The sequence below is a fragment of the Streptomyces sp. NBC_00669 genome, from assembly GCF_036226785.1.
In the GTDB taxonomy this organism is placed as follows: Bacteria; Actinomycetota; Actinomycetes; order Streptomycetales; family Streptomycetaceae; genus Actinacidiphila.
Genome location: NZ_CP109018.1, coordinates 6323835 through 6439177, shown reverse-complemented (window position 1 = coordinate 6439177; position 115343 = coordinate 6323835). Strand labels below are relative to the sequence as shown.

General features: G+C 72.3%; 87 protein-coding genes, 4 tRNA genes and 1 pseudogene (2 of these 92 cut by a window edge). 26 read left to right on the top strand and 66 right to left on the bottom strand.

Features of this window, described 5'->3' with window-relative positions:
* The 4 genes from OG896_RS27200 to OG896_RS27185 all read left to right on the top strand — a co-directional run.
* Positions 1-1156 carry the 3' portion of a S53 family peptidase gene (locus OG896_RS27200; protein WP_329369514.1) on the top strand. 842 nt of this gene lie to the left of the window's left edge, so only the last 1156 of its 1998 coding nucleotides appear in the window; its start codon lies off the left edge, out of view; the stop codon is at positions 1154-1156.
* Positions 1157-1314: 158 nt separating this feature from the next.
* On the top strand, positions 1315-1989 hold the full coding sequence (locus OG896_RS27195; protein WP_329369513.1) for a hypothetical protein: 675 nt from the start codon (positions 1315-1317) through the stop codon (positions 1987-1989).
* 143 nt (positions 1990-2132) lie between these two features.
* Positions 2133-2639: a DUF4232 domain-containing protein gene (locus tag OG896_RS27190; protein ID WP_329369512.1), complete on the top strand. Its 507-nt coding sequence runs from the start codon at positions 2133-2135 to the stop codon at positions 2637-2639.
* A gap of 686 nt (positions 2640-3325) precedes the next feature.
* Entirely contained in the window at positions 3326-6106 is a 2781-nt protein-coding gene (locus OG896_RS27185) for a glycoside hydrolase family 3 C-terminal domain-containing protein (RefSeq protein WP_329369510.1), read from the top strand.
* A 205-nt stretch (positions 6107-6311) separates the two neighbouring features.
* Here the strand turns inward: OG896_RS27185 and OG896_RS27180 are convergent, their stop codons facing one another.
* The 4 genes from OG896_RS27180 to hrcA all read right to left on the bottom strand — a co-directional run bounded on the left by OG896_RS27180 (position 6312) and on the right by hrcA (position 10365).
* Complete coding sequence (locus tag OG896_RS27180) at positions 6312-7055, bottom strand: 16S rRNA (uracil(1498)-N(3))-methyltransferase (protein ID WP_329369508.1); 744 nt, start codon at positions 7053-7055, stop codon at positions 6312-6314.
* Positions 7052-8116, bottom strand: a complete 1065-nt coding sequence (locus tag OG896_RS27175; RefSeq protein ID WP_329369506.1) for a nitronate monooxygenase — start codon at positions 8114-8116, stop codon at positions 7052-7054. Before OG896_RS27175 ends, OG896_RS27180 begins: the two co-directional genes overlap by 4 nt.
* Before the next feature lie 95 nt (positions 8117-8211).
* Positions 8212-9348, bottom strand: a complete 1137-nt coding sequence (gene dnaJ / locus OG896_RS27170; RefSeq protein ID WP_103889160.1) for a molecular chaperone DnaJ — start codon at positions 9346-9348, stop codon at positions 8212-8214.
* Entirely contained in the window at positions 9349-10365 is a 1017-nt protein-coding gene (gene hrcA, locus OG896_RS27165) for a heat-inducible transcriptional repressor HrcA (protein WP_329369505.1), read from the bottom strand. It abuts the gene before it with no gap.
* 260 nt (positions 10366-10625) lie between these two features.
* Between hrcA and OG896_RS27160 the strand changes: the two genes are divergently transcribed.
* Together OG896_RS27160 and OG896_RS27155 are read left to right on the top strand one after the other, a co-directional pair.
* Positions 10626-11342, top strand: coding sequence for an MBL fold metallo-hydrolase (locus tag OG896_RS27160; protein ID WP_329369503.1), 717 nt, complete (start codon positions 10626-10628; stop codon positions 11340-11342).
* A 369-nt stretch (positions 11343-11711) separates the two neighbouring features.
* A complete protein-coding gene (locus tag OG896_RS27155) occupies positions 11712-12542 on the top strand; it encodes a DUF3097 domain-containing protein (RefSeq protein ID WP_329369501.1) in 831 nt (276 codons plus the stop codon).
* Between the two features lie 36 nt (positions 12543-12578).
* Here OG896_RS27155 and hemW read toward each other — a convergent pair whose 3' ends face one another.
* From hemW to lepA, 3 genes are all read right to left on the bottom strand, one after another.
* Positions 12579-13811 (bottom strand): radical SAM family heme chaperone HemW, encoded by a 1233-nt coding sequence (gene hemW, locus OG896_RS27150; RefSeq protein ID WP_329369499.1) that lies wholly within the window; start codon positions 13809-13811, stop codon positions 12579-12581.
* Between the two features lie 46 nt (positions 13812-13857).
* The gene (locus OG896_RS27145) at positions 13858-15741 is read right to left on the bottom strand and encodes an AMP-dependent synthetase/ligase (protein WP_329369497.1); all 1884 of its coding nucleotides are present in this window, start codon (positions 15739-15741) and stop codon (positions 13858-13860) included.
* A 173-nt stretch (positions 15742-15914) separates the two neighbouring features.
* The gene (gene lepA / locus OG896_RS27140) at positions 15915-17798 is read right to left on the bottom strand and encodes a translation elongation factor 4 (RefSeq protein WP_329369496.1); all 1884 of its coding nucleotides are present in this window, start codon (positions 17796-17798) and stop codon (positions 15915-15917) included.
* 260 nt (positions 17799-18058) lie between these two features.
* On the opposite strand from lepA, the gene rpsT reads away from it, so the two are divergent.
* Both rpsT and OG896_RS27130 read left to right on the top strand, forming a co-directional pair.
* Entirely contained in the window at positions 18059-18325 is a 267-nt protein-coding gene (gene rpsT / locus OG896_RS27135; protein WP_328464046.1) for a 30S ribosomal protein S20, read from the top strand.
* A gap of 326 nt (positions 18326-18651) precedes the next feature.
* Complete coding sequence (locus OG896_RS27130; RefSeq protein WP_329369495.1) at positions 18652-19536, top strand: collagen-like triple helix repeat-containing protein; 885 nt, start codon at positions 18652-18654, stop codon at positions 19534-19536.
* A gap of 85 nt (positions 19537-19621) precedes the next feature.
* On the opposite strand, the gene holA is transcribed toward OG896_RS27130, so the two are convergent.
* Positions 19622-20608, bottom strand: a complete 987-nt coding sequence (gene holA, locus OG896_RS27125) for a DNA polymerase III subunit delta (RefSeq protein ID WP_329369493.1) — start codon at positions 20606-20608, stop codon at positions 19622-19624.
* Between the two features lie 107 nt (positions 20609-20715).
* On the opposite strand from holA, the gene OG896_RS27120 reads away from it, so the two are divergent.
* Entirely contained in the window at positions 20716-20973 is a 258-nt protein-coding gene (locus OG896_RS27120) for a hypothetical protein (RefSeq protein WP_329369491.1), read from the top strand.
* Positions 20974-21057: 84 nt separating this feature from the next.
* Here the strand turns inward: OG896_RS27120 and OG896_RS27115 are convergent, their stop codons facing one another.
* The 3 genes from OG896_RS27115 to OG896_RS27105 all read right to left on the bottom strand — a co-directional run bounded on the left by OG896_RS27115 (position 21058) and on the right by OG896_RS27105 (position 23786).
* Positions 21058-22338 carry an MFS transporter gene (locus tag OG896_RS27115; protein ID WP_329374311.1) on the bottom strand — a complete coding sequence of 427 codons (1281 nt, stop codon included), beginning with the start codon at positions 22336-22338 and terminating at the stop codon, positions 21058-21060.
* Between the two features lie 26 nt (positions 22339-22364).
* Positions 22365-23027, bottom strand: coding sequence for a winged helix-turn-helix domain-containing protein (locus tag OG896_RS27110; RefSeq protein ID WP_329369490.1), 663 nt, complete (start codon positions 23025-23027; stop codon positions 22365-22367).
* Positions 23028-23186: 159 nt separating this feature from the next.
* The gene (locus tag OG896_RS27105) at positions 23187-23786 is read right to left on the bottom strand and encodes a TetR/AcrR family transcriptional regulator (protein ID WP_329369488.1); all 600 of its coding nucleotides are present in this window, start codon (positions 23784-23786) and stop codon (positions 23187-23189) included.
* Between the two features lie 97 nt (positions 23787-23883).
* Here OG896_RS27105 and OG896_RS27100 point away from each other — a divergent pair, with 97 nt between their 5' ends.
* Complete coding sequence (locus tag OG896_RS27100) at positions 23884-25047, top strand: epoxide hydrolase family protein (RefSeq protein ID WP_329369486.1); 1164 nt, start codon at positions 23884-23886, stop codon at positions 25045-25047.
* An 18-nt stretch (positions 25048-25065) separates the two neighbouring features.
* Here OG896_RS27100 and OG896_RS27095 read toward each other — a convergent pair whose 3' ends face one another.
* The 7 genes from OG896_RS27095 to OG896_RS27065 all read right to left on the bottom strand — a co-directional run bounded on the left by OG896_RS27095 (position 25066) and on the right by OG896_RS27065 (position 36731).
* Positions 25066-27684, bottom strand: a complete 2619-nt coding sequence (locus OG896_RS27095) for a ComEC/Rec2 family competence protein (protein WP_329369484.1) — start codon at positions 27682-27684, stop codon at positions 25066-25068.
* A gap of 181 nt (positions 27685-27865) precedes the next feature.
* Positions 27866-28789, bottom strand: a complete 924-nt coding sequence (locus OG896_RS27090; protein ID WP_329369482.1) for a ComEA family DNA-binding protein — start codon at positions 28787-28789, stop codon at positions 27866-27868.
* Positions 28790-29015: 226 nt separating this feature from the next.
* On the bottom strand, positions 29016-29885 hold the full coding sequence (locus OG896_RS27085) for a DegV family protein (protein WP_329369480.1): 870 nt from the start codon (positions 29883-29885) through the stop codon (positions 29016-29018).
* Between the two features lie 319 nt (positions 29886-30204).
* Positions 30205-30804 (bottom strand): hypothetical protein, encoded by a 600-nt coding sequence (locus tag OG896_RS27080; protein ID WP_329369478.1) that lies wholly within the window; start codon positions 30802-30804, stop codon positions 30205-30207.
* A gap of 181 nt (positions 30805-30985) precedes the next feature.
* Positions 30986-33892, bottom strand: coding sequence for a leucine--tRNA ligase (gene leuS, locus OG896_RS27075; RefSeq protein ID WP_329369476.1), 2907 nt, complete (start codon positions 33890-33892; stop codon positions 30986-30988).
* Positions 33893-34201: 309 nt separating this feature from the next.
* Positions 34202-36172, bottom strand: a complete 1971-nt coding sequence (locus tag OG896_RS27070; RefSeq protein ID WP_329369474.1) for a S53 family peptidase — start codon at positions 36170-36172, stop codon at positions 34202-34204.
* Between the two features lie 486 nt (positions 36173-36658).
* A tRNA-Ala gene (locus OG896_RS27065) sits at positions 36659-36731 on the bottom strand.
* Positions 36732-36946: 215 nt separating this feature from the next.
* Between OG896_RS27065 and OG896_RS27060 the strand changes: the two genes are divergently transcribed.
* Positions 36947-38053 carry an alkene reductase gene (locus OG896_RS27060; RefSeq protein ID WP_329369472.1) on the top strand — a complete coding sequence of 369 codons (1107 nt, stop codon included), beginning with the start codon at positions 36947-36949 and terminating at the stop codon, positions 38051-38053.
* A 61-nt stretch (positions 38054-38114) separates the two neighbouring features.
* Here the strand turns inward: OG896_RS27060 and OG896_RS27055 are convergent, their stop codons facing one another.
* A complete protein-coding gene (locus tag OG896_RS27055) occupies positions 38115-39629 on the bottom strand; it encodes an MFS transporter (protein WP_329369470.1) in 1515 nt (504 codons plus the stop codon).
* A gap of 102 nt (positions 39630-39731) precedes the next feature.
* Between OG896_RS27055 and OG896_RS27050 the strand changes: the two genes are divergently transcribed.
* On the top strand, positions 39732-40799 hold the full coding sequence (locus OG896_RS27050) for a helix-turn-helix transcriptional regulator (protein ID WP_329369468.1): 1068 nt from the start codon (positions 39732-39734) through the stop codon (positions 40797-40799).
* 153 nt (positions 40800-40952) lie between these two features.
* Here the strand turns inward: OG896_RS27050 and OG896_RS27045 are convergent.
* The 6 genes from OG896_RS27045 to OG896_RS27020 all read right to left on the bottom strand — a co-directional run bounded on the left by OG896_RS27045 (position 40953) and on the right by OG896_RS27020 (position 45045).
* A tRNA-Ala gene (locus tag OG896_RS27045) sits at positions 40953-41025 on the bottom strand.
* A 113-nt stretch (positions 41026-41138) separates the two neighbouring features.
* The gene (locus OG896_RS27040; protein WP_328474068.1) at positions 41139-41759 is read right to left on the bottom strand and encodes a histidine phosphatase family protein; all 621 of its coding nucleotides are present in this window, start codon (positions 41757-41759) and stop codon (positions 41139-41141) included.
* 142 nt (positions 41760-41901) lie between these two features.
* Positions 41902-42345 carry a ribosome silencing factor gene (gene rsfS / locus OG896_RS27035; protein WP_329369466.1) on the bottom strand — a complete coding sequence of 148 codons (444 nt, stop codon included), beginning with the start codon at positions 42343-42345 and terminating at the stop codon, positions 41902-41904.
* A 115-nt stretch (positions 42346-42460) separates the two neighbouring features.
* Complete coding sequence (locus OG896_RS27030) at positions 42461-44263, bottom strand: LCP family protein (RefSeq protein ID WP_329369464.1); 1803 nt, start codon at positions 44261-44263, stop codon at positions 42461-42463.
* A 30-nt stretch (positions 44264-44293) separates the two neighbouring features.
* Positions 44294-44893, bottom strand: coding sequence for a nicotinate-nucleotide adenylyltransferase (gene nadD, locus OG896_RS27025; RefSeq protein WP_328464082.1), 600 nt, complete (start codon positions 44891-44893; stop codon positions 44294-44296).
* A gap of 8 nt (positions 44894-44901) precedes the next feature.
* Positions 44902-45045, bottom strand: a complete 144-nt coding sequence (locus OG896_RS27020; protein WP_328464084.1) for a hypothetical protein — start codon at positions 45043-45045, stop codon at positions 44902-44904.
* Positions 45046-45267: 222 nt separating this feature from the next.
* Here OG896_RS27020 and OG896_RS27015 point away from each other — a divergent pair, with 222 nt between their 5' ends.
* Positions 45268-46320, top strand: coding sequence for a M48 family metallopeptidase (locus OG896_RS27015; RefSeq protein ID WP_329374308.1), 1053 nt, complete (start codon positions 45268-45270; stop codon positions 46318-46320).
* Positions 46321-46553: 233 nt separating this feature from the next.
* On the opposite strand, the pseudogene OG896_RS40480 reads toward OG896_RS27015, so the two are convergent.
* The 6 genes and pseudogenes from OG896_RS40480 to galE all read right to left on the bottom strand — a co-directional run.
* Positions 46554-47588: pseudogene (locus OG896_RS40480) on the bottom strand (SCO2583 family membrane protein); the annotation flags it as partial.
* Between the two features lie 64 nt (positions 47589-47652).
* On the bottom strand, positions 47653-48075 hold the full coding sequence (locus OG896_RS27010) for an SCO2583/SCO2584 N-terminal domain-containing protein (RefSeq protein ID WP_329369462.1): 423 nt from the start codon (positions 48073-48075) through the stop codon (positions 47653-47655).
* A gap of 157 nt (positions 48076-48232) precedes the next feature.
* A complete protein-coding gene (locus OG896_RS27005) occupies positions 48233-49519 on the bottom strand; it encodes a glutamate-5-semialdehyde dehydrogenase (RefSeq protein WP_328464088.1) in 1287 nt (428 codons plus the stop codon).
* A 141-nt stretch (positions 49520-49660) separates the two neighbouring features.
* Positions 49661-50143, bottom strand: a complete 483-nt coding sequence (locus tag OG896_RS27000; protein WP_329369460.1) for a hypothetical protein — start codon at positions 50141-50143, stop codon at positions 49661-49663.
* 198 nt (positions 50144-50341) lie between these two features.
* The gene (proB, locus tag OG896_RS26995) at positions 50342-51442 is read right to left on the bottom strand and encodes a glutamate 5-kinase (protein ID WP_329374306.1); all 1101 of its coding nucleotides are present in this window, start codon (positions 51440-51442) and stop codon (positions 50342-50344) included.
* Between the two features lie 77 nt (positions 51443-51519).
* The gene (gene galE / locus OG896_RS26990; protein ID WP_329369459.1) at positions 51520-52488 is read right to left on the bottom strand and encodes a UDP-glucose 4-epimerase GalE; all 969 of its coding nucleotides are present in this window, start codon (positions 52486-52488) and stop codon (positions 51520-51522) included.
* Between the two features lie 266 nt (positions 52489-52754).
* Here galE and OG896_RS26985 point away from each other — a divergent pair, with 266 nt between their 5' ends.
* The 4 genes from OG896_RS26985 (at position 52755) to OG896_RS26970 (ending at position 58668) form a co-directional block, all read left to right on the top strand.
* Positions 52755-54521, top strand: a complete 1767-nt coding sequence (locus tag OG896_RS26985; RefSeq protein WP_329369458.1) for an FG-GAP repeat domain-containing protein — start codon at positions 52755-52757, stop codon at positions 54519-54521.
* Between the two features lie 325 nt (positions 54522-54846).
* Positions 54847-56922 (top strand): glycosyltransferase family 2 protein, encoded by a 2076-nt coding sequence (locus tag OG896_RS26980; RefSeq protein WP_329369456.1) that lies wholly within the window; start codon positions 54847-54849, stop codon positions 56920-56922.
* A gap of 229 nt (positions 56923-57151) precedes the next feature.
* Positions 57152-57763 carry a dTDP-4-dehydrorhamnose 3,5-epimerase gene (rfbC, locus tag OG896_RS26975; RefSeq protein WP_328464098.1) on the top strand — a complete coding sequence of 204 codons (612 nt, stop codon included), beginning with the start codon at positions 57152-57154 and terminating at the stop codon, positions 57761-57763.
* A 116-nt stretch (positions 57764-57879) separates the two neighbouring features.
* On the top strand, positions 57880-58668 hold the full coding sequence (locus tag OG896_RS26970; protein WP_328464100.1) for a class I SAM-dependent methyltransferase: 789 nt from the start codon (positions 57880-57882) through the stop codon (positions 58666-58668).
* Between the two features lie 9 nt (positions 58669-58677).
* On the opposite strand, the gene OG896_RS26965 is transcribed toward OG896_RS26970, so the two are convergent.
* The 15 genes from OG896_RS26965 to OG896_RS26895 all read right to left on the bottom strand — a co-directional run bounded on the left by OG896_RS26965 (position 58678) and on the right by OG896_RS26895 (position 78896).
* Positions 58678-60420 (bottom strand): DUF6020 family protein, encoded by a 1743-nt coding sequence (locus tag OG896_RS26965; protein ID WP_329369453.1) that lies wholly within the window; start codon positions 60418-60420, stop codon positions 58678-58680.
* On the bottom strand, positions 60417-61340 hold the full coding sequence (locus OG896_RS26960; protein WP_329369451.1) for a glycosyltransferase family 2 protein: 924 nt from the start codon (positions 61338-61340) through the stop codon (positions 60417-60419). The genes OG896_RS26965 and OG896_RS26960 overlap by 4 nt, the downstream gene beginning before the upstream one ends.
* The gene (locus tag OG896_RS26955; protein WP_328464106.1) at positions 61337-61711 is read right to left on the bottom strand and encodes a DUF2304 domain-containing protein; all 375 of its coding nucleotides are present in this window, start codon (positions 61709-61711) and stop codon (positions 61337-61339) included. Before OG896_RS26955 ends, OG896_RS26960 begins: the two co-directional genes overlap by 4 nt.
* Before the next feature lie 3 nt (positions 61712-61714).
* A complete protein-coding gene (locus tag OG896_RS26950) occupies positions 61715-62443 on the bottom strand; it encodes a glycosyltransferase family 2 protein (RefSeq protein WP_329369448.1) in 729 nt (242 codons plus the stop codon).
* A 22-nt stretch (positions 62444-62465) separates the two neighbouring features.
* Positions 62466-64022: a lipopolysaccharide biosynthesis protein gene (locus tag OG896_RS26945; RefSeq protein ID WP_329369446.1), complete on the bottom strand. Its 1557-nt coding sequence runs from the start codon at positions 64020-64022 to the stop codon at positions 62466-62468.
* Entirely contained in the window at positions 64015-64911 is an 897-nt protein-coding gene (gene rfbD, locus OG896_RS26940; RefSeq protein WP_329369445.1) for a dTDP-4-dehydrorhamnose reductase, read from the bottom strand. The genes OG896_RS26945 and rfbD overlap by 8 nt, the downstream gene beginning before the upstream one ends.
* Positions 64908-65891: a dTDP-glucose 4,6-dehydratase gene (gene rfbB, locus OG896_RS26935; protein WP_329369443.1), complete on the bottom strand. Its 984-nt coding sequence runs from the start codon at positions 65889-65891 to the stop codon at positions 64908-64910. Before rfbB ends, rfbD begins: the two co-directional genes overlap by 4 nt.
* Entirely contained in the window at positions 65888-66955 is a 1068-nt protein-coding gene (locus tag OG896_RS26930; RefSeq protein WP_329369441.1) for a glucose-1-phosphate thymidylyltransferase, read from the bottom strand. Before OG896_RS26930 ends, rfbB begins: the two co-directional genes overlap by 4 nt.
* Positions 66956-67036: 81 nt before the next feature.
* Positions 67037-69175, bottom strand: a complete 2139-nt coding sequence (locus tag OG896_RS26925) for a hypothetical protein (RefSeq protein WP_329369440.1) — start codon at positions 69173-69175, stop codon at positions 67037-67039.
* A 205-nt stretch (positions 69176-69380) separates the two neighbouring features.
* Positions 69381-70880: a bifunctional cytidylyltransferase/SDR family oxidoreductase gene (locus tag OG896_RS26920; RefSeq protein WP_329369438.1), complete on the bottom strand. Its 1500-nt coding sequence runs from the start codon at positions 70878-70880 to the stop codon at positions 69381-69383.
* Positions 70881-71016: 136 nt separating this feature from the next.
* Positions 71017-72459, bottom strand: a complete 1443-nt coding sequence (gene obgE, locus OG896_RS26915) for a GTPase ObgE (RefSeq protein WP_329369436.1) — start codon at positions 72457-72459, stop codon at positions 71017-71019.
* A 132-nt stretch (positions 72460-72591) separates the two neighbouring features.
* Positions 72592-72846 carry a 50S ribosomal protein L27 gene (rpmA, locus tag OG896_RS26910; protein WP_202233703.1) on the bottom strand — a complete coding sequence of 85 codons (255 nt, stop codon included), beginning with the start codon at positions 72844-72846 and terminating at the stop codon, positions 72592-72594.
* Between the two features lie 14 nt (positions 72847-72860).
* Complete coding sequence (gene rplU / locus OG896_RS26905; RefSeq protein WP_328464128.1) at positions 72861-73184, bottom strand: 50S ribosomal protein L21; 324 nt, start codon at positions 73182-73184, stop codon at positions 72861-72863.
* Between the two features lie 340 nt (positions 73185-73524).
* A complete protein-coding gene (locus OG896_RS26900; protein WP_329369433.1) occupies positions 73525-77889 on the bottom strand; it encodes an Rne/Rng family ribonuclease in 4365 nt (1454 codons plus the stop codon).
* A gap of 224 nt (positions 77890-78113) precedes the next feature.
* Positions 78114-78896 (bottom strand): TIGR03936 family radical SAM-associated protein, encoded by a 783-nt coding sequence (locus tag OG896_RS26895; RefSeq protein ID WP_329369432.1) that lies wholly within the window; start codon positions 78894-78896, stop codon positions 78114-78116.
* Between the two features lie 427 nt (positions 78897-79323).
* Between OG896_RS26895 and OG896_RS26890 the strand changes: the two genes are divergently transcribed.
* Positions 79324-82434: a phosphocholine-specific phospholipase C gene (locus OG896_RS26890; RefSeq protein WP_329369430.1), complete on the top strand. Its 3111-nt coding sequence runs from the start codon at positions 79324-79326 to the stop codon at positions 82432-82434.
* 60 nt (positions 82435-82494) lie between these two features.
* Here OG896_RS26890 and OG896_RS26885 read toward each other — a convergent pair whose 3' ends face one another.
* Positions 82495-83352: a hypothetical protein gene (locus OG896_RS26885; protein ID WP_329369428.1), complete on the bottom strand. Its 858-nt coding sequence runs from the start codon at positions 83350-83352 to the stop codon at positions 82495-82497.
* Between the two features lie 146 nt (positions 83353-83498).
* On the opposite strand from OG896_RS26885, the gene OG896_RS26880 reads away from it, so the two are divergent.
* The 3 genes from OG896_RS26880 (at position 83499) to OG896_RS26870 (ending at position 85335) form a co-directional block, all read left to right on the top strand.
* Positions 83499-83807 (top strand): hypothetical protein, encoded by a 309-nt coding sequence (locus tag OG896_RS26880; protein ID WP_329369426.1) that lies wholly within the window; start codon positions 83499-83501, stop codon positions 83805-83807.
* 1 nt (position 83808) lies between these two features.
* Positions 83809-84261, top strand: coding sequence for a DUF5994 family protein (locus OG896_RS26875; RefSeq protein WP_329369425.1), 453 nt, complete (start codon positions 83809-83811; stop codon positions 84259-84261).
* A 123-nt stretch (positions 84262-84384) separates the two neighbouring features.
* Positions 84385-85335, top strand: coding sequence for an SPFH domain-containing protein (locus OG896_RS26870; protein ID WP_329369423.1), 951 nt, complete (start codon positions 84385-84387; stop codon positions 85333-85335).
* Between the two features lie 104 nt (positions 85336-85439).
* Here the strand turns inward: OG896_RS26870 and OG896_RS26865 are convergent, their stop codons facing one another.
* The 12 genes from OG896_RS26865 to OG896_RS26810 all read right to left on the bottom strand — a co-directional run bounded on the left by OG896_RS26865 (position 85440) and on the right by OG896_RS26810 (position 103406).
* The gene (locus tag OG896_RS26865; RefSeq protein ID WP_329369421.1) at positions 85440-87293 is read right to left on the bottom strand and encodes a glycoside hydrolase family 76 protein; all 1854 of its coding nucleotides are present in this window, start codon (positions 87291-87293) and stop codon (positions 85440-85442) included.
* 177 nt (positions 87294-87470) lie between these two features.
* Positions 87471-89417: a TIGR03960 family B12-binding radical SAM protein gene (locus OG896_RS26860; protein WP_329369420.1), complete on the bottom strand. Its 1947-nt coding sequence runs from the start codon at positions 89415-89417 to the stop codon at positions 87471-87473.
* 169 nt (positions 89418-89586) lie between these two features.
* Positions 89587-91119 (bottom strand): CYTH and CHAD domain-containing protein, encoded by a 1533-nt coding sequence (locus OG896_RS26855; protein ID WP_329369419.1) that lies wholly within the window; start codon positions 91117-91119, stop codon positions 89587-89589.
* Between the two features lie 345 nt (positions 91120-91464).
* Complete coding sequence (rodA, locus tag OG896_RS26850) at positions 91465-92664, bottom strand: rod shape-determining protein RodA (protein WP_329369417.1); 1200 nt, start codon at positions 92662-92664, stop codon at positions 91465-91467.
* Positions 92661-94904, bottom strand: coding sequence for a penicillin-binding protein 2 (mrdA, locus tag OG896_RS26845; RefSeq protein ID WP_329369415.1), 2244 nt, complete (start codon positions 94902-94904; stop codon positions 92661-92663). The genes rodA and mrdA overlap by 4 nt, the downstream gene beginning before the upstream one ends.
* Before the next feature lie 90 nt (positions 94905-94994).
* A complete protein-coding gene (gene mreD, locus OG896_RS26840; protein ID WP_329369414.1) occupies positions 94995-95696 on the bottom strand; it encodes a rod shape-determining protein MreD in 702 nt (233 codons plus the stop codon).
* 3 nt (positions 95697-95699) lie between these two features.
* Entirely contained in the window at positions 95700-96695 is a 996-nt protein-coding gene (gene mreC, locus OG896_RS26835) for a rod shape-determining protein MreC (RefSeq protein ID WP_329369412.1), read from the bottom strand.
* Between the two features lie 156 nt (positions 96696-96851).
* Entirely contained in the window at positions 96852-97874 is a 1023-nt protein-coding gene (locus tag OG896_RS26830; RefSeq protein WP_328474074.1) for a rod shape-determining protein, read from the bottom strand.
* A 255-nt stretch (positions 97875-98129) separates the two neighbouring features.
* The gene (gene ndk / locus OG896_RS26825; RefSeq protein WP_329369410.1) at positions 98130-98543 is read right to left on the bottom strand and encodes a nucleoside-diphosphate kinase; all 414 of its coding nucleotides are present in this window, start codon (positions 98541-98543) and stop codon (positions 98130-98132) included.
* A 69-nt stretch (positions 98544-98612) separates the two neighbouring features.
* Positions 98613-98948, bottom strand: coding sequence for a DUF4233 domain-containing protein (locus OG896_RS26820; protein ID WP_329369408.1), 336 nt, complete (start codon positions 98946-98948; stop codon positions 98613-98615).
* Between the two features lie 136 nt (positions 98949-99084).
* Positions 99085-100671, bottom strand: coding sequence for a bifunctional tetrahydrofolate synthase/dihydrofolate synthase (folC, locus tag OG896_RS26815; RefSeq protein ID WP_329369407.1), 1587 nt, complete (start codon positions 100669-100671; stop codon positions 99085-99087).
* 74 nt (positions 100672-100745) lie between these two features.
* Positions 100746-103406: a valine--tRNA ligase gene (locus tag OG896_RS26810; RefSeq protein ID WP_329369405.1), complete on the bottom strand. Its 2661-nt coding sequence runs from the start codon at positions 103404-103406 to the stop codon at positions 100746-100748.
* 208 nt (positions 103407-103614) lie between these two features.
* Between OG896_RS26810 and OG896_RS26805 the strand changes: the two genes are divergently transcribed.
* The gene (locus tag OG896_RS26805; RefSeq protein WP_329369404.1) at positions 103615-104649 is read left to right on the top strand and encodes a hypothetical protein; all 1035 of its coding nucleotides are present in this window, start codon (positions 103615-103617) and stop codon (positions 104647-104649) included.
* Between the two features lie 137 nt (positions 104650-104786).
* Positions 104787-105653, top strand: a complete 867-nt coding sequence (locus tag OG896_RS26800) for a hypothetical protein (protein ID WP_329369402.1) — start codon at positions 104787-104789, stop codon at positions 105651-105653.
* 99 nt (positions 105654-105752) lie between these two features.
* On the opposite strand, the gene clpX is transcribed toward OG896_RS26800, so the two are convergent.
* The 5 genes from clpX to OG896_RS26775 form a co-directional block, all read right to left on the bottom strand.
* Positions 105753-107036, bottom strand: coding sequence for an ATP-dependent Clp protease ATP-binding subunit ClpX (gene clpX / locus OG896_RS26795; RefSeq protein WP_328464172.1), 1284 nt, complete (start codon positions 107034-107036; stop codon positions 105753-105755).
* 161 nt (positions 107037-107197) lie between these two features.
* Positions 107198-107881, bottom strand: coding sequence for an ATP-dependent Clp protease proteolytic subunit (locus OG896_RS26790; RefSeq protein ID WP_402443004.1), 684 nt, complete (start codon positions 107879-107881; stop codon positions 107198-107200).
* Between the two features lie 109 nt (positions 107882-107990).
* On the bottom strand, positions 107991-108605 hold the full coding sequence (locus tag OG896_RS26785; RefSeq protein WP_202238536.1) for an ATP-dependent Clp protease proteolytic subunit: 615 nt from the start codon (positions 108603-108605) through the stop codon (positions 107991-107993).
* Between the two features lie 445 nt (positions 108606-109050).
* Positions 109051-110493, bottom strand: a complete 1443-nt coding sequence (gene tig, locus OG896_RS26780) for a trigger factor (RefSeq protein WP_329369400.1) — start codon at positions 110491-110493, stop codon at positions 109051-109053.
* A gap of 186 nt (positions 110494-110679) precedes the next feature.
* Positions 110680-110756 (bottom strand) — tRNA-Pro (locus tag OG896_RS26775).
* A 111-nt stretch (positions 110757-110867) separates the two neighbouring features.
* Here OG896_RS26775 and OG896_RS26770 point away from each other — a divergent pair.
* A tRNA-Gly gene (locus tag OG896_RS26770) sits at positions 110868-110941 on the top strand.
* A 209-nt stretch (positions 110942-111150) separates the two neighbouring features.
* Here the strand turns inward: OG896_RS26770 and OG896_RS26765 are convergent.
* Positions 111151-112020 (bottom strand): nuclease-related domain-containing protein, encoded by an 870-nt coding sequence (locus OG896_RS26765; RefSeq protein ID WP_329369398.1) that lies wholly within the window; start codon positions 112018-112020, stop codon positions 111151-111153.
* 399 nt (positions 112021-112419) lie between these two features.
* Here OG896_RS26765 and OG896_RS26760 point away from each other — a divergent pair, with 399 nt between their 5' ends.
* Entirely contained in the window at positions 112420-112620 is a 201-nt protein-coding gene (locus OG896_RS26760) for a hypothetical protein (protein WP_329369396.1), read from the top strand.
* Between the two features lie 297 nt (positions 112621-112917).
* Here the strand turns inward: OG896_RS26760 and OG896_RS26755 are convergent, their stop codons facing one another.
* Complete coding sequence (locus OG896_RS26755; RefSeq protein ID WP_329369395.1) at positions 112918-114153, bottom strand: GNAT family N-acetyltransferase; 1236 nt, start codon at positions 114151-114153, stop codon at positions 112918-112920.
* Between the two features lie 167 nt (positions 114154-114320).
* On the opposite strand from OG896_RS26755, the gene OG896_RS26750 reads away from it, so the two are divergent.
* Positions 114321-115343, top strand: the 5' portion of a protein-coding gene (locus OG896_RS26750) for a PP2C family protein-serine/threonine phosphatase (protein ID WP_328464178.1). Its footprint extends 120 nt past the window's final position; the window shows 1023 of its 1143 coding nt (coding positions 1-1023); it begins with the start codon at positions 114321-114323; its stop codon lies beyond the right edge, outside the window.

The following is a 115343-nucleotide window of genomic DNA, read 5'->3' as shown; positions in this document are numbered from 1 at the left end:
CCACTCCCCGACGCTGACCGCGGACGCCGAGACGTACGCCCGGCGCAACGGCGACGCGCCTTACCGCGCCGGCCAGTTGACCACCGTGGACGCCCCGGCCTGGACCGACACCGACCAGTGCGGCGCGGACGGCTGGTACGGCGAGCAGTCGCTCGACGTGGAGGCGGCGCACGCGATGGCGCAGGACGCCGGGATCACGTACGTCGGTGCCGCCTCGTGCGACGACCCCGACCTGCTGGCGGCCCTGAACACCGTCGTGGACCACCATCTCGCGGACATCGTCAGCGACTCGTGGGGCGAGCCGGAGAGCGCCGCGGACCCGGCGCTCGACCCGGCCTACGACCAGACGTTCGCCACCGGCGCGCTGGAGGGCATCGGCTTCTACTTCTCCAGCGGCGACGACGGCGACGACAAGGCGTCGACCGGCACCAAGCAGAGCGAGACGCCCGCGTCGCGGCCGTGGGTGACCGCGGTCGGCGGGACGTCGCTCGCGGTGGGCGCGGACGACGGCTACCAGTGGGAGACCGGCTGGGGCACCGACAACTCGCGGCTGAACGCCACCGGGACCGCGTGGTCCTCGCTGCCGGGCACCTTCGACGACGGCGCGGGCGGCGGGGCGAGCACGCGGGCGGCCCAGCCGTGGTACCAGCGCGGCGTGGTACCGGCCGCCCTCGCGCGGCAGGGCGGCGGGCGGGCGATGCGGACCGTCCCGGACATCGCGGCGGTCGCCGACCCCACCACCGGCTTCCTCATCGGCCAGACCCAGAGCTTTCCCGACGGCACCGTGAAGTACAGCGAGTTCAGGATCGGCGGCACCAGCCTGGCCGCGCCGGTGATCGCCGGCATCCAGGCACTCGCCCAGCAGGCGCAGGGCTTCCCGATCGGCTTCGCCAACCCCCGCCTCTACGACCAGCGGCACGCCGCCGACTTCCACGACGTCACCGACCACCCGCTCGGCACCGACCGGCAGTTGGCTGCCGTACGGGTCGACTACCGCAACGGCGTGGACGATTCGGCGGGCACCTCCACCACGCTCCAGACCCTCGGCCACGACTCCTCGCTGGCCGCGGTCCCCGGCTACGACGAGGTGACGGGCGTCGGCTCGCCAGCCCCGGCCTATCTGCGCTCCTTCCGGCTCCTGCCCGTCAGGCGGTAGTCAGCCCGCGGAGACGGACCGCCCGCGAACGGGACCGCCCCCGAACGGGGACCGCCCGCGAGCAGGGAACGGGTGGGCGTGGCACCGCGTCGGTGCGGCCGGGAACGGGTAGGTTTCCGGCCGACCGCCCGCTTTCACGGTGCTTTCCGGAGGTTTGCGTGGAACCGCTCGACGAACGGCACGGCGCGGCACAGGAGTTGATCGCCCGGGCGCGGCGCGAGCTGGCCGGCGCCGCCGCGCACAACGCGTTCGTGGAGCTGGTGGAGGCCGGCGCCGCGCCCCGGGAGCGGCTGGTCCGCCTGGTGGCGGAGGAGTCGTTGATCGTGCGCAGCGACCGGCGCAGCTTCGCCCTGGCGGCGTCGCGGTTCGGCGGCGACGATGCCGCGGCCGAGCTGTTCCTCGGCCTGGCGCAGGGCGAGACGCGGGCGTTGGAGCTGCTGGCGCGGCTGGGGTCGGCGCTCGATCCGGCGGGGCCGCCGGCCGGTGCGGCCGGGTGGCGGCCGTCGCCCGCCGCGCAGGGCTATCCGCACTATCTGGGCTGGCTGGTCGGGTCGGGCACGCGCAGCGAGCTGGCGCTGGCGCTGCTGGTCAACTTCGGCTTCTGGGGCGGTTATTGCGCGCGTCTGGCGGAGGCCGTGCCGCCGCGCTACGACCTGACCGCCGGCGACGTGGAGTTCTTCGCGTTCTTCTCGACCCTGCCGCCCGGCTTCGAGACCCAGGCGACCCGGCTGCTCCAGGCCGGCCTGGACGCGGGAGAGGACCCCTCGGCCGCAGTGGAGGCGGCGCGGCTGATGCAGGCGTACGAGGCCGCGTTCTGGCAGTCGCTGGCCTGATGAGGCCATACCCCCACGTACCGGTGACGCGACTGTGGCGCTATCGGGACATTTTTCCCGCGGAGGTCGGGCAACAATCGAGTTGACCATGGTTCCGACGGGGAGACCTCGGGACCGTTGAGCAAGACGAGGAGCACGAGTTGATGCGTACCAACCGGAAGATTGCCGTCACCCTCGCCGTCGCCGCACTGGTGGGGGCCGCCGGTGCGGGAGTCGCGCAGGCGTCGCCGGCCAAGGGCAAGAGCCCCGCCCCCTCCGCCTGCCGTCCGGCCAACCACCTCGCGAAGATCACCCAGACGGCCAACTCCGCGGGGCACCGGCACTACCGCGTCACCCTGACCGCGCCTCGCGGCTACGAGTCCTGCACGCTGGCCGGCTCTCCCACCGGCGTGCGCTTCACGAACCACGACAAGAGCGTCAAGCTCACCACGAAGCGCTACGGCAGCCAGCACACCAAGGTGACCTTCGGCCCGGGCCACCCGGTGCACTTCGACATCCAGGTGCCCAACAACGCGCACGGCCTCGCCGCGAACGCGGCGTCGTTCACGCTCCAGGCCCCCGGCGGCGAGATCCCCGGCACCTCCTTCGCCGACGGCAAGCTCACGGTCGCCAAGGGCACCCTGGTCGGCCCGGTCCAGCGCGGCGCCTGACCCGCGCCCGCCCCCACCACCGGGCACCGCACTCCACGCGGGCTCGCACGTATGTCGTGCGGGCCCGCGTTCTGCGTGCGACCGCTCTCAGGCGACACCTGCTCAACCGGTCCACCGCGAAGGCGTCATGGCTTCACTCCTTGAAACCAAACGGGCGGATGGCGCCAGCCGGTCAAGGGCTGGGCGCAATGATGGTTCAGACCTTGACCGCGCCCCGGTAGGCGAGTTCAATCACACCCGCACCATGGGCAGACGACCGGCCGTCATCGGCGACCGCGGGTCGGCCCCTTCGCGCACAGCGCTTCCGCACGCCTGCTGTCCCGCTCCCCCCGCACTCTCGCTCCCTGCTTTCCCGTTCTCCCGTCCTCCCGTTCTCCCGTCCTCCCGTTCGGCACGGAAAGAGTGCGTGGACGCGCACTCCTGGGAGCGCTCCACCCGCGGTCCGACCGCGGGGCCGGAGCGTTCCGCGCCGCCGTGACGACGCCCGGCCGCCGTAGGGCATGCGTCCATGTTCCGAAGTCGGCCACCGCGCCACGCACCACGCTCACCGCCCCCAGCTCCACGTCCGCACCTCCACGTCCGCACCTCCACTCCCCCACCGGACCCCGAACCCCGACCCCGAACCCCGACCGGAACACCCCCCTCGGCAGATGCTTGGAGGCATCGTGCACACGTTCCGCACATCGGTGAGACGGCGAACGCCGTATCTCGCCGCCCTGGCCCTGGTGGCCGGCGGCTCCGGCCTGCTCGGCGCCGTCTCCGCCCCCACCGCGCAGGCCGCCCCCACCGCGGCCGGTGCCTGCCCCTGGGTGCACTCCACCGCACCGATCCCCGACCGGGTCGCGCAGGTGCTGGCGCAGATGACGACCGCCCAGAAGGTGGCACTGGCCACCGGCACCGGCGGCTCCAGCTACGTCGGGTTCACCCCGGCGATCCCCGCGCTGTGCATCCCGGCGATGACCCTGGAGGACGGCCCGGCCGGCGTCGCCGACGGCATGAACGACGTCACCCAACTGCCCGCACCGGTCAGCGTCGCGTCCACCTGGGACACCGCGGCCGAGCAGACGTACGGCCAGGTGATCGGCAGCGAGCAGGCCGCCAAGGGCACCACCGTCGACCTCGGCCCGACCATCAACATCGACCGCGACCCGCGCTGGGGCCGCGCCTTCGAGTCGATCGGCGAGGACCCTTACCTCAACGGCCAGTTGGGCGCCGCCGACATCAGGGGCGTGCAGTCCACGGGGGTGATGGCCCAGGTCAAGCACCTGGCCGTCTACAACCAGGAGACCAACCGCAACACCCCCTCGGACGACGCGGTGATCAGCGAGAAGGCGCTCCAGGAGATCTACCTGCCGGCTTTCCAGGACGCGGTGCAGCAGGGCGCGGCCTCCTCCGTGATGTGCTCCTACAGCACCATCAACGGCACCTACGCCTGCCAGAACCCCGACCTGCTGAACAGCACGCTGCGAGGCCAGTTCGGCTTCCAGGGCTTCGTGACCTCCGACTGGGGTGCCACCCACTCCACCGCCGCCTCGGCCAACTCCGGCCTGGACCAGGACATGCCGGGCAACGACGGCTACTACGGCACCGCGCTGAGCAACGCGGTCGGCTCCGGGGCGGTCAGCCAGGCCACGCTCGACACGATGGCCACCCGCATCCTCACCGAGATGTTCGCGTTCGGCCAGTTCGACAAGGCGCCGTCCGGCTCGCCGGGCGCGGTCGCCACCAGCACCGCGAACAAGACCGCGGCGACCCAGCTCTCCGCCGAGGGCACCGTCCTGCTGAAGGACAGCGGCGGCGTCCTGCCGTTCGGCTCGGGCACCTCCTCGATCGCGGTCATCGGCGCGGACGCCTCCACCAGCCCGCAGACCGCCGGCGGCGGCAGCGCGGCGGTCAACTCCAGCGGCACCGTCACCCCGTTGCAGGGCATCACCGCCCGGGCCGGCGGCGGCGTCAGCGTCAAGTACGACAGCGGCTCCGACACCGGCTCGGCCGCCTCGCTCGCCGCGGCCTCGTCGGTCGCGGTGGTCTTCGCCAGTGACTTCGAGTCCGAGGGCAGCGACCTGGGCGGCATCGACCTGCCGGCCTCGGAGAACAACCTGATCTCGGCGGTGGCCGCCGCCAACCCGAACACGGTGGTGGTGCTCAACACCGGCTCCGCCGTGACGATGCCCTGGCTGAACTCCGTGAAGGGCGTCATGGAGGCGTGGTACCCGGGCCAGAACGACGGCACCGCGATCGCCTCGCTGCTCTTCGGCGACACCAACCCCTCCGGCCACCTCCCGGTGACCTTCCCCACCTCGCTGTCCCAGGTCCCCGCGCACACCACCGCGCAGTGGCCCGGCACCGGCGGGCAGGTGCAGTACTCCGAGGGCGTCGACGTCGGCTACCGCTACTACGACGCCAACAACCTCACGCCGCTCTTCCCGTTCGGCTACGGCCTGTCGTACACCAGCTTCTCCTTCAGCGACCTGCACGTGGGCGCCCTGGCGGCGGGCGGCGCGGCCACCGTGACCGCGACCGTCACCAACACCGGCGCGCGGGCCGGCGCCGACGTCGCCCAGCTCTACGTCAGCCGGCCGGCCGGCAACGGCGAACCGCCCCGGCAGCTGGAGGGCTTCGCCCGGGTGGACCTCCAGCCCGGCGCCAGCCAGACCGTCAGCTTCCCCGTCAGCCAGCAGAACCTGCGCAGCTACGACACCTCGTCCGGCGCCTGGACCACCGCGACCGGCTCCTACGGCATCTCGGTCGGCGACTCGGACGGCAACCTGCCGCTGACCGGCACCCTGGGCGTCACGTCGGCGCAGCTCGGCACGCCGCTGACCGTCACCGCGCCGGGCGCGCAGGAGGGCCTCACCGGCGCCGCGGTGTCCGTGCAGGTCGCCGCGCACGACACCACCGCCGGCCAGACCCCGTCCTTCACCGCCACCGGGCTGCCGGCGGGTACCGCGATCTCGTCCTCGGGCGCGATCACCGGTACCCCGACCAAGGCCGGCACCAGCACGGTGACCGTCACCGCCCACGACGGCGCGGGCGCGAGCGCCTCGACCACCTTCCTGTGGACGGTGGTGCCCGCGGACGCGGCGCTGGCCGGTCAGCTCGTCGGCTACCAGGGCCTGTGCCTGGACGTGAACGCCGCGAACTCCGCCGACGGCACGAAGGTCGACGTCTACACCTGCAACGGCACCGCCGCCCAGCAGTGGACGGTCGGCAGCGACAACACGGTGCGGGCGCTCGGCAAGTGCCTGGACATCACGTCGGCGGGCACCGCCAACGGCACGAAGGTGCAGCTCTACACCTGCAACGGGACCGGTGCGCAGGTCTGGCAGCCGCAGGCCGACGGGGCGCTGCTCAACCCGAGTTCGGGGAGGTGCCTGGACGACACCGACGAGTCCACCACTCCCGGGACCCAGGTGCAGATCTGGGACTGCACCGGCGCGGCCAACCAGGTCTGGAAGCAGGGCTAGGGTGCCCTGACCCCCAGGGTGCCCCTGGACCCCGGTCGAGGGGCACCCTGCCCGGTGGTGGGGTTGCTCGCGCAGCTCTCTCCCCCCGAGCTTCGCCTGGGTGGGGGTGCCCCCGGCGCAGCGAGGGGGAGGGCCCCACGCGCCCCTGAGCGAGTGCGGCTCCCTCCGCGAGAAGAGGGTCACCCACCCGGGGGCGCGGGGCGCCCTACGACCAGCGGCCCGTTCGGGCCATCAGCAGCGACACGGCCGCCACTCCCGCCGTCGAGGTGCGCAGCACCGTGGGGCCCAGCCGGTAGGCGGCCGCGCCGGCGTCCGCGAACAGGGCCAGCTCCTCCGGGGCGACGCCGCCCTCGGGGCCGACCACCAGCACCACGGAACCGGTGGTGGGGAGCCGGGCGCCGGCCAGCGGGGCGGAGCCCTCCTCGTGGAGCACCGCGGCGAAGTCGGCGGCGGCGAGCAGCGCGCAGAGCTGACGTGTCGTCACCTGCTCGGCGACCGAGGGGAACCGCAGCCGCCGGGCCTGCTTGGCGGCCTCCCGGGCGGTGGAGCGCCACTTCGCCAGGGACTTCGCGCCGCGCTCGCCGCGCCACTGCGTCACGCAGCGGGCCGCCGCCCACGGCACCAGCGCGTCTACCCCGGCCTCGGTCATGGTCTCCACGGCGAGTTCGCCCCGGTCGCCCTTGGGCAGCGCCTGGACGACGGTGACCGACACGGCCGGCGCCGGCTCGGCGCGCGGCTCGCGCACCTCGACGTCGAGGACGTCCTTGCCGGTGACCGCGGCGACCACGCCGCTGGCCCCGCGCCCGGTCCCGTCGGTCAGCACGATCTCCTCCCCGACCTGGAGCCGCCGCACCGACACCGCGTGCCGGCCCTCCGCGCCGTCGAGCCGTACCGTCGCCGGGGAGCCGTCGAGCGCGTCGGGGCCGACCAGGAAGACAGGGGCGGTCATGCGTGGGTCCCCTGAGCGGCGTGGAGTTCGGCGACCAGGGTCTCCACGAGCGCGCCCGCCGACAGCTCCCGGGCCAGCCGGTGGCCCTGCCCGGCCCACAGCGCCATCGCCTGCGGGTCGCCGAGGTCGGCGGCGGCCCGGCGAACGGGTTGGGTCAGGTGGTGCACTTGCGGGTAGCCGGCCGGGGCGTAGCGGCCGTGCTCGCGGACGAAGCGGTTGAGCAGGCCGCGGGCCGGGCGGCCGGTGAACGCGCGGGTCAACTCGGTACGGGCGTACACCGGGTCGGTGACCGCCCGCTTGTGCAGGGCGGACGCGCCGGACTCCGGGCAGACCAGGAACGCGGTGCCGAGCGCGGCCGCGGCGGCGCCCGCGGCGAGCACGGCGGCGACCTGCTCGCCGCGCATCAGCCCGCCGGCGGCGATCATCGGCAGTTGCACCGCCTCGCGGACCTGCGTGATCAGCGACAGCAACCCGAAGCCGGTGCCGTCGAGTTGGGGGTCGTCGCGGTGGGTGCCCTGGTGGCCGCCGGCCTCGACGCCCTGCACGCACAGCGCGTCGGCCCCGGCCCACTGGGCGGCCAGCGCCTCCGCGGGCGTGGTGACGGTGACGACGGTGTAGGTGCCGGCCTTCGCGAACGCGTCCAGCACGGTCCGGTCGGGGCAGCCGAAGGTGAAGCTCACCATCGGCACCGGGTCCTCCAGCAGGATCGCCACCTTGGCGTCGTACCCGTCGTCGGAGCCCGCCTCCGGGTCGCCGAGCGCCGTGCCGTACCAGGCGGCCTCGCCGGCGAGCTGCTCGGCGTAGACCTCGACCGCGGACGGATCGACGGTGCCGGGCTGCGGCATGAACAAGTTCACCCCGAAGGGTTGCGACGTGGCGTCCCGCAGTTGCCGGATCTCCTGGTACATCGCCTCGGACGTCTTGTACCCGGCGGCGAGGAAGCCGAGGCCGCCGGCGCCCGCCACCGCGGCCGCCAGCCGCGGGTTGGACGCGCCGCCGGCCATCGGGGCCTGCACGATCGGGTACGCCGAATAGGAGGAAAGATCGGTCAACGCGGGCATGTGGTCATCGTGTCACGTAGGGTGCCGCGCCAGGTGCCGCGGGGTGGCCGGGGCGGGAGACCGCCAACGGCGGGCCCGCCCCGCGAACGGCGTCCTCACCGCCCGTTGAAGGCGTCCTTCAGCCGGGAGAACAGCCCCTGCTGGCCGGGCGCGAACTGCCCGGTGGGCCGCTCCTCGCCACGCAGCTTCGCCAGCCGCCGCAGCAGGTCCTCCTGGTCGGCGTCGAGCTTGTGCGGGGTGACCACCTCGACGTGCACGATGAGGTCGCCGCGCCCGCCGCCGCGCAGGTGGGTGATGCCGCGCTGGTGCAGCGGGATCGACTGGCCGGACTGGGTGCCGGGCCGCACGTCGACCTCCTCCAGGCCGTCCAGCGTCTCCAGCGGGCACTTGGTGCCGAGCGCGGCCGCGGTCATCGGGATGGTGACGGTGCAGTGCAGGTCGTCACCGCGGCGCTGGAAGACCGCGTGCGGCAGCTCGCGGATCTCCACGTACAGGTCGCCGGCCGGGCCGCCGCCGGGGCCGACCTCGCCCTCGCCGGCGAGCTGGATGCGGGTGCCGTTGTCGACGCCGGCCGGGATCTTCACCGTCAGGGTCCGCCGGGAGCGCACCCGGCCGTCACCCGCGCACTCCGGGCACGGGGTGGGCACCACGGTGCCGAAGCCCTGGCACTGCGGGCACGGCCGCGAGGTCATGACCTGGCCGAGGAAGGAGCGGGTGACCTGCGAGACCTCGCCGCGACCGCGGCACATGTCGCAGGTCTGCGCGGAGGTGCCGGGCGCGGCGCCCTCCCCGTTGCAGGTGCCGCAGGTGACCGCGGTGTCCACCTGGATGTCCTTGGTGGTGCCGAACGCGGCCTCGTCCAGCTCGATCTCCAGCCGGATCATCGCGTCCTGGCCGCGCCGGGTGCGCGAGCGCGGGCCGCGCTGCGAGGACTGCCCGAAGAAGGCGTCCATGATGTCGCTGAAGTTGCCGAAGCCCGCGCCGAAGCCGCCCGCGCCGCCGCCCCCGCCCGCGGCGGACAGCGGGTCGCCGCCGAGGTCGTAGACCTGCTTCTTCTGCGGGTCGGAGAGGACCTCGTAGGCCGCGTTGATCTCCTTGAACCGCTCCTGCGTCTTCGGGTCCGGATTGACGTCCGGGTGCAGTTCGCGGGCGAGGCGGCGGAAGGCCTTCTTGATCTCGTCCGGGCCCGCGTCGCGGCGTACGCCGAGTACGGCGTAGTAGTCCGTGGCCACCTACGACTCCGCCAGGATCTGTCCGACGTAACGTGCCACTGCGCGTACCGCTCCCATCGTTCCGGGGTAGTCCATGCGGGTCGGTCCGACCACGCCTAGCTTGGCGACTGCCTCGTCGCCCGAACCGTAGCCGACCGCCACCACGGAGGTGGAATTGAGGCCCTCGTGAAAATTCTCATGCCCGATCCGGACCGTCATGGTGCCGTCGGCGGTCTCTCCGAGGAGTTTGAGGAGCACCATCTGCTCCTCGAGCGCTTCGAGCACCGGCCGGATCGTGAGCGGGAAGTCGTGGTGGAACCGGGTCAGGTTGGCCGCGCCGCCCAGCATGATCCGCTCCTCCTTCTCCTCGACGAGGGTTTCGAGGAGGGTGGCGAGCACCGTGGCGACCGACGGGCGGTCGTCGGGGTCGAAGCTGTCCGCCAGGTCCTGCACCAGCGGCGGCACCTCGGGGAAACGGCAGCCGGTGACACGGCTGTTGAGCCGGGCGCGCAGGTCCGCGAGGACCGTCTCGCCGACCGGCCCCGGGCAGTCGATGATCCGCTGCTCGACCCGGCCGGTGTCGGTGATCAGCACGAGCATCACCCGGGCCGGCGCGAGCGAGAGCAGTTCCACGTGGCGCACCGACGAGCGGGTCAGCGACGGGTACTGCACGACGGCGACCTGCCGGGTGAGCTGCGCGAGCAGCCGCACGGTGCGGGCCACCACGTCGTCGAGGTCGACGGCGCCTTCGAGGAAGTTCTGGATGGCGCGCCGCTCCGCGCCCGACAGCGGCTTGACGCCGGCGAGCTTGTCGACGAAGAGCCGGTAGCCCTTGTCGGTGGGGATACGGCCGGCGCTGGTGTGGGGCTGCGCGATGTACCCCTCGTCCTCCAGGACCGCCATGTCGTTGCGCACGGTGGCCGGGGACACCCCCAGCGAGTGCCGCTCGGTGAGCGCCTTGGAACCGACCGGCTCCTCGGTGCCGACGTAGTCCTGAACGATGGCACGCAGCACTTCCAGCCTGCGTTCGCTCAACATCGCGCACCTCCAACCCGGCGTCCCGGCCCTGCGGCCTGGCACTCCTCCGTTTCGAGTGCCAGCGCTCCCGCAGTCAGTGTACGGCGCGGCGGCAAGGGCACGGCAAGAGCGCCGGGGATACGGTCTCGCGCGGCGGGCGGTACGGGCGATACGCGCGGTACGTACGGTGCCGCACGGGGTGGGTACCGTACCGCGCGCGACCGGGGCGGGTCCCGGGGGTGCGGCGCGCGGCGCGGCGGGCATGGCGATAGCGTCGAGTCGTGAGCGATGCGGACAGCGGGTCGGTGTGGGAGCACCTCGCGCCGGGAGTCGCCAGGCGGCGGCTGCCGCACCTCGACGTGACCATCGGGCTGGTGGTCGGCGCGGACGGGGTGCTGCTGGTCGACACCGGGTCCACGCTGCGCGAGGGGGCGGAGCTGCGCGCCCAGGCCGAGGCGCTGACCGGCCGCCCGGTCACCCACGTGGTGCTCACCCACGGGCACTTCGACCACGTCTTCGGCACCGCGGCCTTCCCGGACGCCGAGGTGTACGGGCAGCGCGCGCTCGACGGTCTGCTGCGGCGCGAGGGCAACGTCCTGCGCGCCGACGCGGTGGCGCACGGCACCGACCCCGCGGAGGCGGCCGACGCGGCCGCCGCGCTGCGCCGCCCGACGCACCTGGTCGACGACCGGCTCGCCCTCGACCTCGGCGACCGCCCGGTGCTGCTGGTCCACCCCGGCCGCGGGCACACCGGCCATGACCTCGTCGTGCACGTGCCCGGCGCCACGGCCAGCGATCCCACGGTGGTCTTCTGCGGGGACCTCGTCGAGGAGTCCGGGGAGCCCCAGGCCGGCCCCGACGCCCTCCCGGCGGAGTGGCCGGCCACCCTCGACGCCCTCCTCGCCCTCGGGGGCGAGACGGCCCGCTACGTCCCCGGGCACGGCGCGGTGGTCGACGCCCGCTTCGTCCGCGGGTTGCGGGATGCCCTGACCCCCTAGGCTGCCCCGTCCTGTCGGCCCCGGGACCACCCCTCGGTGGGTGGCTTGCCGCGCAGTTCCCCGCGCCCCTTCGGGTTCCCGCCGTCTTGGTTGCCCACCGTCCCCGTCCTCGACCCGGTGGCCTGCTGAGCGCGCAGTTCCCCGCGCCCCTTCGGGTTCCCGCCGTCTTGGTTGCCCGCCGTCCCCGTCCTCGGCCCGGTGGCCTGCTGAGCGCGCAGTTCCCCGCGCCCCTGGGTGTGTGCGGGTGCCTCCCAGGCGAAGCTCCGGGGGCAGCCAGGACGGCGGGTTGCCGTGGGGGGCGGGCACGACGGGTGGTCCCGGGGCGGGAGATCCGGGAAACCCGGGGGGTCAGGCCCTACGATCATCCGCATGCGTAGCAGGAGTTATGACCCTGACCTCACCCCGCCCTGGAAGAAGTCCGACGCGGCGCCGGAGGTGGCCGCGGAGCGGGACCTGGTGGTCGAAGAGGTGAGCACGGGGTTCTGCGGAGCCGTGGTCCGGGTCGAGAAGACCGCCGAGGGCCTGACCGTGACGTTGGAGGACCGCTTCGGCAAGCTGCGGGTGTTCCCGATGGCGCCGCGCGGCTTCCTGATCGACGGCCGCACCGTGACCCTCGTACGCCCGCGCGCGGCCGCACCGGCCCCGCGCGGCCCGCTGCTGTCGGCGTCGGGCTCGATCGCCGTGACGGGCGCGAAGGCACGGGTCGCCCGGGCCGGGCGGATCTACGTGGAGGGCCGCCACGACGCGGAGCTGGTGGAGCGGGTGTGGGGCCACGACCTGCGGGTCGAGGGCGTCGTCGTGGAGTACCTGGAGGGCGTCGACGACCTGCCCGCGATCGTCTCGGCGTTCTCGCCCGGCCCGGACGCCCGCCTCGGCGTGCTGGTGGACCACCTGGTGCCGGGCTCCAAGGAGTCCCGGATCGCCGCGTCGGTCACCGGCGCCGACGTGCTGGTGGTCGGCCACCCGTACATCGACGTGTGGGAGGCCGTGAAGCCGTCGTCGGTCGGCATCCCGGAGTGGCCCCGGGTGCCGCGCGGGGAGGACTGGAAGACGGGCGTGTGCCGGGCGCTGGGCTGGACGGACCTCACCACGGGCGAGGCGTGGCAGCGCATCCTGGCGTCGGTGGCGTCGTACAAGGACCTCAAGCCCGAGCTGCTGGGGGCCGTGGAGCACCTGATCGACTTCGTGACGGCGCCGTAGTGCGGGAGGCGGCGCCGGGGCGGCCGGCCGCGGGCGTCAGTCGACCAGGTCCCTGACCACGGCGTCGGCGAGCAGCCGGCCGCGCAGCGTGAGGACGGCGCGGCCCTCCGCGTAAGGGCCGGGCTCCAGGAGACCGTCCCTTACCGCGCGGGCGGCGGCCTTCGCGCCCTGTTCCGCGAGGATCGCCAGCGGGCAGCCGTCGGCGAGCCGCAGCTCCAGCAGGACCCGCTCCACCCGCCGGTCCTCCGCGCCGAGCAGTTCCCGGCCGACCCCGGGGGTGCGCCCCTCGGCGAGGGCCTGCGCGTAGGCGCCCGGGTGCTTGGCGTTCCACCAGCGCACCCCGCCGACGTGGCTGTGCGCGCCGGGACCCGCGCCCCACCAGTCCGCGCCGGTCCAGTACAGCTCGTTGTGGCGGCAGCGCGCGGCGGGCCCGGTGGCCCAGTTCGAGACCTCGTACCAGCCGAAGCCCGCGGCCGACAGCCGCTCCTCGGTGATCAGGTAGCGGTCGGCGTGCACGTCGTCGTCGGTCATCGGCACCTCGCCGCGCCGGATGCGGCGGGCCAGCCCGGTGCCCTCCTCCACGATCAGCGCGTACGCCGAGACGTGGTCGGGCTCGGCGCCGATCGCCGCGTCCAGCGACGCGTGCCAGTCCTGGTCGCTCTCGCCGGGGGTGCCGTAGATCAGGTCGAGGTTCACGTGCTCGAACCCGGCGGCGCGGGCCTCGGCGACGCACGCCTCGGGGCGGCCGGGGGTGTGCGTGCGGTCCAGCACCTTCAGCACGTGCTGCCGGGCGCTCTGCATGCCGAACGAGATCCGGTTGAAGCCGGCGGCCCGCAGTCCGGCCAGATAGGCCGGGTCGACGGACTCCGGGTTCGCCTCCGTGGTCACCTCGGCGTCGGCGGCGAGCCCGAACTCCGCCCTGATCGCGGCGAGCATCCGGCCGAGGTCGGCGGCCGGCAGCAGCGTGGGGGTGCCGCCGCCGACGAACACGGTGCTGACCTCGCGGGGGTCGTCGCCCAGCACCTTCCGGGCCAGCCGCACCTCCTCGGCCAGCACGTCCGCGTAGTTCTCCCGCGACGCCAGCGCCCCGCCCGAGCCCCGCAGCTCGCTCGCGGTGTACGTGTTGAAGTCGCAGTACCCGCACCGCGTGGCGCAGTAGGGCACATGCAGGTAGAACCCGAGCGGGCGGTCTTCGGCGCCCTCGAACGCGGAAGGCGGCAGACCGCCGTCCGCGGGCACGGGTTCCCCCTCGGGGAGTACGGAAGGCATTCGTCCAGTATCCGTCACCCGGGGGGAACGCTCGGCGGCGCCGTCCTCAGGCCTCGCGGGCGCCCTGGTACATCTCGTCGATCAGCGGGGCGAACTCGCGCTCGACGACCGGCCGCTTCAGCTTGAGGCTGGGCGTGAGGTCGCCGTGCTCGACGTCGAGGTCGCGCGGGAGGATGCGGAACTGGCGGATCTGCTGCCACCGCTGGAGCCCGGCGTTGACCTCCTGGACGTACCCGTCGATCAGCTCGCGCACCTGGTCGGTGCCGACCACCTCCGCGTACGGCCGGCCGCCGAGGCCGTTGTCCTCGGCCCAGCCCAGGAGCGTCGGCTCGTCGAGGGCGAGCAGCGCCGTACAGAAGTTGCGGCCGCCGCCGACCACCAGGACGTTGCTGACGAACGGGCACACCGCCTTGAACTGGCCCTCGACCTCGGCCGGCGCGATGTACTTGCCGCCGGAGGTCTTGATCAGGTCCTTCTTGCGGTCGGTGATCTTCAGGAAGCCGTCGGGCGACAGCTCGCCGATGTCCCCGGTGTGGAACCAGCCGTCGGGCTCCAGCACCTCGGCGGTCTGCTCGGGCAGCCCGTGGTAGCCCTGCATGATGCCGGGGCCGCGCAGCAGGACCTCGCCGTCCTCGCCGATCCGGACCTCCAGGCCGGGCAGCGCCTTGCCGACGGTGCCGGTGCGGTAGGACTCGCCGGGGTTGACGAAGCTCGCCGCGCTGGACTCGGTGAGGCCGTAGCCCTCCAGGATGTGGATGCCGGCGCCGGCGAAGAAGAAGCCGATCTCGGGGGCGAGCGCGGCGGACCCGGAGACGCAGGCGCGCAGCCGGCCGCCGAACGCCTCGCGCAGCTTCGCGTAGACCAGCCGGTCGGCGACCGCGTGCTTGCTGCGCAGCGGCAGCGGCACGGACGGGGTGCCGGTCAGCCGCATGCTGTTCTGCGCCGCCTTGGCGTAGTCGCGGGCGACCTGGGCGGACCACAGGAAGATCTTGTACTTCGCGTTGCCGCCCTCCCTGGCCTTGGCGGCGACCCCGTTGTAGACCTTCTCGAAGATCCGCGGCACGGCGGCCATGTAGGTGGGCCGGACCACCGGCAGGTTCTCGATGATCTTGTCGACCCGGCCGTCCACGGCGGTGACGTGGCCGATGGTGATGTGCCCGGCGGTGAGCACCTTGCCGAAGACGTGCGCGAGCGGCAGCCACAGGTACTGCACGTCGTTCTCGTCGAGCAGGCCGACCGCCTCGATGGCGCGGGCCATGTACGCCCACGCGTCGTGCGGCAGGCGCACGCCCTTGGGGCGGCCGGTGGTGCCGGAGGTGTAGATGAGGGTGGCGAGCTGGTCCTTGGTGAGCGCGCCGATGGCGTCGGTGACGGCGGTCGGGTGCCGCTCCAGGTAGGCGGCGCCGCGCTTCTCCAGGTCGGCGAGGGACAGCACCCAGCCGTCGCTGTCGGCTGCGTCGGCGCCCGTCGGGTCGATGACCACGACGTGCGCGAGGTCGGGCAGGTCGGCGCGCCGCTCGCGGGCCTTGGCGAGCTGGGCCGCGTCCTCGGCGATCAGCACCCGGCTGTCGGAGTCGGCGAGGATGAACGCGGTCTCGTCGGCGTTGGTGGACGGGTAGACCGTGGTGGTGGCGGCGCCCGCGCACAGCACGCCGAGGTCGGAGAGAATCCAGTCCACCGAGGTGTTCGCGGCGATCGCGACCCGCTCCTCGGGGCGCACCCCGAGGTCCATCAGGCCGGCCGCGATGGCGTACACCCGGCTCGCGGCCTGCGCCCAGGTCAGCGACCGCCACTCGTCGGGGCCCTCGCCGGACGCGGGCGGCACCGGCATGCGGTACGCCTCGGCGTCCGGCGTCGCGTCGACCCGCTGCAGGAAGAGCGTGGCCACGGACGGCGGCCGGTTCTCGATCAACGTCTGTGTGTCGGTCACGACAACCTCCGGGCCGAACGGCGTTCTTAACTCACCAGTAACCTATCCGCGATCAGGGTAGAGGCCCAGCGCCCGGCACGTAAGGGGGAACGGGCGGCGGGTCGTAAACCGTGACCGGACCCACCCGTTTCCCCACCGCCCTCCCCGCCCGGCGGCGCGGCCCGCCCCGCGCCCTACTTCTTCGCCTTGGACTCCCCCTCGGAGTCGGTGGACAGCACCGCGATGAACGCCTCCTGCGGCACCTCGACGTTGCCGACCATCTTCATCCGCTTCTTGCCCTCCTTCTGCTTCTCCAGCAGCTTGCGCTTACGGGAGATGTCGCCGCCGTAGCACTTGGCGAGGACGTCCTTGCGGATGGCGCGCACCGTCTCGCGGGCGATCACCCGGGCCCCGATGGCGGCCTGGATGGGCACCTCGAAGTTCTGCCGCGGGATCAGCGCGCGCAGCTTGCCGACCAGCCGCACCCCGTAGGCGTACGCCTTCTCCTTGTGGGTGATCGCGGAGAACGCGTCGACCTTGTCGCCGTGCAGCAGGATGTCGACCTTCACCAGGTCGGCGCTCTGCTCGCCGGTGGGCTCGTAGTCCAGCGAGGCGTAGCCGCGGGTCTTGGACTTGAGCTGGTCGAAGAAGTCGAAGACGATCTCGGCCAGCGGCAGGGTGTAGCGGATCTCCACCCGGTCCTCGGAGAGGTAGTCCATGCCGAGCAGCGAGCCGCGCCGGTTCTGGCACAGCTCCATGATCGCGCCGATGAACTCGGTGGGGGCGAGCACGGTGGCGCGCACCACCGGCTCGTGCACCTCGTCGATCTTGCCCTCGGGGAACTCGCTGGGGTTGGTGACGGTGTGCTCGGCGCCGTCCTCCATCGTGACGCGGTAGACCACGTTGGGGGCGGTGGCGATCAGGTCGAGGCCGAACTCGCGCTCCAGCCGCTCGCGGATCACGTCCAGGTGCAGCAGCCCGAGGAAGCCGACCCGGAAGCCGAAGCCGAGGGCGGCGGACGTCTCGGGCTCGTAGACCAGCGCCGCGTCGTTGAGCTGGAGCTTGTCCAGGGCCTCGCGCAGCTCGGGGTAGTCGGAGCCGTCCAGCGGATACAGGCCGGAGAAGACCATCGGCTTGGGGTCCTTGTAGCCGCCCAGCGCCTCGGTGGCGCCGGCGGCCTGGGTGGTGATGGTGTCACCGACCTTGGACTGCCGGACGTCCTTCACCCCGGTGATCAGGTAGCCGACCTCGCCCACGCCCAGGCCGTCGGCGGCGAGCATCTCCGGGGAGTTGGTGCCGATCTCCAGCAGCTCGTGCACCGCGCCGGTGGACATCATCCTGATCCGCTCGCGCTTGGTGAGCTGCCCGTCGATCACCCGGACATAGGTGACCACGCCGCGGTAGGAGTCGTAGACCGAGTCGAAGATCATCGCGCGGGCCGGGGCGTCGGCGACGCCCACCGGGGCCGGCACGTCGCGGACCACCCGGTCCAGCAGCGCGTCCACGCCGACGCCGGTCTTCGCCGAGACCCGCAGCACGTCGGCGGGGTCGCAGCCGATCAGGTTGGCCAGCTCCTCGGCGAACTTCTCCGGCTGGGCGGCGGGCAGGTCGATCTTGTTGAGCACCGGCACGATGGTGAGGTCGTTCTCCATCGCGAGGTAGAGGTTGGCGAGCGTCTGCGCCTCGATGCCCTGGGCCGCGTCGACCAGCAGGATCGTGCCCTCGCAGGCGGCCAGCGAGCGGGACACCTCGTAGGTGAAGTCCACGTGGCCGGGGGTGTCGATCATGTTCAGGATGTGGGTGCGGCCCTGGCCGTCACCGGTGGTCGGCGCCCACGGCAGCCGGACGGCCTGCGACTTGATGGTGATGCCGCGCTCGCGCTCGATGTCCATCCGGTCGAGGTACTGGGCGCGCATCTGCCGCTGGTCGACGACTCCGGTGAGCTGGAGCATCCGGTCGGCCAGCGTCGACTTGCCGTGGTCGATGTGGGCGATGATGCAGAAGTTCCGGATCAGCGCCGGGTCGGTACGGCTCGGCTCCGGGACGTCGTGCGGCAGAGGGGAAGGGGTCGCGGGCACGCGGGGTCCAGTTTCTTGAGAACGTGAGGGTCGAGGGAGCGTCGGAGAACAGCGGGAGCGTCGGGGAACATCGGAGAGCGTCGGGGTATGGACTGTCCCCCATAGTCCCATGGCCGGGGGGCGGGCACGGTTTGGGAGCGCGCGTGCGCTGCTGGTAGCCTGGACCGCTGCGTCTCGTGCCCTCTACCCGAGGCGCGCACTCCTGGTAGACACGCCGACGGCATCAGCCGGCGGCCAGACGAACCTGAGAAGGCTCTTTCGTGGCGAACATCAAGTCCCAGATCAAGCGCAACAAGACCAACGAGAAGGCGCGCCTGCGCAACAAGGCCGTCAAGTCCGAGCTGAAGACCGCGATCCGTCGCACCCGCGAGGCCGTCGCGGCCGGCGACAGCGCGAAGGCCGACGCCGCCGCGCGCGCCGCCGCCAAGAAGCTCGACAAGGCCGTGAGCAAGGGCGTCATCCACAAGAACCAGGCCGCCAACAAGAAGTCGGCGCTGGCTCAGTCGGTCTCCGCGCTCCAGGGCTGAACCACCCGCACCACCACGTTCCACGGCCGTACGGCCGCGCGCCCCTGACCGGGGCAGGCGCGTCCGGACGACCACGCGTCATGGATCGCGGCACCGCCGGCAACCGGACTCAGCGGCCCCTCTACCGCCCGGACCGGCATCGCCCCGACCACGTGCGTCGCACGCGGACGTTCGCCACGTGCCTGCGGCGCCCGACGTACTTCGAGAGCCCGCCCGGGTCGGCCCGGGCGGGCTCTCGCACGTTCGGGTCGCGACGGGGTCACGGGTACGTGTGCGTTCCGTGACCGCCCGTCGCCGCAGGGGCAGCGCGCCGATATTCTCACCGCATGTCGACGCCGCCCGAGCAGCCGAGCCCCAACCCCTACCAGCAGCCAAACACGCCCGGCCAGGGCCCCGGCCCTGGCCCGATACCCCCGCAGCCGCCGGTCGGTGGATACGGGACCCCGGTGCCGGCCCAGCACAACCCCTACGCCCAGCCCGGAGCGTACGGGCAGCCGGCTCCCGGACAGCCGGGCGCCGCGCAGCAGCCGCCGACGCAGGGCTACTACATGCAGCCGGGTGCGCCCGGGGCACCGGGGATGCCGGGGGCGCCGCGGACCTCCGGCGGGGCCGGGCGGGCGGTGCTGTGGGCGGTGGTCGGCGCGGCGGTGGCGTCCGCGCTGTGGGGCGGCGGGGTGCTGCTGCTCGGCAAGGACTCCTCGGCCAAGGCCGACCTGCGCGGATACGCGGTGAAGGACAACCTCTGCGACACCGAGGACGTGTCCGCCTTCACCACGCAGTACCCGCAGAAGGACGACGACCCGACGTCGTACACCACCAAGACCGCCACGGTCGACGAGATGTACTGCGACCAGAGCCTCAAGAAGGAGACGTCCTCCCTCTCCGACGCCTACCTGTACGTCGATGTGACCCTGCACCACAAGACGGACCCGAAAGCGGAGTTCGCCGACACCTGGCGCAGCTACACCCAGCGGCACCAGCAGTACAAGATCTCGACCGTCGCCGGCATCGGGCAGGAGGCGTACCTGCTGACGGAGGACGAGAGCAGCAGCCAGTACGTCACCCTCGCGGTCCGCGACGGCTGGATGACGTACACGATGAGCTGGAGTTCCTACAGCGTCGGCACGAGCAGCGACGACTCCACGACCGTCGACGAGGCCGCCACCATGGTGAAGACGGCGACGCGGGCGACGCTGCCGAAGCTGAAGTAGCGGGCCCGGGTACGGGTACGAAGGCGGGCGGCGCGGGCGGCTCGGGCCGGGCAGGTGGGTCGGGCCTGGCGGGTCGGGCGGGCGGTCAGGTGCGGGAGCGGGCGGCGCGGGCGATGGTGACCACGGCCTTCTCCAGGGCGTAGGCGGGGTCGGCGGCCCCGCCCTTCACGGCGGCGTCCGCGTCGGCGACCGCGCGCAGGGCGACCGAGACGCCGTCCGCGGTCCAGCCGCGCATCTGCTGCCTGACCCGGTCGATCTTCCAGGGCGGCATGCCGAGATCGCGGGCGAGCTGGCCCGGGTTGGCGCCGCGCGGCGCGGAGGCGAGCTTGCCGATCGACCGCACACCCGAGGCGAGCGCGAAGGTGATGCCGGGCAGCGGCTGGCCGACGGACAGCGCCCAGCGCAGCCGCTCCAGTGCCTCGGCGGTGCGCCCGGTCACCGCGAGGTCGGCGACCTCGAAGCCGGTGGCCTCGGCCCGCCCGGTGTAGTAGCGGGCCACCACGTCGACATCGATGGTGCCGTCCACATCGGCGGTCAACTGAGCGCAGGCGCTGGCGAGTTCGCGCAGGTCGCTGCCGATGGAGTCGACCAGCGCCTGGGCCGCCTCCGGGGTCGCGGACCGGCCGAGGGTCCGGAACTCCTGCCGGACGAACCCGAGCCGGTCGGCGGGCTTGGTCATCTTCGGGCAGGCCACCTCGCGCGCGCCCGCCTTGCGGGCCGCGTCCAGCAGCGCCTTGCCCTTGGCGCCGCCGGCGTGCAGCAGCACCAGGATGATCTCCTCGGCGGGCGCGGCCAGATACGTTTTGATGTCCTTCACGGAGTCCGCGGAGACGTCCTGCGCGTTGCGCACCACGATCACCTTGCGCTCGGCGAACAGCGACGGGCTGGTCAGCTCCGCGAGCGTGCCCGGCTGCACCGCCTCCGGCGGCAGGTCCCGCACATCGGTGTCCGGGTCGGCGGCCTTGGCGGCGGTCACCACCTCGCGCACCGCGCGGTCCAGCAGCAGGTCCTCCTGGCCGACGGCAAGCGTCAGCGGGGCGAGTACGTCGTCTGAAGCGGTCTTCCTGGCCATCGCGACCAGCATCCCACGCGGCACCGACAACCCCGTCCTCCGCTCGCGCTTCTGCCGTCCCCCCGCCCGGGTTCAACCGCCGGCGGACGCTCGGGCACAATGCCGGGGTGAGCGACGTACGACATGTCCTGGTGCTGCCCGAACGCGACGCGGCCGAGGAGGTCGCCGAACTCCTCTCCGACCGCTTCGACCTGCCCGGCGAGCCACGCGTCCTGCGCGACGCCCTCGCCGGCGAGGACGACGCCGAGGACGCCCAGTGGCTGGTGGTCGTCGAGGACGACGACGACCTCCTCGACCCGGCGGCACTCGACGAGATGGCCGGGCGGCTGGGCGGCTGGCTGGAAGAGGACCGCGAGGAGCTGTAGGCGGGGAGAGCGGGCGGCGGAGGGCGGCCGGGCGCGGCGGGGAGAGCGGAGAGCGGCCGGGCGCGGGTCGGGCGGCCGATCGGCTCACGCCGCGGCGGCGGTCGGCAGGCCGGCGTCGGCCTCCGGGTCCTCGGCCTTCTCCGGCAGTGCGCGCATCCGCGGTATCGGCGACGGCAGCAGCCACAGGGCGCCCAGGACACCCCCGACGGTCGCCACCCACAGGGTCGGCCGCAGTCCCAGGGTGCTGCCGAGCAGGCCGCCGGCCAGTGCTCCCAGCGGCCGCACCCCGTAGTTGACCATCCGGAACGCGCCGCTGACCCGCGACCTCAGCGCGTCGGGTACGAGCGCGGCCTGGAACGACCCGCTGCCGATGTCCAGCAGCATCAGCCCGACGCCGGACAGGAACTCGGCGCCGAACAGCGCGGCCAGGACCAGCAGCCGCGGCCCGCCCGCCAGCGGCACCAGCACCAGCGGCGCGGGGAACCCGACGAAGCCGAGCAGCACCGTCGGGCCGATGCCGATCCGCCGCACCACCCGCCCGGTCACGAACGCCCCCAGCAGCCCGCCGACCGCCCCCGCACCGAGCACCACGCCCAACGTGCCCGCGCTCAAGCCGAGTTGGTCGACCGCGTAGAGCACCATCAGCGCGTGGAAGACGAAGTTGAAGAAGTTCACCGTGGCCGCGCCCGCCACCAGCGCGCGCATGGCCCGGGAGCGGGCGATGAACCGCAGCCCGGCCGAGAAGTGGCCCTTGCGCGGTGCGGCGGGCGGCGGCTCGACAGGGGCGATACGGGCCAGCAGGCCGGCCGAGCACACGTACGACAGCGCGTCCACGAACAGCGCCAGCGGCGCCGCGAGCACCTGCACCAGCAGCCCGCCGACGCTCGGCCCGGCGACGAACGAGAACGCCCTGCTGCCGTTGACCAGCGTGCTGCCCTGGACGTACTCCTCCGGTTCGACCAGCGAGACGAACAGCGCGGCGTTGCAGACGTCGAAGACCACCGACAGCGTGCCGACCAGGAAGACCACCGCGTACATCTGCGGCAGGGAGAGGTGGCCGAGGGCGTAGGCGAGCGGGAGCGAGGCCATCAGCGCGGCCCGGCCGAGGTCGGCGGCGATCATCACCTGACGGCGCCGCCCCCTGCGGTCGACCCAGGCACCCGCGGTCAGCGAGAACAGCAGCGCGGGCAGCAGCCCGGCCATCGACAGCCAGCCCATCTCGGCGGCGTCCACGTGCAGCACCAGCACGGCGGCGAGCGGCACCGCGAGGAAGGTCACCTGGTCCCCGAAGAGCGAGACCGTCTGCCCGGTCCAGTACCGCCGGAAGGCCCGCTCCCCCAGCAGCTCCGGTACCCGGGCCGCCATCCCGCGCCGCAGCGCGCCGCCGCCCTTCACGACCGCTCCCCGCTCTCCGTCCCGGCGCCGGCACCGTCGGTGGGGCCGGCGGGGTCGGCAGGGTCGGCGGGGTCGGCGGGTTCGGGCTCCACGAAGGCGATCTGGAGCCAGGGCACCCGGCGGGCGCCCTCCGGGCGGAGCGCCGGGTCGGCGCCTCGGTCGGCGAACTCGGCGAGCAGCCCGGTCATCCGCTTCCCCAGCGCGCTCAGCTCCTCCGCGGTCAGGTAGAGCGTGGTGTCCGTGAACACCTCCGCCTCCTGCCACGCACGCGGCAGCTCCCGGCGCGCGTCCTGCGCCCGCGCCATGCGGTGGAAGTAGTTCTCCGCGACGGCCGCGGTCAGTGCCTCGGCCGCCGCCGCGACCGCGGGGTCCTCCGAGTACCCGGGCCAGTCCGTGAACTGCGCCGTGGCCCGCCACGGCTTCTCCCGCCCCGGCCCCTCCGGGTCGGCCTCCTCGACGAGTCCGTACTTGGCCAGGACCCGCAGGTGGTACGAGCAGCTCGCGACGGACTCCCCGGTCAGTTGCGCCGCCCTGGTCGCCGTGAGCGGTCCTTCCCGCCTGAGCAGCCCGGACAGCGCCATCCGGGTCGGATGCGCGTACGCCCGCAGCGCTCGGGGGTCGGTGAGCTGGACCGAGGACTGTGCCGGCTTCTCCATCATGCATATAAAGATATCTTTAGAAAGAAGTGCTTACAAGGGTTCCTTGCTCAAGGGTTCTCCAGGGTCGGCGCAGGAAGCCCGGGCGGGGCGCGGCATGCGGTGAGGTCCAGCACCGGCTTGGCCCTACAGCGTTCAGGTCCAAGAGCAGGTCAGGAACGGTCAGAGACGGTCACCCACGAGAGCGATCGCGCGCGCCTCGGGAACTCCCAGCATCAGCAGGCTCGTGATCGTCGCCGCCCGGGCGCCGGCGGTCCCGTTCGACACGTCGCTGTCCGCGATGGCGAACACGACGCCGTAGGCGACCTGGCTCAGAATGCCCGCCGGCAGGTGCTCTGCGAACACGTCGCCGTCCTGGCCCCGTTTCACGAGGTCGGCGAGGAGCGCGTCGACCGGCCCGAGCAGGCCGTGGATCGCCTCGCCGTACTCGCCACGGCGCAGCGCCAGCAGCACTCGGTACCGGTGCGCCACCGGCCAGACGCGGGCGATGAACTCGACCCACATCGCGTCCGCTTCCGCGTCGGATGCGTTGACGTCGGCGAGCACGGCCGTCATCTCGGCGACGGCCCGCTCCGTGAGTGTCCGCACCAGGTCGAGGCGCGAGGGGAAATGGCCGTAGACCGTGCGGCGGACGACGCCGGCGGCGGCGGCGATGTCGCCCATTCCGGCGTCCGGGTCCTCTCCCAGCACATCGAGGGCGACGTCGAGGATGCGATCGCGCGTCTCGTTCATCGAACGCGCACGGGAGGACTCGGTGGGCACGGCACCATTGTTGCACACCAGTGTGCAATGACGTAGGCTGCACACCAGTGTGCAATGAAGAGTTGCGCTGTGCTTCGAAGCTCAGGAGAAGAGAGCAATGACCGCACCGACGCCGCCGACCTCGACCCTCGTCCGCCCGTTCACCGTCTCGATCCCGGATGCGGAGATCGACGACGTGAAGCAGCGACTGGCCAGAACTCGATGGCCGGACCCGGAAACGGTGGGCGACTGGTCACAAGGGGTCCGCGTGGAGAACGCCAGATCCCTGGTCGAATACTGGGAGCGCGGCTACGACTGGCGGCGCTTCGAGTCCGAGCTCAATCGCTTCCCCCAGTACCTGACGGAGATCGATGGGCTGGACATCCACTTCATCCACGTCAGGTCCAAGAACCCCCACGCGATGCCGCTGATCCTCACGCACGGATGGCCTGGCTCGATCGTCGAGTTCCTGAAGCTGATCGGCCCGCTGACCGATCCGGTTTCGTTCGGAGGAGACGCCGCCGACTCGTTCGACGTCGTCATCCCGTCGCTCCCCGGGTTCGGGTTCTCCCAGAAGCCCACGGAGACCGGGTGGACGGTTTCGCGCGTCGCGAGCGCGTGGGTGGAGCTGATGAAGCGGCTCGGCTACACACGATGGGCCGCACAGGGCGGCGATTGGGGCGCCGTCGTCACCACCGCCCTCGGGGCCATGCAACCTGAGGGGCTGCTCGGAATCCATCTGAACACCCAGTACGCCTTTCCCGCGCAGATACCCGACACCCTGTCGCCCGAAGAGCGCTACGCCGTGGAGACCCTCGCCCGCTACACCGGCGAACTCGGCGGGTCGAACCACCTCCAGGGCACGAAGCCGGAAACCGTCGGATTCGCCCTGGCGGACTCTCCCGCCGGTCAGGCGGCCTGGATCTACGAGAAGTTCCAGTCCAAGACCGACAACCACGGGCTCGCCGAGGACACCCTCAGCATGGACGACATGCTCGACGCGATATCCCTCTACTGGTTCACCAACAGCGCGGCGTCCTCCGGCCGCATCTACTGGGAGAACAGATCGGCCACCCTCGCCGGTCCGAAGCTGGCACTTCCGGTCGCGGTGACCGTCTTCCCGAAGGACATCCCGCGCCTGCCACGAAGCTGGATCGAGGACACCTACAGCAATCTGATCCACTACGGCGAGGCCGACAAGGGCGGGCACTTCGCGGCCCTGGAACAGCCCGAGATCCTGGTCGGCGAAATCCGCACCGGCCTGCGCACCCTTCGTTCCTGACGCGCTGCCACCCGCGACTCACCCTCTCAGCGGGGCGGCGTGGTGGGGGACGAACGACGTGCGCAGGTCGGCCGGGGTGGCCCCGCTCACCGCGATCGGCCCGTCCAGGTCGGTGCGCAGGACGACGGCGCCGAGCGTGCGCAGCGCCGTGACCGTACGAGGTGCGGGATGGCCGTAGGAGTTGCCCGCGCCCACGCTGATCAGGGCGAGGCGGGGACGTGCGCGGGCGAGCAGCGCCGGGTCCTGGTAGGCCGAGCCGTGGTGCGCGACCTTCAACACGTCCACGCGCGGCAACCCAGGCCGCTCCGCCAGCACCTGAGCCTGCACATCGGGCTCCAGATCGCCCATCAGCAGCAGTGTCAGGCCCGCGTCGTGGACCAGCAGCGCGATGCTCGTGTCGTTGGGCTCGCCGGCCGGCAGTTCGGCGGCGGGCAGCCCGGCCGGACCCGGCGCGGGCCACAGCGTGCGCCAGGACAGCGGGCCGACCGCGCGCTCCTCCCCCGGAACCACCCGCAGCAACGGCACCCCGGCCGCCGCGGCCTGCCGCCGCACCCGCGCGGCCTGGCCGGGCGGATCGTCCAGCAGGGTCGTCTCGATCGCGCCCACCCGGCGCCCGCGCAGCGCTCCGGGCAGCCCGTCGACGTGGTCGGCGTGGAAGTGGGTCAGGATCAGCAGCGGGATCGACGTCACCCGCAGGTCGCGCAGGCAGCGGTCGACCGAGGTCGGGTCCGGGCCGGTGTCCACCACGACCGCGGCACCCGGGCCGGTGGAGAGCGCCAGCGCGTCGCCCTGGCCGACGTCGCACATCGCGAACCGCCAGTCCCCCGGCGGCCACGCGGCCATCACCCGGGGCAACGGCACCGGCCGCACCAGCGCGAGCAGCAGGGCGATCGCGGCGCCCGCGCACAGCCACGGGCGGCGGAGCAGGCTCCGTCCGCAGACCACCGCCGCGGCCGTGACCACCGCGAGCAGGGCCGCTCCCGGCCAGCCGCCCGGCCAGGCGAGCTCCGCGCCCGGCAGCGCGGCGCCGTGCCGGGCCACGGACACGATCCACCGCGTGGGCCAGCCGGCCAGCCACGCCAGCACCCGGGCCCCCGACGGCGCGAGCGGGGCCACGGCCAGCGCGCCGAACCCCAGCACCGTGGCGGGGCCGACGGCCGGCTCGGCCAGCAGGTTGCACGGCACCGCGACCAGGCTCAGCCGGGCCGACAGCAGCACGATCACCGGACCGCACGCCGCCTGCGCGGCCGCCGCCGCGGCCAGGGCCTCCGCCAGTCGCGGCCGCAGCCCGTGCCGGTGCAGTGCCGCGCCCCAGCGCGGTGCCAGCGTCAGCAGCGAACCCGTGGCCAGCACGGACAGCGCGAACCCGAACGAGCGGGCCAACTCCGGTTCGTACAGCACCAGGAGCAGCACCGCCCCGGCCAGTGCCGGGAGCAGCGAACGGCGCCGGCCGGTACCGATCGCGAGCAACGTGATCAGGCCGCACACCGCCGCCCGCAGCACGCTCGGGCTCGGCCGGCAGACCAGCACGAAGGCGGCGGTGAGCGCGGCACCGAGCACCGCGGTCCAGCGCAGCGGCAACCCGAGCCGGGCCGCCAGGCCGCGCCGCTCCGACCGCGTGGCCAGGCCGGGCGGGCCGATCAGGAGGATCAGCACGATCGTCAGGTTCGCGCCGGACACCGCGGTCAGGTGCGCGAGGTCCGTGGCCTTGAACGCCTCCTTCAGATCCTCCGGCAACCCCGCCGTGTCCCCCACCACCAGGCCGGGTAGCAGTCCGCGGACGTCCGCCGGCAGCGGCGCGGCGGCCTTCCGCAGTCCCCCGCGCAGCCGCGCGGCCAGGCGCTGCACACGCGTCGGCGGGCCGGTGATCCGCGGCACGCCCCGCACCCGGAGCACGGCGGCGGTCTGCCCCCTCTCGTCCGGCGCGAACCGCGCCGTGGCGGTCAGCCGGGTGGAGGGGACCAGCCGCAGCCAGTCGTCCGCCGCGCCCGTGGCCATCACGACCACCGGGGTACGCAGCCGGGTCGGGCCGACGCGCTCGACGGTGGCCGGTACGACCACCACCGGATGCGGCGCCCCCGCCTCCGCGGCGAACGGGTCGCCCGTCACCCGCACCGCCACCTCCGCCCCGGCGCGGTGACGCGCGAGCGACGGCACCGGCCCCCGGGTCAGGTCGGCGTCCTCCAGGGCGGCGGCCATCGCCGCGACCGCGCCGCACAGCATCATCGCGATCGCCGCCGGCAGCAGACCCGTCGGACCCGTCCGACATCGCGCGGGCCCGCGACCGCGACGCCCTGGGCCACCGCGGAGGGCCGCCGCCACGGCCGCGACGGGCGGTGCGGACGCCACGGACGGTGCGGCAACGACCGCCGCGGACAAGGCGATCAGCGCCGCCAGCCCCGCGATCGCGGTGCCCGCGCCCACCGCCGGCGCCGCCGCCGCGGCTGCCCACGCGGCCAGCGCGGGCCCGACCAGGCGCAGGTCCGGGGGACCCTCCTGCCGCGGGTTGGCCGCACCGAGCCGTGAGGCCGCGCCCGCGTGAACCGCGGCCCGCTGCGCACCCGTCGGCCGCCCGGCCGGACCTTCGGCTGTCCCTTCGGTCGGACCACCGCTCGGCCACCACGTCGCCCCGGTCATCGGCCACCCCCGCCGGCCTGAACCGGACCGGCGCCGCCGCGCACCGCCTCCGTACGAGGCCGCACCGCGCCGCGCGGGCAGCGGAAGCCGGGCGATCGCCGAGGAACTGCCGGAGCGGCGGACGTCGTCCGGGTGTCGGGCCACCCCGCCAGGCTCGCCCGGCCCGGCGGGCGGACGCGGGTCACGGCGCGACCAGGGGTTGGAGCGTGGCGAGCTTGCGCGGTCCGATGCCGGGGATCTGCCGGAGCTGCTGGGCCGAGGTGAAGGAACCGTGCTGGGTGCGGTAGGCGAGGATGCGCTGGGCGGTGACCGGGCCGACGCCGGGCAGCGCGTCGAGTTGGGGCTCGGTGGCGGTGTTGAGGTGGAGCGGGGAGTCAGGCGGACCACCGGAGGTGGAGCCGCCGCCAGTGGAAGCATCGGCTGCGGCGCCCGCGGCGGACGGTGGTGGGGTGATGCCCACGAGGATCTGCTCGCCGTCGGTGACCGGCCGGGCGAGGTTCAGGGCGGTGGTGTCGGCGCCGGGCAGGGGGCCGCCCGCCGCGGTGAGGGCGTCGGTGACGCGGGCGCCCTTGGGGAGCCGGCGCACGCCGGGCTTGGCGACCTTGCCCGCGATGTCGACGGTGAGCTGGGGCGGAGGCGCGGGCGAGGAGGACGGCGGGGCCGCCGCGAGCGGAGTCGGCGGGGGCGGAACGTGGACGGTACGAGGGCGGCCCGCCCAGTAGTGCTGGAGGGCGAGCCCGGCGGCGACGGTGAGGACGACGGCGAGCGCCAGCACCGTTTTCAGTTCGAGCCCGCACCGCACGAACAGCCATGTCCGCATCCGCCCGAGCGGTCCCGTGCCGAAGACGGGCGCGCCCGCGACCGGCGGGCCGAGCGACGGCTCGGCCGGAGGCTCCCCGCCCGGCGGCCCCTCGCGCGCCGTGCCGAAGATCGCCGCGGTGCGGTCGCGGGCCGCCGCGGCGCTTCCCGCACGGTCGCGGCCGCTGCCTCGGTCACGGCCGCCCCCGTGTGCCTGCCCGCCCGCACGGTCACGCCCGCCCGAACTCAGCGGCGGTTCGGGCCGGTCCAGCGATTTCAGCGCGTCCAACGAGTCCAAAAGGTCCATGACTCGATGCTGGCCCGGCACCGACCCCCGGAACGATCTTGCTCAGGATCTGTGGACAACCCGCCGGATGTGGATAACTTCGCCACTCGTGTGGGTGACCCGACCGCGCCCGAGGACGCCCTCGGCCCCACCGCGCCCCGGCCCAGGCCCCACCGGCCCCCCGGCCCCACCAGCCTCGGCCCCACCGTGCCCCCGGCCTCATCGCCCCCCGCCCCACCCGCCACCGTCAGCGCGGCGACACCACGACCCCGAGCAGCCCCGGCCCCGCATGCGCCCCGATCACCGCGCCGACCTCGCTCACCACCAACTCCCCCAGCCCCGGCACCCGCGGCCGCAGCCGCTCCGCGAGGGCCGCGGCGCGGTCGGCCGCCGCGAGGTGGTGCACCGCGAGGTCCACCCGTCCGGAACCCGCCCCGCCGTCGACGGCGGCCCCCGCGCACTCCACCACGATCTCCTCGAGCCGGGTGACCGCCTTGGACGCGGTGCGCACCTTCTCCAGCAGTTCGATCCGCCCGTCCGCGAGCCGCAGCAGCGGCTTCACCGCGAGCGCGGAACCGAAGAGGGCCTGCGCCGCGCCGATCCGGCCGCCCCGGCGCAGGTAGTCGAGCGTGTCGACGTAGAAGAAGGCGGAGGTGGCGGCGGCCCGGCGTTCCGCGGCCGCCACCACGTCGTCAGCGGTGCCGCCCGCCTCCGCGGCCTCCGCCGCCGCGAGCACGGTGAAGCCCAGCGCCATCGCGACCATGCCGGTGTCCACGACGCGCACCGGGACGGGTGCCTCCTTCGCGGCGACGGTGGCGGCGTCGTACGTCCCCGAGAAGTCGGCGGACAGGTGGAGCGAGACGATCGCCTTCGCGCCCGACGCGGCGGCGGCCTCGTAGGCCGCGGTGAACTCGGCGGGGCTCGGGCGGGAGGTCGTGACCGGGCGGCGGCGCTGGAGTGCGCGGGCCACGGCCGGTGCGGAGATTTCCGCGCCCTCCACGAAGGCTTCGTCGTCGATCACCACGGTGAGGGGGACCAGGCTTATGGCGTGCCGGGTGAGGGCTTGCGGGCTCAGGTAGGCCGTCGAGTCCGTGACGATGGAGACGTGCGGGGGCATGTCCGGAGGTTACCGGGGTGGGGTGCGGGGTGGCACGTCGGGACCTGGGGGTTCAGGGCGCGGTGCGGCTTCCCAGCGCGACGGTCAGCGGTGCGGCTTCCCGCCGCGACGGTACCGGTACGCGCCCGGGTGCGCCGCCGACGTGCGTTGCCCGCCCGATCCCCACGGCCCCGGACCCGGCCACCCGCCGCGAGGGTTCCGGTACGCGCCCGGGTGCGCCGCCGACGTGCGTTGCCCGCCCGATCCCCACGGCCCCGGACCCGGCCACCCGCCGCGACCGTTCCGGTACGCGCCCGGGTGCGCCGCTGCGCGGACCGGCTCAGCCGGCGCTCGGAGGCTGGTTGCGAAGTTCCCGGGCGCGCTCGCGGTCGCGGTCGTCGCCGCTCTGGAGCGGCTCCCAGTGGCGGAGCGCCGTCGCTTCGATGTCGATCTCGCGGGTGAGGGACGCGAGGTCGTCGCCGGTGGAGTGGTGGACGCGGTCCTGGGCCGCCCAGCGCAGCGCGTCGGCGGAGTGGGTGATGCGGTGGGCACGTTCGGTGAGCGCGGGGAGCTGCGCGGAGACCCTGGACTTGTCGGGTTCGCGTTCGAGCAGCTTCAGCTCGGCGTCGAGGGTGCGGGCGTGGTCGTTGAGACGGTCGAGGAGGGCGGCCGCCTCGGGCAGCGACGCGTGTGCCATGGCCTCGAAGGTGCTGTCGATGGAGGAGCGCAGGTCCAGCCGGAGCTGGGTGAGCGCGCCGATGTCGCCGGGCTGGGCGAAGCGGCGGGCCCGCAGCCGCTGGTCCTCGACGATCCGCCGCGCCTTGGCCGTACGCCGCTCGACTCCCCGCTTCACGGCGCGGGTCGTCCGCACGATCGCCACGGTGGCAAGCGTCGCGAAGATCAGGAAGAACAGCAGCAGGATGATGCCGACGGTCTCCACGGACAGCGCCTCCGATCGCGGGCCACCGGCCCGTTCGGGCCTGCTTCCACGGTAATGCCTGGGGACGGGCGGAGGGGCCGGAGCGATCCCCCAACCTGCTCCGGCCCCTCCCCTAAGGGTCCCGAGGGTCCCCGAGGACCCGCACGCCCTCGCGCCCCAGCGCCCTCACACCCTCACACCCTCACACCACGATGTTGACCAGCTTCGGCGCGCGGACGATCACCTTCCGCACCGTCGCCCCGCCGACGGCCTCGACGACCGCGGGAGCGGCCAGCGCCAGGGCCTCCAGGTCCGCGTCGGTGATGGCCGGCGGCACCTCCAGGCGGGCCTTGACCTTGCCCTTGACCTGGACGACGCAGGTCACGGCCTCGTCCTGGACCAGCGCGGGGTCGGCGACCGGGAACGGCTCGTGGGCCAGCGAGTGCGTGTGCCCCAGCTTGGCCCACAGCTCCTCGGCGAAGTGCGGCGCCAGCGGCGCGATCAGCAGCACCAGCGACTCGGCCACGGAGCGCGGCACCCCGCCGGACGCGCCCGACGTGCGGGTCAGCGTGTTGTTCAGCTCGGTGATCTTGGCGATGGCCGTGTTGAAGCGCAGGTTGGCCATGTCGGTGGAGACGCCGTCGATCGCCTTGTGCAGGGCGCGCAGCGTCGCCTCGTCGGCTTCGGCGTCCACGACGGTGACCTCGCCGGTGGCCTCGTCCACGACGTTGCGCCACATGCGCTGCAGCAGGCGGTACTGCCCGACGACGGCCCGGGTGTCCCAGGGCCGGGAGACGTCCAGCGGGCCCATCGCCATCTCGTACAGCCGCAGGGTGTCGGCGCCGTACTCCGCGCAGATCTCGTCGGGCGTGACCGCGTTCTTCAGCGACTTGCCCATCTTGCCCAGCAGCCGGGAGACCGGCTCGCCGTCGTGGAAGTAGACGCCGTCCCTCCCCTGGCCTTCCGGCATGGGGGACCCCACCACCTCGGCCGCGGGCACCGCGATGCCGCGCGCGTCGCGGTAGACGAACGCCTGGATCATGCCCTGGTTGTACAGCTTGTGGAACGGCTCGAAGGACGAGATGTGCCCCAGGTCGTACAGCACCTTGTGCCAGAAGCGGGCGTACAGCAGGTGCAGTACGGCGTGTTCGGCGCCGCCGACGTACAGGTCGACGCCGCCGGCCGGCTGGCCCTCGCGCGGGCCCATCCAGTACGACTCGGCCTCGGCGGAGACCAGCTTGTCGCTGTTGTGCGGGTCCAGGTAGCGCAGTTCGTACCAGCAGGAGCCGGCCCAGTTGGGCATGGTGTTGGTCTCGCGGCGGTAGGTGCGCGTGCCGTTGCCGTCGCCCAGGTCCAACTCGACGGTGACCCACTCCTCGTTGCGGGCCAGCGGGGGCTCCGGGGAGGTGTCGGCGTCGTCGGGGTCGAAGGTGCGCGGGCTGTAGTCGTCGACCTCGGGCAGTTCGACGGGCAGCATCGAGTCGGGTACGGCGTGTGCGGTGCCCTCCTCGTCGTAGACGATCGGGAACGGCTCGCCCCAGTACCGCTGGCGACTGAACAGCCAGTCGCGCAGGCGGTAGTTGACGGTGCCCTCGCCGACGCCGCGCTCGGTCAGCCAGGCGGTGATCGCGGCCTTGGCGTCGACCACGCCCAGCCCGTCCAGGCTCAGGGACTCACTCGTGGAGTTGACCAGCTTCGCGTCGTAGGAGGCGAACGCGTCCTCCCACGTGGCCGGGTCGGTGCCGCGGCCGTCGCTGGGCGCGACGACGCAGCGCATCGGCAGCTCGAAGGCCCGGGCGAACGCGAAGTCGCGGCTGTCGTGGGCGGGCACGGCCATGATCGCGCCGGTGCCGTAGCCCATCAGGACGTAGTCGGCGATGAAGACGGGGACCTGCTCGCCGCTGACCGGGTTGACCGCGAACGCGCCGGTGAAGACACCGGTCTTCTCCTTGGCCTCGGCCTGCCGCTCGACGTCGGACTTCGAGGCGGCCTGCTTGCGGTAGGCGGCGACGGCGTCGGCGGGGGTGGCGTGGCCGCCGGTCCACACGGCGTGGGTGCCGGCCGGCCAGGCGGCGGGCACGATCGGGTCGACCAGTTCGTGCTCGGGGGCCAGCACCATGTAGGTGGCGCCGAACAGGGTGTCCGGGCGGGTGGTGAAGACGGTGATCGGGCGGTCCGCGCCGGGCACCGCGAAGTCCACCCGGGCGCCCTCGCTGCGCCCGATCCAGTTGCGCTGCTGCAACTTGATCGCCTCGGGCCAGTCCACCGCGTCCAGGTCGGCCGCCAGCCGGTCCGCGTACGCGGTGATCCGCATCATCCACTGGCGCAGGTTCGCCTTGAAGACGGGGAAGTTGCCGCGCTCGGAGCGGCCGTCGGCGGTGACCTCCTCGTTGGACAGCACCGTGCCCAGGCCGGGGCACCAGTTGACCGGCGACTGGGCGACGTAGGCCAGCCGGTAGCCGCTCAGCACGTCGGCGCGCTCGGGGCCGGTCAGTTCGGACCAGGGGGCGCGGCCGGGCACCTGGCGGCTGCCGTCCTCGAACTGGGCGATCAGCGTGTCGATCGGGCGGGCCCGGTCGGCGTCGGGGTCGTACCAGGAGTTGTAGATCTGCAGGAAGATCCACTGGGTCCAGCGGTAGTACTCCGGGTCGATGGTGGCGAACGAGCGGCGGCGGTCGTGGCCCAGGCCCAGCCGGCGCAACTGCGCCTTCATGTTGGCCATGTTGGCCTCGGTGCTGACCCGCGGGTGGGTGCCGGTCTGCACGGCGTACTGCTCCGCGGGCAGGCCGAACGCGTCGAAGCCCAGGGTGTGCAGGACGTTGTGACCGGTCATCCGCTGGTGCCGGGCGAAGACGTCGGTGGCGATGTAGCCCAGCGGGTGGCCGACGTGCAGGCCCACTCCGGACGGGTACGGGAACATGTCCATGACGAACTTCTTCGGCCGGGCGGCCAGCTCGGGCTGCCCGTCCAGTTCGCCGCTGGGGTTGGGGGCGGCGAAGGTGCCGTGCTCGTCCCAGTGGTCCTGCCAGCGGCTCTCGATCCGCGCGGCCAGCTCGGCCGTGTAGCGGTGTGGCGCAGCCGTCTCGGCGGCCGGGGTGGTGTCGCTCATCGTCCTCGGTACTCCATCGATGTCGTGACGGCTGCGGCCGCCGGTGAGCCGGTCCGGAGAGCCCACGGGCGGACCCGGAGGCGGAAACAAAAAAACCCCTCGCGCAGGAGGGGTGCCGCACTGACGTCTTTCGTGGTCAGCGCGGCGGGCTAAGCAGGAGGCTCACGGCTCGCATGCGGTCAGGATACCGCAGCGGGGGACGGGCCCGCACGGGGACCGCCCCGGCCGGGCGGGAGAGCGCACCGGGGTTGCCGGTGCGGTCCCGCCGCCGTGCCGGGGCGGCCTGGAACCTGTCGTCCGTATCTGCTGTCAGTGCTTGCCGGTCTTCTTCGCCGGCTTGTACGACTGGACGTAGCCCTTGGCCGGGGAGCCGACGCCGGTGACGTCGTCGTAGCCGACCGTGGCGTGCAGCGAGCTGTCCGTGCCGAAGGTGCGCAGGCTGGTGATCAGGCCGTCCGAGGCGTCCACGCTGTTCACGTAGTCGACGCGGACGTTGGCTATGCCCTGCCCCTGGCCGAGCGGGTGGTCGGTCACGTCGTGGTACGCGGAGGTGCCGTACCGGTCGTAGATCAGCGGGTTGGCGAAGCCGATCGGGACGCCGCCGCGGGCCTGCTCGGCGAGCGCCTGGACGCCGGCGATGACCGGGGAGGCCAGCGAGGTGCCGCCGAGGCGGTACTCGTTGTACTTCGCGGTGCCGTCCGGGAAGGTCTCGGTCTCGCCCACCAGGAAGCCGGTGTTCGGGTCGGCGACGGCCGCGATGTCGGGCTCGACCCGCATCTTGGTGGTGCCGCCGTTCGCCAGCGCGAGCGAGTCGGGGACGACACCGCGCTGGTAGAAGGGCTGCTGGACGAGCTTGCTGGTGCCGCCGCCGGCGCCCGAGGTGAACGGACCGGGGAAGCCGTCCCAGCTCTTGCCGTCGGCCGACAGCGGGGCGCGCTCGGTGCCCCAGCCGGTCTCCCACAGGTACTTGTCGTTCTTGCCGACCGCCAGCGAGGTGCCGCCGACGGAGGTGGCCCACTGGGAGTCCGCCGGGGTGTTGACGTCCTTGGCACCGTCGATGGTGTTGTCGCCGTCGTCGCCGGAGGAGAAGTAGAAGCCGATGCCCTCGACCACGCCCTGCTGGAAGGTCTGGTCGTAGGCGGCCTGCAGGTCCGGCGTCTCGTTGGCCTCGACGTCACCCCACGAGTTGCTCACGATGGTGGCGAGCCGGCCGTCGACGACCGTGTTGAGGGCGTCGAGCAGGTCGTCGTCGTAGCAGGACTTGGCGCCGACGTAGACGATGTTCGCGTCGGGGGCGACCGCGTGCACGGACTCGACGTCCAGGGACTCCTCGCCGTACCAGCTGGAGCCGCCGCAGTCCTCGACGCTGTTGTAGCCGTCGGGGCCGGGGGTGACCTGGGTCAGCTGGCCCTTGCGGTACTTCTGGCCGCCGGTGTCCTTCGCCAGCTTGGCGCTGTCGCCGACGATGTTCGGGGAGGCGTACGCGTCGGTGATCGCGACGGTGACGCCCTTGCCGGTGTACTTGCCGGCGCCGTACGCGGAGCGCAGCTGGTCACCGGTGTAGCCCTTGATCGTGTACGGGGCCTTGCCGCCGTACGCGGAGGGAAGCTTCTTGTCGGTGTTCGACCCGTAGTAGGTCGAGAACGGGCCGGCGTTGGAGAAGGCGGCCTCGGGGGGAGGCAGCGTGTCGTCGTGGCTGGCTCGCTTGGGGGCGTTGTCCAGGCCGGTGACGGTGAGGACGGCACCCTTGAGGGCGGCGGGCGCGGACGCCGTGCTGGTGGGGGCGCGGTAGGTGTGGCCGGCCTTGGTGTAGTTGTGCAGCTGGGTGCCGAACGCCTTCTCGGCGGCCTTCACTTCACCGGTGACGGTGAGGTAGTGGGCGTTGGTGCCGGTCACCTTCAGGCCGGCCGAGGTCAGCCAGGCGGTGATGGCGTCGGTCTGCGCCTTGGTGGCGCCGAACCGGGCCTTGGCCTGAGCCGCCGTCAAGTAGTGCGCGTAGTCGGCGGAGTTCGGGTCCGAGACGGCCTTGGCGTAGGCGGCGAGGCCGCTTGCGTCCTTGCCCGCGAGGTAGACCCGCACGGTCACCTTGCCGCGGTCCGACGTGGCGCCCTTGTCCGCGTGGGCGGTGGCCCACTGCGGCTTGGTACCGCTCAGGAGCTGGCGTCCGGCGGGCTGTGCGGCCGTGGCGCTCTGGGCGCCCAGCGCGAGGGCACCGGCGACCAGCGGCAGCGCCGCCGCCACCGCGAGTGCCGCGCGCGTTCTCTTGCGCTCAAATCTCATGAAACCCCCATACGCAGCGAATGGTTGTCGCATCCGAGACGGCGTCGCCGCTATGCGTGCGCGGCTCACCGCAGAGCGACACTCTTTCGCTGATCAGTTCATGCCAGGGATATGGTTTCACCAAGAGAAGGTCAAGGAATGGTACGCACCGGCGGCCGGACATGACGCCGCGACAGCCGCCCACCAGGCCCCAACTGTCCTGCGGGCACGGCGAATCCGCTCCCCGACGAATTGATGTTGCTCGCTGCGCACCCGGCCAAACACCGGACCCGGTGCACGGAACGCGCCGAGTTGGCATGCTACGGCCGGAACGGCGTTGGCGGCAGCGGCAGTCGACGGGCGAGCCCGACGGCCGAAGCCCGACGGCCGAAGCCTGATGCCTGACGCCCGGTGGCCGGTGGCCGGTGGCCGGTGGCCGGTGGCCGGTGGCCGGTGGCCGAACGAAAACGCCGCACACCTGGTGGTGTGCGGCGTCGATGATCGCTGTGGAGCTACGGGGAATTGAACCCCGGACCTCTTGCATGCCATGCAAGCGCTCTACCAACTGAGCTACAGCCCCGCGCGGACTCCGGGAGACCCCGGCGACCTGGAGTTACTTTACACGGCGACGGAGCCGGGAAGCACATCGATAAACGGGGGCGCCGGCCGGCGCGGCGGGCTCCCGGACGGCGGCCCCGCGCGCCGGTGGCGGGGCCCGGTGACGGGACCCGTCGCGGTGTTCACGAAGTCTCAATAATTGGTGCAGGGTTCGCGGGCTACGGTGGGTTCGGCCGTGTGGACGAGAGGCTGGAGACCACCGTGACCACCGCGTTCGACCCGATCGACCTGGGCGGCATACGCCTGCGCAACCGGATCGCCATGGCGCCGATGACCCGCAGCCGGGCGTACGGTCCCGGGCTCAGCCCCACCGAGTCGGCCGCCGCGTACTACGCGCAGCGGGCCTCGGCCGGGCTGATCGTGACCGAGGGCACCCAGCCGTCGCCGGGCGGGCAGGGCTACCCCGACACCCCCGGGCTGCACAGCGCCGAGCAGATCGCGGCGTGGCGCCGGGTGACCGGCGCGGTGCACGCGGCAGGCGGCCGGATCTTCGCCCAGCTCATGCACACCGGCCGGATCGGGCACCCCTCGCTGCTGCCGGACGGGCTCTACCCGGTGGGGCCGTCCGCGGTCGCCGCGAAGGGCTCGGTCTACACCGCGAGCGGGCCGAAGGCGTACGTCGTGCCGCGCGAGCTGGGCGAGGACGACATCTGGCAGACCGTCGAGGACCACGCTACCGCGGCCCGCAACGCCATGGCCGCCGGCTTCGACGGGGTGGAGGTGCACGGCGCCAACGGCTACCTGGTGCACCAGTTCCTCGCCCCGAACTCCAACACCCGCACCGACCACTGGGGCGGCGACGACCAGCGCCGGACCCGGTTCGCGGTGGAGGTGGTACGGGCGGTGGCCGCCGCGATCGGCCCGGAGCGCACCGGGCTGCGGATCTCCCCCGGCAAGCCGTTCGGCGACATCGACGAGCCGGAACCGGACGCCACCTACCTCGCACTGCTGCGCGCCGTGGAGCCGGTCGGCCTGGCCTACCTGCACCTGATCGAGAGCCCCGACCGGGCGCTGACGCTGGAGCTGCGCAAGCGGTTCGCCGGGGTGTTCATCCTCAACGCCCGCGCGGAGAACGGGTATTCGGGCCCCGACCAGTTGCCCCTGATCGAGGACGGCACCGCCGACATGCTCGCCTTCGGCGCCCTCTTCCTCGCCAACCCCGACCTGCCGCACCGGCTGCGCCGCGGCGGACCGTACAACTCCCCCGAGCGGGCCACGTACTACGGCGGCGACGACCGCGGCTACACCGACTACCCGGCGCTGCCCGCGGCCGAGGAGGCGTGAGCGTACGGTCGGCCGCCGCCGGTACGGGCCCTCCCGAACGGGCCCGTACGGACCGCCCCCCTCAGCCCCGGCGGCGGAGCGTCGCCGCCACCGCGACCACCGCGCCCACCACCGCGACCGCGACCAGTGCGACCGAGGTGATCGCGTAGGCGTGGGCGGAGTGGTGCGCGCCGGTGCCGGAACCGAGCCGGTTGAGGAAGACCGTGCCGAAGGTGGCCACGCCGATGAGCTGGCCGAGCTGGGTCACCGTGGCGAGCAGCCCGCTGGCGTCGGCGGCGTCCTCGGGCGCGACCTTGGACAGCGCGAGGGCGAACGTCGGGCTGAAGGCCAGGCCGAGACCGCCGCCCAGCAGCACCATGCCGACGTAGAAGGCCGCGCCGCCGTGGCCGCCACCGCGCAGGGCGAGTCCCAGGACCGCCAGCGCGATCGCGGCCAGCGCCATGCCGGCGCCGGCCAGCCGGTGCCACCAGGCACTCGGCAGCAGCCGCCAGTAGAGGCTGGTGCAGCCGAAGACCACGGCGGTGACCGCGAAGGTCAGCCCGGTGCGCAGCGCGCTGTAGCCGAGACCGGTCTGCAGGTGCAGCGCCACCGCGAACAGGAAGCCCGCGTTCACCGCCATGGAGAGCATCAGCAGCGCGACCGACCGCGGCATGCCCGGCGCCCGCAGCACCCGGCCGGAGACCAGCGGGGCGCCGCCGCGCCTGGTCAGCCGCGACTCGATCACGGTGAACGCGGCGAACAGCAGCACGCTCAGCGCCAGGCAGATCCAGCCCCACACCGGCCAGCCCTCCTCCTGCCCGAGCACCAGCGGAACCGTGAGGAGGGTGACCGCCGCGCCCAGCGCCACCAGGCCCGGCATGTCGAGCGAGCGCCGCCGCTCCGGCGCGCTCCGCCGGTCCTTCGGCAGCACCCGCGGGGCGACCACCAGCAGCGCCACGCCGATCGGCACGTTCACCAGGAACACCGGCCGCCAGCCGGTGCCGAACAGGTCGGCGCTGACCAGCACCCCGCCCAGCGACTGGCCGAGCGCGGCACCGGAGGAGATCACGGCCGAGTAGACGCTCATCGCGCGGGTGCGCGCCTCACCGCGGAAGTTCAGCTGGAGCAGGCTCAGCACCTGCGGGATCATCAGCGCGGACCCGGTGCCCTGCACGAAGCGGAAACCGATCAGCTCGCCGGTGTTCTGGGCGAGCCCGCAGGCCAGCGAGGCGGTCGTGAACACCGACAGCCCGATGATGAACAGCCGCCGGTGCCCGAACAGGTCGCCGAGCCGGGCGCCGGTGATCAGCAGCACCGCGTAGGAGATGGTGTAGCCGGCGATCACCAGTTGCAGGGCCGCGCCCGAGGCGTGCAGGTCCGTACGGATGGTGGGAGCCGCGACGTTGACGATGAAGACGTCCAGCAGCGCCATGAACAGCCCGGCGAGGATGGTCCCGAGCAGCAGCCCCGGACGGGGGCCGGCCCGGCCGGTACTTCCGGCACCGGGTGGGACGGCGGCTGCCACGGAAGAGGGGGCGGGAGTGGACAGGGGATCGGGGGTCGCGGAGGTGGCTCCGGCCAGCGTGTCGTTGCTCATGTTCACGAGCCTGGCGCCGGCCCGGTACCAGTAACGAGAGCCCAGCGATCCTGGTACTGGCACCACCTGGCACCGGCACCGCCGCCCGTACAGGATGGGGGCATGGCACAGCCGCAAGCTCGGCCGGACATCCGACGACAGGCCCACCAGGCGCAGGCGGCCACCCCGCCGCGGGCGCGAACACCGGCACAGGCGCAGGCACCCGCGCAGGCGGCAGCACCCCCGGCGCGGGTCGGCGGCGTGAAACCCCAGCGCCGCGGCGAGCTCGCCGCCTTCCTGCGCAGCCGCCGGGCCCGGATCAGCCCGGAGGACGTCGGCATGCCGCCGGGCTCGCGCCGCCGCACCCCCGGCCTGCGCCGCGAGGAGGTCGCCCAGCTCGCCGGGGTCGGCGTCACCTGGTACACGTGGCTGGAGCAGGGCCGCCCGATCAACGCCAGCGTGCAGGTGCTCGACGCGGTGGCCCGCGTGCTCCAACTCGACGTGACCGAGCGCGACCACCTCTACGGTCTTGCCGGCATCCCGTTCGTCAGCGAACCGGTCTCCGACGCGGAGATCGTCGGCGAGGAACTGCTCGGCGTGCTCGGCTCCCTGAACCCGCTGCCGGCCGCCGTCTACAACGCCCGCTACGACGTGCAGGCCACCAACGCCACCTACCGCGTCCTGTGGCCGATGACCGCGCTCGTCGAACGCTGGGAGCGCAACGTCCTGTACAAGCTCTTCACGACCCCCGACTGCTGCTCGACCTTCAAGAACAGTGCGGAGGAACTGCCGTGGATGGTCGCGCAGTTGCGCCGCAGCTACGCCCGGCACATCGGCGAGTCCGCGTGGGAGGACTTCGTCGCGCTGCTGATCAAGGAGAGCGCGACCTTCGCGCAGCTGTGGGCGAGCGGCAACGTGGCGGCGCCGGGCCGCCGGGTGAAGGTCTTCCGGCACGCGGAGGTCGGCATCATCAACCTGACCTCCCTGTCGCTGAGCATCGACGGCATGGCGGAGCACCGGATCGTGGTCTACACCCCGGTCGAGGAGGAGGACCGGCTGCAGATCGAGCGGCTGCGGGCGATCGGGGACCCGATCGTCGGCTGCGAGCGGCACGGGCGGCGCCTGTCGGCGGCACTGGCGGACAGCGTCGGACGCACCGAGCGCGCCCGGCAGACCGGCCCCGCCGTCTGACCGGAGCGCGCCGTCCCGGAGCCCGCCGTCTGCCCCGGCCCGCCGTTCGACCGGCCCCGCACGCGAGGGGAAGCCGGGCGCGGGGAGTCGAGCAGGCAGAAAAGAGCGGGACCCGCCCGCGTCTTCCGCGAACAGGTCCCGCTCTCTCGTCTGTGGAGCTACGGGGAATTGAACCCCGGACCTCTTGCATGCCATGCAAGCGCTCTACCAACTGAGCTACAGCCCCGCGTCGACCCGGTTGTCCCGGCGACGTGAAGAAGCATAGCCGGTGGACGGGCCGGAAACGAAATCGGCCGCACGGCCCGCCCGAGCAGCGGGAAGGAGCGCTGCGCGCCGGACCTACGCGTCGTCGCCGAGCACCGGTTCCGGCAGGGTGCCGGCATTGTGCTCGGTCAGCCGCCAGCCGCGCGCGCCCTCGCCGAGCACCGACCAGCAGCAGTTCGACAGTCCGCCCAGCGACTCCCAGCTCGTCGGGTCCAGGCCGAGCAGGCGGCCGATGGTGGTGCGGATGGCGCCGCCGTGGCTCACCACGACGAGCACTCCCCCGTCGGCGAGCTTGTCGGCGGCGGCGAGCACCAGCGGCGCGGCACGGTCGGCGACCTCCGTCTCCAGCTCGCCGCCGCCGCGCCGGACCGGCTCACCGCGCTTCCACGCGGTGTACTGCTCGCCGTAGCGGGCCAGGATCTCCGCGTGGGTGAGCCCCTGCCAGGCGCCGGCGTAGGTCTCCCGCAGGCCCTCGTACGGGGTCACCGGCAGGTCGGTCAGGGCGGCCAGCTCGGCCGCGGTGTCGGCGGCACGGCGCAGGTCCGAGGAGATGATCGCGTCGGGGGCGAGCGCGGCGAGCAGCCGGGCGGACCGGCGGGCCTGGGCCACGCCGGTCTCGGTCAGCGGGATGTCGGTGCTGCCCTGGAAGCGCTGCTCGACGTTCCAGGCGGTCTGCCCGTGACGCCACAGCACGATCCGCCGACGCCGGTCGGGGACGGCCGCGTGATCGGACCCGGCCGCACCCTCGGGGACGGCCGCGTGATCGGACCCGGCCGCACCCTCGGCGCCCTCCGGACGCTCGGCACCCCTCGCACGCTCGTTGCCGGTCACCGTGCCCTCACGCCTCCTCGCGCTCGGCGGCGTCGGCCGCCTCCTCCGCGGCCGCCGCGTGGGCCGCCGCCTTGCCCCGGGTGGCCACCGCGTCCTCGGGCAGCGCGATCTCGGGGCAGTCCTTCCACAGCCGCTCCAGGGCGTAGAAGACCCGCTCCTCGGAGTGCTGTACATGCACCACGATGTCGACGTAGTCCAGCAGCACCCAGCGGCCGTCCCGCTCGCCCTCGCGCCGCACCGGCTTGGTGTCGAGCTCCTTGAGCAGGTGTTCCTCGATCGCGTCGACGATCGCCTTGACCTGCCGGTCGTTGGGCGCGGAGGCGACCAGGAAGGCATCGGTGATGGAGAGCACATCGCTGACGTCGTAGGCGATGATGTCGTGCGCGAGCTTGTCGGCGGCCGCCTGGGCGGCGGCGCGGGTCAGCTCGATGGAACGGTCAGTGGCGGTCACGGATGCGGCTTTCCGGTCGGGAACCTGTCGCCCCCAGGGTCTCACGACCCTCCGACAGACCCCGACCGCATTACCGGGCGACGCCGCTGACCTGCGGCGCCACCCGGTTGGACGGTCAGCCGTCGTCGTTGGCCGGCTTGTAGTCCTTGCCGAGGACCACCGAGATGTCGGCGTTCGACGGAACCGTGCCCTTCTTCACCGCGCTCGCCTGGAGGCCCAGCGTGGCGGCCACGTCCTTGGCCGCGGCCTCCCGGGCCGGGTCGGTGTAGAGCACCTGGGACACCGCCTGCACCGTGGCGGACTTGCCGCCCGACACGTAGGTGTAGGTGCCGCCGTTGACGATCGCGGCCTGCGCCATGGCCGCGGACTTGGCGTTGCCGCTGGCGTCCTTGATCGCGACCCTCGCCGGACCGGAGTTCCCGGTGGCCTGCTTCACGTTGCCGCCGAGCACGTCCTTCACCACGCTGTCGGTGGCCGCCTCGCTGAGCGTGCCGTCCTTCTGCACCGGCAGCATCGAGGTGCTGTACTGGCCGGTCTTGGCTAGGTCGGCGAGCTGGGCGAGCGAGGCACCGAGCTGCTTGTCGGTGAGCGACGGGTCGAGGATCTGGGCGAGCGCCTGCACCGTCCTGGTCGCGTCGGGCGCGTCGCTCGGCATCTTCATCAGCACCGCCTGCATGACCTGCCCGAACCGGTTGAGCTGGGCGGTCTGCGGCTCGCCGGGGGCCTTGTACGTGGCGTACGCGACCGCGGCGTCCCCGCTCAGTTCCTGCTGCTCGCCCTTGGGCACGAGTACCTTGTCCTTGTCCTTGCCGGTGCCCTTGACCTCGGTGTCGGTGTTGACGTAGATGTCGCCGAGGGAGTCGACCAGCAGCTCCAGATACGGCGAGTCGAGCCGCCAGCTGCCCTTGATGTCGGTGCCGAGCAGGGTGTTGAGCGAGTCCCGGGTGGGCCCGACACCGTTCGCCACGGACTTGTCGAGGGTGGTCACCGAGCCGTCGTCATCGGTGAGTTGCACGTCGCCCGGGATCAGCACGGTGTTGCCGTGCTTCTTCGTCGTGTTGTCCACCAGCAGCGCGGTGGAGCTGGCGCCGCCGTTGACCGGCAGCATGTGCACCACGATCACGTCGCGCCGCTCGGCGCCGCCGCTCGCGGCCGCCGCCGCGGAGCCCTTCTTGAATCCGGGGAGCTTCCCGGCCTGCCACAGATACCCGCCACCGCCGAGCAGGGCGAGCACAAGTATGACCACCAGGCCGAACTTCCGTTTGCGGCCCCGCCGTTTGGCCTCCTCGCGGCGCTCGGTGCGCGACTCGGAGAACTTCAGCCAGTCGATGACCTCTTCGGACTCCTCCGACTCCTCGTCGACGAAGGCGAACTGCTCGGTGCGGTAGTCCTGCGCGGCCTGCCGCTCCGCCTGCTCCGCAGCCTGCTCCGCCGCCGCGGAAGCCTGCTCGTCCTGGTAGGCCGGTTGCTGCCCGGTGTCATAAGCCGGTTGCTGACCCGTCTCGTACACGGGCATCTGCCCGGTCTGGTAAGCGGGTTGCTGCCCCGTGTCGTACGCCGGCTGCTGACCGGTGTCGTACGCCGGCTGCTGTCCGGTGCCGTAGGCGGGCATCTGCCCGGTGCCGTAGCCCTGGTCGTAGCCGGGCTGGTAGCCCTGCTGCGGGTAGACCGGGTGCGCGCCGGTGTCGTACTGCTCCTGGTACGGCGGCGGGGCCTGCTGGGGGACCCCGTAGCCCTGCTGCTGGCCGCCGTACGTCGAGGACGGGTCCTGGTACGGCGGCGGGGGCTGGGTGAGCGGGCGGCCGTACTCGTCGTAGCCGTAAGGCTGCTGCTGGTAGTAGGGGTCCTGCGCGTAAGGGTCTCTCTCGTTGTCTGGACCGCCCTCGGCATAGTGCCTGCGGGGGTTTGCGTCGTTCACGAGGAACCCCTTCACGTTTGCTGTGCGCCGCTACCCGGTCTCGTGCCGGTAGAGCGCGCGCTTGTCGATGTAGCGCACCACACCGTCCGGAACCAAGTACCAGACCGGGTCCCCCTTGGCCACCCGCTGGCGGCAGTCGGTCGACGAGATCGCCAGCGCCGGGACCTCCACCAGCGACACTCCGCCTTCGGGGAGGCCCGGGTCCGACAGCGTATGCCCTGGACGTGTGACGCCGATGAAATGCGCCAACGCGAAGAGCTCCTCGGCATGCCGCCAGGACAGGATCTGCGAGAGCGCGTCGGCCCCCGTGATGAAGAAGAGCTCCGCCTCGGGGTGGTCGTTCCGCAGATCCCGCAGGGTGTCGATGGTGTAGGTCCGGCCGCCGCGGTCGATGTCGCTCCGGCTCACCGAGAACTGCGGATTGGAGGCGGTGGCGATCACCGTCATCAGGTAGCGGTCCTCGGCGGCCGAGACCTTGCGGTCTTCCTTCTGCCAGGGCTGGCCGGTGGGCACGAAGACGACCTCGTCGAGGTGGAAGAGACTCGCCACCTCGCTCGCGGCCACCAGGTGCCCATGGTGGATGGGGTCGAAGGTACCGCCCATCACGCCGATGCGCTTCTTCTCTGACATGCGGACGGCTAGTCCCGGTTGAAGCGGGTGACGACCCACAGGAGGAGCAGGAGGGCGCCCAGGGCGCCGAATCCGGTCAGGTAGGGGCTGAGGCTCGGGTGGTTGCCGCCCTCGGCGAGTGTGGTCAGGGTGGTGGCTGCTGCGGTCGACATTCGGCTGACCCTTTGCTTTCTCGGGGACGGGCGGGAAGACTCACGGCACATGGTACGGGCGGTGCCCGGGGAACTTCGCGCTGGCTCCGCGCGTCCAGCACTGTGTAACGGTTGGCGAGCAGGGGGTTGGCCCAGGTGTCCGAATCGTCCCAGTCGAAGAAATCGAAGAAGGACGGGCCCGGCGGAAAGGGCTCGGCCGGCAAGGGTTCCGGCGGTGAGAAGCTGCCCAGCCGCACCCGGCGCCGGTTCCCCGACATCTCGTCGCGGGCCTACGAACACCCGGCCGACAAGTCGGCGCTGGTGGCGCTGCGCAAGCTCACCGGATTCGACACCGTCTTCAAGGCGTTGAGCGGGCTGCTGCCCGAGCGCAGCCTGCGGCTGCTGTTCCTGTCCGACTCCGTCCGGGTCAGCGACGAGCAGTTCGCGCACCTCAACGCGATGCTCCGGGACGCCTGTTACATCCTCGACCTGGAGAAGGTCCCGGCCTTCTACGTGACGCAGGACCCGCAGCCGAACGCGATGTGCATCGGCATGGACGAGCCGATCATCGTGGTCACCACCGGCCTGGTGGAGCTGCTGGACGAGGAGGAGATGCGCGCGGTCGTCGGCCACGAGGTGGGCCACGCGCTGTCCGGCCACTCCGTCTACCGGACGATCCTGCTCTTCCTCACCAACCTCGCCCTGAGGGTGGCGTGGATACCGCTGGGAAACCTGGCGGTGCTGGCGATCGTCACCGCGCTGCGCGAGTGGTTCCGCAAGTCCGAACTGTCCGCGGACCGGGCCGGGCTGCTGGTCGGCCAGGACCTCCAGGCGTCGATGCGCGGCCTGATGAAGCTGGCCGGCGGCAACCACCTGCACGAGATGAACGTGGACGCGTTCCTCAAGCAGGCCGACGAGTACGAAGCCGCCGGCGACCTGCGCGACTCCGTGCTGAAGATCCTCAACGTGCTGCCGCGCAGCCACCCCTTCGCCACCGTGCGCGCCAGCGAGCTGCGCAAGTGGGCGACCAGCCGGGACTACCAGCGGCTGATGGACGGCCACTACCCGCGGCGCACCGACGACAAGGACGCCTCGGTCTACGACACGTTCAAGGAGTCGGCCAGTCACTACTCCGAGCGGGCGAAGCAGAGCAAGGACCCGCTGGTCGGTCTGATCCGCGATCTGGGCAACGGCGCCGGTGACATCGGCGGCAAGCTGCGCGACAAGTTCACCGGGGCGGGCGGCAAGGGCGACACCGGCGCCGACCCGTCGGGCGCCGCGCCCGAAGGGGCGTAGCAGCGCGCGACGGGCACCGCGGACGCGGTGGTCACCGTCGCCGGCGGCACGACCGCACTGCCGGTCGCGCCGCCGGTTGTGCCGCCGGTCGTGCCGCCGGTCGCGGTCACCAGCCCCGTCTCGGTAGCCGTCGCGGACCCGGACCCGGGCCCTGACCCAGCCCCGTCCCCGCTCCCGGTGGGAGTGGGCGTACGGGCGGTGGCCGTGCCGGTGGGGGCGGCCGCGCTGCCGTCCATCGCGCTACAGACCGAGCCCGCCGGGTGGTCGGGCCGGTACGGGTCGACGCCGTCGAGCCGACCGCCGCTGCCGCCGGCGAGTATCGGCCGGAAATAGCTGCCGACGGTGTCGGTACAGGCCAGCGGCCCGGCCTGGACGTCGGCGTCGACCAGCTCGATGTGGTGCTGCCGCACATCCGTGTGGTTGACGTGGAAGGTCAGATCGCGCCGCACCGAGAACAGCGACACCGTGGTGTCCGACTCACCGCGCAGGGCGTAGAAGAAGGTGTAGTCGGTGACGATCTCCAGTTCGCTGCCGGCCGCGGCGGTCCGCACCTTGCCGTCGTTCACACGGATGGCGTTGTCGGCGCTGCCCGCGAGGGAGATCTGCGGGTCGAAGCGCACCAGCCAGCCGGTGGCCGCGTGGCTGCCGTCGTCGCTGGGCTGGGTGAGGGTGGCGTCGAACTGGTCGAGCTGGCCGGGGCTCAGCAGGTCCCGCACCGGCTCCAGGTCGCCGGAGATCACCGTCTCGCGGTCGAGCGAGGTGACGGTCAGATACTTCTTCGCGGTGTCCAGCGCCTCCTGGACCTCGCTCTGCGCGTAGCCGCCGATCCGCCGGGCCGCGTCGGTCGGCACCCTGATGCCGTGTCCGTACCCCTCGGCGCGGCTGCCGGCGAACGGCTCGCTCGGCGAGACCGCCTGCACCGTGCCCTTCGGCACCAGAGGTATCAGGTTCACCCGGATCTGCTCGCTCACCGCGGGAGTGTGGCCGCGGTACGGGTGGCGGACCCCCATGTAGACGGCGAAGCCGAACGCCACCATGATCAGCGCGAACATCGCCAGTGCCTGCCGGGCCAGGCCGTGCGGCATCACATGGCGGATGCGCACCGCGTGCGCGGCGTCGTCGAGCCGCTCGCGCGCGGAGTACTCCTGGATACGGGCAGCCTTGACGAACGACTCGTCGAACACGACGGGTCGGTATTCGCTCTCGTCGTCGCCCCCGGCCGGCACGCCGTCGGGCGAGCCCTCGGGAGGGTCCTCATGCCCGCTCATATCACAAGGTTAAGTCCGTATGGACGGGAACAGGCGCCCTTGTGGCGGTCAAGTTGACGTGCGATCAGGGCTGCGGGACGAAGTGGATGGTCGGGGTCGCCGATGTGCCGATCGGCGGGTGCGTCGGCGGCGGGGTCGTGGTGCGCCCGCCGCCCGCGCCCCGGTAGACCGCGGCGAAGGTCAGGGCGACCACGCCGATGCCCATCACCACCGCGAGCGCCCAGGCCACCGGCCGGTGCCAGCGGGTGCTGCCGGCGCGGTAGGGGTGCCCGGCGGCGTAGAGCTCGTCCGACTCCAGGACGGAGTCGTCCTCCAGCTCGGGTACGGTGGCGCCCCGGCTTCTGTGCCGTGCGGGACGGCTGGGTGGCAGCGCGGGACCTTCGGCGACGGCAAGCATCCGTTCCCTGGCCGTGGGCTCATGGAACAGAGCGGACCGTACGAATTCCTCGTCGAGGACTACGGAGGCGAACTCGTCATCGTCCGGCATCTGTTCAGAGTAAGCCGGAAGGGGCCCTTTTGGGCAGGGCTTTCCTGGCCCACCGTGCGGCGGCTGTGCGCCAGTGGCGGGGACGTGGTACGCCAGCCGTCCCGACCACCGGGGCGGGCGGGACGGCGGATACCGGTGAGTACGTGTGGGGCGCCGGTCAGCGGATGTGGCCGTCGCCCGTGACGATGTACTTGGTGGAGGTCAGCTCGGGCAGGCCCATCGGGCCGCGCGCGTGCAGCTTCTGGGTGGAGATGCCGATCTCGGCGCCGAAGCCGAACTGGCCGCCGTCGGTGAACCGGGTGGAGGCGTTCACCATCACCGCGGCGGCGTCGACCAGCCGGGTGAAGCGGCGGGCGGCGGCCTGCGAGGTGGTCACGATCGCCTCGGTGTGGCCGGAGGACCACAGCCGGATGTGCGCGACGGCCGCGTCCAGCGAGTCCACCACGCCGGCCGCGATGTCGTACGACAGGTACTCCGTCTCCCAGTCCTCGGCGGTGGCCGGCACCACGGTGGCCTTGCCGTCGTGCGCCCGCGCGGCCGCCACCACCCCCGGGTCGCCGTGCACGGTGACGCCCGCCTCGGCGAGCGCGTCCAGCGCGAGCGGCAGGAAGCGGTCGGCGATGTCGCGGTGCACCAGCAGGGTCTCGGCGGAGTTGCAGACGCTGGGCCGCTGCGCCTTGGAGTTCACCAGGATCTGCACGGCGGTGTCCAGGTCGGCCTCGGCGTCCACGTAGACGTGGCAGTTGCCGGTGCCGGTCTCGATCACCGGCACGGTGGAGCCCTCGACGACGGTACGGATCAGGGCGGCGCCGCCGCGCGGGATCAGCACGTCGACCTGGCCGCGGGCGCGCATCAGCTCGGTGACGGACTCACGGCTCTCGCCGGGCACGAGCTGTACCGCGTCCGCGGGCAGGCCGGCGCCGCCGATCGCGTCGCGCACCACGGTGACCAGGGCGGTGTTCGAGGCGTACGCGGAGGACGAGCCGCGCAGCAGCACCGCGTTGCCGGACTTCAGGCAGAGCGCGGCGGCGTCCACGGTGACGTTCGGGCGGGCCTCGTAGATGATGCCGACCACGCCGAGCGGGACCCGGACCTGCCGCAGGTCGAGGCCGTTGGGGAGGGTGGAGCCGCGCAGCACCTCGCCGACGGGGTCGGGCAGCGACGCGACATGCCGTACGTCGGCGGCGATCGCGGCGACCCGCTCGCGGGTGAGGGTGAGCCGGTCGATGATCGCCTCACTGGTGCCGGCGGCCTTCGCCCGGGCGACGTCCTCGGCGTTGGCGGCGACGATCTCCTGGGTGCGGACGATCAGCGCGTCCGCGATGGCCAGCAGCGCGTCGTCCTTCGCCGCGCGGGCCTGCGGGGCCAGCTCCGCGGCGGCGGCGCGGGCGCGGTACGCGGCCAGCAGCACGGGGGACGTGGGGAGCGGCGAGGGCAATTCCATGCGGTGCAGGGTACCCTGACCCGCCCGGGTGGCTGGTTCTGTCGGTTGGCGGACCACCTGCCGGTGGCCTGTTGAGCGCGCGGTTCCCCGCGCCCCTTGGTGGGGCTGCTCGTCGCGGAAGAGGCGCACCGCCCACGCTGCCTAGTACGGGTGGACGCCTACGGGGACGGCGGGTGGGGGGCCGTAGCCTTCGGCGAGGCGTTGGTGGTAGGTGGTGCGGTCGATGACTTCGAGGCCGACGGTTTCCCAGGGGGGCAGCCCGGCGGTGGAGCGGTGTTCGCCCCACAACCGCAAGGCCAGCGCGGCGGCGTCGTGGAGGTCGCGGGCCTCTTCCCAGTAGCGGATCTCGGCGTGGTCGGTCGCGTAGCGGCTGGTGAGCAGGAACGGGTGATCGTGCGCGAGCTGTTCCAGTCCGCGTCTGACCTCGGCGAGGGGCGCGCGGGGGCCGGAGACGCTGAGCGTGACGTGCCACAGCCGGGCGGAGGGGTGTTCGTCGTGCCCGGTCTCCGCGTCGTCAGCGCTGCTGCCGGCGCCGGCCTTACCGACGTCGTGCCCGCTGCTCACGCTGACCAGCGCGCGCCCCGATGTCCCCCTGGACGAGTGCCCTGGGCGCCCTCGTTTCACCGGTGGCCTCCCTGTGGGTGACGTGACCGAGCCCGCCCGCACGCTCCCTGCGGACGACTCCTCCGCTTCACAGTTGACCAGGCTCGGCGGCCGGGCGTGGCGTTTTCCCGGAGATTGGCCGAGGAGCGACCGGCCGGACGGGTCCCGGGAACCGGGCGGAACCGGGCATTCGCACGCGGGAAACGGGCAGCCCTCTGCTCAGGGGCGCAGCAGTACGAGGTCGTCGCGGTGGACCACTTCGCGTTCGTACGCCGGGCCGAGTTCCCTGGCGAGGTCGCGGGTGGAGCGGCCGAGCAGGCGGGGCAGTTCGCGGGCGTCGAAGTTGACCAGGCCGCGGGCGACCGGGTGGCCGGATTCGTCCAGCAGGTCGACCGGGTCGCCCGCGGTGAAGTCGCCCTCGACCGCGGTGAGTCCGGCCGGCAGCAGGGAGCTGTGCCGCTCGGTGACGGCGCGCACCGCGCCCGCGTCCAGCCGCAGCGAGCCGCGCGGGGTGGAGGCGTGTGCGAGCCACAGCAGACGGTCGGCGGAGCGCTTGCCGGTGCGGTGGAAGTACGTGCCGGTCTCGCGGCCGGCCAGCGCGTCGGCGGCGTGCACGGCGGAGGTGAGCACCACGGGCACCCCGGCGCCGGTGGCGATGGCGGCGGCCTCGACCTTGGTGACCATGCCGCCGGTGCCGACGCCGGCCCGGCCCGCGCTGCCGATGGAGATGCCGGCGAGGTCGCCGGGGCCGGTGACCTCGCCGACCAGGCTGGTGCCGGGGGTGCGCGGGTCGCCGTCGTAGAGGCCGTCGACGTCGGAGAGCAGCACCAGCAGGTCGGCGTGGACCAGGTGGGCGACGAGGGCGGCGAGCCGGTCGTTGTCGCCGAACCGGATCTCGTCGGTGGCGACGGTGTCGTTCTCGTTGACGATCGGCAGGGCGCCCATGGCCAGCAGCTGGTCGAGCGTGCGGTAGGCGTTGCGGTAGTGGGTGCGGCGGCTGACGTCGTCGGAGGTGAGCAGCACCTGGCCGACGCGGATGCCGTACCGGGCGAAGGAGGCGGTGTAGCGGGCGACCAGCAGGCCCTGGCCGACGCTGGCGGCGGCCTGCTGCCGGGCCAGGTCGCGGGGGCGGCGCGGCAGGCCGAGCGGCGCGAGCCCGGCGGCGATCGCGCCGGAGGAGACGAGGACCACCTCGCGGTCCGCGCGGGCCTTGGCCAGGACGTCGACGAGGGCGTCCACCCGGTCGGCGTCCAGCCCGCCCGCGGCCGTGGTCAGCGACGAGGAGCCGACCTTCACCACGACCCTGCGGGCCTCCACCACGTCCTGCCGTGCCGCCGCTGCCACCTGCGCCGTCCCTCTGTCCGCTGTTCCGCGATCCGTCCGGCCGTGACGGGCCGTCACCCCGGGTGGCGCGCCTGCCAGCCCGCCCATGCCGAACCCACCATCTCCCGGACGTCGTACTGTGCGCGCCAGTCCAGCTCCTTGGCGATCGCCTCGGCCGAGGCGATGACACGGGCCGGGTCACCCGGGCGGCGCGGGCCGACTTCGGGCACGAGATCAGTGTGACCGGTCACCTCGCCGATCACCGTGACCATCTCGGCCACCGAGACGCCGAGGCCGGTGCCGATGTTCAGCACCAGGGCGGTGTCCGGGTCGGCGGTGAGCCGGCGGGCGGCGGCCAGGTGCGCGGAGGCGATGTCCTGGACGTGGATGTAGTCGCGCACGCAGGTGCCGTCCGGCGTCGGGTAGTCGTCGCCGAAGATCAGCGGCGGCGCTCCCGCGGCGAGCCGCTGGAAGACCATCGGGACGAGGTTGGACACGCCGGTGTCGGCGAGTTCCGGGGTGGCCGCGCCCGCGACGTTGAAGTAGCGCAGCGAGACGGTGGCCATGCCGTACGCCCGGCCGGCCGCCGCGACCAGCCACTCGCCGGCGAGCTTGGTCTGGCCGTACGGGCTCATCGGCGCGCAGGGGGTCTGCTCGGTGACGAGGTCGACGTCGGTCGGGCCGTAGACGGCCGCGGAGGAGGAGAAGACGAAGCGGCGCACCCCGGCGGCCGCGGCCGCGTCGAGGACGGTGCGCAGTCCTTCGATGTTCTCCCGGTAGTAGTACAGCGGGCGTTCGACGGACTCGGCGACCTGCTTCCGGCCGGCGATGTGCACGATCCCGTCGACGGCGTACTCGCGCAGCACGCGCGCCAGCACCTCCGCGTCGAGCACCGAGCCGCGCTCCAGCACGATGCCGGCCGGCAGCCGGGCCGGGTCGCCGCTGCTCAGGTCGTCCAGGACCACGAGGCTCTCGCCGGCGGCGGTCAACTCCCTGACGACGTGGGACCCGATGTATCCGGCTCCGCCGGTGATCAACCACATCGTCCCACCCTAACAGCGGGGGCGGCGGGGCCCGATGACCGCTTCCGGAGGCCGCCCGGCCGTCACCCGAGGTACAGGAGATCTTCACCGGATTCACAGAAAAGCCTTGCGCTTCGAGCACATATCCGCATAGGACAGAGAGTCGGAGCACCCCGGGGGGGACATCGGCGGTCGAGGCGACCTGCGCGCTCTGCGCGGTCATGCCTGCGACACGTGGCCCGGCGCTGTGGTGCCCGCACACCATTTCTCGACGAAGGAACACACACGTGTCCAACACCATTCGCCGCAAGGGCCGCCGTACGGTCGCCTGCGCGGTGCTCGGCTGCGCGGGGCTGCTGGCCACCGGCGCGCTGAGCGGCACCGCGGCCGCTGACGCGCCCGGTGCCCCCGGCCCGGTCAAGCGGCCGGCCGTCACGGCCAAGACCTCGCAGGTCTCGCTGCCGGCCCGCTCGTCGAAGAAGCTGCGCGGCAAGACCGCGAAGATCGCCACCTCCGCCGCGACCACGCACCCGTCCGACTTCGACGGTGACGGCGCGGACGACCTGGTCTACCGGTACAGCAACGGCGACATCGTCATCGACCTGCTCAACGGCGCCTCCAACCGCCTCACCACGGTGATCGAGGGCGACACCTCGCAGGTGAAGGACCTGCTGACGCCGGGCGACCTGAACGGCGACGGCAAGCCCGACCTGCTGACGCTGACCGCCAGCGGCTCGCTGCGCCTGCACAGCGGCGCGAACGGGCTGCAGACCGACGGCTTCCAGTCGTACACCACCGTCGGCACCGGCTGGCAGCAGTACAACAAGCTGTTCGCGCCCGGCGACCTCAACGGCGACGGCAAGCCCGACCTGCTCGCGCGCAGCTCGGCCGGACTGTTCTTCTACCCGGGCACCGGCTCGGGCTCGGCGCCCTTCGGCGCCCGGGTCCAGGTCGGCGGCGCGGGCTGGAACCAGTTCAACCAGCTCGTCGGCGTGGGCGACTTCAACAGCGACGGCATCGGCGACATCGTCGTCCGCAACTCCAGCGGGCTGTGGCTGTACACCGGCAGCGGCAAGGCGGCCACCCCGTTCGCGGCGAAGACCCAGATCGGCGGCACCGGCTGGAACCAGTACAACCAGATCCTCGGTGGCGGTGACTACGACGGCAACGGCACCCAGGACCTGCTGGCCCGCGGCTACGACGGCACCCTCTACCTGTACGACGGCAACGGCAACGGCACGTTCGACCCCACGCGCATGAAGGTCGGCACGGGCTGGGGCTGGGAGCGGCAGTTCGCGGGCGCGGGCGCCAACCCGTTCTTCGGCAAGGACGGCATCTACGCCAACACCTCCAACGGCACCCTGTACTACTACGACGCCACCGGCACCGGGAACCTCGACACGAAGTACGAGGCCGGCACCGGCTTCGACCGCAGCGCGATCCGGCTCTACGAGGTCTCCTCGCTGACCGACTCCGGGTTCTCGGACCTGATCGGCAAGGGCCTGTACGACGGCCACCTGTACAACCTGGCGAACTACGCCATCGACGACGACATGCTCGCCGCCGGTTCGACGTCGTACAACCTGGTGGTCGGCCCCGGTGACCTCAACGGCGACGGCAAGGGCGACCTGCTCGCCCGCAACTCGTCGGCGCTGTACTACTACGGCGGCAACGGCAACGGCCTGTCGATGAAGGGCCGCGTGCAGATCGGCGGCAGCGGCTGGAACCAGTACAACCAGATCGTCGGCACCGGCGACCTGACCGGTGACGGCAAGGCGGACATCGTCGCTCGCTCGTCGGCCGGGCTGTTCCTGTACGCCGGCACCGGCAACGCGTCCTCACCCTTCGGGGCGAAGAAGAAGATCGGCGGTACCGGCTGGAGCCAGTACAACAAGCTGATCGCGCCCGGCGACATGAACGGCGACGGGGTGGCGGACCTGCTGGCCCGCAGCTCGAAGGGCCTGTACTTCTACGCGGGCACCGGAACCGGCACCTTCAAGGCGCGGGTCCAGATCGGCGGCGCCGGCTGGAGCCAGTACGCCGACCTGGGCTGATCCGAGCAACCAGCGGCTCACCTGAGGGGCGCCGGCACCGCTTCACGCGGTGCCGGCGCCCCTTGCCGTTCCCGCCCGGCCCCGCGCCCACCCCGCCCGTCCCGCCGACGTCCCACCTGAACGGACGCCGACGTCGAAGTGACACCAGTCACAATCCGCGGTGTACGTACATCCTTTCGCCCGCTGAATCGTCTTACCGCAGAGCGCCACGTACCCCCTGAGGCACGCCCGCGCTCTGTTCGGCGACCCCTCACGGCCGCCGTAGGATTCCACGGACATACCAGCGGCCTGAACGAGAGCTGCGAAAGGCGAGGCGGAAACAAGGATGTCGGTCAAGGTCAGCGTCATCGTTCCGGTCTACAACCCCGGGAAATACATAGAGCCCTGCATCGCGTCGCTGTTGGGACAGACGCTGCCGGCGGACGAACTGGAACTCCTTTTCGTCAATGACGGCTCCACCGACGACACCCCCGCGAGACTGGACCGGCTCGCCGCCGAACACCCGCAGGTGCGGGTGATCCACATCCCGAACTCCGGCTGGCCGGGCAAGCCGCGCAACATCGGCGTCGAACAGGCGCGCGGCGAGTACGTGCACTTCGTCGACCAGGACGACTACATGGCGCCCGACGCGCTGCGCCGGCTGTACGACATGGGCCACCGCAACGGCTCGGACATCGTCTTCGGCAAGGTCGCGAGCAACTTCCGCGGCGTCCCGCACGGCGTCTTCCGGGTCAACCGCGAGAAGTGCACGATCCACGACGCACCGCTGGTGGACAGCCTCACGCCGCACAAGATGTTCCGCACCCAGTTCCTGCGGGACAACAAGATCGCCTATCCCGAGGGCAAGCGGCGGCTGGAGGACCAGCTGTACATGATGGAGACCTACTTCCCGGCGAAGGTCGTCTCCATCCTCGGCGACTACACCTGCTACCACTACTCCAAGCGCGACGACGGCAAGAACGCCGGCTCGGCGAAGATCGTGCCGTCCGGTTACTACGGCAACCTGCGCGAAGTGCTCGACGTGGTGGTCGCCAACACCGAGCCCGGCACCTTCCGGGACGACCTGCTGCGGCGCTTCTACCGGGTCGAGATGCTCGGCCGGCTCAGCGAGCCGTCGGTGCTGAAGTACACCCCCGAGTACCGCGACGAGATGATCGACGCCGTCAACGACGTGGCCGGCGACTTCGTCAACGACGGGGTGCACGACGGGCTCGGCGCCATCATGCGGCTGCGCTCCACCCTGCTGCGCCGCGACCGGCGCGAGCAGCTGGTCGTGGTCGCCCGCCGGGCCTCCTCGGTCAAGGGCGCCGCCCGGCTGGAGGACTTCCGCTGGGTCGACGGCCGGATCGCCATCACCGTCACCGCCCGCCTGGTGTGGGGCGACGACAAGAAGCCGCTGTCGCTGCTGCGCCGCGGCGACCGCTACTACCTGCACCCCGACTTCCACCAGGACCTGCTGGAGGACGGCGAGCTGATCGACGTCACCGACGAGATCGACGGCTACCGCGCGGAGGTCAGCATCCGCGACCGGGAGACCGCGGTGGAGTGGGCCTGCCCGGCGGAGTTCGAGACCGCGGTGGAGGACCTGCCGGCCGTCGCGGGCGGCCCGGAGGGCGTGCTCTGCGAGGTGGTGCTGCACGGCACCGGCTACCTCGACCCCAAGGCGGTCAAGGGCCGCGACGCGCTCACCCGCGGCATGTGGGACGTGTGGGTGCCGGTGCGCGGCCTCGGCCTGGTCCGCAAGGCCCGGCTCGGCGCCGACCGGGCGCCGGGTGTGGACGACGCGTGCCTGCCCGCCCTGCTCGGCGAGCCCGCCCAGCTCACGGTGCCGTACTTCACCGACCCGCACGGCAACCTGACGCTGGACGTGGCGCGGCGCGGCAAGAAGCTCGGCGACGCGCTGGCCGGCCACGAGGTGCTGCGGATGCCCGGCGACCAGCTGGAACTGGAGCTGGCCGCGGTCTCGCACACGGGCACCGCCACGGCCCGGGCCTGGCTGGTGCTGCGCGGCACCGGTCCGGACGCGGCCTTCGCGGGGCTGCCGGCCGTGCTGGAGCCGGTGGGCGGCCGGGTGCACCTGCGGCCGGCCGACGTCAAGGAGGGCGCCACTCCGTTCACCGGGCTGCGGCCGGGCACCTGGCAGCTGTCGGCCCGGCTGGACGGCGCCGCCTCCGGACCCGAGCTGAAGATCGGGCAGGTGCGGGTCGACGACCGCGGCCGGCTGCACCCGGTCGAGGGTCTGGCTACGGTGGACCCGGCGACCGCCCGTGAGGCCCAGGCCCAGCGGCGCCGGTCGGCCAAGCGCAGCATGCTGAAGCGGATCGGCGGCCCGGTGATGCAGCGGCTCAACCCCGGCTCCCGCAAGAAGCTCCGGCGGATGGCCGCGCGCTTCGGCGCCTAGGTTCGGAGCCCAGGCTCCGGCGCCCAGGCTCCGGCGCCTGGCTTCTGCCTGGGTTCGGGGCGGGACGGCCGCACGGCACGCAGCACCACTCGAACGGGGTCCCGCGCACATCGGCGGGACCCCGTACTCCTCGCGGGTGTTCCTGCCGCCGGCCGGCCACCGCTTCGCCCGCCTCCCTTCCCGTCGCCCTCTCCCCCACCCGTCACCAACCCCCAAGGACGTGATCCGCATGCGGCAGCTCGACATCGCCGGCGCCTTCGTACACGAGCCCAAGATCTTCCCGGACAGCCGGGGGAGCTTCCACGAGTGGTTCCGCGCCGCGGACTTCGAGGAGTCCGTGGGCCACCGGCTGGACCTGGTGCAGGCCAACTGCTCGGTGTCCAGCCGCGGCACCCTGCGCGGGGTGCACTTCGCGGACGTGCCGCCGAGCCAGGCGAAGTACGTCAAGTGCGTGCGCGGCGCGGTGCTCGACGTGATCGTGGACATCCGGGTCGGCTCGCCCACCTTCGGCCAGTGGGAGGGTGTGCGGCTGGACGACGACCAGCACCACGCGGTGTACCTCTCCGAGGGCCTGGGGCACGCCTTCATGGCCCTCACCGACGACGCCACGGTGGTCTACCTCTGCTCGGCCGGGTACTCCCCCGGGCGCGAGCACGGCATCAACCCGCTCGACCCGGAACTGGGCATCGCCTGGCCCTCGGACGTCGAGCCGCTGCTGTCGGAGAAGGACGCCCAGGCGCCCACCCTCGCCGAGGCCCGCGCGCAGGGGCTGCTGCCCTCGTACGAGGACTGCCTGCGGTTCGACGCGGAACTGCGGGCCGGCGGCCCTGCGGGCTCCTGAAACCTCTGAGGTCTCTGAGGATTCGACAAACTTCCGCTGAACGATGTCGGTCCGGCGGAGCAAGCGCTAGCGTCGCTCCATCACTCCCGCCGTCTTTCGCATCGAGGGGTTGTTCAGTGCACCGTCACGAGTTCCTGCGCAGGCTGCACAAGGTCTACAAGCCGCGCAACTATCTGGAGATCGGCGTCAACGACGGGAAGAGCCTGGCGCTGTCCCGGGTACCGTCCGTCGCGATCGACCCGGCCTTCAAGCTCACCCAGTCCATCAGTTGCGACGTACACCTGGTGCGGGCCACGAGTGACGCGTTCTTCAACCGCAAGGACCCGCTGCTGCACCTGCGCCCGGGACGCAACCCGTTCCGGGCGCTGGGCCGGCGCGACCCGCTCGCCCTGGTCGGCGACCCCGTGCTGGAGCTGTCCTTCATCGACGGCATGCACATCTTCGAGTACGCGCTGCGCGACTTCATGAACGTCGAGAAGCACTCCCGCTGGTCCAGCGTGATCGTCTTCGACGACATGCTGCCGCGCAACGTGGACGAGGCCGCCCGCGACCGCCACACCAAGGACTGGGCCGGCGACGTCTTCAAGGTCGCCCAGGTGCTGCGCCGCTACCGCCCCGACCTGACCGTGGTGGACGTCGACACCGTGAAGACCGGCGTGACCGCGATCTTCGGCGCCGACCCGACCAACACGGTGCTCCGCGACAACTACGACAAGATCATCGCGGAGTACGCCACCGAGGACCCGCAGGACATCCCGGAGGAGCTGCTGCTCCGCAAGAACGCGGTCAACGCCGAGACGCTGCTGCGGGCCCCCTTCTGGCCCGCGCTCGCCCGGGCCCGCAACCTGCGCCGCGGCCGCTCGTCCTTCGGCGCGATCCGCCGGCAGATCGAGTCCGTGAGCTGACCGCTGGTCTCAGGTCCGGCGCCCCGTCGCCGGCGCCGTGTCCTGGCTGCCCTCGGTGGGCGACCCGGTCGTGGTGTCCGGCGGGGCCGCCGACCGGGCGGCGCGCTCCCACGGCAGCGTTCGGCGGCCGGCCAGCGCGAGCACCGGCACCGTGAGCATGCCCACGAAGAGCGCGGCGCACATGTAGCGCCACAGCGGTGACGGGTTCGCCGCGAGCACCGTGACCTGGAGGCCGGCCGGCAGCACCGCGAGCGCCAGCAGCTCGTACCTGCGGCGGCGCACCGCGACCAGGGCGACCACCAGGTAGCCCAGGTAGGTCCAGTTCACCCCGCGCCACAGCACCGGTGCCTTCCTCGGTGTCTGCGTCCACTCGTAGGCCCTGGTGGCCAGGTGGTCGAGCTTGTACGACAGCGGGGCGTCGGAGAGCGACGCGTGGTACGGCAGCTGCTGGACCGAGTCCAGGCCGAAGCTGGACCAGGTGCGCAGCACGTGGTGGTTGGACGCCGCGTACTTGCCGGTGTGGCCGTTGAACGCCCAGGCGATGTCGGCACGGCACAGCCGGGCGTCGATGATCAGCGTCGGGTGGTGTTCGAGGATGCGCCCCCACAGGGCGAGCAGTTGCCCGTTCTCCTTGCCGGCCTTGATCCGGTTCATCGGCTTGTGCATGATCGGGTCGGCCACATGGCAGTCGCCGCCCGGCCCGCTCCAGTGCGACAGCGGCGCGAGGCCGCGCATCAGCCGCAGGTCGGAGGCGGTGAAGATGTCGGGGCGCTTGGCGTAGGCGACGCCGATGTCGGCGTAGTTGAAGGCGTACACCTCGTCGGGGCGCGGCTTCTGGACGCCGAGCGCCGGGTAGAGGAAGTTGTTCATCGCCAGCGTCAGCACCAGCGGGACCCCGATCGCGGCGGCGATCCAGCGGCGCATGCCCGGCAGCAGCAGCACCAGCAGCACCACGGCGGCGATGAGCACCGGGAAGCCGTTGTTGCGGAACAGGCCGATGCCCAGGCAGCCCAGGGCCAGCGTCAGCAGCTGGCGGCGGAAGGACCGGTCGCGTACGGCGTGCTCGCGGCGCAGCCGGCGGGCGGTGAGCTGGACCACCGCGCCGAAGGCGACCAGGGTGGCGATGGTGTAGGCGACGTCCTTCCAGACGAACACCGTGAACGAGGCGGTCATCGGCGCCGCGGCGACGACCACGGCGGCGGCCGCGCTCCACCGCCCGCGCACCCCGAGGTCGCGCAGCGCCACGCAGACGTAGGCGAGCGCGGCGGCCATGCAGACGGTCTGGACGAAGGTCAGGGCCGCGATGCCGCCGGTGACCTGGAGCGAGATCCACAGCAGCGCGTCGTAGGCGACCGAGTGGTCCGAGCGCCAGTGGGAGGTGCTGACCTCGTAGATGTAGGTGAGGGTGTCGCCGCTGATCCGGCCCGGGTAGAAGGCGGCCCACCAGCCCAGCAGCAGCAGCTGGCAGGCGGCGTACACCGCGAGCGGCAGCCGCCAGCGGGCGGGCAGGCGAGCGGGCAGGCGGGAGGGCGACCAGCGGCCGGGCCCGGCCGGGGAGAGCGCGGAGGCGCCCGGCGGCGGGCCTGCCGGGGTGCCCCCGGCTGCCTTCCCCGGGGCCTTCACCAGGTCGGGCGGCGCGGTGTCCGCGGAGGTGTCCAGATGGGCGTCGGCGCGGGCGTCGGCGCGGGCGTTCGCGGGAGCGTTCGCGGGGGCGCCGAACCGGCCGCCGCCCGGGGAGTTCGGGGCGCTCATCGGGCCGCCGCCGGGGCGGCCGGGCGCGGCACCCGGGCGAAGGCGTGCCCGGTCAGCTCGCGGGCCGTGTCCAGCCGGCGCCGGCGCAGCGCGCCCGGCACCATCAGCAGCGCGTGCAGCCGGGTGGACAGGTGGCGGCGGGCGGTACGGGCGGCGCGGTGCCAGCCGAGCGCGTCGAAGTCGGCGGCGAGTTCGAGCAGCAGCCGGCGGGTCTCCTCGAAGCGGGAGCCGCTGACCGCCTGCGCGGAGGACTCGCTGCCGACGTGCCGCCGGTAGTCGAAGCAGATCTCCGGGTCGGTGACCAGCTCCTCGCCGCGCAGCAGCAGCTCCACGGTGAGCGCGAGGTCCTGCACGACCGTCAGGTCGGTGCGGAAGCCGACCTCCTTGAGCAGGTCGGAGCGCCAGCACATGGCCGGGAAGTAGAGCCAGTTGCCGCGCAGCAGGCTGACCGCGAGCTCTTCCCCGCCGAGCCGTGCGCGCCGCTCGGGCGCCGTCGAGTACAGCCGCCGCTTGACGGTGTCGACCAGCGTGTGCACGGGGCGGCCCTCGCCGTCGATCACCCGGACCCCCGGCTGGTACATCGCGGCGCCCGGCAGGTCGGCCCGGGCGGCCCGTACGGTGGCGACGTAGCCGGGACGCATCAGGTCGTCGCAGCCCATCAGCACCGTGTAGGGGTAGTCGGCCAGCTCGACGCAGCGGCGGAAGTTGCCGGTGACGCCGAGGTTCTGCTCGTTGCGGAAGTACCGCACCCGGTGGTCGTCCAGGCCGGCGAACCACTCCGGCACGCCGGGCCGGGTGTCGTCGTCCACGACGGTCAGCCGCCAGTCGGGGTCGGTCTGCGCGAGGACGCTGCGCACGGCGTCGCGCATCAGCGCGGGGTCGCCGTAGTACGGAAGCATGATGTCGAGCGTGTCGGTCACTGGGAGCGTTCGCCTTCCACGGCGGCCAGCGGCCGCTCGGGTTCCGGGCGGTGGGCCGTGCGCAGGGCCGCGTCACGGGCGAGTTCGGTCAGCCGGCGTTCCATGGCGCGAAACCGCAGGTAGGTGTTGAGCGCCAGCGCGGTCACGCCGACCACCAGCAGGTACAGCACCAGGTCGGTGCCGCGGCCGACACCGAGCAGGTGGGCGGCCTTCGTGGTGTCGCCGGGCCGCAGTACCGCGTAGGCGTTGAGGAAGCAGAAGGCGAGGAAGGCGATCCGCTTCCACGCCCGGGTCCGGGTGGTGTTCCAGCTGCGCATGAACACCGCGAGCAGGACCACCACCGCGGACAGCAGGACGATCTGGATGAGCACCGGTCAGCCCTTCTCGCGGTTCAGGGACAGGTCGAAGAGGATGTTCACTCCGTTGAGCAGCGACTGGCCCTTGGCCCGCGAGTAGTCGGTGTAGCGGATCGACACCGGGGACTCCACGACGCTCAGGTCGGAGCGGGCGAGGAAGCCGGTGATCTCCGAGGCGTGCGCCATGCCGTTCATCGTGATGTTGACCCGGGCGGCGGCGGTGCGGTTGAACAGCCGCAGCCCGTTGTGCGCGTCGGAGAGCTTCAGGCGGCGCGCGGTGGGGCTCACCGCCGCCGCCGTACGCAGCACCAGGCGCTTGGCCCAGGGGACTTCGACGCGCTCGCCGCCGGGCCGCAGGAAGCGGGAGCCGAGCACCACGTCGGCGCCCCGGGCCCGGGCCACCGCCAGCATGGTGATGACGTCCTCGACGCGGTGCTGGCCGTCGGCGTCGAAGGTGACGAAGCGTTCGGCACCGGGCTGGGACAGTGCGTAGTGCAGCCCGGTCTGGATCGCCGCGCCCTGCCCGAGGTTGACGGGGTGTTGGACGAGGTGGGCGCCGGTACGGGCGACCTCGTCCTGGGAGCCGTCGACACTGCCGTCGTCGACGCACACCACGTTGGGGAAGGTACGCAGCGCCTCTGTCACCACTCCGGCCACGACCGGGGCTTCGTTGTAGACCGGGATGATCAGCCAGACATCACCGAAGGTGCGCTTACTGGCAAGGCGCGGCGCGCCGGAAATCACCATGGGAAGCGCACCCTTTCGTCAATTATTCAACCGATTGTGGACGCTCCGCGGGGTCCCGGAAATTGGTCCCCTGTATCGCATCCGTCCACCCAGCTTGACGGTCGAAGTGACGCATAGGTTGCATCCGAATGGCATAAGTCACCCGGATGGAGAGCAGGATCGCGGTGATTGCCGCGCCGACCGCATAAGCGATCTCGACCCGGTCACGGATAGGCAACGGACTGAACGTCACCGCGAGCAGCGCGGCCGTGCCGACCGCCCAGGAAACCAGTTGCCGGCCGTGGCCGCCGGTGGTCTGCAACGCCTGGCCGAGCACCGAGGCGAGCATGTAGCAGAGCGTGCCGGCCGACAGCCAGGCGAAGTCCGTCCAGCCGAGCAGATCGGGCGAACCGAACAGCCGTGGCACCAGCCACGGGCCCAGCGCCACCGCCACCACCCCGCCCGTGCCGCCCAGCAGGCCGGTGAACGCGGCCGTACGCAGCAGCAGTTGGCGGTAGGCCGCACGGTCGCCGGCCGCGACGGCCTCGGACAGCCCGCGCAGCAGCGACGCCTGGAGCGAGCCGAAGACGAACAGCGGCACCCGGGCCAGCACCACCGCGGACAGCAGCGCGGTGATGAACGCGGTGTCGTCGGGTGCCAGCAGCTTCACGCTGATCACCGAGATGTTGACGAGCAGTTGGGCGAGCAGCGTGGAGGGGATCAGCGCGAGCAGGCCGGACCACAGCGCACGCCACGGCAGTGGCGGCGACGTCCGGAGCGCCGTCGCCCCGCCCGTCCGGGCGGCCCCGCCCGCCGTCTCACCGGCAGAAGCGGCACCAGTGGCCCCGCCTGCGACGGCGCCGGCCGCGACGCCGGCGGCGGCAGCGGCGACATCCGCGCCGGCCACGGGCTTCACCGCGCTCACGCCCTCCGCGCCGTACCGCGCCGCGCGCAGCACCCACGGCAGCGTGGCCGCCACCGACAGCAGTGTCGGCACCGTCAGCACCGCGGCGAACAGCAGCGGCGAGTGCGTCCCGGCCGCCGCCAGCAGCACCGAGAACACCACCCGCAGCGCGCCGTCCAGCGCCAACTGCGTGCCGTACACCCGGAATCGGCCGGTGCCGGCCAGCATGCCGCGGGTCACGTACGCCACCGACAGCGCCCCGAACGCCGCGCACAGCGCGCCGACCAGGGAGAGGTTGCCGTCGAAGAGCCGGTTCGCGACCGGGTGCGCGAGGACCGCCACCGGCACGCACACCGCGGCCAGCAGCCCCAGCGAGGTGGCCAGGCCGCGGCGCAGCACCGGACCGGTGCCCTCTCCCGCCACCACCCGGGCCGCGACCAGCCGGGTCATCTCCTGCTCGATCGGGAAGAAGAGCCCGAGGCCGACCGAGAAGACCAGCGTCCACAGCACCGACACGCCCGCCATCCGGTCGGACGGCAGCGTGCGGCCGGCGGCCGCGAGCTGGATGTAGCTGGCCAGTCCCAGGACCGCGGTGCCGGCCCCCACCAGCGCGGTGCCCGGCGGCAGCACCGCCAGCGCCCGCCGGCCCAGCCGCCGCGCCCGCCCGCCGGCCGCGCCGGCCGGGGCCTCAGCCACGTTCGGCTGCCACCAGGGCGGGGAACGCCTCGGCCAGCGCCGACCGCCAGTCGCGGATCGGTTCGATGCCGGCCGACTGCCACCGGTCGTGGCCGAGCACGCTGTACGCCGGGCGCGGCGCGGGGCGCGCGAACGCCGCGCTGGTGGTGGGCCGGACCCGCTCGGGGTCCGCGCCCAGCAGCCGGAAGATCTCCTGGGTGAAGCCGAACCAGGTCGTCTCGCCCGCGCTGGTGCCGTGGTAGACGCCGGCCGGCGCGTCGCCGGCGAGCGCGGCGGTGCCGAGCCGGACCAGATGGTCGGCCAGGTCCGCGGTCCAGGTGGGCTGCCCGCGCTGGTCGTCCACCACGTCGAGGGTGTCCTTGACGCCCTCCAGCCGGATCATCGTGCGGACGAAGTTGCCGCGGGCCGCGCCGTACAGCCACGCGGTGCGCACCACGTAGCCGGCGTCGGGCAGGGTGTCGAGCACCGCCCGCTCGCCGGCCAGCTTGGTGCGCCCGTAGGCGCCGCGCGGACCGGTGGCGGCGTCCTCGGCGTACGGCTGGTCCGCGTCCCCGGCGAAGACGTAGTCGGTGGAGACGTGGATCAGCTTCGCGCCGGACTTGGCGCACGCCTCGGCGAGGTGCCGGGGCCCGTCGCCGTTGATCCGCGCGGCGTCGGCCTCGCGGCTCTCCGCGTCGTCGACCCCGGTCCAGGCCGCGCAGTTGACGACCAGGACGGGCTGGTGCTCGGCGATCGCGGTGGCGACCGCCTCCGGGTCGGTAATGTCCAGGGCGGTGCTGCCCATGGCCACCACCGCGGTGTCCGGCTCGGTCCGCAGCCGGACCAGCAGGTCCTGGCCCAGCATCCCGGCGGCGCCGGTCACCAGCCAGGTCGCGTTCGGCGGTTTCACAGTGTGGCGCGCTCCTTCAGCGGCTCCCACCAGGCCCGGTTCTCCCGGTACCAGGCGACGGTCTCGGCCAGGCCGGTCGCGAAGTCCTTGCGCGGCACGTAACCCAGCTCGGTACGGATCTTGGTGCAGTCCACCGAGTAGCGACGGTCGTGGCCCTTGCGGTCCTCGACGTACTCCACGGAGTCCCAGCCGGCCCCGCACGCTTCGAGCAGCAGGCCGGTGAGCTCCTTGTTGGACAGCTCGGTGCCGCCTCCGATGTTGTAGACCTCTCCCGGGCGGCCGAGGTTCCGTACCAGGTCGATTCCCTGCACATGGTCGTCGATGTGCAGCCAGTCCCGGACGTTGCCGCCGTCGCCGTAGAGCGGGACCTTGCCGCCGTCCAGCAGGTTGGTGATGAACAGCGGGATGACCTTCTCCGGGAAGTGGTGGTGCCCGTAGTTGTTGGAGCAGCGGGTCACCCGCACGTCCAGGCCGTGGGTGCGGTGGTAGGCGAGCGCGATCAGGTCGCTGGACGCCTTGGCCGCGGAGTACGGCGAGTTCGGCTGGAGCGGGTCGGTCTCGGGCCAGGAGCCCTCGGCGATCGAGCCGTACACCTCGTCGGTGGAGATGTGCACGAACGTCCGCAGGTTGTTGCGGAGCGCCGCGTCCAGCAGGGTCTGGGTGCCGGCCACGTTGGTGGTGATGAACTCGGTGGCGCCCAGGATCGAGCGGTCGACGTGCGACTCGGCGGCGAAGTGCACCACCTGGTCGTGCTCGGCGACCAGCTTGTCGACGAGCTCGGCGTCGCAGATGTCGCCCTGCACGAAGCGGAAGCCGGGGTGCGCGCGGACCTCGTCGAGGTTCGCCGGGTTGCCCGCGTAGGTCAGCTTGTCCAGGACGGTGATCGCCACGTCCCCGGGCCCGGTCGGGCCGAGCAGCGTACGGACGTAGTGGGAGCCGATGAAGCCGGCCCCGCCGGTCACCAGTATGCGGTCGGTCATGACGAGATCTGCACCTTGCTGTGATCGCCGAGCACCAGGCGGTGCGCGGCAGGGTTTCGGGGGGCCGGGGTCACTTCGACGTTGCGCCCTATGAGCGACGCCTCGACCCGGCGCACGCCGGTGAGCGAGGAGTCGCGCAGCAGGATCGAGTACTCGATCTCGCTGTCCTCGATCCGGCAGTTCTCCGAGACGGAGGTGTACGGGCCGACGTATGCGTCGCTGATCACCGAGTTGCGGCCGATGATCGCCGGACCGACGATCCGGCTGCCGGCCACCTTCGCGCCGGCCTCGATCCGGACCCGGCCGATGATCTCGCTCTCCGCGTCGACCTCGCCGAGCACCTCGGGTTCGAGGGTGTCCAGCACCGACCGGTTGACCTCCAGCATGTCGGTGACGTTGCCGGTGTCCTTCCAGTAGCCGGAGATCGTGGTGGAGCGCACGTCGCGCTGCTCGTCGATCAGCCACTGGATGGCGTGGGTGATCTCCAACTCACCGCGCCAGGACGGCTTGATGGCGCGCACCGCCTCGTGGACGGCCGGGGTGAAGAGGTAGACGCCGACCAGCGCCAGGTCGCTCTTGGGCTGCTTCGGCTTCTCCTCCAGGTTCTTCACCCGCCCCTGCGCGTCGAGTTCGGCGACGCCGAAGGAGGTCGGGTTCGGCACCTTCGTGAGCAGGATCTGCGCGTCCGGGCGCTCCGCCCGGAACTCCTCGACGAGGCCGCTGATGCCGCCGACGATGAAGTTGTCGCCGAGGTACATCACGAAGTCGTCCTCGCCGAGGAACTCGCGCGCGATCAGCACCGCGTGCGCCAGCCCGAGCGGCGCGTCCTGCGGGATGTACGTGACCGCGATACCGAGGGCGGAGCCGTCGCCGACCGCCTCCTTGATCTCCTCGGCGGTGTCGCCGACGATGATGCCCACCTCGGTGATCCCGGCTTCGGCGATGGCTTCCAGGCCGTAGAACAGCACCGGCTTGTTGGCGACCGGTACCAGCTGTTTGGCCGAGGTGTGAGTGATCGGCCTGAGGCGGGTGCCCGCCCCGCCGGAGAGCACAAGTGCTTTCACGTTACGTCCCATGCAGATGGATTCAGGGGGCGGTCACTGCGGGTCGCGACCCGCGCCCCCGGCTGCGAGCATACCCGGACGTCACCCCGCGTTTCGCTCCTGGACATCCGACGCCAACTCCTCGTCGGCGCGCCGTTGCGGAGTGGTTCGTTCCATTTCGGCCCTGGCCTGGGCGGTCGGACCGTCCAGCGGATCGACATCACCCGTCTGGCCCAGAGCGGCCTGCTGGACGAGCCGGACCTCGGCCTTGTGTGCGAGGTCGCGCACCGCCTGCGAGAACCGCTCGATGGAGGTCGGGTGGTCCGGGCCGAGCAGGTACTGCTTGATCTCCTTGCGCGACCCGGCCAGCGGGTCGAGCTCGGGGGTGACCACGGCCGTGACCAGCTCGCCGACCCGGCTCGCCGAGTTGTCCAGGATGAGCGCGGCGCGGGCGGCGGTGTTCTGCCGCTTGAACTCCTCCTCGCCCAGTTCGGCCGAATCGGTGATGGCGTACGGCTTGCCGGTCGCCACGAAGTCCGAGACCACGCTGGAGATGTCGGAGACCATCGCGTCGGACTCGTTGAAGCACTCGTACAGGTGAGGCATCGGGCCGGTGACGACCTTGTGCTCCCAGGCGCTCAGCGACTTCCAGTACGCGGCGTTCCACCGGGCGCGCAACTCGGCGAGCCGCGCCGTGAGCTGCGGGTCGGCGATCGAGTCGCGGGACATGATCGCCATGTCTCCCTCCGCGGAGGTCGCCTCGGCCACCAGCGAATCCAACTCGGTCTCTATCGACGCCAGTTCGGCGCGGGCCGTGGCCTGCGCCGCCTTGCCCTCGGCGATCCGCGCGGACCACGCCGGGTCGGCGGCCCGCTGGGCGTTCGCCTTCGCCAGCACCGCGACCACCTTGTCGTGGGCCCGCTTCGCCTTCGGGTTCACGGTGCCGGTGAACGGGTGCGGCTTGTACAGCACCCGGACCGGGGTGGCGGACGCGACCAGGCCGCGCACGATGTTCACGCCGGCCAGCATCAGCGAGGTGTTGCCGGGCTCGTCGGTCCAGCCCTCCCAGGTCGGCGCGTACAGCACGGTCGGGATGCCGGTCGCGGCCGAGCCGTCCCAGGCGGTGATCCCGGCGAGCTGCGGGCGGCCCACCTCGACCACGTCCTCGTCACGCACCCCGACGTCGGCGAGCGCGTACCGGTCCCGGCCCGCCTTGCCGGCCGACCACACCTCGTCGTACGCCTTGCTGAACGGGTTGATGCTGGCGACCTTGTCGCTGTCGCCGTGGCCGACGAAGACGTGCTTCATGCTCGGCACCCGCAGCAGGTGGATGTTCTTGCCGACGTTCGCCGGGTACAGCGCGACCCGCACGGTCGACAGGTCCATGTTCATCAGGTGCACCGCGCCCGGCACGCACAGCACCGGCACCGCGGTGTCGGCGAGCTGGAGCAGGATCGCCCGCTCGCGCAGGATCACCAGCGGCCGCTCCCCCGGCATGTCCGCCATCGTGTCCAGCCACATGTTGACCTGGTACGCGGAGTCCGGCGAGCCGGAGAAGTACAGCACGGTGCTCGGCCGGTACGCCCGCAGCCAGGTGTCCATGAACGCCAGCGCGTCGTCGGTCTTCGCCGGCAGCCGGCGGCGGGTGAGGTACGGCGCCAGGGCCAGCGTGTACACGATGCCCAGGCCCAGCGTCAGCGCGGCACCGAGGTAGACGAACGCGATGTGCCCGGCCTTCGCGTACAGCAGGAGGCCGATCACCGCGAACAGGTCCAGGTGCAGCATCTTCTCGGCCGCGCGCGAGGTCAGCAGGCCCGACGGCGCGTTGGTGATGCGCATCCCGCTCAGGTCGATGTTGCGGGTGCCGAACGGCAGCTTGCGGCGGTTGCGGATCAGCGTGATCAGGGCCGCGTGCGGGGCCTGCATGCCGTAGAAGACCAGGAAGCAGACGATGGCCGCGGAGAACGCCCGGTTGTTGGCGAGGTTCATCTGCGCCATCAGCAGCACCAGCGTCAGCTCACGCAGCAGGAAGCGCAGCGACAGCCCGGCCCGGGCCTTGCCCAGCCGGTTGATCAGGTACGAGCGGCGCTGGTGCAGGAACCAGTCCGTCACGTAGCTGACCGCGCCGGCGGCCACGAAGAACCACAGGCTCGGCAGCAGCGCGGCGATCACCAGGCACGGGTAGCTGAGGAGCATGAGCAGCGCGGCGGCGAGTTCGCCGCCGGACGCCACACGGGCCATGCGAATGGCTTTTGAGATCACGGGGTGACTGCTCCAGTGCGATGTCGAATGAGACGTCGAATGAGGATACGGAGATCGGGTGAGGCGGAGTGGCGGTGCGGGAAGGGGCGGGCCGGCCGGCGCCGCGCTCCCTCATCAACGGACGAAGTCCCTGGGCGCACCGTGTCACGCGGGCCCAAGGACTGTCGATCCGTTCCGGTAAGGATTACTGCTCGTCCTCCCCCTGGGCGAGAACGTGTGCCAGCGCGCGCTCGATCCCGGAGGCGCCGGACAGGCCCTGCATCGGGTCCTGCTGGCGGACGTCGATCACATGGCCGGTGAGGGTGGAGAGCAGGACGTCGAGCGAGGTGCGGGCGACCGCCTCCGAGGAGAGCAGCGAGCCGGCCGGCTCCTGGCCGAACGCCTTGGTGCGCATCGGCGTCGCGGTGCGCTCGGGGTTGACGCAGTTGACCCGGATGCCGTCGCCGGCCCACTCGTCGGCGAGCGCCTGGGTGAGGTTCACCATCGCGGCCTTGGTCGACGAGTACAGGCTGTACTCGGCCCGTCCCCGGGTGTAGCTGCTGGAGGTGTAGAGCAGCAGCTGGCCGCGGGTCTCGGCGAGGTACTTGTGGGAGGCGCGGGCGATCTGCACCGGGGCGAGGTAGTTGACCCGCAGCGCCTCTTCGATGGTCGCGTTGTCGGTCTCGGCGAGCTTGCCGATCCGCAGCACGCCCGCGGTGTTCACCACGTAGTCGACCCGGCCGGTCTCCGCGTAGGCCCGCGAAAGCGCGTCGTCGACGTGCTCGGGGTCCTCGACGTGGGTGCCGGTGGTCGAGCGGCCCAGCGCGAAGACCTTCGCGCCGTATCCCTCGGCCATCGCCGCGATGTCGGCGCCGATGCCGTAGGAGCCGCCGAAGACCACCAGGGTCTTGTCGGCGAGCAGCTCGCGGTACGCCGCCTCGTCGGACTGGCCGGGGGCGGCGGTGGAGGCGAGCTGGAAGAGCTTGTCGGCGATGAAGACGTCCACCGGGGTGGTCACCTTCATGTTGTGCTCGTCGCCGGGGACCACGTAGATCGGCACGTCGGGCAGGTACTTCAGCACCACCGAACAGTCGTCGGTGGCCTGGAAGTTGGGGTCGCCGCCGGCGACCTCGTAGGCCCGGCGGATGGTGGACAGCCGGAACGCCTGCGGGGTCTGGCCGCGGCGCAGCCGGGAGCGGTCCGGCACCTCGGTGATGAACTCGCCGTCGCCGCCGTGGGTGCGGGTGACGATGATGGTGTCCGCGGACGGGATCGCCACGTCCACCGCTTCGTACCGCTCCAGCGCGGCCACGCAGTCGGCGATCACGCGCTGCGAGATCAGCGGGCGCACGGCGTCGTGGAAGAGCACGTTGCGGTCCTGGCCGGGCTCGAGCTCCTCGCTCAGCGCGGCGATGGCCCGCTCGGTGGTCTCGTTGCGCGTCGTGCCGCCCTCGATCACCCGGCTGACCTTCTTCAGACCGGCCTTCGTGACGATCTTCTCGACGTCCGGGACATAGCCCGGCGCCATCAGCACGATGATGTCGTCGATCGCGTCCGACTGCTCGAAGATGGCGAGCGTGTGCTCGATCACCGCTTTACCGGCGATCTTCAGCAGCTGCTTGGGAATCGACAGGCCGACCCGCTGCCCCGTGCCACCGGCAAGGATGACAGCGGTGGTACGGGAGTGGGCAAGGTGCAGGGACACGTGAGACCTACCTAGCGGCAACAAGAGATACGGGGATCGTCTCACCCCCGGTAACCGTCTCGCAAGGCGGGGTTCACCGAGGCGCCCCTCGCCGCAAGGTCCTTCGACCACGGGGAGGGGCGGCCAGGAGGTCCGGTCACCCTCCGAACGGATGGAACTCGTCGTAGGCGTCGGCGGCCTCGTCGTGCTCGGCCTGCCGGTCGCGACGCCGGCTCGCCGCGGGCCGCGGCGTGTCGAAACGGTGGTCCTCACCGCGCCGCCCCAGCATCTCCGCACCGGCCGCCAGCGACGGCTCCCAGTCGAAGACCACCGCGTCGTCCTCCGGCCCGATCGCGACGCCGTCGCCCGCCTTCGCCCCCGCCTTGACCAGCTCGTCCTCGACACCGAGCCGGTTGAGCCGGTCCGCGAGGTAGCCGACCGCCTCGTCGTTGGTGAAGTCCGTCTGCCGCACCCAGCGTTCGGGCTTCTCGCCACGCACCCGGTACAGCTCGCCGTCGTAGGTGACGGTGAACCCGGCGTCGTCGACGGCCTGCGGCCGGATCACCACGCGGGTGGACTCCTCGGCCGGGCGCGCCGCCCGCGTCTCCGCCACGATCCCGGCCAGCGCGAACGACAGTTCCTTGAGCCCGGCGTGCGAGACCGCGGACACCTCGAAGACGCGGTAGCCGCGCGCCTCCAGGTCCGGCTTGATCATCTCCGCCAGGTCCTGCCCGTCGGGCACGTCGATCTTGTTGAGCACGACCAGCCGCGGCCGGTCCTCCAGCCCGCCGCCGTACGCCCGCAGCTCCGCCTCGATGACGTCGAGGTCGGTCACCGGGTCGCGGTCGGACTCCAGGGTCGCGGTGTCCAGCACGTGCACCAGCACCGAGCAGCGCTCGACGTGCCGCAGGAACTCCAGGCCCAGCCCGCGGCCCTGGCTCGCGCCGGGGATCAGCCCGGGCACGTCGGCGATCGTGTAGACCGTCGAGCCGGCGTTGACCACTCCGAGGTTCGGCACCAGCGTGGTGAACGGGTAGTCCGCGATCTTCGGCTTCGCCGCCGAGAGCACCGAGATCAGCGAGGACTTCCCCGCGCTCGGGTAGCCGACCAGCGCCACGTCGGCGACGGTCTTCAGCTCCAGCACGATGTCCCGGGCCTGCCCGGGCACCCCGAGCAGCGCGAAGCCGGGCGCCTTGCGCCGGGTCGAGGCGAGCGCCGCGTTGCCGAGGCCGCCGCGGCCGCCCTGCCCGGCGACGTAGGTGGTGCCCTGGCCGACCAGGTCGGCCAGCACGTTTCCGTCCCGGTCCTGCACGACGGTGCCGTCCGGCACCGGCAGCACCAGGTCGCTGCCGTCCTTGCCGGAGCGGTTGCCGCCCTCGCCCGGCTTGCCGTTGGTCGCCTTGCGGTGCGGGCTGTGGTGGTAGTCGAGCAGGGTGGTCACGTCCTGGTCGACGACGAGGATCACGTCCCCGCCCCGCCCGCCGTTGCCGCCGTCCGGCCCGCCGAGCGGCTTGAACTTCTCCCGGTGCACGGAGGCGCAGCCGTGGCCCCCGTTACCCGCGGCGACATGCAGTTCGACGCGGTCCACGAAGGTGGTCATGGGTGCTTCCTCCAGAACGTACGGGTTTCCCACGGTTCTTACGGTCCTACTGGCCTTGTAACACGCCGAGGGCGGCCCCACTTCCCGGAGTCCGGGAAACGGGTCCGCCCTCGAAAGTTCTTACGGCTCGCCTCAGGCGGCCGGAACGATGTTCACCACGCGGCGACCGCGCTTCACGCCGAACTCGACCGCACCGGCGGACAGCGCGAACAGCGTGTCGTCCTTGCCGATGCCGACGCCGGAGCCGGGGTGGAAGTGGGTGCCACGCTGGCGGATGATGATCTCACCGGCGTTGACGACCTGGCCGCCGAAGCGCTTCACACCGAGCCGCTGAGCGTTGGAGTCGCGACCGTTCCGGGTGGACGATGCGCCCTTCTTGTGTGCCATCTCTCCTCAGTCCCTTACTTCGCAGCCGCGGCGGGGATGCCAGTGATCTTCAGCGCCGTGTAGTGCTGGCGGTGACCCTGGCGACGGCGGTAACCGGTCTTGTTCTTGTAGCGCAGGATGTCGATCTTCTGGCCCTTGTGGTGGTCCACGATCTCGGCCTCGACCTTGATCCCGGCGAGCACCCACGGGTCGCTGGTGACGGCTTCGCCATCGACGACGAGCAGCGTCGAGAGCTCGACCGCGTCGCCGACCTTGCCGGTGGGAATCCTGTCAACCTCGACGATGTCGCCGACGGCCACCTTGTGCTGGCGGCCACCACTACGCACGATCGCGTACACGCGGAACTCACTCTCTCGCTCGATTCGAAAACCCCTGATGCCAGCCACTCCATAACTGCCGCGGAGGGGCCTCTCCCGGGAAGCCCGGGAGGAATGTGCTCAGGCGAAGGCGCAGAAACGCCGAAGGTCAAGGCTACGGACCGCGTCCACCCGGGTCAAATCCGGCCAGGGTCGAGCAGGACCGCCCGGGTTGCCCGCGCCCCTTGGCAGTGGCTGCACTGACCAGGGGCACGTGGGGGCACCACCCAGGCGAAGCTCTGGGGGAGAACCGCGCGGCGAACCGCCGTGGACCGCAAGGTCCCTTACGGCGCTGACGGGGCACCCCGGAGGGTCCGCCTCGCTACTCCGCGGGCGAACTCGCCTTCTTCGTCGCGGCCTTCTTCGTCGTCGTCTTCTTGGCCGCCGTCTTCTTCGTCGCGGCCTTCTTCGCCGTCTTCTTGGCCGCCGCCTTCTTCGCCGGGGCCTTGCGGGCCGCCCGCTTCTTGGGCTCGGCCCCGGCCTCCGCCGACGGCTCACCGTCAGCCTGCTCGGCCCGCTCGGCCTGGTCGGGCGCAGCCTCCGCAGGGGCGGCCTCGGCGGACGGTACGACCACCACCGCCGCTTCCTCCGCTGCCGCGGCCGGCGCCCCCGCGGGCGCGGTCGCCTTACGGGTGGCGCGACGCCGCGCACGGGCCGGCGGCTCCGTCGAGACGGCAGGCTCCGGCTCGGCCTCGGGCTCGGGCGTGGCCGCCACGGGCTCCGCGCTGACCACGACCACCGCGGCCTCCTCGGCGGCGGGCGGCGCCCCGGCCGGGGCGGTCGCCTTGCGGGTGGCGCGGCGGCGCGTACGGGCCGGCGGCTCGGTCGAGACGACCGGCTCCGGCTCGGCCTCGGCCGGCTCGACCTCGGGCTCGCTGACCGGGACGACCACGACGGCCGGCTCCGGCTCGTGGTCCGCCGCGGCGGGCGCGCCCGCCGGGGCCGTGGCCTTGCGGGCACCGCGGCGCCGGCCACGGCCACGGGAGCCGTTCGCGGCGGCCTCCGCCTCCGCGGCGCTGCCGAACCACTCCTCCTCGGGGTCGCCGACCGCCGGCACCAGGTCCGACTCGCCGACCTCGATCGGCTCCAGCTCCGGGAGTTCGGCCTCGTCGCCCTGCGCCTGCTCGGCCTCCACGGCCGTCTCGTGCTCGTGGTCGTGGTCGTGCTCGCCCACGCCGGCGCCACCACGGCGCCGCTTGCGCTTGCCGCCGCCACCGGTGGTGGTCGCCTGGTCCATGTGGACGATGACGCCCCGCCCGTTGCAGTGCACGCACGTCTCGGAGAAGGACTCCAACAGCCCCTGGCCGACCCGCTTGCGGGTCATCTGCACCAGGCCGAGCGAGGTGACCTCGGCCACCTGGTGCTTGGTCCGGTCCCGGCCCAGACACTCCAGCAGCCGGCGCATCACCAGGTCGCGGTTGGACTCCAGCACCATGTCGATGAAGTCGACCACCACGATCCCGCCGAGGTCGCGCAGCCGCAGCTGGCGGACGATCTCCTCGGCCGCCTCCAGGTTGTTGCGGGTGACGGTCTCCTCCAGGTTGCCGCCCTGCCCGGTGAACTTGCCGGTGTTGACGTCGACCACGACCATCGCCTCGGTCTTGTCGATCACCAGCGAACCGCCGGACGGCAGCCACACCTTGCGGTCCAGCGCCTTCAACAGCTGCTCGTCGATCCGGAAGTTGGCGAAGACGTCGACCTCCGACGTCCAGCGCGACAGCCGGTCGACCAGGTCGGGCGCGACGTGCGAGACGTACTCGTGCACGGTGGACCACGCCTCGTCACCGCTGACGATGACCTTGGAGAAGTCCTCGTTGAAGATGTCGCGGACCACCCGCACCGTCATGTCCGGCTCGCCGTACAGCAGCGTGGGCGCGTTGCCGCTCTTGGACTTGCGCTTGATGTCCTCCCACTGCGACTGGAGCCGCTCCACGTCGCGGCGCAGCTCGTCCTCGCTGGCGCCCTCGGCGGCGGTGCGCACGATGACGCCCGCGTCCTCGGGGACGACCTTCTTCAGGATGGACTTCAGCCGGGCCCGCTCGGTGTCGGGCAGCTTGCGGCTGATGCCGGTCATCGAGCCCTCGGGCACGTAGACCAGGTAGCGGCCGGGCAGCGAGACCTGGCTGGTCAGGCGGGCGCCCTTGTGGCCGATCGGGTCCTTGGTGACCTGCACGAGCACCGGCTGGCCGGACTTGAGCGCGGACTCGATCCGGCGCGGGCCGCCGGACATGCCCAGCGCCTCGAAGTTGACCTCGCCCGCGTACAGCACGGCGTTGCGGCCCTTGCCGATGTCGACGAAGGCGGCCTCCATCGACGGCAGCACGTTCTGCACCTTGCCGAGGTACACGTTGCCGACGTAGGAGGTCGACTGCTCCTTGTTGACGTAGTGCTCGACGAGGACGTTGTCCTCCAGCACGCCGATCTGGGTGCGGTCGCCGTTCTGCCGGACCACCATGACGCGCTCGACGGCCTCGCGGCGCGCCAGGAACTCGGCCTCGGTGATGATCGGCACGCGGCGGCGGCCCTGCTCGCGGCCTTCGCGGCGGCGCTGCTTCTTCGCCTCCAGGCGGGTGGAGCCCTTGATGGACTGCACCTCGTCGGAACCGGTGCCGCCCTCGTAACGGGAGCGCGGCTCGCGGACCTTGACGACGGTGCGCTCCGGGTCGTCGGTGCCGGTGGCGGCCGCGTGGTCGTCGCCGCCGTCCGAGCCGCGGCGGCGACGGCGGCGCCGGCGGCGGCTGCTGGAGGAGGAGCCGCCCTGGGCGTCGTCGTGGTCGTCGTCGTGCGCGGCGCCGTTGTCGTCCTCGTCGTGGCCCTCGGCCGACTCGTCGGACTCGTCGTCGGAGCCGTTGTCGTCGTGGTCCTGGTCGCCGGACTCACCGCGGCGACGGCGGCGGCCGCCGCGGCGGCGACGGCGGGACGGGCGGTCGTCGCCGTCCTGGTCGGCGTCGGAGCCGTCGGCGCCCTCGGCGCCGTCGTGGTCGTCGTGCTCGTCCGCCTCGTCCTGGTCGGCGGCGGCGCCGGCCCGCGCGGGCTCGGCCTCCTGCTCGTCGGCCGCGGCGGGCGACTGCTCGGGGGCGGTGCCGCGACGGCGGCGACGGCGCCGGGGGGTGCGGTCGTCGTCGGCCTCGGTGTCGGCCTCCGCGCTCTCGTCGGAGGTCGCGGCCGGCTCGGCGGCAGCGGCGGGTGCGGCCTCCGCGGGGGCGCCGGCCTCGGGGGCCTGGAACACCGGCGGCTGGAAGACCGCGACGGCCGGGCGGGTGGCGCGGCGGCGGCCGCGGGTGGGCGCCTCCTCGGCGGGCTCGGCGGCGGCGTCGGCCGCGGGCGCGCCGCTGGTCTCGGCGGTCTCGGTGCGCACGTCGATCGTGATGGACTCGACGGGAATCCCGAAGGCCGCGGCGAGGGCGTCGGCGGCCTCGGCGGTCGCGTCGGCGACGGTCTCGCCGTAGCCGCGGATCTCGTACGCGTCGTCGATCTCGACGCCCCAGCCGTCGCCGTCGCGCAGCGCCCGGCCGGTGTACGGGTGGTGGCCGGTGGCGTCCTCGCGGGGCGCGAGCGCGCCGGGCTTCAGCCGCCGCAGGCCGTCGCCGGCGGAGAAGGTCGGTACGGCGGCGCCCTTGCGGCCGCGGCGGCGGGAACGGCCGCCGCTCTGCTGCTCGTCGGCGGCCGGCGCGGATGCCTGTGCGGCAGCCGGTGCGGGCGCCTGCTCCGGGGCGGGCTCGGGGGCCGGCGCGGGAGCGGCGGAGCCGCGGGTGGCCCGGCGGCGGGTGCGCGCGGGGGCGGCGGGGGCCTCGTCGGCGGGGGCGCTGGCGGGGGCCTCCGCTGCGGGGGTCGCGGGGGCGGCCGGGGTCTCGGCCTCCTCGGCCGGGGCCGGGGCCGGGGTACCCGCGGGCGCGGTCGCCTTGCGGGTGGCGCGGCGGCGCGGGCGGGCGGGCGCCGCGCTCTCGTCGGCGGCGGGCGCGCTCTCCTCCGCGGCGGCGGGGGTGGCGGGGGTAGCGGCGGCCGGGGCGGTCACCGTCTCGGCGGCGGGGGTCTCCTCGGCGGCGGCAGGCGCACCCGCCGGAGCGGTCGCCTTACGCGTGGCACGACGACGCGGACGCGCCGGAGCGGCCTCCGCCTCACCCTCGGCAGCGGGCTTGTCCTCCGTGGGAGCGGCCTCGGCGGCCGGGGTCTCCTCGGCAGCGGCAGGCGCACCCGCCGGAGCCGTCGCCTTACGCGTGGCACGACGACGCGGACGCGCCGGAGCGGCCTCCGCCTCACCCTCGGCAGCGGGCTTGCTCTCCGTGGGAGCGGCCTCCGCGGCCGGGGTCTCCTCGGCAGCGGCAGGCGCACCCGCCGGAGCCGTCGCCTTACGCGTGGCACGACGACGCGGACGCGCCGGAGCGGCCTCCGCCTCACCCTCGGCAGCGGGCTTGCTCTCCGTGGGAGCGGCCTCCGCGGCCGGGGTCTCCTCGGCCGGGGCCGCGGCGGCGGACTTGCGGGTGGCGCGGCGGCGGGGTGCGGCCGGGGCCGCCTCTTCCGTGCCTGCGGCGCCGGACGTGTCGGTGGCGGTGTCCGCTCCGGGCGGGCCCGCCGGGCGGGACGCGGCGCGACGGCGGCGGCGGGGTGCCGCGCTCTCGTCGGCCGCGGCGCCGGAGGAAGTGGTGTCCGGGGTGGAACCCGGGGTGGTCTCGTCGTTGTCGGGCATTCGGGCAGTGCTCCCGTCGTGCCCCCGGGCGCCGCGCCTGGAGTTCCGGGGTCGGCGGGCCGCTTGGGTCGCGGTGGCCGTCCTCCGGGGGCGCGGGCGCCGCACGGGGGCTGCTGTCTCGCTCATCGGCCCGCCCCGGTGGGGGGCCGACGAAAGTCTCGTGTGGTCAGCGTCGCCGGACCCGGGTGGCTCCCTGGTGCGTCGGCAACGCGTCGACGCCGTACCTAGGCGGAACCGGCAGGTACCGCCACAGCGTCGCGATCTGGCGCGAGCGGGTCGGTGACCGTGCCGGACTCCTCGTCGAGCGGCCCCTGCGCCAGCCTGGTCACCGCTACGGGGACCGGCGGCGCGAGGTCGGCCGTCGCATGGAGGCCGGACAGTACGTCGTCGGGTCGCACGGCAGGTGTCAGGTGTCGTACAACCAGGCGCAGTATCGCACAGGCGCCGCTCCGCGGCGCGCCGGGACCCGGATCTGCCGCGTCCGTGTCCGCCGCACCGGCCGCCGCGTCGGCCGCGGAGACGACCTCGAACCGCGCGACGGCGGCCCGGCAGTCGAAGGTGCGGACGCCGTTCTTGGTGGTGCGCTGTACTTCCACGGTCTCGGCGGCGAGGAACGCGGCGACGGCCCGGCGGGCCTCGTCGGGCTCGACGCCGTCGAGCCTGAGCTGCCACACCGACGCCTCCAGCCGCTCGGCCAGGCCCGACGTGCGGGCGTCGACCGCCTCGATGACGTCGAGGCCGGTGGGCAGCGACTCGTCGAGCAGCAGCCGGAGTTGCTCGGGGTCGCGCGGTGCGGCGAGCGCGATCTCCAGATACTCCGCCTCGCTGCCGACGCCTGTCGGCGCGGCGTTCGCGTATGACACCTTCGGATGCGGGGTGAACCCGGCCGAGTACGCCATCGGCACCTCGGCGCGGCGCAGGGCCCGCTCGAAGGCGCGCTGGAAGTCGCGGTGGCTGGTGAACCGGAGGCGGCCGCGCTTGGTGTACCGCAGGCGGATGCGCTGCACCGCCGGTGCCGGCGGCGGGCCCTCTGGCTGTCGCTTGCCCAGTGTCGCTCAGTCCTTCGTGTCGGGTCGTGTACCACGCGCCCGCGTGCCCATTCCGGCGCACCCGGGCGTCCCTGCACCTCCAAGGTTACGCCGCATGCCACAGGCCTCGCGCCGCCCGCGATCCGGCCTGTGGACAACCGCCCGCCCGCGGTCGCGACGACGCCTCCCGTGCACCTGCTCCCCCGCCCGCCCCATCCGGTGCCCGGCGCCCCCGCCCGCCGCCCACCGACCCGCGCGGCTTCCGCCGCTGTTCATCCCGCGCTCCCTCCCTCGCCATCATGGTCTCGTATTCATAACGGGTCTGGACCCAACTTCCGGGCGGCGGGTATCCCGTCCGCACCCGCTCGCCGCCGCCCGCGTACCCACCCAGCAAGGAGCCCAGCCCGTGACCTCCCCCTTCGTGTCCCGCCGCGCGCTGCTCGGCGGCGCCGCCGGCGCGGCCGCGCTGACCGCGTTGCCGATCAGCGTGCGGCAGGCGCTCGCCGCACCCGCCCGCCCCGGCCGGCTGGAGGACATCCAGCACGTCGTGGTCCTCATGCAGGAGAACCGCGCCTTCGACCACTACTTCGGCACCATGGCCGGCGTCCGCGGCTACGGGGACCGCACCGCCGTGCGCGGCGTCAACGGCCGGCCCGTCTGGGACCAGCCGGACCCCTCCCGCGCCGAGGTCTACCTGGCACCGTTCGCGATGGACGCCGCCCACACCAGCGCCTACCAGCAGGGCGCTGCCGCGTTCGGCTACGGCGACAGCATGAACGCCCGCAACGACGGCATCGGCGACGGCTACGTCACCCGGCGCGACAGCGGCCGGCTCGGCCAGGGCTACTACGCCCCCGCCGACATGCCCTTCTACAACGCGCTCGCCTCGGTCTTCACCATCTGCGACAACTACCACGCCTCGATCGAGACCAGCACCAACCCCAACCGCGAGCACTTCATGACCGGCACCAGCGGCGGCAGCCTCCGCGAGTTCCCGGTCATCGACAACACCGAGGTGTCCGCCGGCTACGAGTGGACGACGTACGCGGAGCGGCTGCAGGCGGCCGGGATCAGCTGGAAGACCTACCAGGCGCAGGAGAACTTCGACGACAACGCGCTCGCCTGGTTCTCCGCCTTCCACCAGGCGAAGCCCGGCCAGCCGCTGTACGACCGCGGTCTGGCCCGGGCCGGTGACGCGGCGAACGCCGGCAACCCGTGGGCGATGGGCGACGCGCTGGTGGCGGCGTTCGGCGCCGACGTGGCCGCGGACGCGCTGCCGCAGGTGTCCTGGCTGGTGGCGCCGGCCGCGCTGTCGGAGCACGCCAGCTACGCGCCGCCGGACGGCGAGAACCTGACCGCGCGGCTGCTGGCGGCACTGGCCGCGAAGCCCGAGGTGTGGGCGAAGACCGCGTTCTTCCTCACCTACGACGAGCACGGCGGCTTCTTCGACCACCTGCTGCCGCCGGTGCCGCCGCTCGCGGCCGGCCGCGGTGACTCGACGGTCTCCACCGACGGCGAGGTCGTGGTGCGGGTGGCCAAGGGCGGCAGCACCTTCTACCGGGTGGTGGACCAGCGCGGCCGCTACCGGGTCGCGGCCGCCGACGGCACCCTGAGCTGGTCGCCGAACCTGCCCGCCGGGGAGACCGTGACCGCGGGGCCGTTCCCGCTGGGGCTCGGCCTGCGGGTGCCGATGATCGTGGCCTCGCCGTGGACCCGCGGCGGCGCGGTCGACTCGACCGTCTTCGACCACACCTCCGTGATCAAGTTCCTGGAACGGCGGTTCGGGGTGCACGAGCCGAACATCAGCGCCTGGCGGCGCGCGGTGACCGGCGACCTCACCTCGGCCTTCGACTTCTCCGGCGACGAGCCGCGGTGGCCGTCGCTGCCGGACACCAGCGGCAACCGGCAGAAGGTCACCGACACCGGCAAGCTGCCCGCGCCGACCGTGCCGAGCCCGCAGGTGCGGCCGGTGCAGGCGCGCGGCACCCGCACCGCGCGCCCGGTGCCGTACACGCTGAGCACCCGGGGGCGGCTGCGCGGCGGCGCTCTGGAGCTGGACTACGCCAACTCCGGTACGCAGGCCGCGGTGTTCGCCGCCTACCCGGCGCCCGGGGTGAAGCCGCGGTTCTTCACCGTCGGCGCCCGCAAGCGGCTGTCGGACTCCTGGAAGGTCGGCGCCGACGGCTACGACCTGCGGGTGCACGGCCCCAACGGCTCGCTGTGGCACTTCCGCGGCGGCCAGGGCGACACGTCGGAGGCGGTGTTCACCGAGGACGTCCACCGCCGCGAGCTGCGGGTCGAGCTGCGCAACGGCGGCCGCCGCGCCCGCACCTTCACCGTCGGCGACCTCGCGTACGGCGGCGGCACCCACGAGGTGCGGATCGACGGCGGCCGGACCCGTACGGTGACGCTGCCGGTGGCCCGCGAGGGCTGGTACGACGTGGCGGTCGGCGCCGGGGACGACCTGTTCTGGCTGCGCCGGGCGGCCGGGCGGCTGGCCGACGGACGGCAGGGCGTCACCGACCCGGCGATGGGGCTGCCGGACGCGCTCGTCGCCGAGGTCGCGCTCGCCTCCGGCTCGACCACGGTCGACGAGCCGGTGGTGGTGCCGGGCGCCCCGGCCACGGTGTCGGCGGTGCTCACCGCGCCGGACGCGGCGGTCGACCGGATCGAGGCCGCGCTGGTGGTGCCGGCCGGCTGGTCGGTGCGCACGCTCGCCGCCCCGCCGCAGCGGCTCGCGCGCGGCGCCTCGGCCACGGTGCGCTGGCAGGTCACCGCGCCGGCCGTGCTGGCGAACGTACGCGGCCGGGCCGGATCGCGGGTGGCGCTCGCGGACGGCGAGGTCGCCGCGCGCACCGCGCCCTCGATGAAGGGCTACCTGCTCGGGGAGGACTTCGAGTCGCTGGCCGGGCAGTTGAAGCCGGCGGTGAACCTGAACGTGCCGGCGGGCGTGCTCGGCTGGACCGCGACCCCACCGGCCGGCTGGTCGGTGACGAACGCGCCGGGCATGCCGCAGGGCACCGCGGAGGAGCAGGGCTGGTCGTTCATGACCAAGCGGTTCTGGCTCGCGTCCGACAGCCAGGACCGCGGGAGCTTCACCCGCGGGCTGGGCATCGTCGCGGTCGCCGACCCCGACGACTGGGACGACACCGGATCACCGTCGTCGAAGGGGCGGTTCGACTCCACGCTCAGCTCGCCCGCGGTCGCGATCCCGTCCGGTACCGCGCAGTTGTACCTCGGCTTCGACTCGCACTACCGGCAGGAGGCGCCGCAGACCGCCACCGTCACGGCCGCGTTCGACACCGGCGAGGAGACGGTGCTGCTCACCTACAGCGGCGCCGCCACCGGCAACGACAACGCCGGCGGCGACGCGGAGAACCAGCTGATCACCCGCAAGATCGCGGTGCCGGCCGGGGCGGCCGCGGTGACGCTGAAGTTCCGGATGTTCGACGCCGGCAACAACTGGTACTGGGCGATCGACCACGTCCGGCTGGGCCTGACCCCGGTCACGGACTGACCCCGAATAGCCTTGCGGGGAAGCGGAATTGACGAACCGTCACTCCGATTGCCACGCGGCCTACTTGCTCATGTCCGGCGGCGGCCCGAAGCCGCCGCCGGGCGCGGGCGGGAGCGGAGACGCGGGCGCGGGCGGAGGCGGAGGGGCCTGCCGCGGTGCCTGCCGCGGGGTGCCGAACAGCGCGGACCCGACGGCCCGCCGGGCGTCGGCCAGCGCGACCCGGACCGGGTGCAGGATCTCCCGGCGGACGAAGCGGAGCACCGCGCCGATCACACGGAGGACCGGCGCCCCGGTGTAGCGCCAGACGAAGGCGATCGGCAGGAAGACCAGCACCCGGAAGAACCAGCCGATGCCGCGGCCGATCAGCCGGGCCACGTACGCCCCCGCCTGCCAGGCGGCCGCGACCGCCGCACCGATCTCCCGCCCGACCGGCACCAGCGCCTTCTGCCACAGGAAGACCAGCGGCACCACAAGGAGGTGCTCCAGCAGCCAGGCCAGGCCGATCACGACCCACCGCAGCCCGTAGCGCCACAGCGCCACCACCGGCAGGACCAGCACCCAGCGCACCACGAACGACACGGCCAGGCCGATCGCCCGCAGCACCGGGAACAGCACGTAGGTCCACAGCCACACGGCGGGGATCACGATCAGCACCCGGCCGACCGGCACCAGGACATGGCGCCAGATCGCGGAGAGCAGCAGGCCGAACGCGCGCAGCGGCGGGTACAGGACGTACTGCCACAGCGCCCGGCACACCCAGGCCAGCGCGTCCCACAGCAGTTTCAGCGGCAGCACGACGACGAACGCGACGACGCGCACGGGTATCCGGACGACGGCGGCGACGCAGCCGTCGCCCTGCCCCTGGGGGCCCTGCGGAGCCCGTGGCACGCCCGGCGGCCGCGGTCTGTCGTAAGCCATGGCCAGAACTTATCGGACCAGTGCGGGGTACCGTGGGAGTACCGGAGGCATTTCGTGCGCGGGCACTCGCGCCGGCGCCGCCGTCGGAACGGTCGAGCGCGGTCCGCCGTCGTCGTACGGGCACCGCGCGGCGAGGTGAAACACCGATGACCATCGCCATAGCCCTCGCAGTGATCGCGGTCGTGGCCGTCGCGGGCGTGTGGGTGCTCCGCAGACAGGCGGGCGAGCAGCGCGACGGCGGTCCCGCACCGCACATCGAGGACGGCCCGCCGGCCGGCGCCGAGGAAGGCGCCGAGGTCCAGCCCGCCGCCGACTTCCCCTGGCGGGAACCCCCCGAGGAGCGCCCCGGCGACGACGGCCTCCCGCCACCCCACGACCTGCCGCCGTCCGCCTCCCCGGACGCCGTGCCCGCCGGCCCCTTCCCGGTCCGGCGCGACCACGAACCTGGAGCGTGACATGACCACAGGCCGCGCCCTTCCCCGCCCCGGCGCGGACGTGACCTACCCGAACCCGCCACGCGACCCCCCGGCGGAACAGCCCGTCCGCCTCGCGCTGACCGGGTCGGCCGCCGGGCCGCAGCGGCTCGACGGCGTCTGGTGGCCGCGCTCGCACGACCTCGGCGACTGCCTGCCCAGCCTGCTGGCGGCGCTGGAGGAACGCTGGCCCGGCATCGGGCGCGTCACGGTCAGCCGCTCGATGTGGCGCCACCGGCCCGAGTCCCTGGAACTGCCCGACGGCCGGACCGTGCACATCACCCGCTCCCCGGCCGACCCCGACCGCCACACCATCCGGCTGGTCTCCTACGGCGTGGGCCGCTGCGACCTGCTGGTCGTCCCGCCGGGCACGGCTCCCGACGAGGCCCGCCGGCTGATGGCCGAGTCCCCGCCCGGGGCCGCGCCCGCGCGCTGAACGGGCCGGTCGCGGCGCCCTCGCGAGGAGTAAAGTCGAACGTGCCGAGGGTATTTCGTGCACATATGACATGATTGCTGCCGCTTTCGGTGGTCGTCTCGACCCATCGAGGATGTGACTGCCATGGTCGCCCTGGTCACGGCGTTGATCGTCATCGCCGTCATCGTCCTGATGCTGCTGGCGCTGAGCGTCCGCAACGTGCAGCAGTACGAGAAAGGCGTGGTGTTCCGGTTCGGCCGGCTGCTGCCGGAGATCCGCGAGCCGGGCCTGCGGCTGATCCGGCCGATCGGCGACCGGATGCGGAAGGTGTCCATTCAGACCGAGGTGTTCGGCGTGTCACCGCAGGGCGCGATCACCGCGGACAACGTGACGCTGACCGTGGACGCGGTGGTCTACTTCCGCGTGGTCGACCCGGTCAAGGCACTGGTCAACGTGACCAACTACCCCGCCGCGGTCTCGCAGATCGCGCAGACCTCGCTGCGGTCGGTGATCGGCCGCGCGGACCTCGACACGCTGCTCTCCGACCGCGTCCAGGTCAACGCCGAGCTGAAGAACGTGATGGACGCCCCGACCGAGGGGCCCTGGGGGCTGCGGATCGAGCGGGTCGAGATCAAGGACATCGCGCTGCCCGAGTCGATGATGCGGTCGATGTCCAAGCAGGCCGAGGCCGAACGTGAACGGCGTGCCCGTGTCATCGCCGCCGACGGCGAGTTCCAGGCGTCGCAGCGCCTCACCGACGCTGCGGCGACCATGGCCGACACCCCCGGCGCCCTCCAACTGCGCCTGCTCCAGACCGTGGTGGACGTGTCCTCGGAGAAGAACAGCACCCTCGTGATGCCGTTCCCGGTGGAGCTGCTGCGCTTCTTCGACCGGCTCAGCGACAAGGACGGGCAGTCCCCGACGACAGGTTCGACGCTCACACGGCTCGCGGACGAAGCCGCGACGGACGGCGCCGGCACGGACGGCCGCCCGGCGGACGGTGCCCACGTGGCGGACGAGCCGTCCACCGAGGGCGCCCACCTGGCCGAGGCGCCCTCCGCCGACGGCGTCCGCGGGCTCACCCCGCACGGCTGACCGCACGGCTGAGGACCCCGGCAGTTCCCGGCACGGTGCGGGCCCGCCACTCGGGCCCGCACCGCGGTGTGCTCGTGCGCTCGTGCGCTCGTGCGCTGGTGCGCTCAGGGCGCCGCCAGCAACGCGCTCAGCGCGGACGCCTCCGTACGCCAGTCCGCGGTGCCCCCGCCGGACCAGTCCTCGGTCACGCGGTTGAGCCCGTCACGCGCGGTGGACCACAGCGAGTCGGCCTGCTGGTCGGCGAAGGAGCCGTAGGCGTTGCCGGTGACGGAGTCCAGGTCCTGGAGATAGCGCATGAAGACGCCCTTGAACTGCTTGGCGTTGTCGTCGCAGGAGGGCGTGCCGGCGTCACAGGACTCGGTGAGCACACCGCCGCTGACCAGCGCGGGCGAGGCCACGGCGGCGTCGGCCAGCCGGCGGGCGGTGGTGAGGTCGGCGGCGTCGCCGGTGGCGCGGTACATCTCCACGGCCGCGCCGATGGCCAGCCCCTGGTTGTAGGACCACACGGTCTGCCCGTTGTTCGCGCAGCCGCTGGTGATGCCGTCGTTGACCAGGCCGGAGGAGTTGATCAGACCGCTGTCCTGGAACCACTGCCAGGAGGTGGTGGCCCGGCCCAGCCACGTGGTGTCGCCCGGGATGCGGTCGTGCAGTTCGGCGGTGAGCCGGACGTACAGCCCGTTGGTCACCGCGTTCTTGTAGGTGCGCTCCCGGTCCCACCACACCCCGCCACCGCAACTACTGGTGTCCCACAGCCCGTTGACGTAGTTCGCGATGGTGACCGCCTCGTCGAGGTACGTCCGGTCGCCGGTGAGGTCGTAGGCGTCCACCCAGGCCAGCGCCCACCACTCGGAGTCGTCGGTGGCGCGGCTGATGAAGTCGCCGTCGATCGGGTCCGAACTGCGGGCCCCGGCGGGGAAGGACGCCTTGTCGATCTGGAAGGTGCGCTGCACGATCCACAGGTAGCGGGTGTCGCCGGTCTGCCGCATGTAGTCGATGACGGTGCTCAGCGCGACCGCCGAGTTCCACCAACTCGACGGCCAGTAGGCGGTGTTCGGGTCGTAGGAGTACATCAGCGCGTCGGCGGCGGCCGACGCTTTGGACAGCACCGGGCGCGCCCAGGCCGTGCAGCTGCCGTTCTCGCCCTCGACCGCGCGGCCGCACGCGCGCACCGCGCCGCCGTACAACCGCCCCAGCGGGTCACTGGTGTTGAAGCGCGCCGTGGCGGTGCCGGTGGCGCCCGACGGTGTGCTGGTACGGCCCTTGGAGGAGCCGTCCGGCCAGCTCGCGCCCTGGTCCCAGGACCGGTCGAGCCAGATCTCGTCGCCCGCGGTGCCGCCGGAGATGGTGCCCCAGGCCATGCCCGAACTGTCCATGTGCAGCGCGATGGTACGGCCGCTGAGCGTCGTGGCGGGGACCGGCTGGGTGTCGCCGGGTGCGCTGCCCGCGCCGTCGCAGGCGGCGGCGCACACGTCCAGGTGCGCCCAGGAGGTGCAGCCGACGCCCTGCGCGTCGCCGCAGGCGCGCAGTACCGCGCGGCGGTGGCCGGTCGGGTCGTAGAGGTTGTACATCAGCGTGCGGGTGCCGGTCCACGTCGACGGGATGGACGCCTCGCCGAGCAGCCCGTCCCACGTGGCGCCGCCGTCCCAGGAGCGATCCAGCCACACCGAGTCGCCGGTCTGGCCGCCGTCGATGCTCGCCCACGCCATGCCGTCGGTGTCGTCCACGTGCAGCCGCACCACCCTGCCGTTGAGGGTGAGGTCCGGCACCGGGAAGGTCTCCTGCGCGGCCTGCGAGGGGTCCAGGGTGTCGCAGTACAGCGCGCACACCTGGGTGGAGTCGGCCGCCGACACCGCACTCGCACCAGCCGCTCCGACCCCCTGGAGCAGCGCCGCCACCGCGAGCAGCAGCGCCACCAGCAGCGGCCCCGCCCCCCTGCGCGTCCCCGGCACCCTACGCATGACGCCTCCTCGGACCCGTCCGTCTTACAACGATGGAAACGGAGCACTCAGCACGCATGAGAGCACGGCGCCCATTGACATGTCCACCACCATGACAACGATGGCACCGATTGGCCGAATCCCGCGGTCGCCGACCCGCGGCGCTCCGGCTCGGAGCGCGCGGGCCGGCCCCCGGGGTCAGGAGGCGCTGGGACCAGAGGAGTTGGTGACCGTCAGGGGGAGGAGCTTCTTGCCGGTGGGGCCGATCTGGATGTCGAGGTCGAGCTGGGGGCAGACGCCGCAGTCGAAGCACGGGGTCCAGCGGCAGTCGTCCACCTCGGTCTCGTCGAGGGCGTCCTGCCAGTCCTCCCACAGCCAGTCCTTGTCGAGACCGGAGTCGAGGTGGTCCCAGGGCAGGACCTCCTCGGCGGTGCGCTCGCGGGTGGTGTACCAGGCGAGGTCGAGGTCGTACGCCGGCAGGGCCGCGTCGCAGGCGCGCAGCCAGCGGTCGTAGGAGAAGTGCTCGCGCCAGCCGTCGAACCGGCCGCCGTCGGCGTACACCGCGCGGATGACGGCGCCGACCCGGCGGTCACCGCGGGAGAGCAGTCCCTCGATGATCCCGGGCTTGCCGTCGTGGTAGCGGAATCCGATGTTGCGGCTGTACTTGCGGTCGCCGCGGATGGCGTCGCGCAGCTTGGCCAGCCGCGCGTCGGTCTCCTCGACGCCGAGCTGCGGCGCCCACTGGAAGGGGGTGTGCGGCTTGGGCACGAACCCGCCGATGGACACGGTGCAGCGGATGTCGTTCTGCCCGGTCACCTCGCGGCCCTTGGCGATGACCTTCCGCGCCATGTCCGCGATCTGCAGGACGTCCTCGTCGGTCTCGGTGGGCAGCCCGCACATGAAGTACAGCTTCACCTGGCGCCAGCCGTTGCCGTACGCGGTGGCGACGGTGCGGATCAGGTCCTCCTCCGACACCATCTTGTTGATCACCTTGCGGATGCGCTCGGAGCCGCCCTCCGGCGCGAAGGTGAGGCCCGAGCGGCGGCCGTTGCGGGTCAGCTCGTTGGCGAGGTCGATGTTGAACGCGTCGACCCGGGTGGAGGGCAGCGACAGCCCGACCTTGTCCTGCTCGTACCGGTCGGCGAGGCCCTTCGCGACGTCGGCGATCTCGGTGTGGTCGGCGGAGGAGAGCGACAGCAGGCCGACCTCCTCGAAGCCGGTCGCCTTCAGCCCCTTCTCGACCATGTCGCCGATGCCGGTGATGGAGCGCTCGCGCACCGGGCGGGTGATCATGCCGGCCTGGCAGAAGCGGCAGCCGCGGGTGCAGCCGCGGAAGATCTCCACCGACATCCGCTCGTGCACGGTCTCGGCGAGCGGGACCAGCGGCTGCTTGGGGTACGGCCACTCGTCCAGGTCCATCACGGTGTGCTTGGACACCCGCCACGGCACGCCGGAGCGGTTCGGCACGACCCGGGAGATCCGGCCGTCGGGCAGGTACTCCACGTCGTAGAAGCGCGGGACGTACACCCCGCCGGTCCTGGCCAGCCGCAGCAGCAGCTCGTCACGGCCGCCCGGGCGGCCCTCGGCCTTCCACTGCCTGACCAGGTCGGTGATGGTGAGCACGGCCTGCTCGCCGTCGCCGATCACGGCCGCGTCGATGAAGTCGGCGATCGGCTCGGGGTTGAACGCGGCGTGCCCGCCGGCCAGCACGATCGGGTCGTCCTCGGTGCGGTCGGCGGCGTCCAGCGGGATGCCGGCGAGGTCGAGCGCGGCCAGCATGTTGGTGTAGCCCAGCTCCGTGGAGAAGCTGAGCCCGAAGACGTCGAACGCCCGCACCGGGCGGTGGCCGTCGACGGTGAACTGCGGCACCTCGTGCTCGCGCATCAGCGCTTCCAGGTCCGGCCACACGCTGTACGTGCGCTCGGCAAGCACGCCCTCGCGCTCGTTGAGCACCTCGTAGAGGATCATGACGCCCTGGTTGGGCAGGCCGACCTCGTACGCGTCGGGGTACATCAGCGCCCACCGCACATCGGCGGCGTCCCAGTCCTTGACGGTGGAGTTCAGTTCACCGCCGACGTACTGGATCGGCTTCTGTACGTGCGGGAGCAGCGCTTCCAGGCGCGGGAAGACCGACTCGACAGGCATCTCGGCGACTTTCGTGTGTCCTGATCTTGCGGGCGCCCCCGGCGGACCACCGCCGGGGGGAAGGTGACCCTCCACAGTACCCGAGGCGCGGCAGGTGCCCGGCCCGCCCGGGGCCCGCCCGACCGCCGCGCTTCGGAACCCCGGGCCCGCGCCCCGGCACCCTCGAAGGTCACCCCTCGCGTTCCGCCGCACTCCACACCTCGGGCAACTGCTCCTCCGCCCGCGCCGCGATCCCCAGCTCGGCCCGCTCGATCGCCTCGTACGGTGCCGTGTCCTCCCCCGCCGCCTCCGCCCGCCCGCGCACCCGCGCGACGGCCGCCCGGCACATCACGCTGTCCTGGTGCTCGCCGAGCAGCTGCTGGAGCGCTTTCATCCGCGCGGTGTACCCGGCGGCCTCCGCACCGAGCACGGGTTCGGCCGCCTCCCCCGCGTAACGCGCCCGCTTGGCGGCCTTGCGCGCCTCGTGCAGCGCGACGTCCCGCGCCTGGCCGGGCGGCAGCGCGAGCGCGGCCCGTACGGCTCCGCGCAGCCGCCTGCGGTCGTGCCCGAGCACGTCGGCGACCACCTGCGAAGCGGGCCGGTCGGCCGCCGGGAGATACGGGGGCGCGGCCAGCAGCCCGTCGAAGGCGTCGAGAAGCGCGAAGTAGCGGGCGCTGTCCAGGGCCCGCACCACGTCGGTGTGCGCGTCGGCCGCGTGCGCCTCGGCGTTCCACGTCCCGCCCGGCGGCCCCTCCCCCAGCCTCCGGCGCACCGCGTCGAGCGCCGGGCCCCGGTCGCTCGGGTCGTCCGGGTCGTCCGGGTCGAGTTCGGACAGCCGACGCGCGAGGCGGGCGGCGAGCACCTCCCGGTCCCGCTCGGCCCCGAGGACCTCGGCGAGCCACTTCAGTTCGGCGCCGAGCGGATCGGTCTCGGCGCGGTCCAGGACGTGGCCGAAGCTCTTCAGCGCGGAGCGGGCCCGCCGGGTGGCGACGCGCATCCGGTGCACCGCGTCCTCCCCGGCGTGCCGGACGGCCGGATCGAGGGCGACGATCGCGGTGAGCTGCGCGCGCAGGTACGCCAGGGCGACGGCGCCCGCGGTGGCGTCGGGCCCCGGCCGTTCCGGCCGCCCGCCGGCGGGCTCCGGCCGCCGCCCGCCGAGCGCGCGGACCAGCTTGGAGGGCGCGTCGGAGCGGGTCACCCCGGCGTCGCCCAGCCGTCGCTCCACCGCGTCCAGCAAAGCCTCGTCGCCCGCGTACAGCTCGACCTCGATCTCGGACCAGGCCGGCCCCGGCTTCGCGTTGACCTGGTCGTAGGCGACCTCGGCGAGGGTCCGGTCCTGGTCGTCCAGGAGCAGCACGCGGCTGCGTACGGTGCGCAGCCGGACGATCGGCGTGAGGATACGGCCCCGGACGAGCGCGGCGACCTCGGCGCGCAGGTCCTCGGGCGGAGTGCCGGGCGCGCCGAGCGGGGCGTGGATCTCGGTGCGGGTGTCGGGGCGGTCGGTGGGGAGTTTCAGGTGCCAGCCGTCGTCGTCGCCGCCCTCACGGCGCCGCAGGGTGATGCGGTGGGAGGTGAGGGTGAGGTGGGCGGTGTCGTAGTAGACGGCGTTGAGCCGCAGCGGGGGCAGGGCCCGGGTGCCGGCGGTCAGCCCGGTGAGGTCGGGCAGGTCGTTCCGGGGCCCGGTCTCGTAGGTGCGTTCCGTTTCGGCGAGGCGACGGCCCATAAGGGGACCGTATGCCCGCATCGGTCCCTTGGCCAGACCCGTCGCAGGCATGGCACCCGGGCGGACCTGCGAACGCCGGCGCCACGCCGGGCAGCTCACCGGGCACCGCGCCCGGCGGTCGGGCCGTGTTGGGGAAGGAGCGCCGCCCGCCCGAAGGGCGGGGCCCGTGGCGTCTGGCGCTCCCCCCTGCCTGCGGCGTTGGAGGTGCCCCCGGATCGCACGGCGGAGGACCGCCCTGGTCGTGGGCCGGCTCGGAGGCCCGACAACGAAGCGAGCGTGCGTGCCAGGCGCCACATGGGGGCGCCTCCCCCGCCGAAGGCAGGGGAGGCGCTTCCGGAACACGGCCTACGCCGACATGGGCCGCTGCATCTTCACGGACTGCAGAATCCCTATGGCCACGAAGTTGGCGAACATCGATGATCCGCCGTAGGAGACAAAGGGCAAGGGGATGCCGGTCACCGGCATGATGCCGAGCGTCATGCCGATGTTCTCGAAGGACTGGAAGGCGAACCAGGCGACGACGCCGGCCGCCACGATGGTGCCGTACAGGTCGGTGGCGTTGCGGGCGATGGAGCAGGCCCGCCAGAGGATCACACCGATCAGCAGGACGATGAACGCGCCGCCGACGAAGCCCAGTTCCTCGCCGGCCACCGAGAAGACGAAGTCGGTCTGCTGCTCGGGCACGAACTGCCCGGTGGTCTGGCTGCCGTGGAACAGGCCCTTGCCGAGCAGCCCGCCGGAGCCGATCGCGATCCGGGCCTGGCTGGTGTTGTAGCCGACACCGGACGGGTCGAGCGCGGGGTTGGCGAACGCCGCGAACCGGTCGATCTGGTACTTGTCGAGGATGCCGAGCTGCCAGACCAGGATGGAGCCGACCACCCCGGTGACGATCAGGCCGAACACCCAGCGGGTGGACGCCCCGGAGGCGAGCAGCACGCCGAGCACGATCGCGCCGAGCACCATCACCGACCCGAGGTCGGGCATCATCAGGATGACCAGGATGGGCAGCGCGGCCAGCGCGAGCGACTGCATCACCCGGCGGTGGTCGGGGTGCTCCTGGTCGCCGGCGTCGACCCGGGCGGAGAGCACCATCGCCATGCCGATGATGATGGCGATCTTCACGAACTCCGTCGGCTGGAGCGAGAATCCGCCGCCGATGATGATCCAGGAGTGCGCGCCGTTGACGGTCGAGCCGAGCGGGCTGAGCACCGCGAGGATGCCGAGGATGGACAGCGCGTAGAAGAACGGCACGATGGTGCGCATCCGGTGGTGCCCTATGGCCATGGCGCCGATGCACAGCGCCAGGCCGATACCGGCGTTCATCACATGGCGGATCAGGAAGTAGTACTGGTCGCCGTGGGTGAGGTTGGTGCGGTGCCGGGTGGCCGAGTAGACCAGCAGCGAGCCGATGAAGCACAGCAGCACCGTGGCGAGGAAGAGCAGCCAGTCCATCCGGCGCACCACGGAGTCCCGCGCGAGCAGCTTGCCCATGGTGGAGCGCTCCGGCGTGAACCGCCGGACGGAGTAGGTGTTCGCGCTCATCATGTGTTCTTCCTGCCGTACAGCAGCTTCTCGGTGCGGGTCGGGGTGAGCGCGGCCAGTACGGGCGCCGGGTCGCCGCCTCCCGCTCCGGCCGGGGTGTTGGCGAAGCTGTCGGCGACCGCGGTGGAGAACGCGGCCTGCTGGGCGCTCACCGCCGCACCGTCGGCGGAGATCTTCGGCAGCGTGGTGACCGGCGTGGGCATGATGCCCTTCTTCGCGTCGATCTTGGTGCTGTCCTTCTGGATGCCGTACATCGACTCGTAGATCCGGCGGATCGCGGTACCCGAACCGCCGGAGCCGGTACCACCCTGGGAGATCGTCATGACGATCGTGTAGTCCTTGGTGTACGTGTCGAACCAGGAGGTGCTCTGCTTGCCGGAGACCTCGGCGGTACCGGTCTTGGCGTGCAGCGGGATCTTGTCCTGCGGCCAGTTGCCGAACTTCCAGTCGGCGGTGCCCTCGGTGACCACGCCGGCCAGTGCCTGGTTGATGTACTTCAGCGTGGACTTGGAGTCGGGGAGCTTGCCGGTCACCTTCGGCTTGATGGGAGTGACCGTCTTGCCGTCGGGGCTTATCACGGCCTTGCCGATGGACGGCTGGTAGAGCGTGCCGCCGTTGGCGAGGGCCGCGTAGATCCGGGCCATCTGGATCGGGGTGACGAGGGTGTCGCCCTGGCCGATCGCGTAGTTCACCGAGTCACCGGCGCGCAGCACGTAGCCGTCCGGGCAGTTCTCGATGGCGATGGCGATGCTCAGCGGCGGGTTCTTGTCGTTCTTGTGCTTCTTGGCGGTCGCGCACCAGTCGGCCTTGTTCTCCTCCCAGAAGTCCTGCTTCCACTGGCGGTCCGGTACCCGGCCGGTGACCTCGCCCGGCACGTCGATGTCCGTCTTCGCGCCGAGGCCGAAGTCGTGGGCCGTCTTGTAGAACCAGTCCTTGGGGTGCTTCGCGTCGGTCCCGCCGTCCTTCTTCCACTGGTCGTAGGAGATCCCGTAGAAGACGGTGTCGCAGGAGACCTCGAGCGCGCGGGCGAGGGAGATCGGGCCGTAGCTCTCGTTCTCGTCGTTGTGGAAGACCTGGGAGCCGATGTTGAACGACGACGAGCAGTCGTACGGGCCGTCCTCGCTGTAGCCGGCCCGGATCGCGGCGGAGGTGGAGACCACCTTGAAGGTGGAGCCGGGCGCGGACTCGCCCTGGATGGCGCGGTTGAGCAGCGGGTAGTTGGACTTGGTGTTGGTCAGCGCCGCGTAGTCCTTGGCGGAGATGCCGCCGACCCACTCGTTCGGGTCGTAGGTGGGCTCGCTGGCCATCGCGATGACCTGACCGGTCTTGTTGTCCATGACGACCGCGGCACCGGAGTCGGCCTTGAAGTTCTTGTGGGTGACCGGGTCGTACGTCTTGCGGGCGGTCACCATGGCGTCGTTGAGTTCCTTCTCGGTGACCGCCTGGACCTTCGCGTCGATGCTGGTGACCAGGTTGTCGCCGGGGGTGGCCGGGGTGTCACCGGCCTTGCCGATCACCCGGCCGAGGTTGTCGACCTGGTACTTGGTGACGCCCGCCTTGCCGCGCAGCTGGTCGTCGTAGGTGCTCTCCAGGCCGGAGCGGCCGATCTGGTCCGAGCGCAGCAGCGGGTTGCTGGTCTTCTCGGAGGCGGCCACCTCCTTGTCGGTGACCGGGGAGAGGTAGCCGAGCACCTGGGCGGCGTTGGCCTTGTCCGGCGCGGGGTAGGTGCGCACGGCGGTCGGCTCCGCGGTGATGCCGGGGAAGTCCTCGCGGCGCTCCATGATCTGGAGGGCCTGCTGGGTGGTGGCCTTGTCGGTGATCGGGATCGGCTGGTACGGCGAACCGTTCCAGCACGGGCGCGGGGTCTGCGCGTCGCACAGCCGCACCTTGTCCATCGCGTCCTGCGGCTTCATGCCGAGGACGTTCGCCAGCCGGGTCAGTACGGCCTTGCCGTCGTCCGGCTGCTGGAGCAGGTCGGTGCGGTTGGCGGAGACCACCAGCAGGGTCTGGTTGTTGGCGATCGGCACGCCCCGGTCGTCGAGGATCGAGCCGCGCACGGCGGAGGTGACGACCTGCTGGAAGTGGTTGCTGTTGGCCTGCGCGTCGTACTCCTGACCGTTGCGGATCTGGAGGTACCACAGCCGGCCGCCGAGGGTCAGCAGCAGCGAGACGACCAGCACCTGGAGGATGACCAGCCGGATCGTGACCCGCGATGTCCGCCCGGTCTCCGGGATGTTGCTCATCTCAATCGCTCACTTCTGCGCGCGCTCGGCACGAAACCGCACGCATCGTCGTCGTCTGCCGCCCGGCTGCCTCGCGCGCGTCGTTCGCCGTCATCGCCGTACACCCTTTGCCGTCATGCCGCCGCTGAACCTCGCCCGGCCGAACAGGCCGCGCTGCGGGGTGATGCCGGCGCCGGCGCCGGCCTTCGTACGGGATCGGCCGCGCGGCCGGAAGCGGCCACCGGAGCCACCGCCGGAACCGCCGCCGAAGCCCCCGCCGAAGCCGCCCGCCGCGTCGTCGGCGAGCGGGTCGTGGTCGAAGCGGCGGGCCAGCGCCATGATGAGCGGGACCACGAACGGCGCGAGCAGCAGGTCGTAGAGCGTCGCGGTGAAGACCAGCTTGGCCAGGCCGACGTGCGCGCCCGCGGTGTCGCCGACCAGGCCGCCGACGCCCGCGTAGAGCAGCGTGGTGGCGATGGCGGCGCCGATCACCACCAGCATCGGTCCGGCGGCGGTGCGCAGTTGGCCGCTTTCGGGCTTGGCCAGGCCGGCCGCGTAGCCGATCACGCACAGCACCAGGGCGTAGCGGCCGACGGCGTGGTCCGCGGGCGGCGCGATGTCGGCGAGCAGTCCGGCGAAGAAGCCGATCAGGCAGCCGCCGACGTGGCCGTAGGTGAGGGCCAGGCCGAGCACCGTCAGCAGCAGCAGGTCCGGGACCGCGCCGGGCAGGTGCAGCCGGGCCAGCACGCTGACCTGGGCGACCAGGGCGATCACCACCAGGACGGTGGAGAGCACGATCCGGTTCAGGCGCATGGCTCAGTCCCCGCTGGTGGTGGTCGAATTGGTCGGCTTGGTGCCCGGGGGAAGCGCGGTGTCCGAACTGCCGGAGCTCGGGGTACCGCCTGGCGTCGGGGAGTTCTTCGCCTTGGGCTTCGCGGTGTGCGGCGGGGTGGGCCGCGGCGGCAGCACGCTGTCGCGCGGATCGGTGCGCGGGCCGACCACGACCACGCCGACCACGTCCAGCTTGGTGAAGCCGACGAAGGGCTGCACCTCGACGGTCTTGGTGAGGTTGCCCGCCGACGGTTCGACGCTGACCACCTTGCCGACCGGGACGCCGGGCACGAACGGCTTGTCCGCCTCGGAGCCGAAGGTGACCACCCGGTCGCCCCGGTGCACGTCGGCCTTGCCGTCGAGCAGTTGGTCCCGCATCGGCCGGTTGCCCTGGCCGCTGGCGAAGCCGATCTCCTGGCTGCCCTCCAGCCGGGTGCCGACGGTGAAGTCCGGGTCGTTGGCGAGCAGGACCGTGGAGGTGGAGCGGCCGACGGTGGTGACCCGGCCGACGAGCCCGTCGCCGTTGATCACCGTCATGTCGCGCTTGAGGCCGTCGTTGCTGCCGGAGTCGATGGTGACCGTCCAGGAGAAGCCCTGGGCCGCTCCTATCGCGATGACCTGGGCGCCCTTGACGGTGTACTGCCCGGCGCCGGCGACCTTCAAGAGCTTGTCCAGCTCCTGGGCGCGGGCGCGGGTGGTGTCCTTGCTGCCGAGTTGCTGCTTGAGCTCGGTGTTCTCGCGTTGCAGCCGCTTGATGGTGCTGCTGTCGTGGCCGGAGTCCCGGACCGCGTCCACGGCGTTGCCGACCGGGTCGACGACGCCGGACACCGCGTTCTCCACCGGGCCGAAGGCGGACTGGGCCGCCCGCCGCGGCCGGTCGAGCGGTGAGTTCTCACCGCCCCGGATGTCCACGGTGATCAGCGCGAGCGCCACCACCACCAGCAGTACCAGCAGCAGCCGGCTCTCCTTTGTGTCCCTCACGGGCGCCAGTCCGTGCCTTCCTCATCGGACCCGCCGCCGCTGGGGCCGCGGCCGGTCGGAGCTACTGTGCTGGGTTGCGCCCGCATCCGGCGCCGCGGTGGTGACCGCGCCTGCGCCGAGTGGGGCGGTTCGTCTTCTGCGCCATCCGCTTCTGCGTCATCTGCGCGGGGCCGCGTCGAGGACCTGCTGAAGCGCCTCGAACTCCTCCACGCACTTGCCCGCGCCGAGCGCCACGCAGTCCAGCGGGGACTCGGCGATGTGGATGGGCATGCCGGTCTCGTGCCGCAGCCGCTCGTCCAGGCCGCGCAGCAGCGCGCCGCCGCCGGCCAGCACGATGCCGCGGTCCATGATGTCGCCGGACAGCTCCGGCGGGCACTTGTCGAGCGTGGTCTTCACCGCGTCGACGATCGCGTTCACCGGTTCCTCGATGGCCTTGCGCACCTCGCCCGCGGAGATCACCACGGTCTTGGGCAGTCCGCTGACCAGGTCCCGGCCGCGGATCTCGGTGTGCTCGTCGTCCTTCTCGGCGGCGAACGCGGAGCCGATGGTCAGCTTGATCTGCTCGGAGGTGCGCTCGCCGAGCAGCAGGCTGTACTCCTTCTTGATGTGCTGGATGATCGCGTTGTCCAGCTCGTCGCCGGCCACCCGGATGGACTGGGCGGTGACGATGCCGCCGAGGCTGATCACCGCGACCTCGGTGGTGCCGCCGCCGATGTCCACCACCATGTTGCCGGTGGCCTCGTGCACGGGCAGCCCGGCGCCGATCGCGGCGGCCATCGGCTCCTCGATGATGTGCACGGTACGGGCGCCGGCCTGGGTGGCGGCCTCGATCACGGCGCGGCGCTCCACGCCGGTGATGCCCGACGGCACGCACACCACGACGCGCGGGCGGACCATGTAGCGGCGGCGGTGGATCTTGAGGATGAAGTAGCGCAGCATGCGCTCGGTGATCTCGAAGTCGGCGATGACGCCGTCCTTCAGGGGGCGCACCGCCACGATGTTGCCGGGGGTGCGGCCGATCATCTTCTTCGCCTCGGCACCGACCGCGAGGATGCCGCCGGTATTGGTGTTGACCGCGACGACCGACGGCTCGTTCAGGACGATCCCGCGGCCCCTGACGTACACCAGCGTGTTGGCGGTCCCGAGATCGACAGCCATGTCACGGCCGATGAACGACATGTTGTTCGCCATGTGGATACGTCTGGCCTTCCCGAGCGTGGGCGGAGGTTCCATCGTAGTCGCGCCGGGCTGAGCGCGGCGTCGGGGTTCCGACGCCCATTGTCATCAGAACACACAGCGGACCTCAGTAATGGTGACGCCGTGTCGGAGTGTTTGGTTCCCGTTCGGCCCGGTACCTGCCGGAACGGGCGCGGCCACAGCGGCAGTCGGACCGTGGTCGCGCCGACTCACGGGACCATACGCGTCGCCGCCGCGTTACGCCAAGGTGGGGAAGAAGAGCTTGATCTCGCGCGCGGCGGACTCCTCGGAGTCCGAGGCGTGCACCAGGTTCTCACGGGTGATGGTGCCGAAATCCCCCCGGATGGAGCCGGGTGCGGCCGCGATCGGGTCGGTCGGGCCGGCCAGCGCGCGCACGCCCTCGATCACCCGCTCGCCCTCGACGACCAGGGCCACCGACGGGCCGGACGCCATGAACTCCACCAGCGGCTCGTAGAACGGCCGTCCGACGTGCTCGGCGTAGTGCTGCTCCAGGGTGCCGCGGTCCAGGGTGCGCAGCTCCAGCGCGTTGACCGACCAGCCGGCCTTGCGCTCGATCCGGCCCAGGATCTCGCCGACCAGGCCGCGGCGAACGGCGTCCGGCTTGAGGAGGACAAGGGTGCGCTGGGACACGGGGCGGCTCCTGACGGGTATGACAAGCGAATGTGACGACGAGCCTACAAGGCACGTGCCGGTCGGTTGTCAGGCGGCTTGTGTCGCGTGCCGGGCCCTGATCTGGTCGACCTTGCGCCCGAAGTGGATCGACGCCCACCACAGGGCGGCGAAGATCACGCCGAGCACGAACATCGTACCGACCACGAAGCCGCTGGCGATCAACCCGATCTGGAGCGCCCAGCCGACCACGACCGCCCACGGGCGGGTGACCACGCCGCACAGCAGTACGCACAGCACCATCGCGATGCCGCACACCGTCCACACGGTGCCCATCGACAGGTCGGGATGCTTCATCGCGACCAGCCCGGCGAAGCCGATCACGAAGAACTCGCCGATCAGCGTGCTCGAACACAGGGTCCGCATACCCGGGCCCCCTTCCCTCTGAAATCCGTCTGAGTCCGCGTACGCGGGTGAGTCCGCGTGCGCGAGTGAGTTCGCGTACGCGAGTCAGCCCGCGTGCGCGAGTAAGTCCGTTGACGCGTCCGCATCCCCGGCTCCCTTACCGGCGGGCCAGCAGCAGGCGGGCCTGGCCGACCGTGATGACCGAACCGGTGACCAGCACCCCGGCGCCGGCGTACTCGCCCTCGTCCTCGGCGAGGGTCACCGCGGCCTCCAGGGCGTCGTCGAGGCGCGGTTCGACCTGCACCCGGTCCTCGCCGAACACCTCCACGGCCAGCGCCGCGAGCGCGTCCACGTCCATCGCCCGGGAAGTGGAGTTGCGGGTGACGACGACCTCGGCGAAGACCGGCTCGAACGCCTCCAGCAGTCCGCGGACGTCCTTGTCGCCGCTCGGCCCGACCACGCCGACCAGGTGGCTGAAGCCGAACACCTCGCTGATCGCGGCCGCGGTGACCCGCGCGCCGGCCGGGTTGTGCGCGGCGTCCAGCACCACGGTGGGGCTGCGCCGGACCACTTCCAGCCGGCCGGGCGAGGTGACCGCCGCGAACGCGCCGCGCACGGTGTCCATGTCGAGGGTGCGCTGGTGCACGCTGCCGATGCCGAAGAACGCCTCCACCGCGGCCAGCGCCAGGGCCGCGTTGTGCGCCTGGTGCTCGCCGTGCAGCGGGAGGAAGACCTGTTCGTACTCGCCGCCGAGGCCGCGCAGGGTCAGCAACTGGCCGCCGACGGCCACTTCGCGGTGCAGCACGCCGAACTCCTCGCCCTCGCGGGCGACCGTCGCGTCCATCTCCACCGAGCGCCGCAGCAGTTCGCGCGCCGCGTCCGGCGGCTGCTGGGCGAGGACCGCGGTGGCGCTCTTCTTGATGATGCCGCCCTTCTCGACGGCGATCTCACCGGGAGTGCTGCCGAGCCGGTCGGTGTGGTCCAGCGAGATCGGGGAGACCACGGCCACGGTGGCGTCCACCACGTTGGTGGCGTCCCAGCTTCCGCCCATGCCGACCTCGACCACCGCGACGTCGACCGGGGCGTCCGCGAAAGCCGCGTACGCCATGCCGGTGAGCACCTCGAAGAAGGACATCCGGTGCGGCTGGGAGCCGTCCACCATGTCGACGTACGGCTGGATGTCGCGGTGGACCTCGACGAAGCGCTCCGCGGAGATCGGGACGCCGTCCAGGCTGATCCGCTCGGTCATGGACTGCACATGCGGGCTGGTGTAGCGGCCGGTGCGCAGTTCGAAGGCGAGCAGCAGCCGCTCGATCATCCGCGCGGTGGAGGTCTTCCCGTTGGTGCCGGTGATGTGGATCGACGGGTAGGAGCGCTGCGGCTGGCCGAGCACGTCCATCAGCGCGGTCATCCGATCGAGGGACGGGTCGAGCTTCGTCTCGGGCCAGCGGCCCAGCAGCTCGTCCTCGACCTCGCGCAGCTGCCGGTCCAGTTCGGGGTCGGCGGGCCGGGCCGGCACGTCGTCCTCCGGGGCGGGCGGGGTGACGTGGGTGCGCAGCGTACGGCTGCCGGCCTCGATGACGGCCATGTCCGCCTCGCGCGGCCCGCCGCCCTCGCCGTCCTCCGAGTCGTCCTCGTCGGTGGCCTGGTGCGCGGCGTCGTAGTCGACCTCGTCCGCGGCCCGGTCGGCGGCGTCGCTGAAGCCGTCGTCCGGGAAATCGTCGTCCTGCCGGTGCTCGCTCACAGCGTCCAGTCTACGGAACAGGCCCGGGCCGAACGGCCCGGGCCTGTGCCACCCCGAGGGGTGCCGTGCGGTGGCTATGCCGCCGGGAGGGCGGCGAGCTGCGCGGTGATCCGGGCGATGTCCTCGTCGGCGGCGGCCAGCCGGGTGCGGATGCCCTCGACCACCTTCTCCGGCGCCTTGCCGAGGAACGCGTCGTTGCCGAGCTTCCGCTCCGCCTGCTGCTTCTCCTTCTCGGCGGCGGCGAGGTCCTTCGCGAGCCGCTTGCGCTCCGCGGCCACGTCGATCGTCCCGGACAGGTCGAGGGCGACCCGCGCCGCGCCGACCGGCAGGGTGGCGGTGGCGTGGAAGCCGTCGCCGGCCGGCTGGAGCCGCAGCAGCTGCCGGATGGCGTCCTCGTGGGGCGGCAGGAGGGTGCCGTCGAGCGACAGCTCGGCCGGGACCTTCTGGCCGGGCTGGAGTCCCTGGTCGCTGCGGAACCGGCGGACCTCGGTGACCAGCCGCTGCACCTCGGCGATCTCCGCCTCGGCGGCCGCGTCACGGAAGCCGCCCGGCGCGTCGGCGCCACCGACCAGCACGGCCTTCGGCCAGTCCGCGGTGACCACCGTCTCCTTGCCGGTGAGGGTGGTCCACAGCGTCTCGGTGACGAACGGCACGATCGGGTGCAGCAGCCGCAGTGTGACGTCCAACACCTCGCCGAGCACCCGGCTGGAGACGCGTGCCGGGTCGCCGCCCTTGAGGAAGGTGGTCTTGGACAGCTCGACGTACCAGTCGAAGACCTCGTCCCACGCGAAGTGGTAGAGCGCGTCGGAGAGTTTCGCGAACTGGAAGTCGTCGTAGAGGGCGTCGACCTCGGCGACGACGGTGTTCAGCCGGGAGAGCACCCAGCGGTCGGTCGCGGACATCTCCTCGGGCGCGGGCAGCGGACCCTCGACGGTGGCGCCGTTCATCAGGGCGAACCGGGTGGCGTTCCACACCTTGTTGGCGAAGTTCCGGGACGCCTGGACCCAGTCCTCGCCGATCGGCACGTCGGCACCGGGGTTGGCGCCGCGGGCCAGGGTGAAGCGGACCGCGTCGGAGCCGTAGGCGTCCATCCAGGTCAGCGGGTCGACCGAGTTCGGGTTGGACTTGGACATCTTCTTGCCGAACTCGTCGCGGACCAGGCCGGTCAGCGCGATGGTGTGGAACGGCGGGACGTCCTCCATGGCGTACAGGCCGAACATCATCATCCGGGCGACCCAGAAGAAGATGATGTCGTGGCCGGTGAGCAGCACGTCGGTCGGGTAGAACTTCGCCAGGTCCGGGGTCTGTTCGGGCCAGCCCAGGGTGGAGAAGGGCCACAGCGCGGAGGAGAACCAGGTGTCCAGGACGTCGGCGTCCTGGGTCCAGCCCTCGCCGGTGGGCTCCGCCTCGTCGGGCCCGACGCAGATCTGCTCGCCGTTCGGCCCGTACCAGACCGGGATGCGGTGGCCCCACCACAACTGCCGCGAGATGCACCAGTCGTGCATGTTGTCGACCCAGTCGAAGTACCGCTTCTCCATCTCCGGCGGGTGGATCTTCACCCGGCCGTCGCGGACCGCGTCGCCCGCCGCGCGGGCCAGCGGCTCGACCTTGACCCACCACTGGAGCGACAGCCGCGGCTCGACGGTGGTCTTGCAGCGGGAGCAGTGGCCGACGGAGTGGACGTAAGGGCGCTTCTCCGCGACGACCCGGCCCTGCTCGCGCAGCGCCTCGACGATGGCGGCGCGGGCCTCGAAGCGGTCCAGGCCCTCGAACGGACCGGGCGCGGTGATGACCGCCCGCTCGTCCATGATCGTCAGCGACTCCAGGCCGTGCCGCTGGCCGATCGCGAAGTCGTTCGGGTCGTGGGCCGGGGTCACCTTGACCGCGCCGGTGCCGAACTCCGGGTCGACGTGGGCGTCGGCGACCACCGGGATGGTCCGGTCGGTCAGCGGCAGCTTGATCCGGCGGCCGATCAGGTGGGCGTAGCGCGCGTCGTCGGGGTGGACGGCGACGGCGGTGTCGCCGAGCATCGTCTCGACCCGGGTGGTGGCGACCACGACGCTGTCCTCGCCGTCGCCGTAGCGCAGCGAGACCAACTCGCCGTCGTCGTCCTGGTAGTCCACCTCGATGTCGGAGATGGCGGTCATGCAGCGCGGGCACCAGTTGATGATCCGCTCGGCGCGGTAGATCAGCTCGTCGTCGTAGAGCTTCTTGAAGATGGTCAGGACGGCCCGGGACAGGCCCTCGTCCATGGTGAAGCGCTCGCGGGACCAGTCGACGCCGTCGCCGAGCCGGCGCATCTGGCCCAGGATGCGGCCGCCGTACTCCTCCTTCCACCGCCAGGTGCGGGCGACGAACTCCTCGCGGCCCACGTCGTGCCGGGACTTGCCCTCCTCGGCGAGCTGCTGCTCGACCTTGTTCTGGGTGGCGATGCCCGCGTGGTCCATGCCGGGCAGCCACAGCGCTTCGTACCCCTGCATGCGCTTGCGGCGGGTGAGGGCGTCCATCAGCGTGTGCTGGAAGGCGTGTCCGAGGTGGAGGGTGCCCGTCACGTTCGGCGGCGGGATGACGATGGTGTACGGCGGCTTGTCGCTCTTCGTGTCGGCTTCGAAGTACCCGCGCTCTACCCACCGCTCGTACAGCGGCCCCTCTACCTCGGCCGGCGTGTACTGGGTCGGCAGATGGGGGTCGCTGTGCTGCCCGCTGTCGGGGCGCGGATGAGTGTTGTCGGTCACGGTCCCGATTCTAGTGCTCCCGCGGCTTCACCCCCGACGGGTTATCCACAGGGCGGGTTGTCCACAGCTCTGTGACGAACCGGTTGCGCTTCTGATGCCGCGGCCGGATTCCGGCGCGGGAGGATGGCTGCTGGTCACGCCCCCGGATTCGGAAGCGAGCATGTCATCCGGGAGGATGGGCGGACTCGTTAACGGAGGGGACGAAACCATGAGTTACAACCAGCCGCCGCCGAACCCGTACGGCGATCAACCCCAGGGTGGCGGCTACGGCCAACCGCAGCCCGGCCCGCCGCCGCAGGGTGGCGGCTACGGCCAGCCGCAGCCCCCGCAGCAGGGCGGTTACGGCCAGCCGCCGCAGGGTGGCGGTTACGGCCAGCCGCAGCCCCAGCCCGGGTACGGCTACCCGCAGCAGGCCCCGCCCCCCGCCCCTCCCTATGGCGGCCAGCCGGCGTACGGCCAGCAGCCGCCCCAGCCCGGCTACGGCCAGCAGCCGCCCTACGGCCAGGTGCCCCAGCAGGGCTACGGCTACCCGCAACCGCCCCAGTCCGGCGGTAACGGCAAGCGCAACGGCATCATCATCGGCATCGTCGTCGCCCTGGTCGCGGTCGCCGGCGGGGTCTACTTCGCCACCAAGGGCAGTGGCAGCAGTTCCTCCTCGCTCCACGACGACGGCAAGAAGTACACCCTCACCACCCCGGACACCGTCGCCGGCGACTACGCCAAGGGCGACGACTCGGACAGCGACAGCTTCGACGACAGCGACCTCACCAAGATCAAGGCGCTGGGCGTCAGCGACCCGACCCAGGTCAACGCGGCCTACAAGGAAGGCAGTTCGGCCCTGTCGGGCAAGCTGCTGGAGTTCGCCGGCGTCTACGGCACCGTCAAGGACCCGGGCAAGGTCGTCGACGGCATGTTCGCGATGCTCAAGCAGGGCACCGAGCAGGACAAGAAGGACGGCACGAAGGTCGAGACCTCCGGCAGCCCGCAGTCCGTCACTCCGTCCGGCATGAAGAGCGAAGCGATCATGAAGTGCCAGACGATCAAGGAGACCGGCCAGGACTCCGGCCAGAGCTTCACCATCAACACGACGGTCTGCGTGTGGGCGGACTACAGCACGGTGGCGTACGTCATCCCGCTGGACTCCGCGCAGCTCGTCACCGGCGGCGGCTCCGCCCCGTCCATCGATGACGCGGCCGCCCTGACCGCCAAGGTCCGCAACGACGTCGAGGTGGAGGCGAAGTAGCCGCCACCGCAGACGAAAAGGGGCGCCCGGTCCGCGAGGGACCGGGCGCCCCCTCGCGTATCCGGGCCGACCGCGGACCCCGGGCGCTTCCGTCCTGCGCAAGGATGGGCGCACTCGTTGACGGAGGGGACGAACCCATGAGCCATGACCAGCAGCCGCCGAACCCGTACGGCAACCAGCCCCAGGGCGGCGGCTACGGCCCACCGCAACCGCAACAGCAGCCGCCGCAGGGCGGTTACGGCCCGCCGCAGCCGTACGGGCAGGTGCCCCAGCAGGGTTACGGGCAGCCGCAGCCGCCCAGGTCCGGCGGCAAGGGCAAGCGCAACGGGATCATCATCGGCGTCGTGGTCGCGGTGCTCGCGGTCGGCGCCGGCGTCTTCGTCGCGCACAAGGGCAACAGCGGCTCGTCCGGGCTCCACGACGACGGCAAGAAGTACACCCTCACCACCCCGGACACCGTCGCCGGCGACTACGTCAAGTCCCCCGTGGGCAGCACCGGCCCGCAGCTCGACGACACCGCGGTCGGCACCCTGAAGGCGCTCGGCGTCGACGACGCCAAGAGCGCCGGCACCCTCTATCTGAAGGGCAGCCAGTTCACCGGCGTCTTCCTGAGCTTCGACGGCGTCTACGGCACCGTCAAGGACCCGGGCAAGGCGCTGGACGGCATGTTCGCACTGCTCGACAAGGGCGGCACGAACCCGACCAGCGACGGCTCGAAGGTCACGGTCTCCCCCTTGGGCACCCCGCAGACGGTGAAGCCGGCCGGCCTGACGCCCGACGCGCTGATGAAGTGCCAGAAGATCAACGAGACCCAGGAGCAGGACAACCAGAAGATCCCCTTCAAGACCACCATCTGCGCCTGGGCCGACTACAGCACGGTGGCCTATGTGAGCACGATCGACGACGCGCACGTCTCGGACGGCACCGCCACCTGGCCGTCGGTCGCCGACACCGCCGCGCTGGCCGCCAAGGTCCGTGCCGACGTCGAGGTGCCCGCGTCGTAGGGACGAAGCCCCGCCCGCGACCACGACGAAGGGGGCACCCGGTCCGTCGACCGGGTGCCCCCTTCGTGCTTCGTGCTGTGCCTGCGGTGCCGCCGGGGGCTACGCGCTCTTCTGCTCGCCCTGGCCCGAGATGCGCGGGTCGCGCGGCACCAGGGTCGGGTTGACGTTGGAGTGCACGACGTCGGCGGTGATGACGACGCGGGCGACGTCCTGGCGGGACGGCACTTCGTACATCACCGACATCAGCACCTCCTCCATGATGGCGCGCAGGCCACGGGCGCCGGTCTGCCGCAGGATCGCCTGGTCGGCGATGGCCTCCAGCGCGCCGCGCTCGAACTCCAGCTCCACGCCGTCGAGTTCGAAGAGCTTCTGGTACTGCTTGACCAGCGCGTTGCGCGGCTCGACCAGGATCTGCAGCAGCGCCTCGCGGTCGAGGTTGTGCACGTTGGTGATCACGGGCAGCCGGCCGATGAACTCGGGGATCATGCCGAACTTCACCAGGTCCTCCGGCATGATCTCGGAGAACTGGTCGGCCATGTTCAGCTCGCGCTTGGAGCGGATGGTCGCGCCGAAGCCGATGCCCTTGGCGCCCGCCCGCGCCTCGATGATCTTCTCCAGACCTGCGAAGGCGCCGCCCACGATGAACAGCACGTTCGTGGTGTCGATCTGGATGAACTCCTGGTGCGGGTGCTTGCGGCCGCCCTGCGGCGGCACGGAGGCGGTGGTGCCCTCCAGGATCTTCAGCAGCGCCTGCTGGACGCCCTCACCGGAGACATCGCGGGTGATCGACGGGTTCTCGCTCTTGCGGGCGACCTTGTCGATCTCGTCGATGTAGATGATGCCGGTCTCGGCCTTCTTGACGTCGTAGTCCGCCGCTTGGATCAGCTTCAGCAGGATGTTCTCGACGTCCTCACCGACGTAGCCCGCCTCGGTGAGCGCAGTGGCGTCGGCGATGGCGAACGGCACGTTCAGCATCCGGGCCAGCGTCTGGGCCAGCAGCGTCTTGCCGGAGCCGGTCGGGCCGAGCAGCAGGATGTTGGACTTCGCCAGCTCGATGGCGTCGTCGTGGCCAGGGCGGCCGCTCTCCCCTGCCTGGACCCGCTTGTAGTGGTTGTACACCGCGACCGAGAGGGCCTTCTTGGCGGGCGCCTGCCCGACCACGTAGCTCTCCAGGAACTCGTAGATCTCCCGCGGCTTGGGCAGGTCCTCCCAGCGCACCTCGGAGGACTCGGCGAGCTCCTCCTCGATGATCTCGTTGCAGAGGTCGATGCACTCGTCGCAGATGTACACACCGGGACCTGCGATGAGCTTCTTCACCTGCTTCTGGCTCTTTCCGCAGAACGAGCACTTCAGCAGGTCTCCGCCGTCACCGATGCGTGCCACGAGGTCTTTCCCCTTCGCCTGGGCTCCGCCGACCTTCAACGGAACCTGGTGCTTCTCTCATCGACGGTACCTTGCCGCGCCCCCCGTGTGGGCCCCCCTGGACGTACTCGCGATCCGAGTACGGGCGGGGGCACGCACGGAGGGCGCAGCTTACCCGTCCTTCAGACGCCCACGGACGTCTTGCGGGTGGACACGATCTGGTCGACCAGGCCGTAGGCCAGCGACTCCTCAGCGGTGAGGATCTTGTCGCGCTCGATGTCGTCACGGATCTGCTCGATCGGCGTGGTGGAGTGCTTCGCGAGCATCTCCTCCAGCTGCTGGCGCATCCGGATGATCTCGTTGGCCGCGATCTCCAGGTCGGAGACCTGGCCGCGGCCGGTCTCGCTGTACGGCTGGTGGATGAGCACCCGCGCGTTCGGCAGCGCCATCCGCTTGCCGGGGCTGCCGGCCGCGAGCAGCACGGCCGCCGCGGAGGCCGCCTGGCCCATGCAGACCGTCTGGATGTCGGGCTTCACGAACTGCATCGTGTCGTAGATCGCGGTCAGCGCCGTGAAGGAGCCGCCGGGGCTGTTGATGTAGACCGAGATGTCCCGGTCGGGGTCCATCGACTCCAGGCACAGCAGCTGCGCCATGACGTCGTTGGCGGAGGCGTCGTCGATCTGCACGCCGAGGAAGATCACGCGCTCCTCGAAGAGCTTCGCGTACGGGTCGTACTCGCGCACGCCCTGCGAGGTGCGCTCGACGAAGCGCGGGATCACATAGCGGGCCTCGGCGCCGAACACGCCGGGCCGCTCGGCCGCGGTGCGCTCGTAGAGGCCGCTGCCGGGGAAGTTCAAGGGGTTCACGTCCACCGTCTCCAGGTGATGAGGTGCGTCGATGTCGGGGGCCGGGCGGGCGCGGCCGGCGCGTCGGCGGTGCCGGGCCGGCGCGGCCACGCGGCCGGTGCGGGCAGCCTCAGGAGGCGGGCGCGGCGCCGGTGCCGCCACCGCCCGGGACGTGCGCGGCGGAGAGCATCACGCCGTCCACCAGGCCGTACTCCCGGGCCTCCTCGGCGGAGAACCAGCGGTCGCGGTCGGAGTCCTTGGTGATCTGCTCGAAGCTCTGGCCGGAGTGCTCGGCGATCAGCTCGGCCATCCGGCGCTTGGTGTGCAGCAGCTGCTCGGCCTGGATCTTGATGTCGGTGGCGGAGCCGCCGAGGCCCGCGGAGGGCTGGTGCATCAGGATGCGGGTGTTGGGCAGCGCGAAGCGCTTGCCGGGGGTGCCCGCGGTGAGCAGGAACTGGCCCATCGAGGCGGCCATGCCCATGGCGATGGTGACGACGTCGTTCTTGATGAACTGCATCGTGTCGTAGATCGCCATGCCGGCGGTCACGGAGCCGCCGGGGCTGTTGATGTAGAGGAAGATGTCCTTGTCGGGCTCGGCCGCAAGGAGCAGCAGCTGTGCGGTGATCTTGTTGGCGATGTCGTCGTCGACGGCCTGGCCGAGGAAGATGATGCGCTCGCCGAGCAGTCGGTTGTAGACCTGGTCGCCGAGACCGCCGGGGCTCGGCTCGCCGGCGGCGGTAGGCATCGTAGTCGTCACGTATCCACCTGCTCGTTGTCGGACGGTCGAAGCAACCGTCACGGTCTTCGTCCGGGCCGGAGGCGACCGCTGACCCTCGCCGCACCCCTGCCCTCCTACTTGTGGACCCTAACGCGCAGGTGGGGCCCAGCAATCCCCTACGCGGGACTGTTCGCTGTGAGCGCATGCCGCGCGGTACGGGTTTGGAACGCCCGGGTCGCTCGGGCGGACCGGGCCCGGCGTTCGGGCCGCGGGCCCGAAAAAGGGACGCGGGGAACCGCGCGAGCAACCGTGCACCGTGGCGAGCCCGGCCCGTAGGCCCGGCCCCCGCGGCGAGGTCCCGCCACCGGCCGGTGGTGGCCGGGCGGTGGCGGGTCGGTCGCGCGGTTCCCCGCGTCCCTGAGAGGCGAACGCCTTCCGCGGCGGTCCCCCGTGCCCTTCAGGCAGCCTCAGGTCAGCTCTTGTCGGCCTCGGCGGAGTCCGCGGCCTCGGATGCCTCGGGGGCGTCCTCGCCGGCCTCAGCGGCCTCGGGGGCGTCCCCGTCGGCGGCCTCAGCGGCGGCCTCGTCCTCGTCGTCCTCCTCGTCGGACAGGTCGACGACCTCGCCGTTGCTGTCGGTGACCTTGACGGCCTCGACGACGACGGCCAGCGCCTTGCCGCGGGCCACCTCGCCGACCAGGAGCTGCACCTGGTTGCCCTCGACGACGGCCTGCGCGAACTGCTCGGGGGACATGCCGGAGGACTGCGCGCGGCGCATGAGGTGCTCGGTCAGCTCCTCCTGGTTGACCGACAGCTTCTCGGTCTTGACCAGCTCGTCCAGGATGAACTGGGTCTTGATGCCCTTGACCGCCTGCTCCGAGACCTCCGCGTCGAACTCCTCGCGGGTCTTGCCCTCACGCTCCAGGTACGTGTCCCAGTTCAGGCCGAGCGCCGGGAACTGGTGGTGCTCCAGGTTGTGGGTGCGGGTCTCGATCTCGCTCTCCAGCAGCTTCTCCGGGATCGGGACCTCGGTCAGCTCGATGAGCGCGTCCAGCACCTTCTCCTGGGCCTGGGTGGCCTGGTCGTAGGACTTGATCCGCTCAAGGCGCTTGCGGGAGTCGGCCCGCAGCTCCTCCAGGGTGTCGAACTCGGACGCGAGCTGCGCGAACTCGTCGTCCAGCTCGGGCAGTTCGCGGGCCTGGACGTCGGTGACGTCGACCTTGACCTCGGCCTCCTGGCCGGCGCCGGTGCCGCCGCTCAGCGAGGAGGTGAAGGTGGCGCTGCCGCCCTTCTCCAGGCCGGTGACGGCCTCGTCGATGCCGTCGAGGAGCTGGCCGGAGCCGATGGTGTAGCTGACGCCGGTGGCGACGCCGTCGTCCAGCACGTTGCCGTCGACCGACGCCTGCAGGTCGACCACGACCACGTCGCCCTCGGCGGCGGCGCGCTCGACCGGCGTGGTGGTCGCGAAGCGGTCGCGCAGCTGCTCCAGCGAGGTGTCGACGTCCTCCTCGGGCACCTCGACGGCGTCCACGGTGACCTCGATGCCGGTGTAGTCCGGGATCTCGATGGTCGGCCGGATCTCGACCTCGGCGGTGAACTTCAGCTCGTCGCCGTCGTTGAACTCGGTGATGTCCACGTCGGGCTGGCCGAGCACGCTCTCGGAGAGTTCACCCTCGGTGACCGCCTCCGTGTAGAACTTCGGCAGCGCCTCATTGATGGCCTCTTCGAGGACCGCGCCACGGCCGAACCGCTGGTCGATGACGCGCGCAGGGATCTTGCCCTTGCGGAAGCCCGGCACCGTGACCTGCTGGTTGATCTTCTTGTACGCCGCGTCGAGGCTGGGCTTGAGCTCCTCGAAGGGCACCTCGACAGTGAGTCGAACCCGGGTCGGGTTCAGAGTCTCGACGGCGCTCTTCACGGTTGGGTCTCCTTGGGGGCTTTACGTTGATGGGGGCCACTCACTTGCGCGCGATCGGTGCCGCGCGTCGGGTCGCCGACCGCCCATCCTACCGGTAGTGCCAAACGCCGCGGACGGGGTCGATCCCGATCCGCGGCGCGCTCGCCGTCCTCCCACCGCGCCGTCGCGCGACGGCCACGTAACTGCTGGTCGGGGTGGCCGGATTCGAACCGACGGCCTTCCGCTCCCAAAGCGGACGCGCTACCAAGCTGCGCCACACCCCGCTGGTGCGACACGTAGAGTACATGCCTCCGTACGCCCGGGCAGCCCGTATTCACGCCCGCCGCGGAGCCGGTTCGACCGGCTACCATGCGGTGTGCCAGAATCTTGGCGTCGCGGGCGTAGCTCAATGGTAGAGCCCTAGTCTTCCAAACTAGCTACGCGGGTTCGATTCCCGTCGCCCGCTCCAGTTGCGTCGGCGCCGGCGCCCTGACCCACCGGGGCGCCTGGTGCTGTCGGCTGCGGGACCACCTCTTGGTGAGGGGGGTTCCCGCGCCGCCAGGCGCGCGACGGCGAGGCGGCGAAGTGCTCGCGGGCGTCTTCCGCGGACAGGTTCATGGATCGAACGCACCCACTCCTCCGCTGGTACTCCGTTCCCCGACGGTGGCGCCGCACCGGTCAAGCGCTCTCCCACAGACGCCGGTCCCGGGCGACCTGGAACACCTGCTGTGCCTGAGCGGCCGTGAGCACTCCCGACAGAGGAGCGAGCGACGACAGGTCACGGTCCTTGAAGGCCCGCACGTCGAGGAGGGTGGGGACCACGCGGAGTTCTGCCGGCGAGACGAAGGCCAGGATGCCCGTGACCGCGATGGGGAACCCGCACGCACTGGTCAGTACGCGGGCTGCGCGTGCGGCTTCCCGCCGTGCGGTGCGGAGATACGGGTGCGCCTTGCCGTGGTCCACCCGTACGGCGTGGTCGCCGACCCATATCCGCCGGCCGCGGTGGTTCTTGGCGTTGACGGTGAAGACTCCGCCCGGCCCTATCAGCAGGTGATCTATGTCCGCCTTGATGCGTGGGAGCGGCACGGAGTGCAGCACGTACCACCCACGGCGCGTCAGCCGGTTCAGCTCCGCGCCTATGACTTGTTCACCCTCGATGCCGAGGTTCCAGGAGTCAGTTTTGACCGGCCGCCGCATCAGCCATGCGAAGAGGCGCGCGACGAAGCTCGGCCGCTCCGCGGCAAGCCCGCGTAGGGAGTCGCCGGGTCTGTGCAGAGCGAGGTCGAAGTCCGGGGGGATCGGGGGAGGCGTCTGTGCGATCGGCTGCGGGGCAAGGAGAGCGGGAGCGGACGGGGCGGGTTCGGGAGCCTGCGTTTCGTAGGCGGCCAGAGCTGCACGTGCGGCTTCGCCCAGCGCCTCAATGACGATGTGGACCTCACCGGTCCGGCGATCCTGCCAGGCGGCGGCTTCCCCCTTGAGCGTGTTGACGTACAGCCGATCCTGGCCGTACCGCTTCCACACCGAGACCCGTAACTCGTCCACGCCCATCCCCCACGCCGAACCATGTCGTTCGACCCATCGCAGCAGCGGAGCCGATCACCACACAAGACCGCCCAACCGGCCAACGGCCCAGGGTTGTTACAGGTCTCCCTACTTCATTCAAGGCTCCCGCCGCGCCCGCTCCTGTCTCGGCCGTGCTGGCGCTGCCACCACCGCGCGCGCCCGCGGTGGGTTGGCCGGCGGCATGAGGCGAGATCGAACAGCCAGGGTCAAGACGATGCCTCCGGCGGGGGGCTCCAGCTCCGGGATGGCGCCACCCCGATGGCGACCGCGGGTTCGGCTGTCAGCCCGCCGCCTACCACGGCAGCAGACCTCAGCGGCCGTCCCGCCCATAGTTCGCATCGAGGAACTCTTACGCGTCGTCCATCGCGTGAATACGCCGACGCCATGGACCCCAGCCAGGAACCGGCCGGCCGCCTTTCGGATGAAGAGTTCCGTCAGTTCCTCAGCATGCTCCGGCGCTACCTGCACCACGACTTGGACCAGTGGGAACTCCTCGTGACCCAGAGTGATTACGGCCCGCTCTACGCGGTCTTCGCGAACAAGCTCCCGGAGGGCTGGCCCGAGGAGATGTTCAGGCCGTTCTAGTCCGCCGGACAGCGGGTGTGCCCCGCGTGCCTGCCACGTGCCCGTCTGAGGGGCGAAGGAGGGGAAACCACGGGGAACGCGGGCCGGACGCCCCAAAGGCGCTGTACGGGGCCGTACGAGGTCACCACGGGGCCGCCGCACTGGTCTTCCAAACTGGCTAGGTGGGTTCGATTCCAGTCGCCCGCTCCAGTTGCGCCAGCGCCGGCGCCCTGACCCACCGGGGTGCCTGGTGCTATCGGCTGAGCCTGGATGTGCGGCTCCCACCGGGGCAGGCAAGGGGGAGCCGCGCTTGCGGGGTCAGAAGCCGTGGGGGAGCCAGGGGGCGGGGGTGGTGTGGAAGGCGTCGCAGGCTGTGGGGAGGGCGCCGGGGCGCAGTTCCCGGATCAGGCCGGCGCCGGACATGGCGCGGAGGGTGGGGCCGCCGAGGTAGGCGGCGCCGAGGTCCTTGACGTCGAGGGCGAGGTCGGCCGGGTCGGTGGTGCGCTCGCAGGTCGCGCCCTTGGGGTCGCCGGTCAGCCGCCAGCGCCCGGCGTTCCAGGGGCAGAAGGCGTCGGTGACGTCGAGCACCAGGTCGACCGGGACGGAGTAGGCGCGGGCGGCCAGCGCGGCACCGACGTCGACCAGCCGCAGGTGGAGGCTGTCGAGCACGCCGAGGTCGCAGCGGCGCTGGTCGGAGACGAGGTGCAGCAGCGGGTCGTCGACCGGGCGGTTGTCGAAGTGCACCGCGCTGGTGAGGTCGATCGAGGCGAGGTAGCGCCACAACGCGGCATAGGTCGCCGGGTCGAGGGCCGCGATGTCCCGCAGGTTGACGGTGCTTTCGCGGTGACCGCCGACCGACCGGTGGGCGACGGCGTAGCGGGCGTAGCCGCGTACCTCGCCGTCGGTCTCGGCCAGGACGCACACCAGGGGGCCGGCGCCGTGGCGGGCCGCGGGCGCGTCGACGATCGGCAGGTTCTCCCAGTTCGGCTGCCGGGCGAGCATCCCGGCCCGCCCGGGCACCAGGTCGGCGTAGACCGCCTCGCAGGCGGCGAGCGCCGCGGGGTCGGCGGGCCGCACCAGCCGCAGCCGGACCGCGTCGGTGCCCTCGGGGACGGCGAACGCGACCCGGGTGGTGTCGACGGTGCCGGTCAACTCCTGGGTGGCGGTGCCGTATCCGAAGCGGCCGTAGATGACCGGCTCGGAGGCGGTGAGGATCACGACGGACTCGCCGCCGTCGTGCAGCGAGTCGAGCTGGCGGCGCATCATCGAGGTGAGGATGCCGCGCCGGGTGTGGGTGGGCTGGACGGTGACCATTGTCACGCCGGCGGCGTCGAGCAGCCCGCCGCCGGGGACGGTCATCCGGAACGAGTGCAGGCCCGCGGTGCCCACCGCCTCGTCGCCGTCCCAGGCCGTGGTCAGCCGGTCGAACTCGAAGACGCTGCGCCATCCGGCGCGCTCCTCGACGGCGTCGGGGTTCGCGTGGAAGGCGCGCACCACCCGGTCGAAGAGGTAGTCCCACTGGTCCGGGTCGGCGCCGCGCAGTTCGATGGTCATGCCCCCTCCCTACCAGGCGGGTGCGGACTGCGGCGAACACATTTCCGCGCCGCCGGACCCGTTGCTCGTCAGGGCCGCGGTGGGCACCCTGTCCTTGCGGCCCCGCGCAACCTCACAGGCCATCCGCCCTGCACGGCGCGGCAATCGGTGGGTAGGGTCGCCGGGACATGGATAAAGCGACGGCAAAGGGTGAGCTCGGGCTCCGGTGGCGCAGAAGGCTGCACCGGGCCCGGTTGACCGTGCGCCGTTCCGCGGTCGACTACTTCAGGGGCGACGCCTCGGAGTGGGCCGGGCTGGCGGCGGTGGCGGTGGCGATCCCGGCCCTGGCGTACGCGTCGGTCAACGTGCCGGTGTGGTGCCCGCCGGAGGCGCTGGTGCTGCCGATCCTGGCCGGCGGGCTGCTGCTGCGCCCGGCGAGCCTGCTGCTGCTCTACGCGGGCTCGGCGCTGGCGATGGTGGTGGAGTCGGCGGTGCTCGGCCCGTACCGGGAGGGCCCGGGCCGGGTGACGCCGGGCACGGTGCTGCTGGTCACCGCGGTGGCGCTGGTCGGCCTGGTGATAGCCCAGTTCAGAGCCCGGGTCGGGGTGCCCTGGCGGCGCGGCCACAGCATGCTCTTCGACCTGCGCGAGCGGATCAGGGTGCAGAGCCGGCTGCCGCGGCTGCCCGGCGGGTGGCACGCGGAGATGGCGCTGCGCCCGGCCGGCGGGCAGTCCTTCTCCGGTGACTTCGTGGTCGCCACCCGCAGTTCGGACGGCCGGGTGCTGGAGGCGGTGCTCACCGACGTGTCCGGCAAGGGCATGGACGCGGCGTCCCGCTCGCTGCTGCTGTCCGGGGCGTTCGGCGGGCTGCTGGGCTCGCTGCCGTCGCACGCGTTCCTCGGCGCTGCCAACGGCTACCTGCTGCGGCAGAACTGGGAGGAGGGCTTCGCCACTTCGGTGCACCTGGTGCTCGATCTGGAGAGCGGCGACTACGAGTTGCTGTCGGCGGGCCACCTGCCGGGGGTGCAACTGCACGCGGGGACCGGCCGTTGGGAGGAGATGGCGGCCGAAGGGCCCCTGCTGGGGGTGTACGACGGGGCCGAATTCCATGGCGTCAAGGGCACGTTGGGGTCGGGTGACGTGCTGATGCTGTTCACCGACGGCCTGGTGGAGACGCCGGACCGGGAGATCTCCGAGGGCATGGACCGGCTG

Excerpts from the sequence above, each read along its gene's own strand:
- OG896_RS26900 (WP_329369433.1), bottom strand. The coding sequence starts at position 77,889 with ATGCCCGACAACGACGAGACCACCCCGGGTTCCACCCCGGACACCACT.
- OG896_RS27070 (WP_329369474.1), bottom strand. The coding sequence starts at position 36,172 with ATGAGATTTGAGCGCAAGAGAACGCGCGCGGCACTCGCGGTGGCGGCG.
- OG896_RS27110 (WP_329369490.1), bottom strand. The coding sequence starts at position 23,027 with ATGATGGAGAAGCCGGCACAGTCCTCGGTCCAGCTCACCGACCCCCGA.
- OG896_RS26875 (WP_329369425.1), top strand. The coding sequence starts at position 83,809 with ATGACCACAGGCCGCGCCCTTCCCCGCCCCGGCGCGGACGTGACCTAC.
- OG896_RS26860 (WP_329369420.1), bottom strand. The coding sequence starts at position 89,417 with ATGCCTGTCGAGTCGGTCTTCCCGCGCCTGGAAGCGCTGCTCCCGCAC.
- OG896_RS26865 (WP_329369421.1), bottom strand. The coding sequence starts at position 87,293 with ATGCGTAGGGTGCCGGGGACGCGCAGGGGGGCGGGGCCGCTGCTGGTG.
- OG896_RS27020 (WP_328464084.1), bottom strand. The coding sequence starts at position 45,045 with ATGTCGACCGCAGCAGCCACCACCCTGACCACACTCGCCGAGGGCGGC.
- OG896_RS27115 (WP_329374311.1), bottom strand. The coding sequence starts at position 22,338 with ATGGCGGCCCGGGTACCGGAGCTGCTGGGGGAGCGGGCCTTCCGGCGG.
- rpmA (WP_202233703.1), bottom strand. The coding sequence starts at position 72,846 with ATGGCACACAAGAAGGGCGCATCGTCCACCCGGAACGGTCGCGACTCC.
- OG896_RS26950 (WP_329369448.1), bottom strand. The coding sequence starts at position 62,443 with ATGGTGATTTCCGGCGCGCCGCGCCTTGCCAGTAAGCGCACCTTCGGT.
- mrdA (WP_329369415.1), bottom strand. The coding sequence starts at position 94,904 with ATGAGCAACATCCCGGAGACCGGGCGGACATCGCGGGTCACGATCCGG.
- OG896_RS27190 (WP_329369512.1), top strand. The coding sequence starts at position 2,133 with ATGCGTACCAACCGGAAGATTGCCGTCACCCTCGCCGTCGCCGCACTG.
- leuS (WP_329369476.1), bottom strand. The coding sequence starts at position 33,892 with ATGAGCGACACCACCCCGGCCGCCGAGACGGCTGCGCCACACCGCTAC.
- OG896_RS26800 (WP_329369402.1), top strand. The coding sequence starts at position 104,787 with ATGAGCCATGACCAGCAGCCGCCGAACCCGTACGGCAACCAGCCCCAG.
- OG896_RS27095 (WP_329369484.1), bottom strand. The coding sequence starts at position 27,684 with ATGACCGGGGCGACGTGGTGGCCGAGCGGTGGTCCGACCGAAGGGACA.
- OG896_RS26785 (WP_202238536.1), bottom strand. The coding sequence starts at position 108,605 with ATGCCTACCGCCGCCGGCGAGCCGAGCCCCGGCGGTCTCGGCGACCAG.
- OG896_RS27155 (WP_329369501.1), top strand. The coding sequence starts at position 11,712 with ATGCGTAGCAGGAGTTATGACCCTGACCTCACCCCGCCCTGGAAGAAG.
- OG896_RS26830 (WP_328474074.1), bottom strand. The coding sequence starts at position 97,874 with ATGTCGTTCATCGGCCGTGACATGGCTGTCGATCTCGGGACCGCCAAC.
- OG896_RS27180 (WP_329369508.1), bottom strand. The coding sequence starts at position 7,055 with ATGACCGCCCCTGTCTTCCTGGTCGGCCCCGACGCGCTCGACGGCTCC.
- holA (WP_329369493.1), bottom strand. The coding sequence starts at position 20,608 with ATGGCCAGGAAGACCGCTTCAGACGACGTACTCGCCCCGCTGACGCTT.
- obgE (WP_329369436.1), bottom strand. The coding sequence starts at position 72,459 with ATGACCACCTTCGTGGACCGCGTCGAACTGCATGTCGCCGCGGGTAAC.
- OG896_RS26885 (WP_329369428.1), bottom strand. The coding sequence starts at position 83,352 with ATGGCTTACGACAGACCGCGGCCGCCGGGCGTGCCACGGGCTCCGCAG.
- OG896_RS26980 (WP_329369456.1), top strand. The coding sequence starts at position 54,847 with ATGTCGGTCAAGGTCAGCGTCATCGTTCCGGTCTACAACCCCGGGAAA.
- OG896_RS26765 (WP_329369398.1), bottom strand. The coding sequence starts at position 112,020 with ATGGGCGTGGACGAGTTACGGGTCTCGGTGTGGAAGCGGTACGGCCAG.
- OG896_RS26925 (WP_329369440.1), bottom strand. The coding sequence starts at position 69,175 with ATGGCCCGTGTGGCGTCCGGCGGCGAACTCGCCGCCGCGCTGCTCATG.
- OG896_RS26880 (WP_329369426.1), top strand. The coding sequence starts at position 83,499 with ATGACCATCGCCATAGCCCTCGCAGTGATCGCGGTCGTGGCCGTCGCG.
- OG896_RS27100 (WP_329369486.1), top strand. The coding sequence starts at position 23,884 with ATGACCGCACCGACGCCGCCGACCTCGACCCTCGTCCGCCCGTTCACC.
- OG896_RS26855 (WP_329369419.1), bottom strand. The coding sequence starts at position 91,119 with ATGGGCCGTCGCCTCGCCGAAACGGAACGCACCTACGAGACCGGGCCC.
- OG896_RS27090 (WP_329369482.1), bottom strand. The coding sequence starts at position 28,789 with ATGGACCTTTTGGACTCGTTGGACGCGCTGAAATCGCTGGACCGGCCC.
- OG896_RS27010 (WP_329369462.1), bottom strand. The coding sequence starts at position 48,075 with ATGCCGGACGATGACGAGTTCGCCTCCGTAGTCCTCGACGAGGAATTC.
- rodA (WP_329369417.1), bottom strand. The coding sequence starts at position 92,664 with ATGATGAGCGCGAACACCTACTCCGTCCGGCGGTTCACGCCGGAGCGC.
- hemW (WP_329369499.1), bottom strand. The coding sequence starts at position 13,811 with ATGCCTTCCGTACTCCCCGAGGGGGAACCCGTGCCCGCGGACGGCGGT.
- OG896_RS26760 (WP_329369396.1), top strand. The coding sequence starts at position 112,420 with ATGGACCCCAGCCAGGAACCGGCCGGCCGCCTTTCGGATGAAGAGTTC.
- OG896_RS26870 (WP_329369423.1), top strand. The coding sequence starts at position 84,385 with ATGGTCGCCCTGGTCACGGCGTTGATCGTCATCGCCGTCATCGTCCTG.
- OG896_RS27085 (WP_329369480.1), bottom strand. The coding sequence starts at position 29,885 with ATGCCCCCGCACGTCTCCATCGTCACGGACTCGACGGCCTACCTGAGC.
- OG896_RS26820 (WP_329369408.1), bottom strand. The coding sequence starts at position 98,948 with ATGCGGACCCTGTGTTCGAGCACGCTGATCGGCGAGTTCTTCGTGATC.
- galE (WP_329369459.1), bottom strand. The coding sequence starts at position 52,488 with ATGTGGTTGATCACCGGCGGAGCCGGATACATCGGGTCCCACGTCGTC.
- mreD (WP_329369414.1), bottom strand. The coding sequence starts at position 95,696 with ATGCGCCTGAACCGGATCGTGCTCTCCACCGTCCTGGTGGTGATCGCC.
- rfbC (WP_328464098.1), top strand. The coding sequence starts at position 57,152 with ATGCGGCAGCTCGACATCGCCGGCGCCTTCGTACACGAGCCCAAGATC.
- hrcA (WP_329369505.1), bottom strand. The coding sequence starts at position 10,365 with ATGTTGAGCGAACGCAGGCTGGAAGTGCTGCGTGCCATCGTTCAGGAC.
- OG896_RS27005 (WP_328464088.1), bottom strand. The coding sequence starts at position 49,519 with ATGGAATTGCCCTCGCCGCTCCCCACGTCCCCCGTGCTGCTGGCCGCG.
- OG896_RS27055 (WP_329369470.1), bottom strand. The coding sequence starts at position 39,629 with ATGAGCAACGACACGCTGGCCGGAGCCACCTCCGCGACCCCCGATCCC.
- OG896_RS26965 (WP_329369453.1), bottom strand. The coding sequence starts at position 60,420 with ATGAGCGCCCCGAACTCCCCGGGCGGCGGCCGGTTCGGCGCCCCCGCG.
- OG896_RS26755 (WP_329369395.1), bottom strand. The coding sequence starts at position 114,153 with ATGACCATCGAACTGCGCGGCGCCGACCCGGACCAGTGGGACTACCTC.
- nadD (WP_328464082.1), bottom strand. The coding sequence starts at position 44,893 with ATGTCAGAGAAGAAGCGCATCGGCGTGATGGGCGGTACCTTCGACCCC.
- rfbB (WP_329369443.1), bottom strand. The coding sequence starts at position 65,891 with ATGACCGACCGCATACTGGTGACCGGCGGGGCCGGCTTCATCGGCTCC.
- OG896_RS27130 (WP_329369495.1), top strand. The coding sequence starts at position 18,652 with ATGTCGACGCCGCCCGAGCAGCCGAGCCCCAACCCCTACCAGCAGCCA.
- OG896_RS26805 (WP_329369404.1), top strand. The coding sequence starts at position 103,615 with ATGAGTTACAACCAGCCGCCGCCGAACCCGTACGGCGATCAACCCCAG.
- OG896_RS27175 (WP_329369506.1), bottom strand. The coding sequence starts at position 8,116 with ATGCCCGCGTTGACCGATCTTTCCTCCTATTCGGCGTACCCGATCGTG.
- OG896_RS27050 (WP_329369468.1), top strand. The coding sequence starts at position 39,732 with ATGGCACAGCCGCAAGCTCGGCCGGACATCCGACGACAGGCCCACCAG.